The organism is Altererythrobacter sp. BO-6 (genome assembly GCF_011047315.1).
Lineage (GTDB): Bacteria > Pseudomonadota > Alphaproteobacteria > Sphingomonadales > Sphingomonadaceae > Erythrobacter.
This window is the reverse complement of record NZ_CP049259.1, coordinates 1754412-1865878: the sequence shown is the minus strand read 5'-3', so window position 1 is coordinate 1865878 and position 111467 is coordinate 1754412. Positions and strand designations below refer to the sequence as shown.

The following is a 111467-nucleotide window of genomic DNA, read 5'->3' as shown; positions in this document are numbered from 1 at the left end:
ATCGGGGTGGATCAGCACTTCGACTCCGGGGAATTCGCGTTCGATCCGGGCTTCGACCTCGTCCATCAGATCATGCACTTCGACGATGGTGAGATGCGGATCGACTGCCATATGGAACTGGACGAAATCGTCCGCCCCGCTGGTGCGCGTGCGCAAGTCATGCACGCCGCGAATGTCGGGGTGCCGCGCCAGTACAGCGAGGAATTCCTCGCGCCGTTCCTCGGGCCATTCGTGGTCCATCAAATGGTCGATCGCCTCGCCACCCGCGCGCCAGGCACCCCACGCCAGCCAGGCAGCGATGCCCAGCCCGAACAGCGGATCGGCGATGCCGAAACCTACAAACTGGTCCAGCACCAGCGCGGCAATGACCGACAGGTTGAGCAGGATGTCGGACTGGTAATGCAGGTGGTCGGTCTTGATCGCGACCGAGCCCGTCCGCGCGATCACATGCCGCTGCCACGCAAGCAGCGCGAAGGTGGCAAGGATGGCGATCAGGGAAACCGCAATCCCCTCTTGCGCGGCTCTCGTCTCGCCGCCTTCGATCAGCTGGGTGATGGCACGCAGCGCAATCCCGCCGGCCGACAGCGTGATCAGCATCACCTGGAACACCGCCGCCAGCGCCTCGGCCTTCCCATGGCCGAAACGGTGATTCTCGTCTGCCGGCTGAGCCGCCACCCACACACCCACCAGCGTTGCCACGCTCGCCACCAGGTCGAGCGCGGTGTCGGCGAGGCTACCGAGCATCGCAGTCGATCCCGTCTGCCAGCTGGCCCATGCTTTCAGCACGACCAGGAACAGCGCGGTCGCGATCGAGGCAAAGGCGGCGCTACGGGTCAGGGCAGCATGCTTCATGGATACAGCAGCGTATTCGTCCAGCCGCCATCCTCGCGCGTGAACAACCGCCGGTCATGCAGCCGGTTGGGGCGGTCGCGCCAGAACTCGATCCGCTCAGGTGCAAGGGTGAACCCGGTCCAATGCGGCGGGCGCGGCACTTCGCCGGCTGCCTTGCAGGCTTCCTCGAGATCCTCGACCCGCTTCACATAGGTCGCGCGGCGATCGAGCGGTCGCGATTGGTCGCTAGCGGCCGAACCGACTTGGCTGACGAATGGGCGCGAATGGAAATAGGCGTCGGCCATTTCGCTCGACACTTCGGCAAGCGGCCCTTCGATGCGGATCTGCCGACGCAGGCTTTTCCAGTGGAACAGCAAGGCCGCCTGCATATTCGCCCGGATTTCGCCGCCCTTGCGGCTCTGGGAATTGGTGTAGAAGGTGAAACCGTCCGGCCCGTGCCCTTTCAGCAGCACCATCCGCACCGAGGGCGCGCCCTCCGGCGTGGCCGTTGCCAATGCCATGGCGTTGGGATCGTTGGGCTCGGCAGCTTTCGCCTCTTCGAACCATGCCTCGAACAGCGCCAAGGGGTCGCTGCCCGGAATTTCGCTTTCGTCGAGCTTGCTCATGGCTTCAGCACCTACCCGCTGGCGAGGGCTTTAGGAAGCACCAGAACGCTTGCGCCGCGGCACTGTTGCACCTAGCTAACACGCTATGGCCGATCCGTACCAAACCCTTGGCGTAACGCGCACCGCCAGCGAAGCGGAGATCAAGAGCGCCTATCGCAAGCTTGCCAAGGAGCTGCACCCCGATCGCAACAAGGACAATCCCAAGGCGGCGGAGCGCTTTTCCGAAGTCACCAACGCCTATGACTTGTTGAGCGACAAGGACAAGCGCGCGCGATCTGATCGGGGCGAAATCGATGCCGATGGCAATCCGGCCAATCCCTTTGCGGGGATGGGCGGCGGGTTCGGCAGCGGGCAGCGTGGCGGCGGCTTCCGCGCCGAGGATTTCCAGGGCTTCGGCAATGGCGAGATGGACCTGGGCGACATTTTCGAGGGCCTGTTCGGCGGAGGTGGCGGAAGGCGTGCCTCCGGGATGGGTGGTGGCTTCGGCAGCCAGCGGCGCCCCCCGCCACCGCAAAAGGGCGCAGATATCCAGTATCGGCTGGCGGTTTCCTTTGTCGATGCCGCCGCGCGCAAGGACCAGCGCATCACGCTGGCCGATGGCAAGACGATCGACCTGAAGCTGCCCGCCGGGGTCGAAGACGGGACGCAGATGCGGCTCAAGGGCAAGGGCCAGCACGGGCCGGGCGGCGCGGGCGATGGCATCGTTATCGTTTCGGTCGGCAGCCACCCGTTTTACCGGCGTGACGGCGACAATGTGCGGATGGACCTGCCGATCACGCTCGACGAGGCACTCAACGGGGCCAAGGTCAAATGCCCCACGGTCGAAGGCCCGGTCATGCTGACCATCAAGCCGGGCACGCATGGCGGCACGGTGATGCGGCTCAAGGGCAAGGGCTGGAGCACCAAGACTGGTGGGCGAGGCGATCAGCTGGTCACGCTGGAAATCCACCTGCCCGATGATCCGGGCGAACTGGCCAAGCGGCTTGAAGGCTGGCAGGACGGAAGCAATCCGCGCGCCAGCCTGGGGGTCTGAGTTTGTCCCATTTCAAGCTTCCGGAACCGGAAGAACGCGAAATCCACTCGCTGTCGCCGGAAACGCGCCGGCTCGAGGCGAGCACCCTGCGCGGCAAAGTCATCTATCATATCGGCCCCGGCACGCGCGCCTTCGAAGTGATCAAGCGCACCGCGATCGGCGCTTTCAACGATGGCTTCATCCATGCCGGCAACCTAGCCTATCTGGCGGTGCTGGCGATCTTTCCCTTCTTTATTCTCGGTGCGGCGCTGTTCGCGCTGATCGGGGACGCTTCGCATCAGGACGCGCTGGTGCGGACGATTGTGGTGGCGATGCCGCCCACAGTGGCAGGCACGATCGAACCGGTCGCGCGCGACGTGATGGCGGCGCGCAGCGGCTGGCTCTTATGGGCCGGCGCAGCGGTGGCGCTGTGGACCATATCCAGCCTGGTGGAGACGATCCGCGACATCCTGCGCCGCGCATACGGCACCCAGCCAACCCGTGCATTCTGGAAATACCGGCTGATTTCGACCGGGTTCACGCTGGGCGCTGTGGTCTTGCTGGTGGTGGCGTTGTTCGCGCAGGTTCTGATCGGCGCCGCCGAGCAGGTAATCCAGGCGCGGTTTCCAGACCTGGCCGGGACACTGGCGCAATTGCGACTGTCGCGGCTCGCACCCGCGCTGGTGGTATTCGGATCGCTCTACACGCTGTTCTACACGCTGACCCCAAGCGCCTATCGCGCGCGTCGCTATCCCAAATGGCCCGGAGTCGCGCTGGTAACGCTGTGGTGGATCGCGGTAACAGCTGCCTTACCGCCGGTGCTGGGCCGCTTTTTCACCTATAACCTGACCTATGGCAGCCTGGCCGGGATCATGGTCGCACTGTTCTTTTTCTGGCTCATTGGACTGGGAATGGTTATCGGCGCGGAATTGAACGCAGCGCTGGCGGTGACGCCTGAAGAAGAGCAGGCCACCGCCGAAGCGCAGGAGCATCAAGAGGAGGAAGCCGCATGAGCGGGTTGATGCAAGGCAAGCGCGGGCTGATCATGGGGCTTGCCAATGACAAGTCGCTGGCCTGGGGGATCGCGAAGAAGATCCGCGAACAGGGCGCCGAATTGGCCTTTTCCTATCAGGGGGAAGCGCTGGAAAAGCGGGTGCGCCCGCTGGCCGAGCAATTGGGATCCGATTTCCTGATCGAATGCGACGTGGCTGACATGGCGGCGCTCGACGCGGCCTTTGCAGCGCTGAAAGCGCGCTGGGACACGCTCGACTTCGTGGTCCATGCGATCGGCTTTTCCGACAAGAACGAGCTGCGCGGCAAATATCTCGACACCAGCCTCGACAACTTCCTGATGACGATGAATATCTCGGCCTATTCGCTGGTTGCCGTTGCGCAACGCGCGGCGGCGATGATGCCGCCGGTGGACGAGCAAGGGAATGGCGGGGGCTCGATCCTGACGCTGACCTATTACGGCGCCGAGAAAGTGGTGCCCCACTACAATGTGATGGGTGTTGCCAAGGCGGCACTCGAAACCAGCGTCAAATATCTCGCGAATGACCTGGGCCCGCAGAACATAAGGGTGAACGCCATCAGCGCCGGGCCGATCAAGACGCTGGCAGCCAGCGGGATCGGCGATTTCCGCTACATCCTGAAGTGGAACGAATACAATTCGCCGCTGCGCCGCAATGTCACGATCGAGGATGTCGGCGGCGCGGGTCTCTATTTCCTGTCCGACCTGTCTTCAGGGGTGACGGGCGAGACCCATCACGTTGATGCGGGCTATCATATCGTTGGGATGAAACAGGAAGACGCGCCGGATATCGCGCTGGGTTAGCGCGAGCAGTGGCCGCATCGCCTATTCATCGTCTTCGATGATTTTCCACCTGCGCTTGGTGACGCGGATCATCGGTTTGCCGCAAAAGCGGCAGGTCGATTTGTAGGTGTCGCCGAATTTGCGGATATTGGCATCGCTGCGCTCATGCCGCCCGCGCGAGCAACGAAATGTGACGCCAATGGCCCTGGACAGAAGATTCGTCATGCGCTTGCGCTACATCTGGCAAGATTAAAGGGCAAGATAGGCGTGACGGCGACGCAAGGTTCATTGTGCGCGATGACCTAGTCCAAGAAATTCCAGCGAAACTCGAATTGGGGGTGGAATACCGCGCTGCGCTACTTTAGGAAGCCGCGTCGTTTTCAGCCCAGTTCATCCGAATAGTTGCGGAGCCCCCGAAAGCAAAATGTCGTCGTCGCGCAGCCATCGGAAACATGCTTCGCGCAGCCGCCGAGAACATGGCGGGTACAGCCTTTTCGCGGTGAGCAGCTGGAGCCCGCAACTGGCGGTCCTGGCGCTGTTCCTGGCATTGCTGTTCCTTACTGGCGGAAGTTCGCGAGCTGACGTGTCGAAACTGATCGTGCTGCGCCCACTTGCCGTCCTCGCCGCGGGCTATGGACTGGCCACTATACGCAAGGAAGACTTCGCCACTTATCGGCCGATCTGGCTGTTGTTCGGTGCTGTTGTATTGCTGACGGTCGCGCATCTGGTTCCGCTGCCGCCGGGTGTATGGCAGTCGTTGCCGGGCCGCGAGATCCTGGTCGAGATCGATACGCTTGCCGGATTGGAGGGGATCTGGAGACCGCTTTCGATGCATCCGGAAGGCACTTGGAACGCGCTCTATGCGCTGAGTGTGCCGTTTGCTGCATTGCTGCTGGCCTCGCAGCTCGGCGAGGAAGACCGGATGCGGCTGCTGGCAGTTGTGATCGTGTTGTGCATGCTCAGCGGGTTTGTGGGGGTTATCCAGGCGGGCGGCACGGACATCCGCTTCTACCGCTTTGCCGGAGACGCGAGCGGGTTCTTTGCCAACCGCAACCACCAGGCAGCGATGCTGGCCTGCCTGTTTCCGATGCTGGCAGCGATTGCGCTGAGCGCCGGGCGCTTCAAGATCGATCCGCGCGCGACTCGGCTGATCGCGGCGGCGGGCATGATCGCGCTCGTCCCGCTGATCCTCGTGACCGGTTCGCGGATGGGACTGATCGTCGGTGCCATTTCCTTCATGTCCCTCGCCTTCATGTTCTTCAGCGGCGCAAAGCGGAGCGACGCCTTCGCCATTGGCAGGCTGATCCAGGGCGCCGTGGCGTTACTGATCGCCGCCGGGATGGTCGCCGGGACTGTTTTCATGGCACGCGACAAGGCCTTCGACCGGGTCGACGGATTAGCGAATGAGCCGCGCATTCCGGCTTGGGAAAGCATAGTTGACTTCCTGCCTAGCTACCTGCCGTGGGGCTCGGGCATTGGTTCTTTCGTACCAGTCTACCAGATCCATGAGGAATCGCGCCTGTTGATGGAGCAGTATTTCAACCAAGCACACAACGACTGGCTCGACCTCGTTCTGACAGCTGGCCTGCCAGGCGTAATCCTTGCGCTGGTCGCTGCGGTGATGTTCGTCGTGGCAGCCAAAGCCGCGCTTGGGGCGCGAAGCGCTGCAGGCCATCTGCGCCGTGCCGGTGTGATCGTGATTCTCCTGCTGGCTTTTGCCAGCGTGACCGACTATCCGCTTCGAACTCCAATCCTGTCTGCTTTGTTAGCGATAGCCGCGATCTGGGCCTGGAGTCCTTTCAGTCAATCACAAGTCAAGGAAAGCAATCAGCGGGATGCCTAGGCTAAAATCAATTGCCCCATACTCCATTGGCCTCGCGTTGCTGCTGGCGGGCTGCGCATCGTCGTCTCCGGATATTGGCGGCGCGCCGGGCCTCGAAGTGGTTGCGGGCGACGCCCTGCCGGAACCGACCGTGGCGGACCTTGCCGCCAACGAGCGCCCCTATCGCGTCGGGCCGTTCGACATACTGACCATCGATGTGTTCGGCAGCGAGGAGCTCTCCAAGAAAGAGGTCCAGGTCGATGCCAGCGGTCGCATGACCTTCCCGCTGATCGGCACGCTCGAGGTTGCCGGCAGGACGCCGGGAGAAGTTGGCGAGATGATGGCGGATCGCTTCCGCGGCCGCTATATCCATGATCCACAGGTTACAGTGAACCTCAAGGAAATCGTCAGCCAGACGGTCACCATAAGCGGCGAAGTCAAGAAGGCTGGCGTCTATCCGATTGTTGGCCGCATGACGCTGATGACCGCGATCGCGTCGGCTGAAGGCTGGACCGAATTCTCCAAGAAGGGTGAAGTTGTGGTCCTGCGGACCGTCGAGGGACAGGACTACGCCGCGCTCTACGATGTCCGTGCGATCGAGAAAGGGCGCTACGCCGATCCCGAAATTTTCGCGAGCGACGTCGTCGTCGTCGGCAATTCGAACAGCCGCAGAATTTTCAAGGACTTCCTGGCCGCCACCCCATTGCTGGCGCCTGTCGTCCTGCTGCTCGACCGCAACAATTAAGCTAGCACATTCGAATGGCCTCCAATTTCATGAACGACAACGCCTCACTTACCCGCGATCCAGCGATGCCGGACTTCCAGCCTGAAGGCCGTGACGAAGGCTTCCATCTGCCGCCGGTGCTCATCCAGTACTGGTTCACGGTGCTGCGTTGGCGCTGGCTGATGGCCGGCATTGTTGCCGCCTGCGTCATTTTGGGTGTCGCGATCACGCTGCTGATGGCGCCGCTCTATACGGCGAAGACTCAGGTGCAGATCGACCGCCAGCAAAAGCAGATCACCAATGTCGAGGGTCTCGAGGCCGAGGTCCAGGGGCAGGACCTGGAGTTTTACGCCACCCAGTACGCGCTGCTCGAAGCGCGGCCATTGGCCGAACGCGTGGCTTCGGAACTGAATCTCTATGAGGACCCGGCCTTTTTCGAGGCGCATGGCATCAACCCGGACATTCTCGAGGAAACTGACTCCGGGAAAACCGAGGCCCAGCTTGAGCAAGAGCGCCGTCGATTGGTGGTGAAAGAGCTGCTGGATACGGTCGAGATTTCCCCGATCCGGCTCTCAAAGCTGGTCAACATCAATTATACCAGCCGCGACCCTGCCCTTTCCGCCCGCATCGCCAACCAGTGGGCGTCGGCCTTTGTCGACCTCAGCGTTGAGCGCCAGTTCGCCTCCACGGCAGACGCCCGCGCTTTCCTCGAAGAGCGCCTGGCTACCTTGCGCGAGCGCTTGGAGGAATCGGAACGGCAGGTTGTCCTTTACGGGTCGGAATCGGGCATCGTAACGCTTGACCAGATCAGGGACCCCAATGGGCGCGCGATCGCCAATCGGACGCTGACCGGGGCAAATCTGGAGCAGCTCGCTGGCGAACTCAATGCGGCCAAGGCGGCCCGGATCGCTGCAGAAACCCGTGCCGGTGCGCGCGGCGATAGCACCTCCGAGGCTGTGACGAGCAATACGCTAGCCAACCTGAGGCGCGAACGGGCGATCGTGGCCGGGGATTATGCCAAGATGCAGGTGCAGTTTGCGCCGGAATATCCCGCGGTCATCGAGCTCAAGCAGCAATTGAGCGCGATCGAAGCTGCGATTGCCGCCGAAACCGCCCGCATCTCGCAGGCGCGCTCGCGCGAATACACCGAAGCCCTGCAGCGCGAGCGCCAGCTGGAGCAGCAGGTCAACGAGCTCAAGCGCGAGCTGGACACCCAGAACCAGGCCAATATCCAGTACGCGATCTTCCAGCGCGAGGCGGACACCAACCGCGAACTCTATGATGCGCTGCTGCAGCGCTACAAGGAGATCGGCGTTGCCGGCACCATCGGCGTCAACAACATCGCCATTGTCGAGCCCGCGATTGCGCCTGACAAACCGTCATCGCCCAGATTGCTGATCAACCTGGCCATTGCGCTCATGCTCGGGCTTGGCCTTGCCGCCGCGACTGCCTTCGCGCTCGAACAGATCGACGAAGGCATCCGTGAACCGGGGCAGGTCGAGCCGCTGCTCAAGCTGCCGCTGCTTGGCATCACGCCGATGGTCGAGGAAGACGACGTCCTCGAGGAATTGCAGGACGTCAAATCCAACTATTACGATGCCTATTTCTCGATCCGTTCGAGCCTGGCTTTCTCCACCAATCATGGCTTCCCGAAATCGATCGCGGTCGCCAGTACCCGGCCTGGCGAGGGCAAGTCCTCGACCGCCATGGCGCTTGCCACGGTGCTGGGCCGGACCGACAGGCGCGTGTTGCTGGTCGATGCTGACCTGCGCTCGCCGTCGATCCATGGCTTTTTCGACGCCAGCAACGAGCGTGGCTTCAGCAATTACCTCGCCGGCGATGGCGACTGGGCTGGGCTGGTGCAGGAAACCGATCGCAAGAACCTGTCGATCATTGCCGCCGGCCCCGTGCCGCCCAGCGCCGCAGAACTGCTCAGCGGCGACCGGCTCAACCAGTTCGTGCGCGAGGGACTGGAACAGTTCGATCACATCGTCATCGACAGCCCGCCAGTGCTGGGCATGACCGATGCCCCGCTGATCGCCCGCGCTGTTGAAGGCGTGGTCTACGTCGTCCAATCGGCCGGACCGGCTGCACGCGGGATCAGGGCCTCGATCAAGCGCATCCAGATGGTCAACGCCCATATCTTCGGCATTATCCTGACCAAGGTCGATAGCGGCTCCAAGGGCTACGGTTATGGCTATGGCTATGGCTATGGCTATGGCTATGGTCAGCGCTATGGCGAAGATTACGAAGAGGCCGGTCGCGCATAATGGCGGGTAGCCAGCAAACAGTCAGATACGCCGTAGCCGCCGTCGCTTCGCTGGCCGCCGCCTGGCCCGCCTTTGAATTTGCACTCGTCTCGACGCTTCGCGTGGCGGACCCCGAAGCCGCGCTTGAGTGGCGACCGGGCGATGGGCCCGCCCTTGCCAAGCTGGTCAATCGGCGGATCGAGAAGGATCGCATCTACAAGGCCAATGCCGAGGACACGCGCACGGCGCTGCGCTCGCTCATCGCGACGCCGCTCAATCGCTCCTCGCTGCGCATTATCGGTCTGAACGCCGAACTGAGTGGAGATCGAGCGCGCGCGAGAAGCGCGATGCAGCTGTCGGATCGCGTCTCGCGCCGGGACAGCCTGGCGCAGGTCTGGCTGCTGGAACGGGCGGCAGAGCGCGACGATTTCGAGGGGTTCCTCGCGCATTATCATGCCGCGCTTTCGGTTACCCCTGAGCTCGGCGAAGTTCTGCGGCCGATCCTGGTTTCAGCCGTCAAATATCCCCAGGTCAGGGAAGCAGCCCAGCCTTACCTTCGTAACAATGCGCCGTGGGCACCGGCCTTCATGGCGAAGGCTGCGATTGATGCTGAGCCTGGCGATGCATTCGAGATGACCCTGCCCGTGGCCCGCTGGCTCAGTGGCAAGCAGTATCAACCAGCGATCGCGCAACTGGCGTATCGCCTGGCTGCTGACGGACGATCGGGGGATGCGCTGAAGCTAGCAGAGGCGACCTGGGGCGATTTCGACGCAAAGGCATTCGCCTCATCCGCACCCAACAAGATCACGACCGACGAACGGCTCGGGCGGCTCGCCTGGTCGCTCGCCAATGGTGGCGGCATCAGTGTGCGCACCAATGACGAAGGCCTGATGAACGTCTCAATCGACCCGCTTGCCCGCGGATCGCTCGCGTCGCGCGATTTCCCGGTTCAGGGCGGCCGCGACTACACACTGACACAGCGCGTGAAATTCTCCGGCAGGGCGGAGCGGGTCCGCATCGCCTGGCGCGCAGACTGCGTTGCCGCCGCTGACAAGCCGGCCAAGCGCATTTGGGACCAGCCGATCCCACCGCGTTCCGAAGCGACGACCTATCGCTCGACCATAAGCGTGCCGACAGGCTGTAACCTGGTCACCCTCACGCTGAGCGGGACCGGCCCCGAGAGCCAGCCCCCGGCCAATCTCAGCCTGGAACAGATCGAGTTTGCCCCTTCGAGCAGGTGATTCCTTCGATCCATTGCTCGCCAACCGCATGCTGAGCTGTGGTCGGAAAACGCCTCAATCCGTTTCTCTGGGATGGTGAGGCAGCCAGATGCTTGTCGCACTTCGGCTAGTCGGATTGCGCCACGATCGCTTCGGCATCTTCACTCGTCGTCAGCAGATCGCCGCTGGCAAGCATTGCACAGCTCCCTGCGTCGATCCGCTCATCACCCAGCGCAAGATAGCCACGCAGCGGGATGACGAGCGCGTCCTCGAGACCGACCATCTCATGTGGTCCCTTGAGCAAGGTCACGGTGAAGGCTGCTCCGTCAAGCAACACCTCGCTCGCATCGCCGCGCACGTGGCTGCGGTACTGGGCGGGATAGGGCGCGAAATCGGCGCATTCCATGGCCTGGTCGAGATGGAGTTCGCGGGGCCGGCCGTAGTCGAACAGGCGGAACGTGATATCCGTGTTTTGCTGGATCTCTAGCAGGGTCAGACCTGGTCCAATCGCGTGAATGGTTCCGGGCGGGACATGGAAGAAATCGCCCGGTCTGGCCTCGTGCCAGACCAGCATCTCCTCGATCGAGCCATCGATCGCAGCCGCTCGCACTGCTTCGGCAGAGTATTCATCGTCTAGGCCAAGCGCCACCGCCGCGCCCGGTTCCGCGTCCAGAATAAGCCAGCATTCTTCCTTGCCCACCGTGCCCAGCCCCATCCTTTGAGCATCGGCATCACAGGGATGGACCTGAACGGAAAGTTTTTCCGACGTGAAGAGATACTTCACCAGCAGGTCTTCAACCGGAGCTTGCGGTTCGAACCAGATCTCGCCGATCTGCAATTCGGGATCGTTCGAGAAAGGCGCGCTAATGCCTTTGCGGCCCCAGACCTTTTCCAGAGTCTTGGTCTCGAGCCGCCTGCTCATTGGCCTTTGGCTCCCTTGAGCTGGCCGACCTTCTGCGCATGCTTCGCCGAGGTGACCAGCACCTCATCGCCATCCACCACGATGATGACATCCTCAAGGCCGATGGCCGAAATCCGCGGGCCATCGCTGACAGCGAACACGCCCTCGCAGTCGATCAGTTCGGCCTGTCCTTGTGACGCATTTCCATTCGCATCGGCCACCTGGGCATCGCGCAGCGCTTGCCAGTTGCCGATGTCCGACCAGCCCATTGATACCGGAACCACCGCCACGCGCTCGGCATGCTCCATCACGGCATAATCGACCGACTCGCCTTCGATCTCGGCGAAGGGAAACGCGGCGGGATGGAACAGGTTCGCTTCCAGCCCGCCCTCGGCAACGCTGCGCCTTGCCGCTTGCGCCATGGCCGGTCGGTGGAGCGCCAATTGTTCGAGGAACACCCCGGCCTCGAACAGGAAGATGCCGCTGTTCCAGCTGAAGGTGCCGCTCTCGAGGAAGCGTTCTGCTGTCGCCAGGTCAGGCTTTTCGACGAAGCGCTGGACCTTGAACGCCCCCTCGCCCAGCGCGGCGCCGCGCTCGATATAGCCAAACCCGGTTTCCGGACCCGTAGGGTTGATGCCGAGCGTGACGAGCCAGCCCGATCCTGCGAGCTCGGCGGCGCGGGCGATAGCAGCGTGGAACTCGGGCAGGTCGGCAATATGGTGATCGCTGGGGCAGACCACCATCACCGCCTTAGGATCGAGGCGCGCGGCGGCGAGGGCAATGGCGGGCGCGGTATTCCTTGCCGCCGGTTCGACCACCAGCTCCCACGAGGGGCTCTCCCGCATGCTGGCGCAGATCAGGTCGACATGCGCCTCGCCGGCGACGATCAGCGGAGCGGCAAAGCGCTCGCCCTGCAGGCGATCGAGTGTCTGCTCGAACAGCGTGGCATCGCCGACCAGCCGATGGAACGGCTTGGGGTGGCTGGCACGACTTTTTGGCCAGAGCCGCGTGCCGCCCCCGCCGCACAGGATAACTGGGTGGATCTTGTTCATGGCGTCAGCATAGATAGGCGCGGTGCTTTTTGCACAAGGTTAATGGCCGCGGCGCAAGCCCTTTCGCTGGGGCGGACAGGAGTGCGCGTTATCGGGCATTTGCCCAACACCTCCCCAACGCACTACCTCCCTGTCTCACAGGCTTGAGGCGATGCGCCCAGTAGCCAGGGGTGGGGGGGATAAAAATGGGAAATTCAAATACAACCCCATACACAGTAAGTCTGTGACGAGAAGCCCTGCTGCAATTACGTTCTTTTTGCACTATACCTTGCGACAACGTCGAGACTGCAAGGCGGAATGGCATGCCCAAGAAGGAAACCGAAAAGCTCCCGCCAACCCCTCCCCATAACCTGGTTACAGATGAACAGGCACGTGAGTTCCTGAAGGTTGAAGAGCTTAGTATTCTCAATAATCGGATTAATGAGCTCGCGAATATCCTTTGGCGCCACGAGGGTATGGACAAAGCGGAGCTCAACGTTCGGATCACGCGCGCGATCGAGCATTACAACAGCCTCAAGCCGTCCGACGGAGCTGAGGGAATGCTCGCCCAGCAAATGGTTGGTACGCATTTCGCGGCAATGGAATGTCTGCGCCGAGCGGCCTTGCCAAACCAGACGTTTGAGGGTCGAGACATGGCCCTGAAGCACGCACACAAGCTGATGACGCTCTACGCCCGCCAGCTCGAAACGCTCAACAAGCACCGCGGGAAGGGTCAGCAGAAAGTCACAGTCGAGCACATCCGTGTCGAAAGGGGCGGCCAGGCGATCGTTGGTAACGTCGAGGCGAGCGGCAAGCGAAATGCGGGAGCCCATCCACCTGAGCTTGATCACAAGCCCGATGATTCAGTTCCGCTGGAGATGCCCGAGGCGAAAACAGTAAGCCAAGGGAAGGCCAAGTGATCACGATGCATCCACGCAATACCGGCCCGATGCGTCAAAGCCCGCGCTGCGGCGCCAGGACGCGCCGAGGGACCGCCTGTGAGGCACCTGCAGTGAGCGGCAGGAAGAGGTGCCGCATGCATGGCGGCGCGAGAGGGTCGGGCGCCCCCAAAGGCAATCGCAATGCACTAAAGCATGGCGAGTTTACTCGTGAGGCGCGAGAGTTTCGCAAGCATGTCCGCGAACTGCTCAGGAGCGGCAAGGAGATGCTCGACGATTTCTGAGGGGATGGGTTTGAGGCTCAGGAGCCTGGCGGCTTGCCGATGCGAATACCTGGCCGGTCGTCGGGCGAGCCGATAAACTCAATACCTTCGGCTTCAAAAGCCGCCTTGATCTTCTCGAGATTGTCTTTGCGTGACCGGGGAACTGCGTTTGCTAGTTCGTACCTTGAGATTGTAGCGGTTCCCACGCCGGTTCTGTCGGCCAAATCTTGAACAGACCAACCAAGTGCTCCGCGAGCGGCCTTTATCTGATGCGCGGTCAGTCCCTGGACTTGCATTATGATTGATTTTCTATCATATTGGCCACATGGATGCTCAACGAATAGGCTTGGATTGGCGCTCTGAATTCCAGCGTCTTGAGGGTGCCTATGCGCCATCAACAATGCGTAGTTACCGCGCCGATGTCGAGGCTTTCGAAGACTGGTGCGTGGAGAATTGCATCAGGCAGCCTTTCCCCGCCAGCGTCGAGACCGTCTGCCGCTTTCTCGAGGACCAGGGTCAATCCAGGGCGTCGTCCACCGTCCAGCGTCGGCTTTATGCCATTCGAAAGGTCCACCGGTTATTACGGCTACCAGACCCGACCTATGACGAGGATATCAATCTTGCCATGCGCAAGGTCAGGCGGGCCCGCAGTATTCGCCCACGCCAGGCCAAGGGGTTGACGCGCAACTATCTCGATAGTTTCCTGGAAAGCGAGCCCGATACGCCATGGGGTCTGCGCAATCGCGCCATGCTCGCGCTCGGCTATGAATTGCTGACCCGTCGATCAGAACTCATTGCGCTGCGCAATCGGGATATCGTCGAGCGAGCGGATGGCACGCTGAGAGTGCTGATCCGTCGAAGCAAGGCCGATCCCTACGGCCAGGGGCGTATCGCCTTCACATCAAAGCGCACTGCCGACTTGCTTGGGGAATGGCTTTCCTACCGCGGCCCCGAAATCGAGTGGCTGTTCTGTCCGATCTACCAAGGCAAGGTGATCGATCGCTGTCTAGAGACAACGACTGTGCGGCGGGTGATCAAGGAAGCGGCGCAACGCTGCGGCCTACGGGCAGAGCAGGTCGCTTCATTCAGCGGGCACTCGATGCGAGTGGGCGCAGCGCAGGATCTCTTGAGGCGAGGCTTCGACACCGCAGCCATCATGCGGGCGGGAGGGTGGAAGTCCGTGAATGTGTTGGCGCGCTATCTTGAAAAGGCCGAGCACAACGTCTGGGCCTGAATAGGGGCACGCAGACCGACCGCTAGGCGCGACAACGTGATTTGTGGATCTATCAGCTTGAGCACAGTTCTCGACATGGTCGCGTTATGCGGAAACGCGAAGCCTGCGAGGTTCATCAATCATTTCTATGATATCGCGCGCCAGACGCTCCATGATCTGGCTGCGCGCAAACGCTTTTCGGAACTCGGAGCGGTCTAGCTTGGGGGGGCTTTCAATGAGCCGATCTATAGCCCGTGCCATCGCGTCAGCATCGAGCGGCTCGAAGACTTCTGCATCGGGGAGATGCTCTGTCAGGAACTCCGCCGCATGTCCCGCAACACCCGCAAGGATCGGCTTCTCTGTAGCGGCGTATTCGAAGATCTTCGAAGGTATTACCTTGAGAAAGGCATCAAGGTCATTAAGGTGAAGAAAAAGAATGTCGGCCTCGCGATAATGATCAAGTAAGCTCGCCCTCGGAACCGGCGGAAATAATTCAACATGGCCCAATCCGGCAGCGGCAATAGCGGCCTCCAAAGCCCTCTTTCGCCCGCCATCTCCGATCAGGCGAAAACGAGCCCTGCCCTCCAGTTGTTTGGCCACTTGCGGGACGATCCTATGCAGCCCCTGGCCCTCTCCCATATTCCCGGCATAGACGATGAGTGGCTGCTGGCCGCCACCACTGGGCTTGCGGAAATCCGACTCTGAGAAAATCGAATCGATACCGTTGGTCAATACTCTCAGCTGCGCCTTCGGTGCGGTTGATTGAATATGCGGTGCGAAACCTTGCGAAACCACATTGATACGCGAGGCTCGACCAAAAGCTCTGCGCTCTATCATGCGAAAGACCGGCATGAGGGACTTGATCGGGCTACCCGCCAAGAGCTCGTTCATATTGTCAGTGAATAAGTCGCGGATATCCAGATAGAGAGGGACACCCAGTCGCCGCGATATGTGGGCGCCCAAACCTGCAGTCATCAGTCGAGACGAGGTAGCAAAGACCGCATCCCATTGCCGTGAGCGTGTAAGCTTCCGAACGCCTTGGGCGTAACGGACATAAGCTCGTGCCTGGTCAGCCATTCCGCTTTTGTGGGAAGGAAGCTCTATTCGATGCACCTTGAGCCAGCCGCGATCTTCGAAGGCTGGCGCCTCTGCGCGCAGACTAGCATAGCGGTTTGGCCGAGTTGTGACGAGGTCGACTTCGAGCCCCTTGGCGCCCCAAGGCTCCAGGGCATCGATCAGCGCTTGCATGCGGAATGAACCAGCGCTCAAGTCCGGCGTAAAGTAGTTGGAGAGCATCAAAAGCTTCATTGCGCGCTCCAAGCCAACTCGCATCGCAGGGTATGGGGTAACGATACTTCAGCGCTAACGCGGATCACTTTAGTCGCAACACTTAAACCGAATTCCGGATGCCAGCTCGACGGCATGACTTCAACAGTTCCACCTTCAGCTGAAAATGTAGCCTGGTGTCCGCTATTGATATCCCTGAGCTCCACAATACCATTTGCCGTTTCGGCGACGGTGCATATCCCAGGGCCCAAGTGGAAATAGGCCTCGAGCTGGTGAGCGCCGAAACCTTCAACTGTGTCCTCAACAAACAGCCGGTCTTCGCTGAGGCGCCATCTGCGCCGATGCACCGGACTACCCGGCAAGTGGGTGTACCCATCATGCGCACCGTGCGCGATCAGGTTGGTCCCGTCTTCATAAGCAGCGACATCGAACGGCTTAGCTCTCCGTCCGACACGAAAACCTGACCACACCTCCGACGAATCTTCGTCATCTACGACCAACGTTGAATGCGCTGCGGTTCCACGCTGACGCTGCCTTTCGGGGCCAGTTCCGTACACGGACGTCCCCGAGTTTACGACGAAGCGCTTCCCATAAAGAGAGAGTTCAAAACTGAGCGTGTCCGCATGTGCATGGCCTGGCAGATAGTCAGGGCCGATACGAGCAAGGTCAGCAACTACGACCGCAGGCCCAAGAGCCATCCGTAAATAGCCGGATTGTACATGATAAGTGATCCCATCAGCCGGCGGCTCTAGGTTGAAGCCCAGATCCTGCGCATAGCGCAGCAGCTCAGCATTGCCGGGCGCGATCCCGATCGCCGCATCGTTGAAGAAAGCGACATCGCCGTCAGGGTGGCTCATCCCAAGCAGCCATTTGAGCATGGCCGATATGCGAGATGCGAATTCCCGAGCAAGATTGTCCCGACCATAGGCGCGGGTCACATTAACCAAGTCCAGTAAATCCTCGAGAGCGAGCGCATGATACATTGGGCTGAGCTCGAATTGAGCGCCGTCATCGAGCACCTGTTCTGGCAATTGCTCATGCAAGATTTCAACACCAGTTCGCAGCCATGCGTCCGCTTCTTCGCCCGAGAAAAAGAGCCCAGCAAAAACCAGCGCCTTTGCGTTCGCAAATAGATGATTGCCTAAAAGGTGCCATTCGAGCCGCTTTCGTAGCCAGCGTGACTGCACCGCAAGGCTATGGATCACTTCGTCAGACAACGCATTGTTTGCCAACGCCCACTTTACCCAATTCACTATCCTAAGCGATGTGGGGTAGGACTCCCAGCCCACTCCACTCGCCGGCGGGTTATCCGTAACCCATTGCCCGAGCAGGTCGGAGTGCCATTGCCTTCTATCTTCTGCAGCGTAGGCGTTGAGATCATCGAAATAGTGCTGATTATAACGCCAAAGTCTGGGCTTGGTTTCCCCACCCCACCCGTGTCGCAACAAGTCGCCCTCGCTATTGAGCAATCGAAAGCCAATTGGGCTGGTCATGCTCGGCCTTCTTCGAGCTGGCAACGACCACGACCCTTCCATTTGACGCAACTGAGGGGCTGGCGACAAATCTAGCCGCGGCTTTGCCAAGCGAAGGCGAATGCGCCCCATGACTTGTTGCAGCCTGAGATATTTTATCGTCCGCCAGAAGCGCCCAAGTCGCCACATAAGCCTAGAGCTCAAGATCTTGCCGGCTTTGACAATCTCGCAATCATCAGTATTCGAAAATTTCGAAGAAAATTTGTAGAATTGACTAGCCGCTCATATAATATTCCGAAAATATAAATCGCGCCATTTATCCTCAAGTATTCAGGCCTCCCCTCAATTAATTCAATATAATCAACATAAAATCCGATTGGATTAGAGATTTTTTTTACCCTATTGGGTGTATTGCACTTGTAGCGAGTCGGAAAGGTGTCAACCTCGTTCCGTCCTCGTTTCCGATTGATCCATTGGTGGAAACGGTGCGGGGTTAGTTGCGCGATCAAAGGCATATAATGGGTCTTGTTGGGCGTCTTGAAGAGGAACTTACCTCCGGGTCGCAAGATGCGCGCTATTTCTGCGAACACCAAATCTGGCTCTTCAATGTGTTCCATCACATTGTCGGCAAAAACTAGATCGAAGCTGCAATCTGGATAAGGAATATTCCTGGCATCTGCGACCAGACCTTCGTCGAGGAATGGATTGTCGGCAACACGCGGGTCGAGATCGACGCCACAGACACGGCGCACCAGCCCGCGGAAATTCATTGCCTCAACGATACCCGCGCCCGCGCCTAAGTCGAGTATCTCCATTTCCGGGGTGATCGCCTGCAAGATATGTCTTCTGAAAATCACATCATCCCAACTTCCATCAAACTGAGGATAAAATCGCCGGTCGAAAGTTTCTACGATTCCCATTTTTTCTACCTTAGTGTCGATCTTGGACTGAGAATGAAAATTGCTATTAGCTGCGAAGTCCTTAAAGCTACAGTCCCATATTACTTATTTATACGTAAAATCTCGGGCAAATAGATTTACCTCTGCCACTCGTCGAGCCAAAGCGAGAAATATATCAGCTGCCACAAGCGATATGTATTATTCGCACGCCCTTCAAAATGCTCAAAGACCCATGGCCGCGTGACAGAGGGGTCAACCACGTTAGCGATGCGTCCTTTAGTAATGAGATCGACGCATCGATCCTTACCGATCTTGGCGATACGGCCATCAAGCGGAGGGTTGAATCCTACCTTCGGTCTATAAATTAATTGCTTCGGGAGGTGTCGCTCCAGGTAAGCCTTGAGGGGTAATTTACCCGATAGCCCACGCACAAGCTCACGATCGGTTTCGCCCCACACAAATGCCTCAGCCGCCGCGTTCAGCAAAGGAACCCGAACTTCAATGCTTTCCGCCATGCTAGCTCGATCCGTGACGGTGAGATTGTGCGCTAGAAAGCCAAATCTATCTAGGTACATTGCCTGACGAAGTGCAGATCTCTCACGAACTGGAGAGAGCAGGGTGCGAATGCGATCGAAGGCATCTTCGACCCCTTGATGCGAACCCGTCATTTGGGAGACTTCTTCTGCCGAAAAGTAGCCTACTAGCGCTGTATATGCTTGGGCAAAGTCGGGGGCGCCCAAGTAGGCCTTCAATCGTCCGGCACGTTTGCTTAGTCTTGGAAGGCGCTTAAGTAGCTCGGCCCCTACGCCTAATCCCCGGCCAGCCAATCGAAGGGCATGCCAGTATTTGGCGACGGCGTGGCGCGGATATCCAGCGAACAGCTCGTCGCCGCCCATGCCGCTTAACATCACTTTATAGCCCGCCTCCCGAGCAAGGCGGGAGATCGCGCGGGTTGCAAGATAAGTGTAATCCGAAATGGGCTCTTCGGTGCCGCGCGCCACCTCTCGAAATTCCTCGATGATGCCATCAGCCGTTAGCGTTTCGGAGCGATGGTGCACCCGCTTGAGCGGAACTTTGAATTTGGCGGCGATAGCTTCGGCATACTGAAGATCACCGATCTGTTCGTCACCATAATCAACGAAGAATGCTTCTAAATCGCGCGGGCACGCAGCGACGAGAACGGAGGAGTCAATGCCGCCACTAAAAAACACACCAACTGGCACATCGGCCTCAATTTCTAGTCCGATCTGTCTTGTGAGCAACGTATCTAGCGACTCCCTTTTTGGGGGCGCCGTCAAGGGATTGTAGAAACGTCTATGGTGAACTTGGGCGTCGGCTAGGCTAAACTCGACCACCGAGCCCGGCGGCACTTTTTCCACTCCTCGAAAGCCAGAAGAAGGTTCATACACGAACCCGTTGAGCAAGAATTCAGAAAAAACGGCCTCGTCTGGCACCAGAGTTACTCCAGCGGCCAGAGCGAGCGCCTGCATCTCCGAGGCGAAGATCAATCCTCCGTCATCATTACGAGAGACGTACAATGGTTTGATCCCGAACGGATCGCGCGCGAGAAGCAAGCGCCGGTTTCTCCGATCGAGAAGGGCGACAGCGAACATTCCATTGGCCTTGGCAAGAAATGAGATCCCTTCGTAGATTAGCCCGGCTAGCAGGACCTCTGTATCCGAACGCGTTCGGAAACGATTGCCCTTAGCGGTCAGCAATTCACGCAAGTCGTTGTGATTATAGATCTCGCCATTAAAAATTAGCGTGAAGTTACCGCATTCGCTTGTGAAAGGCTGGTTCGCCGCTTCGCTAAGGTCGAGGATGCTTAATCGCCTGTGGCCCAGTGACACCCTCCAACCCTCTAGTTCCCAATGTTCGATGACAGCGGCATCGGGACCACGGTGTTTCATCGCGTCAACTGCAAGCGCAAAGCTCTCTGAGTTGCTTCGCGAAATCGAGCCAACAATTCCACACATGTTTAGGTTCTTTTGTTCAACGTAAGTTTACGGCATGCTGCCAGAAAATCGCCAAAGACACGGTCTGCATCGAAAATCTTCGACCTTTCGACCAAGCGATGCGAGCGAGCATGTAAGTCTTCGGGACGATCGATGATGGCACGCAATGCTGCGACCAATTGATCTACACATACGGCATCGATAAAGATCGCTTCATCGTCAGCGAACATCTCTGGCAGACTCTGCCATCGGGAAGCAATAATCGGCAGGCCCGCCATTGCTGCCTCCACCAAGGTGCCCGAATATCCCTCGCCGGGATGCGAAGTTGGGAACAACAACACATCGTATGCTGCAAAAATTTCGTGAACTTCGTTTGGCTCGACAATGCCTCGATACTCAACACTTTCGTTGACGAAGTCCTCCGTATCCACATCGATAAGTGGCCCATAAACGTCGAGGACGATGTTCGGGATTGTATTGGCTGCCTGGGCTGCGACCATTATGCCTTTCGCCTTGCTGACATGTCCAAGGAATAGACAGCGCAGCTTTGAATACTCACCATTTGCGAACCCTCCACGGTAGTTGGCGCCGTAATTGCGCCGAGCGGTAGGGAACCAATGCAGATTATTGGAGAAAGAAGAGAATGCCCTCATCATTTCTTTAGTTTGCAAAAAAACTGCATCGCTTCGTAGGATTGTCCTAGTAACAATCAATTGTCGCCATCGCGGAAGAGCGGCGAAAGTCCGATGGAACTCACCTCCGAACTGACGAAACACAAACGGCTTACCTACGACGCGGCATATGATCCACATGATCGGAGCAATAGTTACAGCCGCCTGATCACTGAAGTGCACGGCAACAACATCGCTGCTTCGCAAGACTCTGAACAGATGCCAGAGTGTGCCCAGCGCCGTCAGGACTTTTCCGTTACGGCGCCGAACGGTATCGATTACAATACAGTTGCATGATCGCGAACCCAAGAAGCCGCATAGTGCCTCGAACGAAACGGTAGTGCCGCCCAACGGTGGGGGCATTGGGCCCACCATGACAACGCGAAGCTCATCACACGGCTTCTGCATGCTACCGCCGGCCTTGGTCATCAATGGTTTGCGCGATGGTAGAGATAGTCAGACGCGTTAATATTGGTGCGAACAATTCTTGCAGGAACGCCGACTGCAACGCAGCTGGGGGGGACGTCTCGCGTGACAACGGCATTGGCCCCGATCACCGCGCCGTCGCCGATCGTGATGGGACCTAAGATCTTAGCGCCGGCGCCAATATAGACGTGATTGCCAATCTTTGCCACGCCTTCCCCACGTGCATTCCCTCCAATAGTAACACCCTGATCGATCTCGGTGCCTTCGCCAATAATCGCTTCGTCGTGGATTACGATAGACAATCCTCCGTAGCCGACGATCACATTTCGGCCGATGCGTGCTCTGTGCGGTATCCAACACGAAAAGAGGAGGCGACTGACATAGTCCAACAGGCGAGGTATAATGGGAATGCGATGTTCAAATGCCCATCGCCCAACACGATAAACCTGAATGGCATTGATCATTAAATTTATCCCGATCCAAAGTTTTCAAGTACCGCGCCGTGCCAATGTCGCCACCATTAGAACGAGAGCTGCTCCCAAGCCCGCGATAATACTGGTACGAAGGATCGACACCAAATCCATACGCATCGAGAAGCAGAAGACCTGTAGGCACAACGGAGCACCAATCGCTGCGCCGCAATAGCGCAAGCGCGACAGCAGCGAGATTCCAATCCCTGTTATCACTCCAACGAAAGCGACGCCGAGTAACCCTAAATTCAAGCGTGCCTCAATGACCTGGTTGAAGGCAAAGCTGGCGCCAATTGCCGCCAATTCTGGATAGTAGTTTTGCACGAACCATTCCGTAGGACTGAGCGGTCTGTCATCGATTAATGCCTGCGGAAAAAGCTGGGGCACACCATCCAAATACGTCGGGAACCCGGAGAGCGGATAGTCGAAGTTACCGATTGCCTGCCCAATTGTTGCTAGTCCGCCAAACTCGGTGGACGCTGGGCTGAATACCAGCAGGATATCGCCACTGGTAATTGTATCGAGCCACTGGCTTGGCGGCGTGTTTCGAACAAAGCCGTAAATGAACAGTGCAAAAGCAATAATAATGGCGGCGCAAATTTGCTTCCATGTAAAGCTCTTTGGGAGCATCACTACAGCAACGCCCAGTATCGCCATTAGCGGGAGCCGTCGATCCCCTAGGATAAGCAGGTCGATGATTATATAGGCACTCAGTGTTGCGAACAGGAGCGTGCGGTGGCCACGACGCCCTTGACCGATGCGCTTTTCATGACTCACGAGAAGGGCCGCTGCGACGCCGAATCCAATAGCAAGAATTCCACGAAGGAGTGTCAACGTCGAACTGTAGTTGGAATATAGTTCGCCTCGGCTAATAGCCCCCACCTCTGTGCCATAAAGCGAGATCGTAAGAAGCGTAGAGGTGACGAAAAGCACTACACATGTATAAATTGCAGCACTGACCATCTCGCCACTGACATGGTGGACGCGGCCACTCATTGATGTATTTTTCCGACAAACGAGATAACCGGAAGTGACGGCAACCAGGAATAGCAATCCCATATTGGCTAGATTTGCCATCAGCGTCGTATCAAAATTTAGCCTGTTCCCCAAAAAGGCCACCTCGGAATAAGCTGCAAAGACATATAGGCCGGAAAAAATTAGATAAAGAACAATAACACTGTTCGATCCGTCTTTGACCGAGCACGCTTTCCCCAGATACCAAATTGAAAATACGCCAAGAAAAAAATGAAGCGCTGGGGTCAATTCCAATAAACCGAAAATCAGAGTGCCTATGAATATTGAGACCCCGATTACGTAATAGCGTGCCGTAAGGGACATTTTTAAACTCGCACCGCCCGCCAAAAACCCCAACCCAAGGCCCAGGTGGCTGCAAGTAGCGCTGCCGCCGACCAGGCCCATCCATTCCAACCAGCAACAAGGGCTAGAAAGACAACTGCTCCGATCGCTATAAACCAGCGCTGTATTGAGGTCGGAAGACGTTTCAAAATCAGAAGTAGAAGAACCAAGTCGACGCTCCGGGCCGTAAGATAGGCAATGGCGACATAGGTCAAATTACCGGATAATGCACCCACTATACCCCCTGCTAGCAAAACGATTGCGCCCCCAATGTAGAGTTGTCGCTGCGTCCTGAAGTCGCCGCGCGCATTTAAATGGACGACGCAAACGTAGCCGAGCGTTGAGGCGACGATGCCCAGACCGAACAGGCCAAGCAAATCGCCCATCATACGGAAAGCTGGCCCCAGGAAAAGCGCGGTTGCCCAGTCCCGCACGAGTAGTAGGATGGCACAACCGCTACCAACAAAAACGAGGCTGGCCGCAGCGCCGAACGACCAATAGCGATCCTGGTCTCGGGCCGATAGCCGCGCAGCCCACGGCAGGATCACCTGCACTCCCGCCCTAACCAAACCATTCGCGCGCAACGCCAATTCGCTCGGGCCTGAGTAGAAACCTGCCGACCTTGCTCCCATAACGATGCCAACGATTGCGCGATCGGCGACATTTATGGTGACCGCACTGACATTGAAAACGATGTTGTTGATCGCCGCTTTTAGCAGCGGTTCAATAGGATCATCGCTCCCCAGTGACCGATATTTTGTGACCAACCCGCGCTTCTCAAAGCGGATACGCAAAGCCAAGATCAGCAGGATATGCATCAAAAACAAGGACAGGATGTACCACAGAATATCCGCCTGTAACTCGGAAAGGATCCCGAACGTAAGATAAAGCAGCGTCCACCCGCACGCCCGAGATAGACCGGTGAAGACGGTGTCCTGCTCCGCGTCGAGAAACATCCAATATTGCATCATAACAAAGAATGCGACGGCCGTTGCTGCCAGAAAGAAGTCGGACAGCGGCGGCAGGTCTGACCCAGCGCCGGCGAGGTACGCAATCAGCAGGCATAAGAGCGTCGCGCCGACCATGCCGGCGTTAATCTGGGCGGCCGCCCGGAACAACTTATGCGGAGACTCGCGCCCCACCGCCACGCGGTGGATCACAACCGGACGAACGCCTTCAAAAATGGCAAAAGCGTTTACAGCAGTCAGCAAGAGCAGAACGCGTCCAAAATCCGCAACCGGCATGTTACGCGCCATAAGAGCAGTCGCACCAACCGCGGCAATGGCGGTCAGAATAGAACCCAGAACATTGAGCGACATAGCCGCCAGCAGGCCGCGCGGGCTATCTCGTACGGTCGCTGTCATAGGGATCAGGGCGCAACCATCTCGAATCTGCTATTCTCACGCCAAAGAGCCAATTGCAGTGCTTTCCACAAAATCTGCGAATGGTCCCGTCGTCCTGTGGAGTGCTCGTTAAAGAGATTTCTTACGACTGCACCATCAAACCACCCAACTGGTCCAGCATGCGCTAAGATACGACTTTCGGCAAAGGAGCGTAGTGGTCCTGCCAGCCAATCTCTTATGGGCACCCCAAAACCTGACTTGGGCGCATCCAGCACCTCCTGCGGCACGATCCCCTTAAGAACTTTGCGTAGCAGCTTCTTGCGGCATTTCAGGCCTATCTTCGTTCGAGCCGGAACCGTGGCAACATAATCGACAAGGTCAAAGTCCAAGAACGGCACTCGCACTTCTGTGCTCATCGCCATAGTGGATCTGTCGACCTTTTGAAGGAAGATGTCGGGAAGAAGTATCTGTAGATCAGTGTGCAACATCAGCTGTAGGTCATCTAGGCGCGGCAGGGCCTCGGCAACTTCTCGATACCGTTCGAATGGATCCTGAGCCTCAATGATATGCCGAAGTCCGGGACTGAAAACACGGTGAGGTGGGCTGAGTGGTCCCTCGACACTGAGCAATAGGGCCATCCGCTCGGCAGGATCATTTTGTGCTAGGGCGTGAAAAAAGCGATGCGCTCCGAATCCCCGCCTGCCATAATGACCGCTCAATGCGCCCAAGGCCCAATCCGCTAGAGTGGCCAACGGTCTGCCAACACGCGGCAAGCCAAGATATCCGTAGCGCCTGTAGCCACCGAAGAGCTCATCGCCGCCGTCGCCCTGCAAAATGACCTTGGTCTCTCCGCCAAGCACTTCGCAGAGCTGGAACAGCGGGAGATTGGCGGCATCGGCAAAAGGTTGATCATGAGCAATCGCTAATCGCTCTATCGTCTCTTCGATTTTGTCTCCGGCAACATGCAATTCATGATGGTCTGTATTGAAATGACGGGCAACCCTAGCCGCCAACGGAAGTTCGTTACGCGATCCGATATAGTCAAAGCCGACCGTATAGGTACGTAACTTTCCAGCGTAATGCCGGCTCGCTAGCGCCACAATTGCCGAAGAGTCGACCCCACCGCTTAAAAAGGCACCGACGGGCACGTCGCTGTGCAGTTGCCGTTGAACCGCTTTGTCCAGTAGATCTTTGGTCTTTTCAACGATCGAACCTTCATCGATCGGCTCTTCCCACTTCGGCAGGCCTGCTACGGTCCAATATGGGACCGGTCTTGCAAGTTCCCCCGACGCGAGATCAAGGGATATCCAATGCCCGGGCAGCAACTGGCGAATATTAGAATAGAGTGTACGAGTCCCCAGCGTATTCCCAAAGTAAATGAATTCACTCATTGCCCCAAAATTGGGTTCCGCGCCCACCAGTCCGCTCGCCAAAATAGTTTTGATCTCGGAGCCAAAGATGAAATTTCCGTTCGATTCCGTATAGAATAGCGGCTTGATGCCAAGGCGATCGCGTACAAGAATGAGCTTACGGCGAGTGCGGTCAAGGATGGCGAATGCGAACATTCCGTTGAGGCGTTCAAAGGCGCGAGTGCCCCAGCGTTCATATGCTGCGAGAATTACCTCGGTGTCTGTATGACTTAAAAACGAACGGGATTGCTCCAACTCCGCTCGCAAAGTGTCGAAGTTATAGACTTCTCCATTATAGCAAATAACCTGTAGTTCGCCTTCGTTGGACATGGGTTGATGGCCAGCCGCGCTTAGATCAAGTATGCTCAGGCGATCATGGCCGAGGCCACAGGACAGCGCAGGGTCGATAAACTTTCCAAAGGAGTCGGGCCCACGATGACGCTGTGCTTCAATCATACGATTAATGGCACCATCCAGATGTCCTGGAGACACGTCGGGGGCGTAGACCCCGGCGATCCCGCACATTACGCGAAGCCTTCCATTCGGAGCAGATTGGCGGAAGCGGTCACCAGGCGCCTCTTGTATCGATGAGCGTCTTTCCCTCTAATGCTGAACGGTCAATGCGCAGAAAGGGAGCGTGATCGACGAGAAGAACGATGATATTCGCCTCTGCTATCGCGCTTTCCAGATTGCCTAGAATGATGCCTTGCTTGGCCAAATCGATCGGGATTTCCTCAATGAATGGCTCCACAACAATGATTTCGCCGATCTCTAGATCAACCAACTGTTTAACGATCCCGACGGCGGGACTTTCGCGCAGGTCATCCACGTCGGCCTTGTAGCTCAACCCCAAGCAAACAATTTGGGGCCTCGGAATCTTTCTTGCTGCCTCTACGATCTTATCGATGACATATTGAGGCTTCTTGTCATTCACCTCTCGCGCAATTCGGATCAATTTCGTTTGATCAGGCGCCGATGAGACGATGAACCATGGATCGACAGCTATACAATGCCCGCCGACACCTGGCCCCGGCCGAAGGATATTTACGCGGGGGTGTCTGTTTGCCAGCGAAAGTAGTTCCCAAACATCAATGTCCAGTTTGTCACAGATCATTGACAGCTCATTCGCAAATGCAATGTTCACATCGCGAAAACTGTTTTCTGTGAGCTTCGCCATCTCCGCGACGCGTGGGCTCGATGCAACGACACATTCTCCGGTTACAAAGGTCCCATAAAGTGCTGCCGCAATCTGAGAGCAGCGTGGAGTCACCCCACCTATCACGCGGTCATTTGAGACAAGTTCCTGCATAATTTTGCCCGGAAGCACGCGCTCCGGGCAATGGGCGATGCGAACATCTGAGTCCTCGCCAGCATTTTGCGGAAAGCTGAGGTCCGGCCTCGCGGCAGCGAGCCAATCAGCCATTGCCTCGGTCGCCCCCACTGGAGACGTCGATTCCAATACTACCAGATTTCCCTTTTCAAGAAATGGCGCAATCGCTTTCGAGGCCGCCTCGATATATGACAGGTCTGGCTCATGGTTCTCACCCTTGAACGGCGTCGGCACAGCAATCAGAAACGCATCGGCTGGCTCAGGGGTGGTCGTAGCGCGTAAATAGCCTTCGTTCACCGCGGCATGCACCACCATATCAAGGTCCGGCTCGACAATGTGGATTTGGCCACGGTTGATAGTCTCTACCGCGACTTCGTTCACATCCACCCCCACTACCTGAATCTTTCGTGATGCGAACATGGCAGCCGTCGGCAAGCCAATATATCCCAATCCAATGACCGAGATCTTTTCGAACTGCATTTCTGTATTACCTTCGATTATTTGGAGCTGAAAAATTCGAGGATCGCGTCACGAATACGGCCAGAGGCCAGACCATCTCCGTAAGGATTATGGGCCCGAGACATGGCTAGATAAGCCTCACGATCATCAAGAAGACGAAATACCTCTTGCACAATCAGTTCGGCGTCAGTCCCAACGAGCATTACCGTTCCTGCATCAACTGCCTCGGGCCTTTCGGTCGTGTCCCGCATAACCAGGACGGGCTTGCCCAGCGAGGGCGCTTCCTCTTGTACGCCGCCGGAATCCGTCAGAATGACGTCGGCTCGGCGCATCAGATGAACGAACGGCAGATAATCCTGTGGCGGGATTAACGTGACCCGCTCGAGCGAGCCCAAACGCTCTTCAATCGGTCCTTTGACATTTGGATTCAAATGAACCGGATAGATGATCCGCATGCCATCACGCTCAGCCAAATGCTCCAGCGCATCGCAAATCCGTTGAAATCCGTCCCCAAAACTTTCACGCCGATGGCCGGTTACCAGCACCAATTTTTGTGACGTGTCGATACCGAAGGCTTCGTCAAACTTTCTACTTAAATCTTCGTTGGCCTCAAGAATCTCGACCACCTCAAGCAATGCGTCGATCACGGTGTTTCCCGTGACGATGATATGGTCCCCTGGAGTGTTCTCCAAGAGCAGGTTCTGTTTGGACTTTACTGTCGGTGTAAAGTGCAGCCGGCTGATCGCACCGGCAACCTTTCGATTGATCTCCTCAGGCCAAGGCGAATAGATATTTCCGGTCCGCAGCCCCGCCTCGACATGTCCGACAGGAATGCGCTCATAATAAGCAGCCAACGAGGCGGCGAGCGTAGTGCTGGTATCTCCATGCACGAGCACCAGATCAGGTGCCGCGTCTGACAATACACCCTTCAATCCTGCCAGCACTCCGTTAGTGATCTCAAATAGACCTTGGCCCGGCTTCATTAGATCGAGATCATAATCCGGCACGATTTCAAACAGGCTCAAGACCTGATCGAGCATTTCACGATGCTGGGCTGTGACACAGACACGCGCATCGATGGATGCCTCTGCCCGCAATGCTTTCACGACGGGCGCCATCTTGATGGCCTCCGGCCGGGTGCCAAATATTATTAGAACTGTAAACTTCTGTGACATGCTTGGTCTTCTTAATTACTGACGCCTTCGCTATGTGCAATCCGGCGAGTGTCGTTAGATATTGATCTGAAATCTCGAGCACCCCGAGGTCCCGGCAAGGTCTGCCAAGGTCACTTTGCTTATTCCGAATTTCACCGCGCCGGGGCGCTCTGGCCTAAACCCGTCCGATACTTTCGTAGGTGAAACCCTTGCCGCGCACATCGTCGGGTTTGTAGATGTTTCTGAGGTCGACCAGCAGCGGGGTCTTGGCGAGCGTCTTGACGCGGTCGAGGTCGAGTGCGCGGAAGGCGTCCCATTCGGTCACGATGACGATGGCGTCGGCGCCTTCGATCGCGGCATAGGGGCTGTCGCATATCGCCACTTCGGGCATCAGCGGCCTGGCCTGCTCCATCCCTTCGGGATCGTAGGCGGCGATGCTCACCCCGGCATCGCTGAGCGTCTGCGCGATCGCGATCGACGGGGAATCGCGCATGTCATCGGTATTGGGCTTGAAGGTCAGGCCCAAGAGCGCAACCCGCTTGCCGCGAGCGGCCTTGGCCCCGCCCAGCGCATCGATCACCTTGCGGCCCATCGCCCGCTTGCGGCTTTCGTTGACCTTGACCACCGCTTCGACGATCCGCACCGGACTGTCATAATCTTCGGCGGTCTTGAGCAGCGCCAGCGTGTCCTTGGGGAAGCACGAGCCGCCATATCCTGGCCCGGCGTGCAGAAACTTGGAGCCGATCCGGCCATCCATGCCGATGCCGCGACTGACATCCTGCACGTCCGCCCCGACCTTCTCACACAGATCGGCCATCTCGTTGATAAACGTGATCTTGGTCGCGAGGAACGCATTGGCAGCATATTTGATCAGCTCGCTCGAGCGGCGCCCGGTGAAGAGGATCGGGCTCTCGTTGAGGAACAGCGGGCGATAAACCTCACGCATCACGTCGCGACCGAAATCGTCCTCTGCGCCGATCACGATCCGATCCGGGCGCTTGAAGTCGCCGATCGCGGCGCCTTCGCGCAAGAACTCGGGGTTCGAGACCACCGAAACCCGGTGGGGCGTGCCGCTGGCGCCAATGATCCGCTCGACCTCGTCGCCGGTGCCGACAGGCACAGTCGACTTGGTGACTACCACGGCATCGTTGGCGAGGCTGGCGCCGATTTCCCCGGCCACAGCATAGACGAACGACAGGTCGGCATGGCCGTCGCCGCGCCGACTGGGTGTGCCGACCGCGATGAAGATTGCCGCGGCGCCCCTGATCCCTTCGGCAAGGTCGGTGGTGAAGCTGAGCCGGCCGGCCTTCACATTGCTTTCGACCAGCGCATCGAGCCCGGGCTCGTAAATCGGCATCACACCCGCATGCAGCCGGTCGATCTTCGACTGGTCCTTGTCGATGCACACCACGTCATGCCCGAAATCGGCAAAGCAGGCGCCTGAGACAAGGCCGACATAGCCCGATCCCACCATTGCGATTTTCATTCAACCATCACCAGTTGTCTATCTTAGCTACAATATATCGCGAAGTTCGCACCCTCGCGCATTCTGTTGCGAAACTAACCTTTGGCCTATTTTGCATGATAATCGCGAAACCAAGCCACGAACTTGGCAATCCCGTCGCGCACGTCAGTTTGGGGTTGATAGCCAGTGAGTTTCTTCAGAAGCGTCGCATCCGCCCAGGTGGCCGGCACATCGCCTTTCTGCATTTCCATGTAGTTGCGCTTTGCCTTGAGCCCCAGTTCACCTTCGATGGCATCAACAAAGTCGAGAAGCCGGACTTTCTCGGAGTTGCCGATATTGACGATACGATAGGGCGCTACGGGCGAGAGACTGTCCCACTCTTCGATCTCATCGGGGCTCTTCACCCGGGCGGGTACTGCGTCGATCAGCAACCTGATACCTCGCACCAGATCCTCAACGTAGGTGAAGTCGCGATACATGTCGCCGTGGTTGTAGATATCGATAGGCCTGCTTTCGAGCATGGCATCGACGAACTTGAACAGGGCAAGGTCCGGCCTGCCCCATGGACCGTAGACAGTAAAGAAGCGAAACATGGTGGTCGGCAGCCCCCACAGATGGGAATAGCTGTGCGCCATGCTTTCGTTTGCCTTCTTGGTTGCCGCGTAGAAAGTCAGCGGCGTGTCGCACTTGTCGGTTTCGCGAAATGGCATGTGTTCGTTGGCGCCGTAGACCGAGGAAGTGGACGCCATCAGGAGATGCTCGACGTCGAGCTCCCTCGCTATCTCGAGGATGTTGAACGTGCCCACGATATTGCTCTCGAGATAGGCGCGCGGATTTTCGAGCGAGTAGCGCACGCCTGCTTGCGCCGCGAGGTGAACAATCACGTCAGGTTTGAATTCACGAGCCACCTCAGCCAGGCGATCAGCATCCTCTAGCCAGCACTCGGTTGCAGTGAAGCCCTGCGACTGGAGAAGCATTTGGTGCCGTCGTCGCTTGAGGTTCACGTCGTAATAGTCGGTCATGGCATCTATGCCATGGACTACGAAGCCCTCTGCAAGGAGGAGCCTAGCTAGATGGAAACCGATAAATCCGGCCGTCCCAGTGATCAAAACGCGCTTCATTGCTACCTGATGGTCTCTCAAGATCTCAGCCTGCAGCGTCGGGATACTGCTGCAACAATCTTCTTAATTGGCGTTGCCCGTTCAACGATCCAACGACGACGGTTGTCGCACGCCGCATTTCGGCGACCATTGCAGCGCTTGGGAAAGGAGCCGCGTCTCGCGCCGTGCTACCGCCAGTTGCATTTCTCTTCGGCCGCTGTCGAGCGATGCAATGCGTCATTGCAGGCCACCAAGAGTGCCCTATTTTTAGCGGCGCAAAACCTGCAATCGCACGCTGCAAGCGGCCAGCGCGCAGGCCTCCATTTATAGACCCAACTAAATGCCCGATAACGCAAACTATCGCAGGGATGCCTGTGCCCTTGCGTTCCAGGCCTATGCCCGCCCCACGCTTTCGTAAGTGAAACCTTTGGCGCGTACATCATCGGGATTGTAGATGTTGCGCAGGTCCACCAGCAGCGGGGCTTTGACCAGCGACCTCACCCGGTCGAGGTCAAGCGCGCGGAAGGCGTCCCACTCGGTAACAATCACCACCGCGTCAGCACCTTCGATCGCGGCATAGGGGCTCTCGCACATTTCCACCTTGGGCATCAGCGGGCGTGCCTGCTCCATCCCTTCCGGATCATAGGCCGCCATTTGAACGCCGGCATCGGCCAGCGCCTGCGCGATCGCGATCGACGGCGAATCCCGCATGTCGTCCGTATTGGGCTTGAAAGTCAGGCCGAGCAGCGCGACCTTTCTCCCGCGCGCAACCATGGCCCCGCCGAGCGCGTCGATCACCTTGCGGCCCATCGCCCGTTTGCGGCTTTCGTTGACCTTAACCACCGCCTCCACGATGCGGGTGGGGCTGTCGTAATCCTCAGCCGTCTTGAGCAGGGCAAGGGTATCCTTGGGAAAGCACGAGCCGCCATAGCCCGGCCCGGCATGCAGGAATTTCGCGCCGATGCGGCCGTCCATCCCGATCCCGCGGCTGACGTCCTGGACATCAGCGCCGACTTTTTCACAGAGATCGGCCATCTCGTTGATGAAGGTGATCTTGGTCGCGAGGAAGGCGTTGGCAGCGTATTTGATCAGCTCCGAAGAGCGCCGGTTGACGAACAGGATCGGGCTCTCGTTGAGAAACAGCGGGCGATAGACCTCGCTCATCACTTCGCGACCGAAGTCGTCCTCGGCCCCGATCACGATCCGGTCCGGGCGCTTGAAATCGCCGATTGCGGCACCTTCGCGCAGGAATTCCGGGTTCGAAACAACCGAAACCCGATGCGGCGTGCCGCTGCTGCGGATAATCCGCTCGACCTCGTCTCCGGTACCAACCGGTACCGTGGACTTGGTAACGACAACGGCATCATGGCCAAGGCTGTCGCCGATTTCCTGTGCGACCGCGTAAACATAGGACAGGTCCGCGTGGCCATCGCCCCGGCGACTTGGCGTGCCGACGGCAATAAAGATCGCCTGTGCCCCGCTGATCCCATCAGCCAGGTCTGTCGTAAAGCTCAGCCTGCCGGCCTTGACGTTGCTGTCAACGAGGGCGTCAAGTCCCGGCTCATAGATCGGCATGATTTCCTGATGAAGCCGGTCGATCTTCGACTGATCCTTGTCGATGCACACGACGTCATGTCCGAAATCGGCGAAGCACGCGCCCGATACCAGACCGACATAGCCGGAGCCCACCATGGCAATTTTCATCGGCCTGCCCTCACTCTGCTTGACGGTGCCTCGGTATTGGCGCCTTGGCGCTGCTCCATACCGGAATTCCCAACCTCTTCACGCAACGCTTCGATCTCGGCTTTCAGTGCTTCATACTCTTCCAGCTTTCGCGCCAAGAACCTGCCGGTGATGGCCGCTTTCTCTGCCAGCCCTTTGGGCGTCAGGACATAGGCATAGCGCCGCTTGTCCTCCGATGCACTGAAATTGCCCAACTTCACCATTCCGCGTTGGATCAGCGCGTTCAGCAAATAATGTGCGCTACCGACACTTATGCCCACCGCTTCGGCGAGTTCGCGCTGCGACATGGTCGGGTTGTCCTCAAGCAAGCGCAGAATGCGAAAGCGCGTATCTTCCTTGCGTTTGCTGCCGGCAGAAGCCACGGGCGCTAGGACTTCAGGCAGGCTACCGCACGAGGCCTGCAGCGCGCAGCCCCGGGGATCTGGTTGTCGGACAGGATGCGCCTCGAAAGTTGCATCGTTCAATTTTGAGCGCTAGCATGATGTTGGCGTCGATCAAGAGAAAATCTCGAAGCCGGAAATAACTTTGGGGCCGCCAGTCGCGGCGCTTGGTGAATTGGAAAAGCTGGCAAGCCTTGCCGAGTGTTTTTTGCGACCAATCTACTTGCGGTGCAGCAATATTGCCGCCACTGGGAAGCGACAGAAGGACGAACGCCCTCCCCGATGGACCTCTCTCAAACTACAGATTTATGGTACCTGGCCCAGGTCAAACCAAATTCGGTAGCGATTGCGCAGCGCAACCTCGAGCGGCAGGGATTCCATGTGTTCTGCCCGCTTGAACGCATAACGAGGGCGCGGGGCGGCAAGTTCATCAGCGCGACCCGCCCGTTCTTTCCGGGCTACCTATTTGTCCAGGTGGGTGATGGCGCCGCGCCTTGGCGCGAGATCGCTTCAACTCTTGGCGTTTCGCGTCTTGTCAGTTTTGGCCCAAGCCCGGCCCCTGTGCCGTCGGAGATTGTCGAAGAGCTGCAGCGCCATTGCGACGACGATGGGTGCATGGGGCCGCTAACCGAAATGGCGGAAGGCGACGAGATTCGCATCGCTAATGGTCCACTGGCCGATTTCTGGGGGCGCATCGTCAAGCTTGGGCCCGATCAACGCGCATGGGTCCTGCTCGATATCATGGGCAAGCAGACGCGGGTGCTGGTGTCGCGTGGCGATCTCAGGCTGGCGAGCTGATGGCATCACAACTCGACAAGGAAACGCTGCCCTGGGCGCGTTTGTGGCGGCTTGCGCTCTACGCCGCCATTGCGTTCGCGGTTGTCATGGCCTGCCTGCCTCAGCCCCCGAGGCTTCCGGGCGACCCGTCCGACAAGCTGGTCCATATGGCGGCTTTTGCTGTTCTGACCTTGCTGGCGCGCATCGCCTATCCGCGCGCATCCGCCTGGTATTTGATGGGCGCCATGGCATTGCTCGGCGCCGCAATCGAGTTTCTGCAATCCTTGCCCGCCATCGGGCGCGAGCCGAGCCTTGCAGACTGGATTGCAGACGTCTTTGCAATTGGCTTTGTTCTGGCGATGGCAGGCGTATCAAGGACACTGTTTCGCCCAACTAACTCACCATCCTAATGGCTTTTGATTTTGTCGGAATCCGACAGCCTGCCTTGCCTAGCTGTCGGTCAGGAACTCTTGAGCCGCGAATTCTTGCGATTGTCCGGAAGCGCGCCTAATTGCCGGTCAGTCTTTCTCCAATTGCTCGAAAGTCAAAATCCGGAATTCCCATGAATCGCCCGCCGGTTTCCCTTGCGACTGCCAAGTCTGCGCCACTAATGAGCGTGACCGAGCAGATCGCTTTCTATATTTTTTCCGGGATCTTGCTGCCGGCAGCACTCTGGGCGCTTTGGCGGGGCGTTCCGCTGACCGAACCGAATGTGCAGTTCACTTTGGGCCAAGCAATCGCCGCAAACCTGGTTTGCTGGTATACGCTGGGGCGATTGCGCACCTACGCGAGGGCGCGGCTGCTATCCTATGTCCTGCCGGTCAATCTGTTCGCGTTCGGGGCAATCCTCGCTGGCAACAGCGTCTTGCGCACCGAATTCTCCTATACGCTTTTCTTCGCCTGTTCGCTGGCGACACTCGGGATCAGCTACCTGGTTACCACGCGTATCCGCCATGCCAATCCCGCGCTCAGGCATTACACCATACCCGGTGGCTCGATCGGCCAGATCCTCGGCCAGCAAGGATTTGTCGAAGCGGAATCGGTCGAGCAACTCGAAGGCCTGATCGAGCGGGACGGGATTACCGGATCGATCGTCGCCGATCTGCATCACGATCATCCCGCGGAGTGGGAGCGATTACTGGCCAAGGCCGCACTCAAGGGCATTCCGGTTTATCACTATCGCCTGATCGAGGAATCGCTCACCGGCGAAGTGCGGATCAACCATTTGCGCGAGAACGAGCTGGGCTCGCTGATTCCCAACCTGCCCTATCGCTATGCGAAGCGCATGTTCGATGTGGCGAGCGTGCTGCTGTTGGCACCGATACTCGCGCCGGTGATCGGCGTTCTTGCTTTGGCAGTAAAGCTCGATTCACCTGGATCAGCGTTTTATTTCCAGCAGCGGATCGGCTTTCGCGGCGAGACCTTTCGCATGGTCAAGCTGCGCACAATGCACGATCGGGTCGTAGCCGATGACGCGGCGGCTCGCCGCGAAGACGCGATGACCAAGGAAAACGACGTGCGGATCACGCGTGTCGGCCGCTTCCTGCGCAAGACCCGGCTCGACGAACTGCCGCAGGCATGGAACGTGCTGGTCGGCGAAATGAGCTGGATCGGCCCGCGGCCCGATGCAATCCAGCTGGCCGAATGGCACGAAGGGGAAATCCCGTTCTACAGCTATCGGCATATCGTCAGGCCCGGGATTACCGGCTGGTCGCAGGTGAACCAGGGCCATGTTACCGATCTGGATGATATCCATGCCAAGCTGCGGCTCGACTTCTATTACGTAAAGAACCTCTCGCTGTGGCTCGATATTTTGATTGCGCTCAAGACCCTGCGCGTAATGGTGCGCGGCATCGGTGCAAAGTAATTCGGGTGGTGGGGCCCGCCCGCCAACACGCCTCGCCAAGCCTTAACTCGCCCGCTAAAGCAACCTGATGCGCAAAGCTCTCGTCACAGGTTCAGCGGGCTTCATCGGCTTCCACCTCTCGCAGCTCTTGCTCGACGAAGGCTTCACGGTGGTCGGCTATGACGGGCTGACCGACTATTACGATGTCGAGCTCAAGCGTCGGCGCCATGCATTGCTGCGGGAAAATGCGCGCTTCGAAGCGGTTGAGGGCATGCTTGAGGACTTCGACCGCCTGCGCGGCTTGGCGCTCGACGCAAAGCCCGACGTGATCGTGCATCTCGCCGCGCAAGCAGGCGTGCGCTACAGCCTCGAACATCCTCGCGCCTATCTCGATGCCAATCTGGTCGGCACCTTCAATGTAATGGAAGTCGCGCGCGAGCTTGCCGTCGAACATCTGCTGATGGCGTCGACCAGTTCGGTCTATGGGGCCAATACGCGGATGCCCTTTGCCGAAACTGACGCCTGCGACACGCCGCTGACCTTCTACGCGGCAACCAAGAAGGCAAATGAAGCGATGGCGCACAGCTACGCCCATCTGTGGCAACTGCCGACAACAATGTTCCGCTTCTTCACCGTCTACGGGCCATGGGGGCGGCCGGACATGGCCTATTTCGATTTCACCAGAAAGGTGCTCGAAGGCACGCCGATCGATGTCTTCAACCATGGCGAAATGTACCGCGACTTTACTTACGTGAGTGACCTGGTTCGCGGGATAAGGCTTTTGCTCGATGCGCCGCCCCCCGCGCCCGGTTCGGGCGGCAAGATCTCCGCCCATGACAGCCTGTCTCCGGCCGCGCCGTGGCGGGTGGTCAATATCGGCAACGGCGAGAAAGTCCGCCTGCTCGATTTCATCGAGGCGATCGAGGAGGCTTGTGGGCGCGATGCCATCAAGTATCACCTTCCGATGCAGAAGGGCGATGTCCCGGCAACCTGGGCGGATAACACTTTGCTGCGCGAATTGACCGGCTATGCGCCACAAACCGGCGTTCGCGATGGCATTGCCCAGTTCGTGGCCTGGTATCGCGACTATTACGGGGTCTGAAAGGTGCGAACCGCGATTGCTGACAAGGCTTTCCGCTGACGTTATGGTTACACAACTCCTTTGGTTTTTGGGCCGCAGCACATCTTGAGTCACCCCCCTCCTTCGCACGTCCAAAACCTCGCCCCTGGCGCCGTGCCAAAGCCGTTCTCGCGTTCGCCGGGTTTGGCCTGCTTTCCGCGCCAGCGGCACAGGCAGAACCGGCGCAGGTGCAAATCATCCCGCAGTCAGAGCTGAGTTTCGGCACTTTCGCTGTGCCTTCCCGCGGGTTTCGCGAGGTATCGCCAACCGGTGCGGTCACCAGCTCGGGTATCTTTGCCCTGTCCGATACGGGCACCGGGCCAGCGCGCTTTACCGTCCAGTATGATCGCGGAAACAATGGCCGCAAGCGGTTGGATCTCGTGATCGAGCTGGTCTTCTCCGCTGCGCCCGTGTTTAACAACGGGGGCGTGGTGGCGCAGCTTAGCCGTTACCAGACCGATCTGCCGGGATATGGCGTGATCGAGGCAGGGCAGGTCATCCGGATCGAGATGCCCAACTGCCTGCAGCGGGTTTGCTCCAGGACCTTCAATGTTGGCGGGCGGCTCGACATCGACCGCAGCTTTGGCGGCGCGCGGGTGGCAATCCCCATCCCGGTTAACGCTGTCCTCGTATCGGTGCGCTGATTTGGGACATAGGTAGAGTTACGGAGCCTACCTGTCTGGACAATGTCACGCGTCGTCCTGATGGTCGACCCAGGCCATTGTGGAGGCAGGAACAATCAGGGCATTCTTGGGCCTTGCAGCGCGTTGGCGCCATTTGACGGCGGCCCCCGCCGTCGTGCTTGCCGCGCCCCTGCATGCCGCGCCAGGCAGCGAGGGCACTGCGGTCGGTGTCGCCACCGCAGAGGTGATTGCCCCGCTCAAGCTTGAGACACTTGAGCCGCTGGAATTCGGCACGATCGCTGTCGCGCCCAATGCCAGCGGATCGATCACTGTGCCTCCCTCGACCTCGCCAGCCACCTATTCAGGTGCACTTTCCGCCAGCTGCTCTGCCACGGCATTCTGCCGGGCCCAGCCGGCAAAGTTCGCAGTAACCGGCGCGCCCGGGCGGCATTACCGGATCGAGCATCCATCCGAGGCGACGGCACAGGCCGTCCGCGGCTCAGCGCCACTTTTGGCCGTAACGCAAATTTCGGTCGCCACCGAAAGCCTGGGCGGGGAGAGTGCTCGCGGCCTGCTAGGGCCCGACGGGACTGACGGATTCCGAATCGGCGGCACGCTGCAGATTCCGGGTGGGACACCGGCCGGAACCTACCGGGCGACACTGGATGTGGTTGTATCTTATGATTAAGGGCGATTTAGGAACGCACCTAACAGCATGATAAACAGGGATTTATCCCTAAGAACCAATTTTTAAGGCCCACGTAGTTATACCTATGTCTGCACCGGCAAGAGCTGGGCGAAGAAGACATCAGGAGACTATGTAATGAAAAAGATCGTTCTGGCAGCCTTTGCGGCCGCCGTCGCATTTCCGGCAGCCGCAGCGCCGGGCGATACTGACGACGCCACCGGCACTGCAACCGCAGTGATCGTTGCGCCGATCACGATTACCAACACCGGTTCGGGCTTGAATTTCGGCACCATCGCCCCCGACGACACTGCGTCAGGCACGGTGACCATCGGCTACACCGGCACCGCCACCCCAAGTGGCGTCGTCCTGGTCGCTGGTGCGACAACGCCGAGCGCGGACGAATTCACCGTCAGCGGTGAGGATGGCCAGGCTTACACGATCGACATCGACACCGATGTTACGCTCACACGGGCTGGGGGCACCGAGACGATGACCGCTACCCTTGATGCCGAATCGGCCGGCGACATCATCGGCGACGGCAATGATGTCTTCGCCGTTGGGGGTGAGCTGACCGTTGGCGCCGGCCAGGTGGCCGGTAGCTACAGCGGCACCTACACGGTCACTGCAACCTACGACTGATCCTTCTTTCGGGGTGGCCGCCAGCCTGAACTGGCGCGCGGCCACCCCGCATAAGGACCTGCCCCATGGCGCATCCCAACTCCATCAGAATGCTCAAGGGGCTTTTCGCACTGGGCGCAGCGTGTCTGGCAGTTGCCGGCCATGCTGCTCCAGGCGAGACCACGACCATCAATGGCACGGCCAGGGCGCTGGTCGTTCAGCCGCCGCAGGTCGAAGCTATCGACGATCTCCGCTTCGGCACGCTCCCGTCGCCGACGGCCGACTCCACTGTAACGGTATCGCACACCGGCGCGGTCACCAGCGCGCTTGACCTGACCGCTTTCCCCAGTGTCAGAGCGCCCGCGCGTTTCCTTGTCATCGGGGAGCGAAACAGCCGGTTCGTGACTACGGTATCGCCCAGCTTCCTCATCACGAACGCCAACGGCACCGCGATGACAGTGAACAACGTAACCTTCACCCGCCCGACCAGTGGCGGCAACGGGCAGAACCAGTTCAATCGCACCAATCAAAACGGCGTGTTTAACCTCTATGTCGGCGGAACGCTCAATGTTCGGGCCAACCAGGAAGCCGGGTCTTACAGCGGCGAATTCGACGTCGTAATCGTCTTTCTCTGACCTGTTGCCGCACGCCTAGGTGTTTACCCGTAATTAACCATAACAAATCATAAACAAGGTGACACAAACCGGGGGTCACCTGACATGATATCGCTATCCCGAACGCCACTCGCCCGCACCGGCGCGATCATGGCCGCCAGCTGCGCGCTGGCCAGCGTCCTTGCCTTCACACCATCGGGCTCCACCGCCCAGGAAACGCAAAACACGGCGCAGCCCGCCCCGCCTCCGCCGCCCGCGGGTTCTGTCGGCGGCATGGGTGACGTGAACCTGTTCCCGAAACGCGTGGTCCTCAACGGGCGCCGCGAGATCGCTTCGATCGGCCTCTACAACAAGACCACCAATGACGGCGATTACGAGATCAAGATCGTCGACATGGCGATGACGGCGGACGGACGCGTGGTGCAGTTTGCCAATATTGCCGATGAAACGATGAAGGCGCGGGTCAAGACCGCCAGCGGGCTGCTGCGCCATTCCCCGCGCCGGGTGGCCCTGCGCGGCAGCGAATCCCAGCTGGTCCGCGTCATGGCACGTGTACCGGCCGAAGTTCCGGACGGGGAATACCGGTCGCATTTCGTGGTCAGCTCAGTGCCGCAAGCCGCCGGTGGATTTTCCATCGAAAATGCCTCTGGCCAAGTCGACGAGAACAGCATCGCCGTGTCGATCCGGCCGCGCTTCGGCATCTCCATCCCGGTGATCGTCCGCATCGGCGCAACCACGCTGCAGACCGGCATCATCAATCCTTCGGTCATCACCGAAGCCGATGGGTCGAAAGCGATCGCTTTCACCCTGACCCGCGCAGGCACCCGCTCCGCCTATGGCAATGTGGTGATCACCGCCCGCGGATCGAGCGAACCGGTCGCGATTGCCAAGGGCATCGGCGTCTATCCCGAGGTCGACAGCAGGGATGTCGCGATTGCCGTGAATCCCGAAATCGACCCCGCGCTGGTTGCATCGGGGGCCCGGCTGAAAATCGAATTCGTCGACGATGACTTCGAGCCTGGCACCACGCTCGCCGCGCAAGAATTCGTGGTGCCTTGAGCAACCGGAAACTCATCCGGAACATCAGCGCCGTCAGTCTGGGGGCGGTTGCCCTCGCGCTGTGCTCGCTTCCTCGTCAGGAGGATAGCGAGAGCAAACGCATGCCCATGCCCTCGCCAGATGAACAGGGCGCAAAGAAGCAACCAGCCCCTGAGCGGGCCGAGATCCCGAAGCCCGCTTTCGGTCTGAATGCGAAAGCCCCCGCAGGCCTGGCCAGACCGGCCAAGGCCGCGAACGATGCCGCCGTGGTGGAGCCGGTCATAGCGCCGCCCGCTGCGCAGACAAAGCCGCCCGCACCCGCGCCGCCAGCCGTGTTGCCGGAACCGGCGGCTCCGGTGGTACCGGCTTTGCCCGTACTTGAGCCGAAGCCACAACCGCGCGCCGAACCCGTGATTGCACCGCCGCCCGTTCAGGCGCCCGTCGCCGCGCCGTCCATCCCGATCGCAATGGACGAGCCGGAGCCGGTTGCACAAATCGCCGCGGAGCGAGCGGAACCGGAATCGGAAAGCGAACTGGACGCGGTGGCGATCGGCCCCGCTCCTGTCGTTGTAGCCGATGAATCCCCCGCTCCGGCCGTGGCGCTGCCCGTCATCGCTCAGGCCGCTGTGGCGGTCGAAGAAGCGCCTCCGGTGCCGTTCGGCGATCCAATCGACCAAAGCGAGGATCGCTCGGCAGTCAAGGTGTGGGACTTTGCCACCGGGGTGCGGATCAGCCCCGTTACTCCGGCGTATCAGGGGCTGGAAACCAACGACAATGGCGAAGCGGCGCCAGCGGCGATTGCAGAGGTGGGCGCGGAACCTGCGCCCGAACCGGTGCTCGTCGATCAACCCGAATCGGCTGCGGTAGCGGACGAGGTTGACGCACCGATGGAAATCGCGGTCGCCCCCGAGCCCCAGCTGGCCGCAGAACCGATCCCGGCTGACACCGACACAAGCGAAATTGCGCATTCCGAAACTGTGCAAGTGGTCGATACAGTATTAGCCAGCGAGGAAATCGACGCTTCACAATCATCCTCGCCGCAAGACAGCGCGCGGGTGTGGGATTTTGCCACCGGCAAGCCGCTACATCCGGCTGCGACGGCTCAAGCGAGCGAGCCGGTGACTGCCGCGCCACAGGTTGAAAGCGAGCCGCAAACCGAGGCACCCGCTGCAACACCTGCGACTGCGGCAGAGAAGATTGAGCCAACCGCAACACCGAAGGCCCGCGTTTGGGATTTCGCCACGGGCAAGCCGCTCTATGAAGACGCCGAAGCTCTGGCGCCCGCCTCGCCACAGCGCGCCCATTCCGGCGCACCGCTAGTGATCAGCCCGCAGGACGAGCTGATCCTGGAAGTGAAGGTGAAGGGTGTCGACGCCAGCGACACCATCATCGCCTATGGCACGCCGGATGGAGTGTACCTGCCGCTTGGCACCATGGCGCGCATCCTCGACCTGGCACTGACCGTCAGCGATGACGGGCATTACGCCCACGGCTGGCTGCTGGAAGAAGACCGGGTGCTGTCGATCGACCTGCGCCAGGGCATCCTGGAATTCGAAGGCCGCAAGCTTGAGCTCGACCGGTCGCTGGTCGCGGCGTTCGAAGGCGAGATGTATCTCCATATCGACCAGTTCGCGCGCTTCCTGCCGATCGAGATCAAGGCCGATCTTCGCTCCATGGCGGTGCTGATCACCACGCTGCAGCCCTTCCCCTTCGAATTGCGGGCGCAGCGCGAAGCGCAGCGCAAGCGGCTGGAAGCGCGCGAGGGACGGCCCGAAGGCCGCGAGTACGAACGCGTTGACCTGCCGTGGGAAGCGGTGAGCGTGCCTGCCGCCGATGTCGAGCTGCGCGCGGTGTCCGATAGCGGCAACGGCCCGCGCATCGAAGGGGACCTGCGACTCGCTGGCGACCTGGGATATCTCACCGCCGTAGCCTTCCTGAGCGGTGAGACCAAGAACGGCCTCACTGCCTCGCTGCTCGAACTGGGGCGGGTCGACCCCGATGGTGAATTGCTCGGCCCACTCAAGGCCACGGCCTTCTCGTTTGGCGACGTGTCGACCGAGAGCATGCCGCTTGGCCTGCGCAGTGTCTCCGGGCGCGGCTTCAACGTTACCAATGCCGAATCGCAGCTGACCTCGGTGTTCGACCGGGTCGACCTGCGCGGCATCCTGCCGACCGGATACGAAGTCGAGCTCTACCGCAACGAGGTGCTGATCGGTTCGACCCGAGAAGCAGTGAATGGCCAGTATGAATTCCTGCAGGTGCCGGTGGATTTCGGGCTCAACGTGTTTCGGCTGGTGTTCTACGGGCCGCAGGGCCAGCGCAGCGAAAGCGTGCGCCGGATCAGCGTGGGCGACGGGCGCGTCGCCAAGGGCAAGCTGGTCTATAATTTTGGCGCGGCGCAGCGTGAGCGCAATCTGCTGGGCGTGACCCCGCCCGATTTCATCCCGCCGCGCGAATATGGCGAATGGCGCGCGGGCGGCCAGTTGGCTTACGGGGTGAGCGAAGGTCTCACCGCCTTGCTGAGCGGCGCCTGGTTCGAGCGCGAAGGAGACCGCTGGGTCACCTCCGCGGGGATCCGCACCGGCATCAGCGGCCTGGCCGTGAAAGGCGACGTAGGCATTGCCGATGGCGGCGCTACAGCGTTGGCTGGCGGGATCGGCGGGCGCTTCGGGGCTTCGGCGGTAACGCTGAGCCACACCGAATACAGCGGCCTGTTCCCGGACGAGACCAAGTTCATCGGCCTGCAATACCTGCGCCGCGCGACCGAAGTGGATTTCAACACCACGCTCAAGTTGGGCAATGAGGTATCCGGCCTGGTCGTTCCCCCTGAGCGCGCGGCTGCGCAACTATACCGGGGTCGACGGGCGCGACACGCTGCAGGCTTCGCTGCGCGCTTCAACCCGCTCCTCAGGCCTGCTGCTGTCCAACACGCTCGACTATGCGCGCACGCAATCGCCCGATTTCGAAGCGAACGCGCGGCTGTTTGGCAATTTCGACCTGACGACGCTCGGCAGTTCCGATACGCGGGCGCGCCTCTCGCTCGGTTACCAGCTTTCCCCCACCACGAAGCTGACCACCGCAGGTCTGCAAGTCGATCATGCCCTTGATGAACGAACCTCGCTGCGCGGATCGGCCAGCTATGACTTTACCAGCAAGTCCCCCGGCTTCGGGGCTTCGGCGGTGCGCGAGTTCGAGCGCTTCAGCCTGGCGCTGGATGGCAATTACACCTTCTCGAACGACAATTATTACGTTGGTTTGCGGCTCGGATTCAGCCTGGGCCGCGACCCCTTAAGCAAGCGCGTGTTCATGGCGCGTCCGGGCATGGCGACGCAAGGCGGGGCGGCCCTGCGCGCCTTCCAGGACCTGGACGGCGATGGCACCTATGGCCCGAGCGACAAGCTGCTGCCTGACGTCGATTTCGTGGCTTTCAACCAGACCGCAACGACCGATGCATCCGGCATCGCCCGGGTACAAGGGCTTGGCACGGGCCGCAGCGTCGGGATCCAGATCGACCCGACCAGCCTGCCCGATATCAACCTGGCGCCGGCGAAACCGGGGCTAGAAGTTGTGCCGCGCGCCGGGCGTTTGCAGGCGCTCGACTATCCAGTGCTGGCGGTCAGCGAAGTGGAAGGGGTAGCGCGTTTCGTTTCCGATACGGGCAGCAAGGAAGTGTCGGGCGTGCGCCTGACGCTGACCGATGAGAATGGCAAACTTGCCGGAATGGTGCGCACCGAAGTGGATGGGTATTACTTCTTCGAACGGGTGTTGCCGGGCCGCTATCGCTTGTCGATCGACCCGGAACAGGCGGGCCGGCTCAATCTGTGCCCGGTCGAACCAGGCACGATCACTGTGGGTTATGAGCCCGATGTGGTGGTGCGCGATATCGAAATTCGCAGCTGCACCAATCCCCGGCCGGTTATCGCACAGGCCGATCAGGACGGGCAAGGTCCTCAACCGGGCCCCGCCAGCGGATCTCGCTGATCCGGCTTTGTCCGGATTACTGTCCGCCAGGACCGCTGTCGGGTTCAGCCGCGCCCTCGCCGGCCACGGAAGGTAGCGCTTCCTCGCCGGGCAGCGGCTGCTGCCGCTCGCGCTCGAGCCGCTCCATATATTCGCGCTCGATCTGCTCGACCCGTGCCTGTTCCTCCGCCGCGCTTTGGTCGATGGTGGAGAGGCGCTTGGCCCGCGCCTCTTCGATCAGCTGCCCGAACCGCACTTTCGAGCTTTCGCTGCGATCGGCATAGGCCGCCTCGATCATCTGCTGGGTGCAGCCGGTCCAGCCGCCTGCCCCGGCCGCATCGCACGACATGGTGCCGAATGCGCCGATCATCTTGTAGCTTTCGACCCTGCGGCTCCAGGCGGTGTTCTGCGGGCTGCCACTGCTGCGCAGGTTTTCCGGGATGCGATAGCGTTCGGCCTCCACCAGGATTTCGCAGATGATGATCTCGTCACCCTCAGGCTGCGGGCATTCCTCTTCGCTATAGGCAATCACCATGTTGACCTTGTCGCTGCCGGTGTCTTGCGCAGCGACGGGGGCAGCGGCGAGCAGCGGAGCAGCGACCAGCAGGGAAGCGGCGAGTGGGCGAGCGATCATCTCAGATTCCTCGAGAAAGTGTCCAATTGGGCGGCATAACACCGCATGTCAGTTGAATAGCATATGAAGCGGCGAATGTCCGCGCTTTGATGCTGCTCAAATCCGTTCGGCCAGCTTGATCGCCGCGCGACAGCCCAGCCGGATCACGCCTGACAGCAGCGGATAGGCCGGCGCCCGTTCTGCCCCGGCAGCCAGCGCGGCATCGCGGTGTTGGCGCTCGTCCTCGCGGAATTCGTGGATCATCTCGGCCAGCTCGGGATCGGCGCCGGTTTCCTGCAGGCGGTCGAGCTGTTCCGAATAATGGCGATCGATTTCCTCTTCGACCGCGGCGGTACACGCCATCGCCGCTTCGGGGCCGATCAGCGCGGTCGCCGCGCCCAGCGCATAGCCTGCGACCGACCAGAACGGCTGCAAGGCCGTGGGGCGCACGCCGCGCTGCGCCATCAGCGCATCGAACCGCGCGCGATGGCCCGCTTCCTGTTCGGCCATATGCAGGATTTCCTGCGCATGCGGGCCGCGATTGCCCATCACCGCGAGCTGACCGGCATAGATCCGCGTCGCGCCGAACTCGCCCGCCTGATCCACCCGGATCATCTTGTGCATTTCGTCGCGCGGGATCGAAGATGTGGTCATCGGCAGGCCTTCAGTTCGCGTTTGCGCTGCGGCGCAGCAGCGCCAGTATCATCACACCAACGCCGCAGGAGATAAGGAAGTTCCATCCGGCGAGCGACACGCCGAACAGGTCCCACGGGGCAGCATCGCAGCGAATAATCGGCGCATTCATGATCGCGTCAAGCGGATTGCCGTCAAGCGGCACCGTAGTCGAACAGGCGGTCAGCCCTTCCCACCAGCCATATTCCACCCCGGCGTGAAAGCCACCGATCGCCCCGGAGACGAAGATCGCGAGGCCCGCCAGCCCAATCCACGCGCGGCGAGGCGGCGCAATGAAGGAAAGCAACGCCAAGGCCAGCGCGGCGAAATGCGGATAACGCTGCCACCAGCACATCTCGCATGGGTAAAGGCCGAAGCCATATTGCGCGAGATAGGCCCCGCCCAGTAGCAGTGCGGGAATGGCGAGCGCCAGGTGTTGTGCAAGCAGATCGGCGGTGCGCCCGCCCGGTGTCGTATCCATGACCCGCGGCTAGCCGATTTATTTGCGCAGCGCCACCGTAGCGCGCGTGGTGCGGCGCAGGGTTTCCAGCGCATAGTGCAGCTGGAAGTCCTTCACGCCCTGCTCTTCCAGTTCTGCCGCAGTGAGGCGGAAGCGCGGATCGACCTTCTTGTCGGCCTCCAGCGCGTCGTCGCTCAGGCCCAGCTCGTTGACCAGGTGGCCGCGCAGGTCGCTCTCGCGCATCACATATTTGTTGCGCCGCTCGAGATCGGGATCCGACAGCTGCGGCACTTCGATATCGGGCTTTATCCCGCCTTCCTGCACCGAATGCCCGGCCGGCGTGTAGTAGCGCGCGGTGGTGAGCTTGAGCGCGGCTTCGCGGCCCAGCGGCAGCAGCGACTGGACGCTACCCTTGCCGAAGCTGCGATCGCCCATGATCAGCGCACGGCGGTGGTCCTGCAGCGCACCGGCGACGATTTCGGAAGCCGAAGCCGAGCCCGCATCGATCAGCACGATCAGCGGCACGCCTTCAGCGATCTGGCCCATGAATTTCTGCCCTTCCTGACGCGGCAGGTGGCGATAATTGCTCCAGTCATCGGCGTTGTAATGCGCATTCTCGCCCTGCGCGCGGCCGCGCTGCGACACGATCCGCCCTTCATCGAGGAACAGGTCCGACAGCGCAATCGCTTCATCAAGTGAGCCGCCCGGGTTAGAGCGCAAGTCCAGTACCAGCCCGCTCATCCGGCCCGCCGCTTCGGTGCGCAGCGCCTGCCATGCGGCAAACACGTCACGCCCGACATTGGTGGAGAATTCGTTGACGGTGATCACACCGATCTTGCCGCTTTCCAGCTTGTAAGTGACCGGCTCCAGCTCGATCACGCCGCGCGTTACGGAAAGCTCCAGCGGTTCGTCGCGGCCGGGGCGGAAGATGGTGAGCTTGATCGAAGAACCCTCGGGCCCGCGCATTTGCGCGACTGCGTCATCCAGGTCACCGCCATAGATCAGCTTGCCATCGAGGTGCGTGATGAAATCGCCAGCCTTGATCCCGGCCTTTTCCGCCGGGCTGCCACGGAAAGGCGAGATCACCTTCACCGCGCCATCTTCCATCACCACCGACAGGCCAAGGCCCGAATAATTGCCGTCGATCAGTGTCGTCAGCCGCTGCAATGCGGCGCCATCGACATAGGCCGAATGCGGATCCAGCGCGCCGAGCATGCCGTCAATCGCGCCGCGGATCAGCACTTCGTCATCGACCGGCTCGACGTAATTGGCCTTGATCTGCTGGTAAGTCGCGAAAAGCTTTGCGAATTGCGGCCCGGCGCGCCCATCGACCTGCGCCATGCCGGCGGTGGTGACGGGGATCAGCGCGACGGCCGTGACAAGGGCGGCGCTGCGCAAAAGATCGGCGATCTCGCATAGGCTTTGAAGCTCCTGTTCTTGTGCAACTGTATCGCGCAGCATGTCTTAACGCCAGATGAGAGCGAAAGCGCGTCCCGCAGCGGTGCGAAACCGGTCCCGATCCTTGCGCACCATCAACCCCAGTGCGCTTACATGAAGTCGAGCGGGTTGACCGGCTTGCCCTCGCGGCGCAGCTCAAAGGTAATCGCCGGATTGCGCGGCGGGGCGGTGCCGATCGGGCTGCCGCCGATCACGCTGTCTCCCGCCGCAACCGTCACCCGCGCGAGGCCGGTAATCAGGCTGGTGAAGCCGTTGCCGTGCTCGATAATCACGATCTCGCCATAGCCGCGATAGGGCCCGGCATAGGCGACGCGGCCCAGCGTTGGCGCGATTACCTGTGCCCCGCCTGCGGGCGCCAGCTGCAGCCCGGTGGCGGCAAGCCCCGCCTCGCCGCTTTCGCCGAACCCGGCCAGTGTGCGCCCCTGCACCGGCAGCTGGAGCGGGGCGGGAAGGCCGGTTGACCTTGGCGTGGGCCGGGCTGCGGCGGTCATCACCACCTTGGACGCGCCGGGGCGCGGAGGGCGGATCACCGGCCCTGGCAGGGCGGCGAGTTCCTGCCGAAGGCTGGCCGCGCGATCGAAGTTCGCCGACCAGCGCATCAAGGTCCCGCGCATTCTCCGTCAATGCCAGCGCCCTTTCGCTTTCGCGCTGGGCAATCTGGCGTGCCTCGCGCGAGGCGAGCCGCTGCTGCGACGCCAGCGCATCTAGCCGGTTGCGCCGCTCGGCGAGCTGGCTTTCGCTGTTCTTAAGGCGGGCGAGCTGTTCACCCGCCTCGCGCTCGAGCGCGCGGCCTCGGTCAAGCTCGCTGCGCAGGCCCGCAGTGTGGGCCTGTATTTGCGGCGCTGCGGTTTCCAGCACGGCGCGCACATAGACCGTATCCTTGAGCGACCCCGGTTGCAGCGCGGAAAGCACCAGCGGGCGGCGCGCGATATTCTGCAGCGCGCCCGCCAGCTGCGCCAGCGGTTGCTGCTTCTCGGCCAGCCGCGCATCAAGCACGCGGCGCTGGTCGGCGATGAGGACGTAGCGCGCCTGCGCCGCCAGGATATCGGCCTCGGCCTGCTGGATCCGCGCGGCCAGTGCTGCTGCTTCGCGCGCGCTCCGGCTCGCCGCTGCACCCGCCTCCTGAGCTTCGCGCTCGAGCCGCTCGGCCCGCTCTGCCGCGTCCAGCGCAGCGCGTTCGGCGCGGTCTACCGCTTCGCGCGCAGTCGAGGGATCGCTCAATGCCGGAACCGTCGCCAGCGCAAGCGCGCCAGTCGGCCCGCCAAGCGGCAGCAAAGCCAGCAGGGCAGCACACAGGAGCAATAGCCCGACGAGCATAAAGGGTTGGCGCAAAGTCACAGGCCTATCCTGCCCGATGATAAGGATGCCCTGCAAGGATTGTCGTAGCGCGATAGAGCTGTTCCATCAGCATCGCGCGTGCCAGCAGATGCGGCCATGTCGCCTTGCCGAAGGCCAGCAGCAGGTCTGCCCCGGCGCGATCCTCCTCGCTGTGCCCGTCCGCCGCGCCGAGCACGAAGCGCGCCTCGCGCATTCCGTCATCGCGCCAGCGACCGATGATCTCGGCGAGTTCTTCGGAGGTCAGGTTGCGGCCCTTCTCGTCGAGTAGCACGGTCTTGCAGGGGGTCTGCGGATCAGGAATGCGCCCACCGGTTTCAGGCAATTCGGTCAGTTTTACCGGCCATGTGATCCGCTTGGCATAGCGCGCGACGAGTTCTTCCTCGGGCGAGCGCGCAATCTTGCCACGGGCGATAACGTGTAACAGCATCAATGACACTCTATCGGTCCGCGGCTGGCGGACCGCAAGGGCAACCGGCCGCCCGCAGCGACGCGACCGTCAAGTCGCGTGAGCGAGGATTTGCAGCCGCGCAGGCGGCTGTGCAAAAGGTTACGCCGTGCCGACCTGTTTGCTGTCGCCTTCGCCGAAGCCCCACATCCGCTCAAGGTTGTAGAAGCTGCGCACTTCGGGGCGGAACAGGTGGACCACGACATCGCCGGCATCGATCAGCACCCAGTCGGCAGCGGGCAGCCCTTCGATCCGGGCGGAGCCGAAGCCTTCCTGCTTGATCTTTTCAGCCAGCTTTTGCGCCATCGCGGCGACCTGGCGGGTCGAACGGCCCGATGCGATCACCATGTGGTCAGCAATGGAGCTCTTTCCCTCAAGCGGGATCGAGACCACTTCTTGCGCCTGGTCGTCATCGAGCTGTGCCAGCACCAGCTGGTGCAGCACATCGGCGGTTTTCGCAGGCTTAGCCATCGCTGGCTGGGCCTTGCGTGCGATATCGGCCGTGGCCGAAAGGGTTTGCGCCTGGTTCATAGGCGGTTTCGGTTCTCCTGTGCGTGGGGAAATGCAGGCGAAGGATCGCGGGTGGGCCGGAAACGCGGAAATTGCGTCTCATGCACCCTCCTCGCAAGCGACGAGATGGTGAGTCACATTGTCTCGCGGTGAGTGGCCGGAATAGCGCAAAGCCCAGCCCGGATCGGCGCGGCGGATCGCCGTGGCCGAGCGTGGATCGGGATCAAATCGCAATAACACCAGTGCCGGTGCGCTCCATCTGCCCCCTTTTGACAAACTGGCCTTCGGCACGCGGTAGCGCCTGAGCCAAGCCATGGCGGGGCTCGCCAAGGCAGTGTCATCATAACCCGGCCTGGCGATCACCGCAATCGGCATCATGCGGGCGATGGTGCGCCATTTTCGCCACAGGTGAAACTGCGCGAGATTGTCCGATCCCATCAGCCAGACAAATTCGCGTTTGGGATAGCGTCGCTGCAGCGCGCGCAGCGTATCTACCGTGTAGCGCGTGCCCAGATCGCGCTCGATCGCCGTCGGCACGATGCGCGTTCTGCGCGCGATTGCCTGCGCCGAAGCGAGCCGGGCGGCGAGCGGCGCCATCCCCTTTTTCGGCTTTAGCGGGTTGCCGGGCGAAACCAGCCACCACGCCTCGTCCAGGTCCAGCGCCTCAATCGCGAAGCGGGTGATCCGGCGATGCCCGCCGTGCGCCGGATTGAAGCTGCCGCCCAACAGGCCGGTGCGAACGGGAATCATGCTGCGCCGGGTCAGGGGCGCGCCTGCCCGCTGCCGCGCACCTGCCATTTGTAGGTCGTCAGCCCTTCGAGCGCGACCGGGCCGCGCGCGTGCAACCGCCCGGTGGCGATGCCGATCTCCGCCCCCAGCCCGAATTCGCCGCCATCGGCGTATTGGGTCGAGGCATTGTGCATCACGATCGCGCTGTCGACTTCGGACAGGAATCGGTCGGCAGCGGCTACATCCGCGGTGATGATCGCTTCGGTGTGGTGCGAAGAATGGCGCGCGATATGCTCCATCGCGGCATCCAGCCCGTCGACCATCGCCACCGATGCCACGGCGGCGAGATATTCGGTGTCCCAGTCATTGTCGCTCGCCGGGATCACCCGGCTGTCGAGCGCCTGGATACGGGCGTCGCCGCGCACTTCGCAGCCGGCGTCGATCAGCGCGGCGACCAGTTCGCCCGCAGCGGGATAGGCCGCGTCGACCAGCAGCGTCTCCAGAGCGCCGCAGATGCCCGTCCGCCGCATCTTGGCGTTGACCACCACTTCGCGCGCCATCGCCGGATCGGCAGCAGAATGGACATAGGTGTGGCATATCCCGTCGAGGTGCGCGAGCACAGGCACGCGCGCGTCATTCTGGACCCGCTCGACCAGGCTCTTGCCGCCACGCGGCACGATCATGTCGATCAGCCCGGCGGCCTTGAGCATGGCGCCCACTGCGGCGCGATCCTGCGTCGGCATCAGCTGCACTGCTTCGGGAGAGACTCCGGCAGCACCCAGCCCGCGCACCAGCGCGGCGTGGATCGCCCGGTTGGAATGGACCGCTTCACTGCCCCCGCGCAGCAGCGCGGCATTGCCCGCGCGCACGCACAGTGCGGCGGCATCGGCGGTTACATTGGGGCGGCTTTCGTAGATGATCCCGATCGTGCCGATCGGCACGCGCACCCGGCTGAGCCGCAAGCCATTGGGCCGCTCGGTCGTGTCGATCACTTCGCCGACCGGATCGGGCAATTGTGCCACCGCCTCGACCCCGGCAGCGACGCCCTCAAGCCGCGCCTCATCCAGCCGCAACCGGTCAAGCATGGCGGGCGATAGCCCGCGCGCTTCACCTGCCTCGATATCACGCGCATTCGCCGCAAGGATCGCCGATGCATCCCCGCGCAGAGCCTTGGCGGCACTTATCAGCGCTGCGGCCTTGGCGTCACTCGGCACGGCTGCCAGCATGCGCTGCGCCGCCCGCGCCTTGCGCGCAAGCCGCTCAACCAGGGCGACGGGATCGGAAACGGCGCTGTCAGCAAGGGTAGCCATGGCTAGGTCCTTAGCAGCCGGCCGGCATCCTGTCAGCGGTCGAATCTGCGAATCTGGCGCACGGAAAAACCGCGAGACTTGGTGAAGATTCCGCGGCGAAAAATTAGGGTTTCTTTCAGATGAAACGATTCATCGCGCGAAGGTTTCGACTCGCCCCGTGCGTTAAGATTTGATTCGACCTCTCACGGTAACGCCGATAGGCACTCACGCCGGGTCGAACGCTCGTAAAAAACCACCGAGAGGGGTCGCATTGCACAATCAACTTCCCGCCAGCGGATGGGGTGAACGCTTGCGGCGCTGGTTCCCGGATCGCGAATTCTTCATGCGGTCGCAGGGTCAGGTCCGTTTCATCAAGATATCCTCGCGCGTCCAGATGACCGCTGCTGCCATCGTCTTGGCGCTGCTGGTCGGCTGGGCGATTTCCATGGCAGCCATGGCGTGGACGCAATATCGCGCGCAGGCCGACCGGCTGTCGCTGCTCGAGCGCGAGGCGCGCGTCGCCACCGCTACGGAGCGTGTCAATGCCTATCGCGACAATCTGGAGGCGGTGACGCAGGATCTCGTCAAGCGGCAGGAATTCCTCGAGCAGATCACCGAAGCGATCCCGGCTGACGTCAAATCGGAAAGCGCGGTGTCGGATTCGTCGACTGAGGCGGCCGCCACTGTCGACAAGGTGAGCGCTGCCATTCCCGAAGCCGCCGCGCTCGCGCAGATCGAAGCACGCCAGCTGGCCTATGTCGAACGCCTGACCCGCTATGCCGATCGCCGCGCCGAACGCAGCGCGCAGGCGATGCGCAAGCTGGGGCTCGATCCCAAGGCGATGCTGCGCCGCGCCGAACAGCAGGCGATGGGTGGTCCGCTCGAAATCCTCGCCACTTCCGCCAATGGCCAGGTCGACCCGCGGTTCGAGCGGCTCGGGCTTAGCCTGGCCCGCATGGCCGCGCTGGAGGAAAGCCTGGACGGAATTCCGCAGGTCAATCCCACCAGCCGCCGCATGACCCAGGTTTCTTCCGGTTTCGGCTATCGCCGTGACCCCTTCACCCGCCGCGGCGCCATGCATCAGGGACTCGACTTCAAGGGGCCGATCGGCGCACCGATCTATTCTGCCGCCAAGGGCCGCGTCAGCTTCGTCGGGCGCAAGCACGGTTATGGCAATGTCGTCGAGGTGAGCCACGGCAACGGTGTGATGACCCGCTATGCCCACCTCTCGCGCTTCAATGCCAAGGTGGGCCAGAACGTCGAAGCGGGCGACCTGATCGCCGCGCTTGGCAACACCGGCCGCTCGACCGGCCCGCACCTGCATTTCGAAGTGCGCATCAATGATCGCGCGGTCAATCCGCGCCCCTTCCTGGAGACAGCGCAAAATGTTCTCAAAGAAGCCCGCGGAACCGACGCGGCCGATCGGGGCGAGTAGTTCTATGGCCAGCAACTCCACTTTTTCCGTCATCGGATCCGACGTCACCATCAAGGGTGACATCACCGCCTCGGCCGATTTGCATGTCGATGGCACGATCGAAGGCGACATCGCCTGCGCCTCGCTGGTGCAGGGCGAAACCAGCTCCATTACCGGCGGCATCACGGCTGAAACCGCACGTCTGGCCGGCAAGGTATCCGGCTCGATCCGCGCGCGCGAACTGGTGATCCTGCGCAGCGCCCGCATCGAAGGCGATGTGCATTACGAAGCGCTGACGATCGAACAGGGTGCGCATGTCGATGGGCGCTTTGCCCATGGCGCGCGCAACCGCGCCAGCGACGCTCCGGCCAAGCCGGCATCGGGCGACGAGCCCAAGTTGGGCCTCGTCAGCTAATCCGATCATTCGGTTTTGGGAGAGAGAGGGCGCCCTTTGCCGGGTGCCCTTTTTCGTTGGAGCGGTCAGCTGCTTCAGCCCGGCAGCACTTCTGCGCGCAGCGCCTTGCGATCGAGCTTGCCGATGATGGTCTTGGGCAGGCCGTCGCGCAGCACAATTTCATCGACCCGCTCGTGCTTGCCGACATGGCTATTGAGCCATTCGCGCAGTTCATCTGCCGTCGCCGCCTGGTCCGGATTGAGCACTACATAGGCACGCGGCATTTCGCCCAGATATTCGTGCGGCACGCCAATCACCAGCGCTTCCTTGACCGCCGGATGCTGCAGGATCACATCTTCGACCTGGCTCGGGAAAACCTTGAACCCGCCCACGGCGATCATGTCCTTGATCCGGTCAACGATCTTGAGGAAACCGTCTTCGTCGATCACGGCAACATCGCCCGTGCGCAGCCAGGTCTTGCTGCCGCGCTCGATCAGCACTTCGGCCGAGGCTTCCGGGCGGTTCCAGTAGCCTTTCATGACCTGCGGGCCATGCACCGCCAGCTCGCCCGGCTCACCCGCAGGCGCGAGCTTCGCCGGGTCTTCCTTGTCGAGCAGGATCACTTCCGTACCCGGCACGACCTGCCCGATCGTGCCGCGCTTACGCATCCCCTCATAAGGATTGGCGGAGACCACGCCCGAGCTTTCCGTGAGGCCATAGCCCTCGACCAGCCGCACCCCGGTCTGCTCCTCGAATTTCGCATGCACCGGCGCGGGCATCGGCGCACCGCCCGAAATGCAGACCTTGAGCGAGGAGAAATCGGTGCGGGCGAAATCCGGATGGTCGAGCAGGGCCTGGAACATCGTCGGCACGCCGGGGAAGCCGGTGGTGCGCTTGCCCGCGATCGTCGCCAGCACCTGCCTGGCCTCGAAGCGTGGGACCATCGCGATCGCGCCGCCGCTCGCCACTGCATGGTTGAGCAGCGCGGTATTGGCGAAGACGTGGAAGAACGGCAGTGCGCCCATGAACACTTCGTTTTCGGGGTTGGCGAAAGGATTGATCGCCGCAACCTGCTGCGCATTCATCGACAAATTGGCATGGGTCAGCATCGCCCCCTTGGGGCGCCCGGTGGTGCCGCCGGTATATTGCAGTAGCGCGAGATCCTGCGAGGTAAGCGAAACCTGGGGCGGTGAAGCGGCCGCGCCGCTGGTTACGGCGCTCCAGCGCAGCACGGCAGTGCTATAATCGACCTTGGCAATCTTGCTGCGGCCCAGCACCTTCAGCGCCAGGCCTTTGTACCACGGCAGCATGTCCGCCAGCGAGCCGACCACCAGCCTTTCAAGGGCAGACGCTTCGAGCACGGCGCGGGCGTTGCCATAAAGCTCCGGCACGTCGAGCGTTACCAGCAGCCGCGTACCCGAATCCGCCACCTGGTGGCTTAGCTCGTCGACCGTGTAGAGCGGCGAGAAGTTCACCACCACGGCACCCGCCATCATCGCGCCATAATAGGCGGAGGCGTAAATCGGGACATTGGGCAGGAACAGGCCGACGCGGTCACCCGGGGAAATTCCCTGCGCAATCAGGTCATTGGCAAAGCGCTGCGCCTCGTCATGGATCGCGCGATAGGAATAGGTCCGCCCCAGGAAGTGCAGGAACGGCGCATCGCCGCGCCGCGCGACGGTGCGCGCCAGCAATTCGGGCAGCGTCAGCGGCTCGAACTGCGTGTCCCAGGGTGTGGGATGATGATATGCCGACCTGCTTACATCCATGTAAGCAGGATGGCCGATACCCCGCTGGCGCACAAGCGAAAAGCGCGCCGGAGCAGCGGCTTAGTCTTCGCCGGCTGCCTCGCTCGCTTCCGCAGCGCGCTTCGCCGCCAGCCAGGCTTCGGCCTCGGCTTCCTGCGCGGCCTCGGACGCTGCCTTGGTGCTCGCATCGCGTTCGGCGCGGAGCTGCTCGATCAGCTTTTCCTTGTCGCTGCGGTTGTCGGCTTCGACTGCTTCCGCGGTCGCCTCGATCCCGGCGCGCTTGGCGGCCTTGGCCACCACCGCATCAAGTTCGCGCTGCGAGCACAGGCCCAGCGTCACCGGATCCTTCGGCTGGATGTTCTGGATGTTCCAGTGGGTGCGCTCGCGGATAGCGGTGATGGTGTTGCGGGTGGTGCCGATCAGCTTCGAGATCTGCGCATCGGAGATTTCCGGGTGGCTGCGCAGGATCCAGGCGATGCCATCGGGCTTGTCCTGCCGCTTCGACACCGGGGTGTAGCGCGGGCCTTTGGTGCGGGTCACTTCGACCGGGGCCTGCTGCATCTGCAGCTTGTATTCGGGATCGGCCTGGCCGCGCTCGATCTCGGCCTGGGTCAGCTCGCCCGCGTGCACCGGGTCGCGGCCGGTGTACTTGCTGCCGGCCAGATCGTCCGCCATCGCCTGCACTTCAAGGATATGCAGGCCGCAAAATTCGGCAATCTGTTCAAAGCTGAGCGCGGTGTTGTCGATCAGCCAGGTGGCGGTGGCGTGCGGCATCAGCGGAGTGGGCTGGCCCATGATAAAACTCCCGTAAAAATAGAAGGGCCGCCCCTTGCGGAGCGGCCGTTGTGGGCGGGTAGATAGGGGAGGAAGACGGATTCGGCAAGCGCAATGGCACAGCACGCGCAAGAAGGGGGCTCAGGCAGGCAACGCGGCCAACGCTTCCTCTACCTCGGGATCGAGCGCGGCGAGGCCGGAGAGGAACTGCGCTGTGGCCGCTTCCCAGCTGAAGCTGGCGCCATAGCGCGCGCATTCGTCGCGGTCGCAGTAGCGCGCGGCGTCGATCGCCCGGTGCAAGCGGGCGGACAGCGCGCCGACCCGGTCGGTGACAATGTCGAGCGGACCGGGCACGGGAAAGGCAGCGACCGGGGTGCCGCAGGCGAGCGCTTCGATCATCACCAGCCCGAAAGTGTCGGTGCGGCTGGGGAACACGAAAACGTCGGCCCCGGCATAGCAGCCCGCCAACTCGCGCCCGCTGCGCCGCCCGAGGAAATGCGCCGCAGGGAAGCGCGCCCTAAGCTCGGCCAGCGCCGGCCCGTCGCCCACCACCACCTTGGTGCCGGGATATTCGCAGCCAAGGAAAGCCTCGATATTCTTCTCGACCGCGACCCGGCCGACATAGAGCAGGATCGGGACCTCCATTGCCGCATATTCGGGCGGCGGCGGCGCATCGGCCGAAAAGCAATCGAGATCGACCCCGCGGCTCCAATGATGCAGCCGTTCCACGCCATGTGCGCGCAATTCGCTGCGGATCGTCTCGGTCGCCACCATCACGCGCCGGGCGGGGCGATGGAACCAGCGGATATAGGGCCAGAACACGTCTGGCGAGAGGCCGGTCCGCCGGGCAACATAATCGGGGAATTGCGTGTGATAGGCAGTGGTGAAAGGCACGCCATGGCGCGTGCAGAAGTTGCGTGCGGCAAGGCCGAGCGGCCCCTCTGTGGCGATATGCACCGCGTCGGGCCTGAGCCGCGCCAGCCGCCGCCCGACTGCGCCGGGCCAGGTCAGCGCCAGCCGGATCTCGGGATAGGTCGGGCACGGCAACGAACGGTAGTTGTCCGGCGAGATAACGGTAACCTCATGCCCCCAGTGGCGCAGGATTGTGCTGGTTGCCTCAAGCGTACGCACCACGCCATTGGTCTGCGGATGCCAGGCATCGGTGACGATGGCGATGTGTTGCGGGTCCGCCGATGCTTCCCCTCCAGTCGCGGCGCTGATTCCGGCATCGAGCGACACGAGCAGGTTCACGCCGCCTCCCTTTGCCGCTCGTGCGCATCATCCGCCGACACAGCTTCGGCCTGGCGTTCGCGCAGCGCGACCTCCGCGGGCCAATGGAGAATCTCCATCCGTCCGTCGAAATGCTCGACCAGCGCGGTGCAGCCTTCCACCCAGTCGCCGTCATTCCAGTATTCGATGCGCCGGCCGTTATGCGCGAATTCGCGGAATTCGGCGGTATGGATATGGCCGCAGACCACCCCGTCGACCCCGCGTTCACCCGCCGCCTTGGCCACCACCTGCTCGTAGCGGCCGATGAATTCGACCGCGTTCTTGACCTTGTGCTTGGCCATTTTCGACAGCGACCAATAGGGCAGGCCCAGCCGCCGCCGCGCCGCATTTACCCAATTGTTGAGCCCCATCATCAGGTGGTAAAGCGCGTCGCCGACGAAAGCGAGCCAGCGATGCGCCAGCATCACTGCGTCGAATTCGTCGCCATGCAGCACCATCAGCCGCCGCCCGTCTGCCGTGTCGTGAAACGCTGCGCGGCGGATCTCGACCCCGCCGAAATCGAGCCCGGTGAACTGGCGGAACATCTCATCATGATTGCCGGGGATATAGACGATCCGTGTGCCGCGGCGGGCGCGCTTGAGCACGCGCCAGACGATGTCGTTATGCGCCGCGGGCCAGTAAAACTTCTTCTTCAGTCGCCAGCCATCGATGATGTCACCCACCAGGTACATGGTGTCGCTGTCGGTATGGTCGAGGAAGTCGATCAGCAATTCGGCATTGCAGCCCTTGGTGCCCAAATGCACGTCACTGATCCAGATGGTGCGATAGCGGCGCCGTTCGATCCCGGTTGGCTCAGGCTTGCTGAGCGGGCGCATCGGGAATGCGGCGACGGGACTGGAAGATGGCGCTTCTGCCGGAAGCGGCAAGGCTGGCGAGAGTGGCTCGACCATGGTTCATGCTCCTGCGACAAGCATCTGTCGCCGAACATCCCTGGCAGCGAATTGTTACAGGGGATTCACAACGCTGTGACTGTTCGTGGTCACTGCGACAGTTTGGCGTCAATCCATCGCAAGAAAATCGGGCAGCCCCCGGACCCGGTCGATCCAGCTGCAGATATGCGGATAATCCTCCAGCCCGAAGCCGCCTTCTTCTGCCACATGGGTGTAAGGAAACAGCGCAATGTCAGCCAGCGTCACTGCACTGCCGGCGATCCATTCGCTGCGCGCCAGGTGTCCGTTCATCAGCCGCAAGGCCTCGCACCCGGCGGCGCGCTTGGCGAGGATCTGCCCGCGCTGCTGCTCGCTCAAATTCGCTTCGCCCACGAAATGGAGCCAGAACCGCAGCGTCGCGACGTTGGGCTCGTGGTTGTACTGTTCGAAGAACATCCAGCGCAGCATGTCCGCCTGTTCGAACCGGCCTTCCGGGATCAGGTGCGACCCGCTGGCCAGGTACCAGCAGGCGGCATTGCTTTCCGGCAGCATGCGCGTGCGCCCTTCGCGCGCAATTTCCAGCACGGGAATGCGGCCGTTGGCATTCACATTGGCGAGGAAATCCGGATCGCGCGTCTCGCCTTTCAGGATATCGTACTGGCGCGTCTCGAGCGGGATGCCGAGCAGCGCCGCGGTGAGCTTGATCTTGTAGCAATTGCCGCTGCGCGGATCCTCATGGAGGGTATAGATTTCAGCCATCGGACACCTTTAGCACGATCTTGCCGATATGCTCGCCAGCTTCCATCCGGGCATGCGCGGCAGCGGCATCGGCGAGCGCAAAGGTCTGATCCATCACCGGCTTGAGCTCGCCCGAGGTGAACAGCGGCCAAGCGTTCTGCGCAATCTCGTCCGCCAGCGCGGTCTTGAAGGCATCGCTGCGCGGGCGCAAGGTCGAGCCCGTCAGCGTAAGGCGCTTCATCATCACCAGCGCCATGTTGAGTTCCGCCTTCGGCCCGCCCAGCACCGCAATGGTGACATGGCGCCCATCTTCGGCGAGGCACTGGAGGTCGCGCGCCACATAATCGCCCGACACCATGTCGAGCACGACATTGACGCCCTTGCCGCCGGTGAAATCCCTCGCCGCCTGGACGAAATCGGTCTCGCGGTAATTGATCGCCAAATCCGCACCCAGCTCGCGCGCGGCCTCGCATTTGGCTTCATCGCCACAGGTCACGATCACCTTTGCTTCGAACGCCTTGGCCAGCATGATCGCCATGGTCCCGATGCCCGAAGTGCCGCCATGCACCAGCAGGGTCTCGCCGTCGCATAGCATGCCGCGCTCGAACACATTGTGCCACACGGTGAATAGCGTCTCAGGGAGCGCCGCCGCCTCGGCCAGCGGCATGCCTTCGGGAACAGGCAGGCAATGGCCCCAGGGCGCGGCGCAATATTCGGCATAGCCCCCTCCGGGCGTAAGCGCGGCTACCGTCTGCCCCAGCAATTCGCGCGGCACCTCGCTGCCGACCGCGACCACTTCGCCTGCCACTTCCAGCCCCGGCAGCGGCGAAGCGCCCGGCGGCGGCGGATAGTGCCCCGCGCGCTGGATACAGTCGGGCCGGTTGACCCCGGCATAGGCGACCTTGATCAGCACATCGGCAGGTTTGAGTTCGGGAAGGGCGAGTTCGCGCACGGTCAGCACTTCCGGCCCGCCGGGCGCATCAAAGCCCACTGCCCGCATCGTTTCAGGTAAATGCTGCGAATTGCTGTCGGTCATGCGGTCTGCGCCCCCACTTCGCCGGTGCTGTGGCACGGGGGAGACACTCCACGCGCCCTTTGCACCTCGCCAGCGCACTAGCTGCGCTTGCCATTGACAGCAAGCCACACGAATTGCGATGCTGCACGCAGATGGATGACGACAATCTTCCCCGCCCCCGGGGCGATGCAGCCAGCAAACTCGCTGCGGAAGACCTGTCACCCTATTCGCAAGGTGAGCTGGAAGAGCGTATCGCCCTGCTCGAAGCGGAAATCGCCCGGGTGGAACAGCATCGGCTCAAGGCTGCTGCGCACCGCAACGCGGCCGACGCGCTGTTCAGGAAGCCGGACCCATGAGGCCCGCTCGCGCATTGAAGATTCGCAATTGCGCGCAAGACACCCATATCGCGGGTAACCGCGAGCGGCCACTTAACCATTCGCCTTCACTTTCTCCCGCAAGGGAGAACTTCCGCCACCCGAGATAGAGTACCTCCATGCCCAGTTTCGCCCAGAACCTTGAAAGAACGCTGCACAACGCGCTCGGCAATGCCTCCGAGAGGCGGCACGAATATGCCACGCTCGAGCATTTGCTGCTGGCGCTGATCGATGACGAGGACGCAGCGCAGGTGATGGCGGCCTGCGGCGTGGACCTCGCCGAACTGGGCGAAGTGGTGAAGCAATATCTCGACCAGGAATATCAGTCGCTTAAGACCGAGGACGGCGCCGATCCGCAGCCGACCGCCGGTTTCCAGCGGGTGATCCAGCGCGCAATCCTGCACGTCCAGTCTTCAGGGAAGGACACGGTGACCGGCGCGAATGTGCTGGTGGCGCTGTTTTCGGAGCGCGATTCCTACGCCGTCTATTTCCTGCAGCAGCAGGACATGAGCCGGCTCGATGCGGTCAGCTATATCAGCCACGGCATCGGCAAGGGTGGGCGCCAGCTCGAATCGAAAACGCCGCAAGGCAGCGACGAGGCCCAGGCGGAAAGCGGCGAACAGGCAAAGGAAAGCGGCAACAAGAAGGAAACCGCGCTCGACCAGTTTACCGTCAATCTCAACGCCAAGGCCAAGGCCGGGAAGGTCGATCCGCTGATCGGCCGCGGGCCGGAGGTTGACCGGACGATCCAGATCCTGTGCCGCCGCAGCAAGAACAACCCGCTCTATGTCGGCGATCCCGGCGTCGGCAAGACCGCGATTGCGGAAGGGCTGGCGCGCAAGATCGTGGAAGGCGATGTGCCCGAAGTGCTGCAGGATGCGGTGATCTATTCGCTCGACATGGGCGCTCTGCTAGCCGGTACGCGCTATCGCGGCGACTTCGAGGAGCGGCTGAAGCAGGTCGTCAACGAACTGGAGGCCATGCCCGAGGCGATCCTGTTCATCGACGAGATCCACACGGTGATCGGCGCGGGCGCGACCAGCGGCGGCGCGATGGATGCGTCGAACCTTCTCAAGCCCGCGCTGTCTAATGGTGCGATCCGCTGCATCGGTTCGACCACCTACAAGGAATTCCGCAACCATTTCGAAAAGGATCGCGCGCTGCTGCGCCGGTTCCAGAAGATCGATGTGAACGAGCCGACGATCGAGGACACGATCAAGATCCTCAAAGGACTGCGCAGCGCGTTCGAGGATCATCACAAGGTCAAATATACGCCCGATGCGATCAAGACTGCGGTCGAGCTGTCCGCGCGTTACATCAATGACCGCAAGCTGCCGGACAAGGCGATCGACGTGATCGACGAAGTCGGCGCGATGCAGATGCTGGTGCCGCCCAGCCGCCGCAAGAAGAAGATCACCGCCAAGGAAATCGAAGCGGTGATTGCTACGATGGCGCGGATCCCGCCCAAATCGGTCAGTTCCGACGACAAGAAGGCACTGGAGAATCTCGAGCGCGACCTGAAGCATGTCGTGTTCGGGCAAGATGAGGCGATCACTCGCCTTGCCACTGCGATGAAGCTGTCGCGCGCGGGCCTGCGCGATCCGGACAAGCCGATCGGTTCGTTCCTGTTCAGCGGCCCGACCGGCGTCGGCAAGACCGAAGTCGCGCGCCAGCTCGCCTCGATCATGGGGATCGAGCTCAAGCGGTTCGACATGTCCGAATATATGGAGCGGCACAGCGTTTCGCGGCTGATCGGCGCACCTCCAGGCTATGTCGGCTATGACCAGGGCGGCCTCCTGACCGATGCGATCGACCAGAACCCGCATTGCGTGCTGCTGCTCGACGAGATCGAGAAGGCCCACCCTGACCTGTTCAACATCCTGCTGCAGGTGATGGATAACGGCCGCCTGACCGACCATCACGGCAAGACGGTCGATTTCCGCAATGTCGTGCTGATCATGACCACCAATGCCGGGGCCGCGATGATGGCAACGCAGGGAATCGGGTTCGGCGACGTGTCGAAGGAAGACGCGGGCGAAGAAGCGGTGAAGAAGATGTTCACCCCGGAATTCCGCAACCGCCTGGATGCGATCGTGCCGTTCAGCTATCTCGGCAAGAGCACGGTGTCGCGCGTGGTCGACAAGTTCATCCTCCAGCTCGAGCTGCAGCTGGCCGAACAGAACGTCCACATCCAGTTCGACAAGGATGCGCGCGACTGGCTGGCCGACAAGGGTTACGACAAGCTCTATGGTGCGCGCCCGATGGGCCGCCTGCTGCAGGAAAAGATCAAGCAGCCGCTCGCCGAAGAGCTGCTGTTCGGCAAGCTGTCGGATGGCGGCGAGGTGCATGTCAGCATCAAGGACGGCAAGCCGAGCTTCGAGCTGACCCCGGCGGCGCCCAAGGTGAAACCCGCCAGAAAGGCCGCCGCCAAGAAAAAGCCAGCCGCAAAGAAACCCGCTTCGAAGAAGCCGCAGGCCGGAGCAGGAAGTGACGCTGGCGGCGGCAACGAGGACAACAGCTAGCTTTCCCTCGCCAGATATGCATGATCGCGCCCCTTAGCACTTAGCCAAGGGGCCTTTCATGCGTTCGTACCGACTTTCCGCAGCCGCATTGCTGCTCGCCGCGCCCATGAGCGCAATCCTCGCCGCTCCGCTCGCGGCGGAGGACAAGGCGGAAGACCCTGGCAAGTTCACCGGGGCGGACCTGTTCGGGCTAAGCGTAGCGTCCGATCCGCAGATCAGCCCTGACGGATCGAAAATCGCCTACGTCCGCCAGACCAATGACATCATGACCGACAGTTCGGTCAGCTCGATTTGGCTGGTCGATGTCGCGAGCGGCGCCGAAACCCCGCTGGTGACCGGCGAAGGCGCGCATTTTGCGCCGCGCTGGTCGCCCGATGGTGGCCGCCTGGCCTATGTCTCGACCGAGAGCGGCGGCGGGCCCGAACTGCATGTGCGCTGGATGGCGAGCGGGGCGAGCGCCAATATTACCGCTCTTCCCGAAGGGCCCGGCGGAATCAGCTGGTCGCCCGACGGCACGCGGATCGCCTACACCGCGCGGGTGCCGGGCGAAACGCTGACACTCGGCTCCGGCCCCGAGATGCCCGAAGGCGCCAAGTGGAAGGACGGCCCGACGATTATCGACCGGGTTACCTATCGCTTCGATGGCGCGGGCTATCTCAAATCGGGCTTCACGCAGATCTTCCTGGTATCGGCGACCGGCGGCGCGCCGCGCCAGTTGACCTCCGGTGACCGGAACCATGACGGCGCGCTGGAATGGACCCCCGATGGCTCAACCATCCTGATCAGCGGCAATCGCGACGCGGACTGGGAACTGGCCGGGGTGGACAGCGAAATCTATGCGATCGACATCGCTTCGGGGAAAATCACCGCGCTGACCGACCGTGACGGGCCGGACTTCCACCCCGAGGCTTCGCCCGATGGCAAGACCATTGCCTATATCGGTTATGACGACCGCAAGCTCGCCTATGAGCAGAACGGGCTTTACCTGATGAATGTCGATGGCTCGAACAAACGGCGCATCGCCGCGGGGTTCGATCGCGATATCGCCAGTATGGAATGGACCGCCGCGGGCCTTTTCGTCGGATATGAAGATGGGGGGTCCTATCGTGTGGCGCGGATCTCGCCCACAGGCACGGTGACGCCGCTCGCCGCCTCGCTCGTCGATACCTATTACTCGCGCCCTTATGCCGGCGGGCAATGGAGCGTATCGAACAATGGCACGCTCGCCTTTACCAGCGGTAGCGACATTCGCCCCTCGGACGTATCGGTGCTGCGCGGCGGGAAGGTCACGCGGCTGACCGCGCTCAACGACCTGAAACTGTCTGGCAAGCGGCTGGGCAAGACGGTCGCGCTCGATGTTACCGCCGCCGACGGAACGAAAATCCCGAGCTGGATCACGCTGCCGCCCGACTATAAGCCCGGCGACAAATTGCCGCTGATCCTTGAGATCCATGGTGGCCCCTATGCCGCCTATGGGCCGCACTTCTCATCGGAATACCAGCTCTTCGCCGGTGCAGGCTATGCCACGCTGTTCACCAATCCCGGCGGCTCGACCGGCTATGGGCAGGCCTTCGCTGACCGGATCGAGGGCAATTACCCGATTTCCAACCATGACGAGCTGATGGCGGCGGTCGATGCCGCCATTGCGGCGGGCTATGCCGATCCGGAGCAGCTGTTCGTCACCGGCGGATCGGGTGGCGGCATCCTGACCGCCTGGATTGTCGGCCAGACCAATCGCTTTGCCGCCGCCGCCTCCTACAAGCCGGTGATCAACTGGACGAGCATGGCGCTGATGAGCGATGGCTATGCCTTCTTCGGCGAATACTGGATGAAGGGCCAGCCGTGGGAACGGCCCGACGATTACTGGCGCCGCTCGCCGCTTGCCGCTGCGGGCAATATCAAGACCCCCACGCTGGTGCTGGTGGGTGAAGAGGATTACCGCACGCCGCGCAGCGAGGCAGAGCAATTCTATGGCGCGCTGAAGGTACAGGGGATCGACACCGCGCTGGTGGTGACGCCGGGCGCGAGTCACTCCGACCTCTCCATGAGCCCCAGCCAGCAAGCAAAGAAAACCGCTGCGGTTCTTGCCTGGTTCGATAAGTACCGAAAGGGCGCAAAGAAGGACTGACGGGAACGCATTGGCGGCGCGCTCGCTTGATTCCAACGTGAGTGCGCCCTTTTCCTGGATCCGGCCCGAGCCCTGGGGCCTCCATATCGTCCCCGCCGATGCCTGGGTCGATCCTGCCCGCGCGGTCGAGCTTGCGCTGGTGACCCATGGCCATGCCGATCATGCCCGCGGCGGGCATGGGCAGACATTCGCGACGCCGGAAACGCTGGCGATCATGGAATTGCGCTATGCCACGCGCGAAGGGGCAAGGCCGTTCCATCATGGCGAGACAATTCGGTTACCGGGCGGGGTTGATGCGACATTCCTGCCGGCCGGGCATGTGCTGGGCAGCGCCCAGATCCTGCTGGAGCATGCCGGCGAGCGGGTAATCGTCACCGGCGACTACAAACGCCGCGCTGACCCTACATGTCCGCCCTTCGAAGTTACATCCTGCGATATCTTCATTACCGAAGCGACTTTCGGCCTACCGGTGTTTATCCACCCGCCGATAGCTCAGGAAATCGCCAAACTGCTGAAAACAATGGCGGACAACCCCGATCGCTGCGTGCTGGTGGGCGCTTATGCGCTAGGCAAGGCACAACGCGTTATCGCGGAGCTACGCGCCGCCGGGCATCGCGATCCAATCTATCTCCACGGCGCGATGGAAGCTATGTGCCGGCTTTATCAGGAGCATGGCATCGACCTGGGTGAGCTGCGCCCGGTGGCGGGGCACACGAGGGACGAGATGCGCGGTGCGATCGTCATCTGCCCGCCGTCTGCACTCAATGATCGCTGGAGCCGCCGCCTGCCCGATCCCATCACCGCCATGGCGAGCGGGTGGATGCGGATCCGCCAGCGCGCCCGCCAGCGCAATGTCGAGCTGCCGCTGGTCATCTCCGACCATGCCGATTGGAACGAGCTGACCGACACGATCCGCACGGTCAGCGCCGAGGAGACCTGGATCACGCATGGCCGCGAAGAGGCGTTGCTGCGCTGGTGCGATCTGAACCAGCGGCGGGCGCGGGCGTTGGCATTGGTGGGCCGCGAGGACGAGGATGATTGAGTTCGCCGCCCTGCTCGATGCACTGGTCTACACCACCAGCCGCAACCGCAAGCTGGCGCTGATCGCGGACTATCTGCGCGCAACGCCCGATCCAGACCGCGGCTGGGCGCTGGCGGCGCTGACCGGCGGGCTGGACTTCCCCGCAGTCAAGAGTTCCACCATCCGCAAGCTGATGGCAGAGCGGATCGACCCCGTGCTGTGGATGCTCAGCCGCGATTTCGTGGGCGACACGGCCGAAACTGCCAGCCTGCTTTGGCCGGGACCCCAAACTGCACGGAATGATGACGTCACGCAGCCATTATCCTTAAGCGAAGTGGTTGATTTGCTTGGCACGATGACGCGCACCGATGTGGCGTCACGACTTCCCCCGCTGCTCGACCGGCTCGATCCTTCGAGCCGCTTCGCGCTGATCAAGCTTGCCACCGGGGGGATGCGGATCGGGGTTTCCGCACGGCTTGCGAAGACCGCATTCGCACAGGCCTTCGGGGTCGAAGTCGAGCAGGTCGAGGAGTATTGGCACGGGATTTCCCCGCCCTATACCGAGCTGTTCGCCTGGGCGGCGGAGGGCGCCGATCCGCCCGATCTGGAGAACCGGCCGCTGTTTCGCCCTTTCATGCTGGCGCACCCGCTGGAGCAAGGTGAGGTTGACCTCAATGACTTTGCCGCCGAATGGAAATGGGACGGGATCCGGGTGCAATTGGTGCATGCGGGCGGTGAGACGCGGCTCTATTCGCGCGGAGGCGAGGACATCAGCCACAGCTTCCCCGAACTGACCGGCGCGCTCGACATTCCGGCGGTGCTTGATGGCGAACTGTTGGTGCGCGGCGCGACGCAGGGCGGCGAAGCGGGGGGTGCAGCGAGCTTCAACGCACTCCAGCAGAGGCTCGGGCGCAAGGCCATGTCGAAAAAGATGCTGGCTGATTATCCGGCATTTGTAAGGCTTTACGATGCGCTGATTATCTGCGGCGAGGATTTGCGCGAACACGCGTGGCAACATCGCCGCGCACGACTCGAGGCGCTCCATCCGCGTTTGCCCGAGACGCATTTTGACCTGTCGGAACTGGTGCAGGCGCGCGATTTCGAGCATCTTGCAGAAATCCGCGCCAATGCCCGTGACGATGCCATCGAAGGGCTCGTGCTGAAGCGACGTGACAGCCCCTATGTCGCCGGCCGCAAGGTTGGCCTATGGTACAAGTGGAAGCGGGATCCGCTGCTGGTAGATTGCGTGCTGATGTATGCCCAGCGCGGATCGGGCAAACGTTCGAGCTTCTATTCGGATTACACTTTCGGCTGCTGGGATGGCGATCCCGATGCGGGGGCAGAACTGCTGCCGGTCGGCAAGGCCTATTCGGGCTTTACCGATGAGGAATTGAAGAGGCTAGATCGGTTAGTAAGACAAACCACTTCGAACCGTTTTGGCCCGGTGCGCGAGGTCGAACGCACACTGGTGTTCGAGGTCGCCTTTGACAGCGTGCACGAATCGAAACGCCACAAGTCCGGCCTCGCCATGCGTTTCCCGCGCATCCACCGCATCCGCTGGGAAAAGCCGGTGCACGAAGCGGACCGCGTGGAAACGCTCAGGGCTTTGATCAAGGATTGACGTGTGGGGCTTCACGCGTAATAAGTTGCAGATAGCAACTTAAAGGAGGGATTCCATGTCCTACGCCACCGCCGCGCTTACCACCTTCGCCAACATGCTGGGCACGCTTGATCACATCATCACCAAGGCAGAAGGCCACGAAAAGGGCGAGGCCTTGCTGCAATCGCGCCTTACCGATGACATGTACCCGCTCCACACCCAGATCCGCTTCACCCTCGATCAGGTGATGACCGCGCTGAAGCGGCTCGGGCATCTTGAGCTCGCCTCCGATGACAGCGACATCACCTCCTTAGCCGAGGCGCACAAGCGGATCGCCGCCGCGCAGGCGCGTGTCGCGGATACCGATCCGGCGACTTGGCCGGCCAGCGGAGACACGGTTGAATTCACCCTCCCGAACGGCATGGCCTTCGCGATGCAGGCACACGAATATTGCCGCGACTGGACGATCCCCCAGTTCTATTTTCATCTGATGGCCGCCTATGCGATCCTCAGGATGGAGGGCGTGGCGCTCGGCAAGATCGATTATGTCGGCTACATGATGAAATACATGAAGCAGCCCTCAACCTGACCGATGCATCGCTATGATCCGGCGCGCCAGAAGCTCGCATTCGGCCTCGCCTTCCTCGCAGGGGCGGTCGATGCGACCGGATTTGTGGTCGCGGGTGGCTATTTCACTTCCTTCATGTCGGGCAACACCACCCGGCTCGGCGTCGAACTGAGCACAGATCCGGCGCTGGCGCTTGTGCCGCTCGCGTTGATTGGCGCATTCCTTGGCGGCGTCGTCAGCGGCGCACTGGTGCGACGGCACGCGGGGGACGGGTTGAGCAAGCGGGTGCTGCTCGCCTTGGTCGCCGCGCTGCTGGGATTGGCGGCGGGGGCGCTGGCCACGGGCTGGGCACCGGGTTTCCTTGGACTCGCTGCGTTCGCCATGGGCGTTTCCAACAATGTCTTCAGCCGCGATGGCGAGGTGACGGTCGGAGTAACCTATATGACCGGGGCGCTGGTGCGGTTCGGCCAGGGCCTCGCCGCGCGGATCGGCGGGCAGAAACTGCCCGCTACGCGCGGTTGTGGCCTGTTGTGGTGCGCGCTTGCCGCCGGGGCAGTGGTTGGAGGCGCACTGTGCCTGCACGACCCGCGGATTGCGGCATTAACAGCTTGGTTGCTGGCATTGGTGCTGTTCGGTTTCGCCCTGCGGATCGAGGGCGCTTCGCGCTAACGCTCAACCACTATCAGCTTTTCACGCGATGTCGCACCGCGCAGCAACGCGATCCGTGATGGGGCAATGCCCAGCGCCCTGGCGACGAGCTGGATCACCGCATCATTCGCCGCGCCGTCCGCGGGCTTTGCCCGCACCTTGACCAGCACCCGGCCTGCATCGATTGAAATGCCCTCCTGGCGCGCGCCGGGTGTGACGCGAAGGGCAAGCCGGTTTTGCTGATCCAGAAGCGCTTCGATTTCGCTGGCCGGCGACAAGGCTGGGCCGGGACGGGCCATCAGCCCTGGCTCAGCGCCGCTTCAACCGCCGCCGCATGATGCTTGGCATTCTCGGCATAATGCGCCACGCCCATCCGCATTCCGGCGATCGCCGCATCGGACAGCTCGCGCATCGGCTTGGCCGGGCGCCCGGCCCACAGCATGCGCGGCTCCATCACCCGGCCCTCGGTGAGCATGGCCCCCGCCGCCAGCATCGCGTCGCTGCCGATCACCGCCTTGTTCATGACGATCGCGCCCAGCCCCACAAAGCCACGGTCCTCGATGGTGCAGCCGTGCACCATCGCCATATGGCCGATCAGCACGTCGTTGCCGATGATCAGGGGCGAGCCATCCGGGTCGCCCGGGCGCGGCGGATCGCAATGGCACACGGTGCCGTCCTGGATATTGGTGCGCTCGCCAATCCGGATGGAAGACACATCGGCGCGCAGCACGCAATTGTACCAAACCGAACTCTCCGCCCCGATCTCGACATCGCCAATGATCGTGCAGCCCGGCGCGATGAAGGCGCTCTCATGGATCTTCGGCGCACGCCCATGGATCGGGACGATGTTGACGCCGGGGCGGTGAGTCATCGGTTCTGCTCCTGCCATTGTTCGCGGGTCAGCGAATACTGGATTGTGGGGTTATCCTGCGGCGTAAAGCCCGGATCGTCGAAATCCAGATCCTTGCGGCGGACCATGCCGAGCTTTTCCATGAAGCGCCAGCTGGGCACGTTGCGATCGCAAGTGAGCGCAACGACATGCGGCGCGCCGATGCTGGTAAAAGCCCAGTCGATCACCGCACGCATCGCCTCATTGGCATAGCCGTGGCGCCATCGATCCTCCCGCACCAGCCAGCCGATCTCGTGATCGCCCTGGTTGGGCGCATGGGCATTGTCGACCAGCTTCATCCCGCAATGGCCGACCAGCTCGCCGCTGGATTTCTCGATCATCATCATGAATCCGAAGCCGCGCTGGGCAAACCACGCCTGCGACTTGGCATGCTTGGCCTCGATCTCGTGCAATTCCTTCACCCCGCCGAGATGCTCCATCACCGTGGGGGTGTTGAGCAGGCGATATTGCAGCTCGGCATCGCTGGAATCGATCGTGCGCAGCACGAGCCGTTCGGTTTCGATCACGATGTCAGGCATCGCGGCGCGCCCATTCCTCGCGCGAGAGCGAATAGACGATGGTGTCGCGCCACGGCGGCTCGAAGCGCGGATCGGGATAGTCGAGATCTTCACGCCGCCGCATGCCAAGCCGCTGCATCAGCCCCCAGCTCGCTTGATTGTCGATCACGGTCAGCGCCACGATCTCCTCAGCGCCGAAGCGATCGAACCCGGCGTCGATCGCGGCAATTGCCGCTTCCTTGGCATAGCCTCTGCCCCAGGCATCTTCGCGCAGGCGCCAGCCAACTTCCATTTCGCCGGTCACCGTAGACCCGGGCGCGTCAGCGCGTTTCAGTCCGCAAAAGCCAAGGATCGCGCCGTCTTCCTTGCGCTCGACCAACCAGAAACAGAATCCGTTGTTCGCCCGGCAGGTCTCGACCCGGTCGCGTTGCTTGGTGCGCCCAGCTTCGTCGAGCAGCCCGCCGAGCCAGCGCATCACCGCCGGCGTATTGGTAACGCGAAAGAACTCGTCCCAATCCGTTTCGCGCCAATCGCGCAGCACCAGCCGCTCAGTCTCGATCCGGAATTCGGCCATGCTGCTCAGGCCCCGAGCAGGCGCGCGGCAACAGGTGCATGATAAGTGAGCACGCCCGAGCAACCCGCCCGCTTGAAGGCGAGCAGCTTTTCCATCAGCAACGCGTCGCGATCGCCCACACCCGCGGCCGCCCCGGCTTCGATCAGGGCATATTCGCCGCTGACCTGATAGGCGAACACCGGCACGCGGAATTCCTGCTTCACCCGCCAGATCACGTCGAGATAGGCGAGGCCGGGCTTCACCATTACGCTGTCCGCGCCCTCTTCGATGTCGAGCGCGACTTCGCGCAGCGCTTCATCGCCATTGGCCGGGTCCATCTGGTAGGTTTTCTTGTCACCCTTCAGCAGCCCGCTCGATCCCACGGCATCGCGGAACGGACCGTAGAAGGCGCTCGCATATTTGGCGGCGTAGCTCATGATCTGGACATTGGGGTGCCCGTTCATTTCCAATGCCATGCGGATCGCCTTGATCCGACCATCCATCATATCGGACGGGGCGATGATATCCGCGCCCGCCTCCGCCTGGTTCAGCGCCTGGTCGACCAGCACCGCCACCGTATCGTCATTCACGACATAGCCGGCGGCGTCGACCAGCCCGTCCTGCCCATGGCTGGTATAGGGATCGAGCGCGACATCGGTGAGGATGCCGACATCGTGACCGCACGCGTCGCGAATCGCCTTTACCGCGCGGCACATCAGATTATCGGGGTTGAGCGCTTCCGCGCCGTCGTCGCTGCGCTTGGCGGCGGGCGTGTTGGGAAACAGCGCGACGCAGGGGATGCCCAGTTCCACCGCTTCCCTGGCGCGCCTGGCAATCCCGTCAACCGACCAGCGCGATACGCCTGGCAGCGTGGCGATCGGCTCTTCCACGCCGCTGCCTTCAGTCACGAACAGCGGCCAGATCAGGTCTGCCGGCGTCAGCAGGGTTTCGCGGTGAAGCGCGCGGCTCCAGCCGCTGGCACGGGTGCGCCGCAAGCGCAAATTGGGGTAGGATCCACTCATGTCGGCGAGTGTTGCCGCATAATTGCAGGCCGCGCAACGATCAGCGAATTTCGCGCTTGCTGTCGAGCCGCTCGATCTCGCGCTGCGGCGCTTCGACCTCTTCCGGGCGCTTCTCGAGATCCTCCAGCGCGGCACCCGGCTGGATCTGCTTGAGTTCAGCCAGGGCGGCGCGGAAATTCATCAATTCGCGCCCTTCCAGCTGGGCGCGGGTGACGAAGCTCACCGTGCGCGGATCGATCGCCCGCCCACCGCGATACATCTCGTAATGCAGGTGTGCGCCGGTCGACAGGCCGGTCGACCCGACATAGCCGATCACCTGGCCGCGGCGGACGGACTGCCCGCCATTCACTGCGATCCGGCTCATATGGCAATAGCGGGTCTGCAAGCCATTGCCATGGTCGAGCCGTACGGCATTGCCGCAGCCGCCCATGCGCCCTGCGCCGCTGACGCGCCCATCGGTCACCGCCACGATCGGCGTGCCGTAACTGGCGCGGAAATCGACCCCCGAGTGCATCCGGCGATAGCCCAAGATCGGGTGGCGCCGCATGCCGAAGCCGGAGCTGATCCCGCCCGGCACCGGGGCGATCAACCCGCCGCGCTGCTCGCCCACGCCCGATGCCTCGTAGAAAATTCCATCCTGGCCCCAACGCATCAGCTGCGTCTTGGGCTTACCGTCGCGGTCGATCCCGGCATAAAGCACCTTGCCCGCCTGGCGTTCGCCGGTGGCCGCGCGGCGATAGGCGACGATCAGGTCGAACTCGTCGGTCGCGCGGATGCTGCGGTCCATGTCGATCTGCCCGTCGAGCGCCTTGATGAATTCCTGCACCGCGCTGGCTGGCGCACCGGCGGCACGGGCGGAACGGTAAAGGCTCTGGCCCACTGTGCCGCGAATCCGCAACGGCGTGTCGTCAACGCGGATTACATTGCGCCGCAGCGAGAGATTGCCGTTGTTGGCGAGTACTTCCAGCTCAAGGTCGAACCGCGCGCGGAATGAGAGCGCATCAAGCGGGCGCGGCGCATTGGGGCCGGGGCGGCGGCCGAGCGTAATGTCAATCCTTGTGCCCGGTTCGATCTCTTCCAGCTTGATCTCGCTCGCCACCAGTTCGCGCACCCGTTCGGCATCGCTGGCGCCGATCCCGGCGCGCTGCAACATCCGGTCAAACGTGTCCCCACGCGACAGCGTCGCCACCAGTTCGATCTGCGGGCGTTCTGGGGCGGACGCCAGCGGCCTGACCATCGGCCCGGCGCCCATCTGGCGGCCGCTGTCACCACCCAGCGCGAGCGGCGTGATCATATGGCTGCGCAATTCGTCGCGCGCGGTCTGGTCCATCGCCATCGCGGGGCGCGCTTCGAGCGGGGCGAAGTCGGGCCACAGCGCCAGCGCGACCGCGCCCAGCCCCAGCATGGTGCCGAGCCCGCGGAACCAGCGCGCACTGCCGATGTCCATCGCCAGGTCAGGGGCCAGGTCGATCTGCCCGAGCCGCGCCGAAGCGCGGTCACGCCAGTGATCATAGCAAGCGCGGGTTTCATCGAGCCGCGCGCGCCAGTTTCCGATCCGTTTGAGCACCAGTCTGTGCGATTTTCCAGCCGCGGCGGCAGCAGGCGCCGGAGCGTCCCCGAAATCGAGGAACGGCTCCTCGATCGCAGGCTCGATGTCGCCCGGCAGGTCGCGCAATTGCTCCAAAACCCTCGTCTCCGTCGCGCCCGTCGATCCCCCCGCAGGCGCAAGCCGCTCAATGGCGGAATTCTCTCGCGAAACAAAGTAAATGTCAGCTTAACGCGCGGTCAAGCGAGTCGCCCAAGCGGTGAAGTGTTGAGAAGGCGGTTTTGCACCGCCCGATGCGGTTGCCGGGGCCGAAACGCGCTGCCACAAGCAGGGTGTGAGCGACGGCACGATCAAGGCGGTCCTGGGCCCGACCAATACCGGCAAGACCCATCTCGCGATCGAGCGGATGTGCGGCCATTCGAGCGGGATGATCGGCTTTCCGCTGCGTTTGCTGGCGCGCGAAGTCTATGACCGGGTCCGCGCGATCAAGGGTGACAAGGCCGTGGCGCTGATCACCGGCGAAGAGCGGATCGAGCCGCCTGACGCGCGCTATTTCTGCTGCACCGTGGAAGCGATGGAGCGGACCGGAGGCGGACATGCCTTTGTCGCGCTGGACGAAGCGCAGCTAGCAGCCGATCCTGAGCGCGGGCATATCTTCACCGACCGGCTGCTGAATGCGCGTGGGCGCGAGGAGACCATGATCCTGGGTTCAGCGACGCTCGAACCGCTGGTCAAGGCGCTGGTGCCGCGCGCCGAACGGGTCGAGCGGCCGCGCTTCTCGACGCTGAGGCACGCGGGCAGTTGCAAGCTTTCGCGCCTGCCGCCGCGCAGCGCCGTCGTCGGCTTCAGTGCCGAGCAGGTCTATGCGATTGCCGAGGCCTTGCGCCGGTTTCGCGGCGGGGCAGCGGTGGTGATGGGCGCGCTTTCGCCCGAAACGCGCAACAGGCAGGTCGAACTGTTCCAGAATGGCGAGGTCGATTACATCGTCGCCACCGATGCGATCGGCATGGGGCTGAACCTCGACCTGCACCACGTCGCCTTCGCCTCGCTCAGCAAGTTCGACGGGCGGCGCCAGCGGCGCCTCACCCCTGCCGAAATGGCGCAAATCGCCGGTCGGGCCGGGCGCCACCAGCGTGACGGCAGTTTCGGCACGGTATCCGGCATTCGCGGCAGCCAGGCGTCGCCGCCCGAATTCACCGACGAAGAGATTTACGCGATCGAGGAACATCGCTTCGCGCCGCTGACCCACCTGTTCTGGCGCGAGGCCGAGCCGCGGTTCGACAATCTCGCCACGCTGATCGCCGATCTCGAGGCTCCGCCTGACGAGCCCGAATTGCGCCAGGCCCCGGAAGCGGTCGACGTGGCGGTGCTGAAGCGGCTGGCGGATGAGCCGGTTGCTGCCAGCGTAACCAGCCCCGGCCTTGTCCGTCGCTTCTGGGAGGCCTGCTCGTTGCCCGATTTCCGCTCGGTCGGGGCCGAGGTGCATTCACGCTTCGTTGCCCGGCTTTGGCAGGACTTGCAGCAGGGCTATCTCGGCGCCGATTATGTCGCGGCGCGCATTGCCGAATTGGACCGGTCGCAAGGCGATATCGACACCCTACAAGGAAGGATAGCCGCGATCCGTTCCTGGGCCTATATCTGTCAGCGGCCCGACTGGGTGCTGGCACGCGACGAGATGTTTGCCCGTGCCCGCGCGGTCGAGGCGCGGCTGTCGGATGCGCTTCACGCGCGGCTGACCGAGAGATTCGTGAACCGGAGGACTTCGCTCTTGATGAAATCGCTGGGGCAGGACGGGCAGGCATTGCCGGTGGAACTGGCGCCCGATGGTGCGCTGACCGTCGATGGCGAGCCAATCGGGCGGCTCGAGGGCTTTCGCTTTGCGGTCGATCCCGATGCGACCGTGGCGGATCGAAAAATGCTCCTCGCGGCGGGCGAGAAGGCGCTGCCGACGATCCTGGCGCAGCGGGCCGAATGGGTCGCGAGCCAGGGGCTGGGCGAGCTTGAGATCGCGGAAGGCGCGATCGCATGGAACGGCCACCGCATCGCCACGATTGAATTGCCCGACGATTTCGCAAGCGCCCGGCTGGTGCTGGCGCGCGAGCTGGGCGCTCTGCCCGAAGCGGCGCGCAAGCGCTTCGAAGCGGCACTGCAGGGCTGGCTCGAGGCGCAGCTCGAACCGCTCGAACCGCTGCGCAAGCTGGCGGCGGCGGCGCGCGATCCCGCAGCCGGTTCGGAAGCCCGCGCGGTGCTGCACACGCTGATCGATGCGCATGGCGTGGTCAGCCGGGAGGATGCGGGGCTGCAGCACCTGCCCAAGGAGATGCGGCCCTATCTGCGCAAACTGGGCGTGGTGTTCGGTGCACTCGACATTTTCGCCCATGCCTTGCTCAAGCCCGCTCCGCGCCGGTTACTGCACGCGCTCGAGATTGACAGGAGGCCGCTCAACGCAGCGATGCTGCCGGTCATTCCCGATACGCGGCATCTGCCCGCCGGATACCGCCGCGCGGGCAGCCAGGTGATCCGCGTGGACCTTGCGGAAAAGGTCCTGCGCGCCGCCTTCGATGCCCGCCTCGGCGCGGCGCAACCGGGCGGCAAGGGCAAGCCGCCGATGCGTTTCCTGATCGACCCGGCGCTGGCTATCTCGATCGGGCTTGAAGCGGACAATATCCCGCGCCTGCTGGGCAGTGCCGGGTTCAAGCGGTTCGGCACGCGCGCGCTGCCCGAAGGAGCATTTGGCCCACCCGCCCCCGACTACTGGGGCTGGCGCCCGCGCCGCGTGGGCGAAGCAGGCCAAGATCACAAGCCGAACAAGTCCCGGCATGGCAAACACGCTGGCAAGCGGAAGGGGCCTCACAAGGGCAAGCCACAGAACGCCAGGCCGGCACAGCGCGAGGCTCCGAAAGGTAGCGGTGGCGCATTCGATGCGCTGAAAGAGCTGCTGGGCGGATGAAAGACGCGCTGAGGCTGGACCGGATCCTGGTCAACCTCCGCTTTGCCCGCACCCGCAGCCGTGCCCGCGCGCTTATCGAAGAAGGCCATATCCGGATTAACGGGGCGCGAACCTTGCGCGTGAGCACCGAGGTTCACGTCGGCGACGTGCTGACTTTGCCGCTGGGCGAAGCGGTGCGAATCATCGAGGTGCTGGAGCTGCCTGATCGGCGCGGACCGCCCGGTTTGGCGCGCTCGCAATATCGCGAGCTTGACCGCAATGGCGAAAAGCCATTAGCAGCGAATCCGCAACACGATCTGCAAGGGAATTCCGCCACATGACTTATGTCGTCACCGACGCCTGCATCCGGTGCAAATATACCGATTGCGTCGAAGTTTGCCCGGTCGACTGTTTCTACGAAGGCGAGACGATGCTGGTCATCAACCCGTCGGAATGCATCGATTGCGGCGTGTGCGAACCCGAATGCCCGGCCGAGGCGATCCTGCCCGATACTGAAGACGGACTTGAGAAGTGGCTGGAACTCAACGCGAAATATTCGGCTGAATGGCCCAATATCACCAGCCAGAAGGAACCGCCTGAAGACGCCGACGAGCACAAGGGCGAAGAGGGCAAGTTCGAGAAGTACTTCACGCCCGAACCCGGCGAAGGCGACTGATAGCATCGCTGGAGGTCTGCGCCGGGAACCGCTGGCGCAGGTGCAGTTTATGCCGATTCGTGCCCGTCAGACGCACGGAGCGCTTGATTCAGCTTGTGACTCGCAATTTTGTTACGGTTGTGCTATATAATTAAACAATCGCGCCGGATTGGTCCCGGCGCCCGGGTCAATTTAGAAAGGTTGGGCCAACAGCATCTATCGATATTGAGCCAGCGGAGCCTGCAGCGGCAGGCCCGATAAGCTCTCTTCGACCGTTTGCCTATGGCCCACCGACGAAAGGATTTTGCATGGCAAGCAAGGCTCCTGCCTTCACCGTTGGCGACTATGTGGTTTACCCCAAGCATGGCGTAGGTCGCGTGATCGAACTGCAGAACGAAGAGATCGCGGGCATGCAGCTCGAGCTTTATGTGCTGCGCTTCGAGAAGGAGCGGATGACCCTGCGCGTGCCCACCAACAAGGTTGAGGCGATCGGCATGCGCAAGCTTTCCAGCGACAAGACGCTGAAGGAAGCGATGGACACGCTCAAGGGCAAGCCCAAGGTGAAGCGCACCATGTGGTCGCGCCGCGCCCAGGAATATGAAGCCAAGATCAACTCGGGTGAAATCGTGCTGATCGCCGAAGTGACGCGCGACCTGTTCCGCCCCGAGGACCAGCCCGAGCAGAGCTATTCCGAGCGGCAGATCTTCGAAGCTGCGTCCAGCCGCCTGGCGCGCGAACTGGCTGCGATGGAAGAAACCGATGAGGCGACCGCACTCGAGAAGATCCTCGAAGTGCTGCGCACCCATGCACCGCAATATTACGAGAACACGGAAGACGCCTGATCGACCAGGTGCACACCGGAAACGACGAAGGGCTGCCCGCAAGGGTGGCCCTTTTCGTTTGCGCGGTTGAAGTCCCTTGCAAGGTGTATTATTTCAATAATACGCATATTGGAGGATGAGCGCATGATACACAAACTGATCAGGCAGCTGGCACCGGTGGCCGCCATCGCCCTGTCCGCCGCGGTGGCGGGCTGCGGCGACATGAATATTGACATCAACGGCGAAGAGGGCGTGCCGCTGGCCGAACTTGACATGTCGGGCGAGGCACCTTCCAGCGTAGTCATCGCCGGGCCGGATTCAGTGGTGCTGAGCGAAGGCGATGCACTGGCGATCGATGTCGAAGGCGACAGCGCGGTTACCGAATTGCTGCGCTTCTCGCTCAAGGACGGCGCGCTGGGCATTTCGCGCAAGAACGGCAATTGGAAGGACACTGGCACGGCCATCGTGCGCGTGACCATGCCGGCCCCGCGCAGCATCGTGGTGGCGGGTTCCGGCTCAGTCGAAGTTCCGGCTATGGCGAGCGAAGCCGAGGTCACCATCGCCGGATCTGGCAAAGCTAATATTGCCAAGCTGGCCGCGAGCAAGCTGGAGGTCACCATCGCCGGATCTGGCAAGGTGGCAGCCGCCGGCACGGCTGAACGGCTTGAGCTGAACGTCGTGGGTTCAGGGTCAGGCGAAATGGCCGGGCTCAAGGTCGATCGGGCTGAAGTGACGGTGGCCGGATCGGGCGATACCAGCTTCGCATCGGATGGCACCGTAGAGGCGAATATCGTCGGCTCCGGCGATGTGCGAGTAATCGGCAGCGCCACCTGTACGATCAACGCGATGGGATCGGGCACGCTGAAGTGCGAAGCTTCCGCAGCGGAAGCTGCTGAAGCAGAGTAACAAGCTGAAAAAACGGCGCGCTTCATCGCACGCCGCTGGACAGGCGAAGGCCGCGTGTGAGAGACACCGCTCATGCGCGGCCTTCCCCTTTTACGCTCACCTTGTTTTCCTTCACGCTGAGCGGCTGCCTGGTGCGCACCGCCGCCGATATCGTCACTGCCCCGGTCAAGGTGGTAAGCGCCGGCGTGGACGCGGCCACCACCAGCCAGTCCGAAGCCGACGAGAAGCGCGGGCGCCAGCTGCGCAAGGCGGAAGAAGAGCTGGGCAAGCTCGACCGCCGCTACGAGAAGCAGCTGGACGATTGCCGCGATGGCGACGAACGCGCCTGCACCGCCGCGCGCGAGACCTATTCCGAGATCCAGATCCTGCTCCGCAACAATCCAGGCCTGGGCACGCCGCCCCCGAGCGATTAGCGCCTGTTCAGGCGGCGGCGCGGCGCAAGCGGTCGTTGATCGCCTTGCCGATGCCCTTATCCGGGATCGTAGCCACCGCGATTCGCGGTTCAGGCGCGCCGGCCGCCAGATGCAGGCAATCGTAGAGCCGGGCCGCTGCTTCGATCAGGTCACCCGTGGCAGACAACGTACAATCGCCAGCGATTTTGCCAAAACCGATCAGGAATTCCCCTTCCTGCGCCGCTTGGGCGTTGAGCCGCACCGGTTTGCCCGGAGCATAGTGGCTCACCAACTGGCCGGGGGCCTCGATGCGCGCTTCAGCTCCTTCGTCTGGATCGCCCGGCTTGGTGGCACCCAGGTTAATCGGCCCGGGGCGCAATTCCTCCAGTGACCCGTCATCCCGCACCGCCACGATGGTCGATTCGATCCCGGCCGCGCACGGCCCGCCATCGAGCACAAGATCGATCCGGCCATCAAGCGAAGCCAGCACATGCTGTGCCGTGGTCGGGCTGATGAATCCGCTGCGATTGGCGGATGGCGCCGCCAGCGGAAAGTGGATGCTCTCAAGCAACTGCCGCATCACCGGATGCGCCGGGCAGCGCAGGGCAACCGTGGGCAAGCTAGCGGTCACCGCCGGTGCCAGCCCCGCATCCTCGCGTAGCGGCAGGACAAGCGTCAGCGGCCCCGGCCAATACTCGGCCATCAGCGCCTCCGCGGCGGGCGACACATGCGCATAGCGCGCGGCTTGGGCCGCGTCGCGGACGTGCACGATCAGCGGGTTGAAATCGGGTCGGCCTTTCGCAGCATAGATCTTGGCCACCGCTTCAGCCGAGATCCGCCCGCGCGGCGAGGCCATAGACCGTCTCGGTCGGAACCGCGACCAGCCTGCCACGTTCCAGAATCGCCGCCGCATGCGCGATTCCCGCCGCATCGGCGGCCAGCACTTCCGTAGCGTTCTTGCCGGTCATGCCTGCCCGCTATAGGTGGGGACGCGCAAAGCCAAGCAATTTGCCATCATATGAGGATTCGAACGCCGTGACGCCTTACACGCCGCCCACCCATGACCAGCTGCTCGCCATCCGCGTGAACGCCGGGATCGAGGAGCTTGCGCAAAGCGAACGTTTCGCCGCGGCGGAGCCCGATCTGGTCGAAGCGATCGTTGAAGGGGTGGGTCAGTTTGCCGCCGGGGAATTCGCGCCGCTCAACCGCGTGGGCGACCTTGAGGGCGCAAAGCTGGAGAACGGGGTGGTGCGCCTGCCCGATGGCTTCCAGGAGGCCTATGCCGCCTATGTCGAGCAGGGCTGGAACGCGATCGCATCGCCGGTCGAATTCGGCGGGCAAGGCCTGCCTTTCACGCTGGCGTGCAATGTGCTGGAAAACCTCGGCAGCGCCAATATGGCCTTCAACCTGCTGCCGATGCTCAGCGTGGGCGCGATCGAAGCGCTCGAGCATCACGGTTCAGACGCACAGAAGGCGAAATACCTGCCCAATCTGGTCAGCGGGCTGTGGTCAGGCACGATGAACCTCACCGAACCGCAGGCGGGATCGGATGTCGGCGCGCTGCGCTCCACCGCCACACCGATCGAGGACGGGGAGCATGCCGGCAAATATCTGATCCAGGGCCAGAAGATCTACATCACCTGGGGCGAGCATGAGCTGGCCCGGAACATCATTCACCTGGTGCTGGCGCGCCTGCCCGATGCGCCCGAGGGATCGCGCGGTATCTCTCTGTTCCTGGTCCCCAAATACCACGTCAACGACGATGGATCGCTGGGGCCGAAGAACGACCTGCGCTGCGTCAGCCTGGAGCACAAGCTGGGCATCAACGCCTCGCCAACCTGCGTCATGAGCTATGGCGACAATGGCGAATGCGTGGGCGAGCTGGTGGGCCAGCCCAATCGCGGGCTGATGGCAATGTTCACGATGATGAACAACGCGCGCATCAATGTCGGCAACCAGGGTGTGCAGATTGGCGAGCGCGCCACGCAACAGGCGCTGGCCTATGCCCGCGACAGGGTGCAGTCGGCCCGCGCCGGATCGCCTGACAAGAATCCCGTTGCAATCGTTGAACACCCCGATGTGCGGCGCATGCTGCTGCGCATGAAGGCACTGACTGAGGGTGCCCGCGCGCTGCTCTATTACTGCGCCGGGCAAGTCGACCGGGGAACGCTGGGTGACGAGGAAGCGAAGATGCGCGCCGAAGTGCTGGTGCCGCTGGTCAAGGCCTGGGGTACCGACATCGGGATCGAAGTGGCCGGGATCGGTGTGCAGGTGCACGGCGGCATGGGCTTTATCGAAGAAACCGGCGCGGCCCAGCACTGGCGCGATTCCAAGATTGCCCCGATCTATGAAGGCACCAACGGGATCCAGGCGGCGGACCTCGTCACCCGCAAGCTGGGCCTGGATGCGGGCGGTGCCGTCGACCGGCTGATCGCCGACATTATCGCCGCCACCGAAGGTGAACCGGCGCTCAAGGCGCTGGCAGAGGATTGCCGGGCCATTGCGCAATGGATGGGCAGCGAGGCGAGCCTCGATGACCGGTTGGCGGGGAGCGTTCCATTCTGCACCATGCTGGCCGTCGCGGTCGCTGGATGGCAGCTCAAGCGACAGGCAGAAGCGGTTGCTGCCGGGGAGGCGCCTGCGCTGGCGCAGACGAAGCCGGTAACGGCGCGCTTCTTCCTTGACCGGATCGTGCCTGAGGCAAATGGCCTCAAGGCGTCGGCCCTGGCCGGGGCAGAGCTGCTCTACAGCCTGCCCGCAGAAGCCTTGGCGGGTTAAGGCAGCGGGTGATGAGTGCAGGGCAATCTGACCAGGGTGATCCCGTCGCGCGGATCGCAGCGGCGCTGGAACGGCTCGCGCCACCCGCGCCGCGTGAGGTCGATTGGCGTAACAGCCCGGCCTATCTTTGGGACGGGGTCAATGCCCGCGAATTGCCTGAAATCGTCGCGCCCGCGCTGGAAAACCTGCGCGGCATCGAGCGGCAGAAGGCGCAGGTGCGGGACAATATCGCGCGGCTTGCCTGGGGCCATGCGACGCACGATATGCTGCTGTGGGGCTCACGCGGGATGGGTAAATCGGCGCTGCTGCGCGCCGCCACGCGCGCTGTGCAGGATGACGCGCCGATGGCGCTGGCGCTGGTTCAGGTCGCGCCCGGAGCGCTCAAGAGCCTGCCCGATCTGTTCCACCGACTATCCGAAGTACGGCGGCAATTCCTGATCTTTATCGACGACCTGGGCTTTGCCGAGGATGACACGGTCGGCCCGCAGCGCCTGCGCAGCTGGCTCGAAGGCGGGATCGAGGCGCGCCCGGCCAATGCACGACTCGCGGTCACGTCAAACCGGCGCGCCATCCTTGCCCGGCAAGCGGGCGAGCAGGACAGCGGATCGGATGACAACCCGCTCAACCGGCGCGACGCGGTGGATGACAAGCTGGCGCTGGCCGATCGCTTCGGCCTGTCGGTGGGCTTCCACCCCTGCAGCAAGGACCAGTATCTCGATATCGTGCGCGCCTATGCTGCTCCGCTCGGCCTCAGCTACACCAATGAGCAGGCGCTGGAATGGGCCATGCAGCGCGGCCAGCGCTCTGGCCGGTCAGCCTGGCAGTTCGTGGTCGAGCTGGCCGGGCGAGCCGGCAAAGCGATTTAGGGTAGGCGACCGGCGCTGCGCTATTGCGCAGGGACAACCCGCTCGATGTCCTCACCGCTGAACAGCGCGCGCGGATCGCCAGATAGCTCACGCTGCGGCCGCAAGGGTTCGCTCTTCAGCTCCGTAATGCCTGCGCCGGGCTTCGCCCCGGGCGCGAACACGCGCCAGATGATGCCCGCGGTATCGTCGCTCATCAGCAGCGCGCCATCGCCACCCCATTCGACCCAGGTCGGGCGGCCCCTTGTCTTGCCGTCGTCCATGAGGAAGCCGCCCAGAACCGTTACCGGCTTGCCAACCGGATTACCGAGCTTGTCGAACTCGACATAGACGAGGTCATAGCCCGAGGGCGGCTTGCGGTTCCACGAGCCATGCCGGGCAATGAAGGCCCCGCTGGCGAACTTCTCGCCCATTAGATGGCCTTGCTTGGTGAAGACCATGCCGAGCGCCGCCACATGCGGGCCCAGCGCATATTCAGGCTTGCGCGCATATTCGACGAGGTAGGCCGGGCGCGGGTGCTTGACGCGGGCGTCGACCTTGTCCTTCCAGTAGACCCATGGCCAGCCATATTGCGCGCCGACCGGAACATTGGTGAGGTAATCAGGCACCAGATCGCTGCCGAGCATGTCGCGTTCGTTGACCGTGGTCCACAGCTCCCCGGTCCAGGGGCTGAAGGCAAGACCATTGGGATTGCGCAGGCCCACCGCGAACTGGCGCTGGCGATTGGTCTCCAAATTGTATTCCCAGATCATGGCCCGGCCCTGTTCGACCTCCATGCCCTGCTCGCCGATATTGGAAACCGATCCGACCGCGACATAAAGCAGCGTGCCTTCGGGATTTAGTTCGAGATTGCGCATCCAGTGCCCACCGCCTGCTGGCAGGTCCATTAGCTTGCGGGGTTCGCCGGAGACCCGATCGGCCCCTAATTCATAGGGAAAAGCAAGCACTTCATCGTGATTGGCGACGTAGAGCGTGCCGTCGTTCCAGGCCATGCCTGACGGCGAGTCGAGGCCGTTGGTGGCATCGGCGATCACCTGGCGCGTCTCCGCCGTGCCGTCACCATCGGCGTCGCGCAGCAGCACGATCTGGTTGGGCGAATCCCCGGTCGCTCCAGCCCGCGTCATCAGCAGGTTCGCGATCCAGCCGGTGATTCCGCCACCGTCCTCGCTCTTCGGCGATCGGGTCAGAGCGGCCAGCACATCTCCATTGGGCAGCGCCTGAAGCGTACGTGGATGCTCGAGCCCCTCGGCAAAGCGCGCCACCGTCAGTCCTTCGGCTGCCTCAGGCGCCTCACCCTCAGCCCAGCCGACCGGCTTGGCAATCCGCACCGTCGGGAAAAGCTCCGAATTGGGCTCCTCCAGCGTCGGATCCGTGCCCACCACATCATCAACCGAAAGTCCGGCGGTATCGCCGCGCGACAGCCACCAGAAGGCCGCGGCCAGCAGCAAGAGGAGGATGAGAAGGGCGATGAGGATCTTTTTGAGTGTGCTCATGGCATTGAGGCATAAGCGAGCACCCGCGCGGCGGCAATGGGCGTTCTGTGGTGGGACTTGCGTTTGGAGACTGGGAGCCTAGATCGGCAGCGCGATGTATGATTTCCAGCCAGACCTTTCGCTCGCCCCTGCAGAGCGTTACCGCCAGCTCTGCGACGCCGCGGAAGCGCTGACCGCCACCGAGCCCGACGGTATCGCCAATATGGCGAATATTGCCGCTCTGCTGTGGGAATTCGTGCCCGATCTCAACTGGGCCGGATTCTATCGCGCGATCGATGGTGAACTGGTGCTGGGCCCGTTCGTCGGGCGCCCGGCGTGCATTCGCATCCCGTTCGGCGCCGGCGTGTGCGGCGCAGCCGCGGCATCGGGCGAGGCGCAGCTGGTGGAAGACGTGCACGCCTTTCCCGGACATATCGCCTGCGACGCAGCCAGCCGATCCGAATTGGTGGTGCCGGTTATGCGCGACGGACATGTAATTGCGGTCATCGATCTCGATTCACCGCTGCCGGCGCGCTTTACCGCCGATGACGCCGCTGGAATTGAAGCTCTGGCCGAGTTGCTTTCGACGCGAATCTAGGCGTCGGCGCCGCTGGGCGGAAGTTGCGCGGCGCGACTTTCACCCTTGGCATGGTGGCCCAAAGTCGCGCGGCGCGACTTTGGGTGGCGCTCAAATATCCCCGCCGGTCAGGCGCTGGCAGATCAGGTCGAGCTGGTCGAGCGTGCGATAGCGGATCGTCACCGCGCCCTTGCGCGGGTCAGCCTCGGTCTTGATCCGCACCGTAAGCCCCAGAAATTCCTCGAGATGTGCTTGCACTGCGGCGATATCGGCATCTTTGGCCGGGTCGCGCGTGTTGCGGTGGCCCGATTTGCGAGCCTTGGGGGCGACATCGCCGCGCGCCAGATTCTCGACCTCGCGCACCGACAGGTTCTCGCGCACCGCCTGGCGGGCGAGCGGCAGCGCATCGTCGTGCCCGATCAGCGCGCGGGCGTGCCCCATCGACAATTCGCCGCCTTCAACGAGATCGAGCACCGCATTGGGCAAAGCCAGCAGGCGCTGCAAATTTGCGACGTGGCTGCGCGATTTCTCGACCATTTGCGCGATTTCGGCCTGCGTCAGCCCTTCTTCCTCGCTCAGACGATGATAGGCGCGCGCTTCCTCGACCGGATTGAGATCCTCACGCTGGATATTTTCGATCAGCGCCAGTGCCATGACCTCGCGCTCGTCCAGCTCGCGCACCAGGGCCGGGATTTCATGCAGGCGGGCCTTCTGCGCCGCCCGCCAGCGCCGCTCGCCGGCGACCAATTGATAGCGGCCCTGCCCGCGTGGCCGCACGATGATCGGCTGGATCACCCCGCGCGTCGCGATTGACGCAGCCAGCTCGTCCAGCGCCGCCTCGTCGAACCGCTTGCGTGGCTGCCCAGGCAGCGGCTCGATCGCGGCGATCGGCAATGAAGCCAGCCCCGATGCGCTGTAAGAATCTGTTTTTTCGTTATTTTCAGGCGCGATAGCCGCGTCCGACTGAGTCAGCGGTTCTTCCCGGCGGGTTTCGCCTAACAAGGCGCCCAGCCCGCGCCCAAGCTTCTTCTTGCGGTCGACTCCCGGGCTGCCCGGCACGGAAAAGCGGATCGGGTCGGTGGGATTGCTCACGCGGCTTTCCTTTCTGCGGGCAGGCGACCGATCAATTCGCGCGCCAGTGCGATATAGGCGCGGCTTCCGGCGCAGGCATGGTCATAAACCAGCGCGGGCAGGCCGTGGCTTGGCGCTTCGGAGAGGCGCACGTTGCGCGGGATCACCGTCTCGAACACCAGACTGCCCAGGCATTCGCGCACATCTTCCGCCACCTGGTCGGTCAACCGGTTGCGCCGATCGAACATGGTCAGGCCCACGCCGATGATGCCCAGGGCCGGATTGAAACGCTGTTGCACCTGCTCCACCGTCTGGAGCAGCTGGCTCAGCCCCTCCAAAGCAAAAAATTCGCACTGCAACGGCACCAGCAGCGTATCCGCGGCCGACAGGGCGTTGAGCGTCAGCAGGCCGAGCGACGGTGGGCAATCGATAAAGCAGATGTCATGCCCGCGATGGTCAGCCAGCGCATTGGCAAGCCGGGAGGTGCGCTCTTCAATCGATACCAGCTCGACTTCGGCTCCACTCAGGTCCACGGTCGCAGGGACGATATCCAGGCCCGGAATGCTGGTGGGAACCAGCGGATCCTTGACCGAAGCGCCGTCGATCAGCACATCATAGCTCGACGCGACGCGTGCGGCGCTGCCGACGCCCAGCCCGGTCGAGGCATTGCCTTGCGGATCGAGGTCGATCAGCAGCGTGCGCCAACCGATCGCCGCCATCGCCGTGGCGATATTGATCGCGGTAGTGGTCTTGCCCACCCCGCCCTTCTGATTCGCAATCGCTATCGTGATCATCGGCTGCTTTCGCCTTCCTGCACTATGTGCTTACGATGATCCCCGCCTCCGCATCGGTCAAGGAGTGTTCCACGTGAAACACATCGCGAATCTTCGCGGGGAGATGATGCAGTTCCTGCGCCGCCGAGCGCCCTTTGGGCAACAGGTAGGTGGTCGCCTTTGTGGAAAAGGGTGCGGATAGACGGAGCAGTTTATCCAGCGGGGCAAATGCGCGTGCCGAAATGACACGAGCAGGGAAGGGCTTGACCAATTCCAAACGCCGCCCCTCGACACGGCAGTGCGGCAGAGCGAGTCCTTCCGCCATGCGCTCGAGCCATTCGACCCGGCGCGCGCGCGACTCGACCAGCACGACCTCGCGTTCTGGCTGCAGCGCGGCAATCACCAGGCCAGGGAAACCCGCGCCGGTGCCAAGGTCGAGCCATGTGCCAGATGTTTCACGTGGAACAAACCGCAGCAGCTGGGCGCTGTCGGCGATGTGGCGCTGCCAGATTTGCTGCTCGGAGGGGCGGGAAATCAGGTTCTGACGCTGATTTTCCTCGAGCAATGCGGCAATCAGCGCTTCGAGACGCTCCATCGCGACACGATCGGCAATTTGCGCGACATGGTGACGTGCCGATTGCTCATCGCGGAGAAGTTCGCTGTTCACGCCGCCTTCTGCCTGCGCCGCGCATGGACCAACAGTGCCGACAGCGCCGCAGGAGTAATCCCCGGCACCCTTCCAGCTGCAGCGAGACTGGCCGGCTTGGCTGCCGCCAGCCGCTCGACCATCTCGTTCGAAAGGCCCGGCACCTCGCCGAAGGGGAAGTCACCACCCAACTCCAGCGCTTCGCTCGCCCGCAGATCGCGCAATTCTGCATCCTGTCGCGCCAGGTACGGCGCATAAGCTGCGTCTTCCGCCATTTCGCCAATCAGCGGATCGTCGGCCGTCAACGCTACATCAAGCCATGGTCCGAGCTCGGCCAGGCTCACCCCTTCGTGCCGAAGCCACTCGCTAACCGGTTTTACCCCGCCATCGCGGCGTACCGGCAAGCCTGCGTCATTGAGCTCCTTTGAGGAAATCGCCGTATCGAAATGCGCAGCCAGCGCGGCGCGGCGCTCCTCGCGGCGCGTAAACCATTCCGCGCGCGCGCTTCCAACACAGCCCGCCACGATACCCAACGGAGTGAGCCGGGATGAGGCATTGTTCGCGCGCAGGCGCAGGCGATACTCGGCCCGGGCCGTCAGCATGCGATAGGGTTCGCTCACCCCTTGCAGTGTCAAATCGTCCACCATCACCGCGATATAGCTGTTGGCGCGATCAAGCTTGGGCGGCTCATTGCCGAGTATGGCAGCCGCGGCATTCAGCCCCGCAACCAGCCCTTGCGCCGCCGCCTCTTCATAGCCGGTAGTGCCGTTGATCTGCCCCGCGCAATAGAGCCCCGGAATGGCGCGCAGCTGCAGGTCATTGGTCAGCGCCCGCGGATCGATGTGGTCATATTCCACCGCATAACCAGGGACTTCCATTTCCACCCGCTCCAACCCGGGCATCGCGCGAAGCATCGCAAGCTGAACATCGGCGGGGAGCGAAGTGCTGATCCCGTTGGGATAGACAAGGTGCGTATCCAGCCCTTCCGGCTCCAAGAAAACCTGGTGCCCATCGCGATCGCCGAAGCGATGGATCTTGTCCTCGATCGAGGGGCAATAGCGCGGCCCCGCAGCTCCAATCGCCCCGGTGAACAACGGCGAACGATGCAGATTGGCCCGGATCGCCTCATGTGCGGCCTCAGTCGTCCGGGTGATCGCGCAAAACACTTGCGGGTTGACGCGCCGTTCGGTCAGCGGCGACATGGTCCAGTGATCGGGGTCGGAGGGCTGCTCCTCAAGGGTCGCCCAATCGATCGTCCGCCCGTCCAGCCGCGGCGGAGTGCCGGTCTTGAGCCGTGCCATCGGCAAATCGGCACCGCGCAATTGCGCCGCAAGCTTCTGGGCTGAATTCTCGCCGATCCGCCCACCCTGAAAGCGTTCTTCGCCGCGAAACAACGTGCCGCCAAGGAAGGTCCCGGTACACAAGATCACCGCCCCGGCATCCAATGTAGTCCCATCAGCCAATTCCAGCCCGGTCACGCGCCCGCCCGCCATCCGCAAAGCCGACGCTTCACCCTGGATCAGTGACAGGCCCTGCTGCGCTCGAACCACCTGCTGCACCGCAGCCTTGAACCGTTTGCGGTCAGCCTGCACGCGCGGGCCCCACACCGCACTTCCCTTTGATTGGTTGAGCATGCGGTAATGGATGGCCCCGGCATCGGCCGCACGGCCGATCAAGCCGTCGAGCGCATCGACTTCGCGCACCAGATGGCCCTTGCCCAGGCCACCAATCGCGGGATTGCAGCTCATCGCGCCGATAGCGTCGAGGTCGAAGCTCACCAGTCCCACGCGCGCACCCATTCGCGCGGCGGCGCAGGCCGCCTCGACACCGGCATGACCGCCGCCGACCACGAGGACATCAAAGTCGTGCATGCGCCGCCCGATACAGGCGCGGCCCGCTATGGTCAAAGGTGTTTCACGTGAAACAATCGCGGATACCGCCGCCTATTTGCCGATGCAGAACCGCCCGAACAGCGCATCGAGCATGTCTTCGGTCGTGGCGCGCCCCACCAGCCGGTCGAAGGCCAGACGTGCTCGCCTAAGGCATTCGGCCAGGATCAGGGGATCGGCAATTTCGCCCGCTTCGCGCAACGCCGCCTTCGCTTCGGCAATCAGGCCGTGCTGGCGAGTGTTGAGCGCTGCTTCGCCAGGTTTGGGCAAAGCATCGCGTGCGCGCTCGACCAGTGCCAGCTTCAATTCCGGCAAGTTTTCGCCCGTCGCCGCTGAAACCCGCCAATCAGGCGCCGATTTAACCGGATGCGACACTTTATCGATCTGTGCTTCGATCTCCCAGCAACCGTCAGGTCCCTCGGATTCAGGTCCCAACCAGAGAACCAGATCGGCAAATTCCAGCTGTTCACGCGCGCGGCCCACGCCGATTGCCTCGATCTCGTCCGAACCCTCGTCGCGCAGGCCTGCCGTATCCACGAAGGTGAACGGGACGCCGCCAATCGCCACCGAACGTTCGATCACATCCCGCGTCGTTCCAGCGATCGGCGAGGTTATGGCCGCCTCACTTTCGATCAAAGCATTGAATAAGGTGGATTTTCCGGCATTGGGCGGACCAGCCAGCACGACCCGGAATCCTTCACCCAACCGTTCGGATCGGGGCCGAACCAGCCAGCTTTCCAGTTCGGCCGAAAGTGCCGCCAATCGCATGCCGAAATCACCGGCCAAGCCACCGACATCGTCCTCGTCGGCGAAATCGAGCACGGCTTCGACTTCGGCTGCGAGTTGCAGCAGCCGCATACGCCAACCCTCGACCTCGCGCGACAGGCTACCCCCCGCCATGGCGATCGCCGCGCTGCGCTGCAATTCGGTCTCGGCGCTGAGAAGGTCAGCGAGGCCCTCGGCTTCTGCCAGGTCGATCCGGCCATTGGCGAAGGCGCGGCGGGTAAATTCGCCCGGTTCCGCGCGGCGCAACCCATTGTGCGCGGACAATTCGCGCTCAACAGCGGCTATGACCGCACGCCCACCGTGGCAATGCAGCTCGGCCAGGTCCTCGCCAGTAGCCGTTTCCGGTCCGGGAAACCACAGCACCAGCGCTTCATCCAGCAAAGCCCCATCAGCCCCGTGCAGTTGCGCCAGGCTCGCCCGTCGCGGCGCAATCTCGCGCCCCGCAAGCGAAACCAGCGCCTTGCCCGCGTCGGGCCCGCTGATGCGGATCACGCCGATAGCCGCGGGCGGCGCCCCGCTCGACAAGGCAAAGATGGTGTCGCTCATGAATTGTGAGAATCGGGCCTAATCGTCGTCCGACCGGCTCTTGGAGCCCTGCCCGCGCATCCCGCCTTCCATGAAGCTCTGGAACATCTTCAGGCCCATTTGCCCCATCGGCGCCAATTGCTGCGCCAGTTCCTGCAGCTGGTCAGGGCTGGAAACGCCCTTCATCGCCTTGGTGATATTGTCGACATAGACGCTGTTCGCCTTCGACACGTCGGGCAGGCCCATGAAGGCCCGAGCCTCTTCGGGCGTGCAGTCGATCTCGATATTGACCTTCATGGCATCTCCTCCACCTGCGAGCCTGGAACGGACCTCGCGCCTGATACATTTGGGTTTGGCAATACCCCCTAGCAAGCGATAAGCCGCTTTCGCACTGAATCAAAGGAGCAACCCCCATGTCCGAAACTGTCACGATCCCTACCCTGGATGGAGATGCGAGCTTCAGCGCCTATGTCGCCCGGCCAGAAGGCACCCCCAAGGCCGCGATCATCGTCATCCAGGAAATTTTCGGGGTGAATCCGGGCATCCGCAGCAAGTGCGATAGCTGGGCTGAGGAAGGCTATCTGGCGGTCGCGCCCGACCTGTTCTTTCGCATGAAGCCGGGAATCGAACTGGATCCCGATGTCGAGGCCGAATTCCAGGAAGCGCTGGGCTATTTCGGCGAATACAACCCCGATGACGGGGTGAAGGACATCGAAGCGACGATCCACTGGATCCGCCGCGAGGCTGGCGTAGCCAAGGTCGGCTGCGTCGGTTACTGCCTGGGCGGCAAGCTCGCCTACATGACCGCGGCGCGCACCGACATCAACGCTTCGGTCGGCTATTACGGGGTGATGATCGACCAGATGCTGGGCGAAAAGCATGGTATCGCCCATCCGCTGCTACTGCATGTGCCCACCGCGGACCATTTCGTGGGGCCTGAAGCGCAGGCCGCGATGCATGCCGGTCTGGACGATCACCCGCGCGTGACGATCCATGATTACGAAGGTCTCGACCACGGCTTTGCTACCGAAAGCGGCAATCGCCGCGACGAGGCGGGTGCGCAACTGGCCGATGGGCGAACCAAAGCCTTCTTCGCCGAGCACCTGGGATGAGCGCGGCCGCGAAGGGCCTTGCGCGCTGGCACGAAGTGATCGACGGTGGCAGCGATCCTGCCGCCCTCGGCGCGATAATGCGCGAGGATGCGGTGTTCCACTCCCCCGTGGTCCACACCCCGCAGGTCGGGCGCCCAATCGTGACCGCCTATCTCGCCGCTGCGGGAAAGACGCTCGGCAATGAGAGCTTTCGTTATTTGCGCGAAGTGGTCGATGGCGAGACGGCAGTGCTCGAATTCGCCACCGAGATGGAAGGCATCCAGGTCAACGGGATCGACATGATCACCTTCGACGAAGAGGGTTTGATCAAGGATTTCAAGGTGATGGTGCGCCCGCTGAAGGCAGTCAACAAGGTCTGGGAAATGATGGCCGCGCAGCTTGAGCGGCAGAAATCTGCCTAATTCAGCGACGCGAAATTCAGGATGATCCGGCGCAGGTTCGGGTCAAGTGCCTCGGGCAGCTCGGCATCGAGCTTCGCCCGTCGCTCCGCAACTTCATCCGAAATCCTGATGTGCCGCATCAGCCAGTCGGGGCAGGCGCGCCGCTCGATCGCGATATCGTCGATGATCGACACGCCATTATGGCGCGGATCCGCTTCGATCCGCCGCATCACCCACGAAAGATCCTCGACATCGCCCTCGAGCAACTGGAGGAAATTGCGCCCGTTATAGAGCAAAAGCCCGGTAACATTGCGTTCGGCATTGTTACGTTGGCACGACGCCAGGATCGATCCGATATCCTCATCGGTGATCCCCCCGGCGGTGCTGATATAGATATACTGGCGCAGCATCAGCCGCTTGATAGCCCGATTTCAGGCAAAGGCAAGCTGCCCCGCAGCCATCGGTTACGGGGCCGAAAAACCCTATTGATTCATGGTGTCGAAGAAGTCCTGGTTGGTCTTCGAATCCTTCATCTTGTCGAGCAGGAACTCCATCGCATCGATCGTGCCCATCTGCATCAGGATGCGGCGCAGGACCCACATCTTGGACAGCTTGTCCTTGTCGACCAGCAGCTCTTCCTTGCGCGTGCCGGACTTGCCGACATCGAGCGCCGGGAAGATGCGCTTATCGGCCACCTTGCGATCGAGGACGATTTCGCTGTTACCGGTGCCCTTGAATTCTTCGAAGATGACTTCGTCCATGCGGCTGCCGGTGTCGATCAGGGCGGTGGCTATGATCGAAAGTGAACCACCCTCCTCGATATTGCGCGCCGCACCGAAGAAGCGCTTGGGCCGCTGGAGCGCGTTGGCATCGACACCGCCGGTCAGTACCTTGCCGCTGCTCGGCACCACGGTGTTGTAGGCGCGGCCAAGGCGCGTGATCGAGATCGAGCAGGATCACCACGTCGCGCTTGTGCTCGACCAGTCGCTTGGCCTTTTCAATCACCATTTCAGCGACCTGGACGTGGCGTGTGGCCGGCTCGTCAAAGGTCGAGGAGATCACTTCACCCTTCACGCTGCGCTGCATGTCGGTCACTTCCTCAGGCCGTTCGTCGACCAGCAGCACCAGCAGGAACACTTCGGGGTGATTATCGGTGATCGCCTTGGCGATGTTCTGCAGCAGCACGGTCTTGCCGGTGCGCGGCGGAGCAACGATCAGCGCGCGCTGGCCCTTACCCTGCGGGGCGATGATGTCGATCACCCGCGCGGACTTGTCCTTGACCGTAGGATCGAGCGTGTCGAGGTTGAGCTTCTCGTCCGGATAGAGCGGCGTCAAATTGTCGAAATTGGTGCGGTGGCGCACCGCGTCAGGATCGTCGTAATTGACGCTGGTGAGGCTGGTGAGCGCAAAATAGCGCTCGCCATCGCGCGGGGCACGGATTTCGCCTTCCACCGTATCGCCCGTGCGCAGGCCCCATTTGCGAACCTGGTTGGGCGAAACGTAGATATCGTCAGGGCCGGCGAGATAATTTGCTTCGGGCGAGCGCAGGAAGCCAAAACCGTCCTGCAGCACCTCGATGGTGCCGATGCCCATGATCTTGTCTTCGTATTCCTCGTCTTCGGCGAGTTCGCGCAGGATGCTGAACAGCAGGTCCTGCCGCCGCATGGTCGAGGCCCCCTCGACGCCGAGTTCTTCGGCCATGGCTACCAGTTCGGCCGGGGTTTTCTGTTTCAAGTCTTTGAGATGCATTGGTATTCTATTCCGTATCTGGGATTATGGCCGAAGGGTCGTCGCCTCGCTTTGGACCGGAGGCTGGTGGGCTTGGAGAAAGCAGACCCCGGCTCGACAGCGTGCCGAGCCGCAATGCCGGTTGGGAAGCTTCGAAATATCGCCGCGGGCCAGCCCCGTCAATCGCGATATCGCGGCAGCCGGATTGTATGGTTCAGAGATAGCGGATGACGACCACCAGGATCACGATCACCACCAGCAGCAGGCCAGGCACTTCGCCCAACATCCGCAGCTGTTTCTCGCTGAGAGGGCGCAGGCCGGCAGCCACCTTTTTGGCCTGCACGACCAGGAACCCGTGATATCCGGTCAGCAGGATCACGCAGAACAGCTTGGCATGGAGCCAGCCGAGATCAGATGCCCCGGAAAACAACCCCAGCTCCGCTGCCATCAACAGGCCCAGCACCCACACCACCACCAGGCTTGGCGTCAGGATCACCTTGCGCAAAAGGCCCATGCGGTGAACCCACAAGGCTTCCTCGTCGGAACCGGGCTGCGCGGGATGGACGTAAATCAGCTGGCGCGGAAGCATGAACAGCCCCGCCATCCAGAACACGACGAAGATCACGTGCCCCGCCTTGAGCCAGAGATAGGTCATGGCGATGATGTCCTGCATCGTGTTGACATGTAGGACTGCATAAGCCGCCCGTCACCCCCTACACGGGTATTCATTGGCCACGCACCGCCGCTACAAGCTGCTCTACATGCTCTATCGGCGTAAACTGGCCGATACCGTGACCCAGGTTGAACACATGCGGCCGGTCAGCGAAAGTTTCGAGGATAAACTTGATGCGATTGGTCAGCGTCTCCCCGCCGGCCATCAGCATGATCGGATCAAGATTGCCCTGCACCGGCATGCCATCGGGCAGCTCGCGATGCGCCCAAACCGGATCGATCGTCTCGTCCAGACCCAGCGCATCCACCCCGGTGCGGCGGGCATAATCGACCAGCTTGGCGCCCGCCCCCTTGGGAAATCCGATTACCGGCGTATCGGGATGCGAATGCTTGATTGCCGCGGTAATCGCGGCATTGGGTTCGATCACCCAGCGCTCGAACTGGTCGGGCGCGAGGCTGCCAGCCCAGCTGTCGAACAATTGCACCGCTTCCGCCCCGGCATCGATCTGCCCGCGCAGATAGGTGATCGAAGATTCCACGATCGCATCGATGATCCGCTGGAAGCGCGCCGGATCGGTATAGGCGAGTTCACGCGTGGCGTGCTGGTCGCGGCTGCCTTCGCCCGCCACCATATAGGTCGCGACGGTCCAGGGGCTACCGGCAAAGCCGAGCATCGTCACATCGTCATCCAGCTTTGCACGACACAACCGTACCGTCTCATACACCGCTTCGAAGCGCTCGGGGGCAGCCTTGAAGTCCGACAGATCCGCTTCGAGGAGCGGCGGTGAGAGCTTCGGCCCTTCCCCGGCCAGGAACTCCAGCCCTTGACCCATCGCATGCGGCACGATCAGGATATCGGAGAACAGGATCGCCCCGTCGAAGCCGAACCGCCGCAGCGGCTGGATCGTGATTTCCGCGGCCGCTTCGCTGTCATAGACCAGATCGAGAAACCCGCCCTTTTCCGCACGCAATTTGCGATATTCGGGTAAATACCTGCCAGCCTGGCGCATCAGCCACATCGGTGCGCGATCGCCCTTGTGTCCGCGCAAAGTGTCAAGAAGCAAGCCAGGCATAGGTCTTATCCAATCAATATAATTGTATTTATAAAAGGATTTAGGAGTCTGTTGGCCCTGTGGATTTCGGGGACAAGCGGTTTCTGCCCGATTTATCCTGCCTTGCAAAGCCTCCCATTGACAGCGACTCGCGGCAAATGCTGAGTCGAGTCAAACTTTTCCTCACTATCCCCAGACTGTGGGAATCTGGCTGTTCTGTCGACAGACCTGCATGGGAAATAGCCGGTAGCGGGCACGGAAATCCTACCCGAACTTGTCGCCAGCTTTCTCCCGTGGTTTATGCCAGCTCTCATCCACAGGGATAGGCCGGCCCACCCATGCAACGCATGCACCTTCATCTGGTATCGGATTCGACCGGCGAAACGCTGGAGATGATCGCCAAGGCTGCGCTGGCCCAATTCGACGATCCCGACGTTGTTCGCCACTTCTGGCCGATGGTGCGTTCGCGTCAGCATCTCGACCGGATCGTGCCCTCGCTGGCAGCCAGCCCCGGCCTGGTGCTGTTCACACTGGTCAATCCCGAAACGCGCGCGCGGCTGGAGGAGCATTGCCGCCAGATTGGTTTGCCGGCGGTGCCTGTGCTCGACGCGGTGACCGAAGCGCTGGAATCGCAACTGGGTGAAGAGGCGCATGGCAAGCCGGGCCGCCAGCACCTGATGGACGAGGCCTATTTCCGCCGGGTCGAAGCGATTCACTACACCATCGCGCATGACGATGGCGTTGGCTGGGAAGACTGGGAAGAGGCTGACATCGTGCTGGCTGGCGTATCGCGCAGCTCGAAAACGCCGACCAGCATCTATCTCGCCAATCGCGGCTACAAGGTGGCCAATATTCCGCTGGTGGTGGAATCACCTCCCCCGCCCGCGCTGTTCGGATTGCGTCACCCGCTGGTTGTAGGATTGACGACCGCGCCCGAGCGGCTGGTGCAGGTGCGCCGCAACCGCCTACTGTCGCTCAATGAAGGTACCGAAACCTCCTATGTCGATGCGGAAAGAGTGCGCGAGGAAGTGCAGTTCGCGCGGCGGATGTTCGCCGACAACGGCTGGCCGGTGATCGATGTGACCCGGCGCTCGATCGAGGAAACCGCCGCGGCGGTGATCCGCTTCCTGCAGGAACGCAGGGACAGTGCCAAGGGCGATGGCCTTGCCATCGGCGACGGGGCGATATGACAATCATTCTCGCTTCAAAGTCTGCCTCGCGCCGCGCGATGCTCGATGCTGCTGGCGTTGGATATCAGGCAATCCCGGCGGCGCTCGACGAACGCGCGGTGGAAGCAGGCCTTGACGGTTGTGCACCGGATGAGGTGGCTGAAGCGCTCAGTGTCGCCAAAGCGCAAGCTGTCGCCGCCGCCAACCCCGCCCGACTGGTGCTGGGCAGCGACAGCCTGGTGGTGTGTGGCGGGCGCCGCTTCGACAAGCCCGCAAGCCGAACGCAGGCGGCCGAGCACCTCCGTTTCTTCTCAGGCAAGATCATGGAGCTCCATAGCGCCGCAGCGCTGGTGCGCGACGACGCCTGCGAATGGAGCCAAAGCTCGCTGGCCCGGCTGCATGTGCGCGACCTGTCCGACAGCTTTATCGAGCACTATCTTGCGGCTGAATGGCCCGATGTCGGGCATTGCGTGGGTGTATTCCGGATCGAGGGACTGGGTGTGCAGCTGTTCGAGGCGATCGAAGGGGACCAGTTTACCGTGCTCGGCATGCCGCTGCTCGGCGTGCTGGGGGCGCTGCGCGAGTTGGGGGAACTGGAATCGTGACCCGACCATATGCTGAAGTAATCGGCGATCCGATTGCGCAATCGAAATCGCCCGCGATCCACAATTTCTGGCTCGGCAAGCTTGGGATCGATGCCGAATATCGCGCCTGCCACGTTACCGGCGCCGGTTTGGCGGATTACTTAGACCAGCGCCGACAGGATCCCGATTGGCGCGGCTGCAATGTCACCATGCCGCACAAGCAGGCGGTGATTCCGATGCTTTACAGTATCGAGCCGCCCGCCGACATAATTGGCGCAGTCAACACGATCTATCCCGCCTTTGACCGGCTGCTCGCTGGGACCAATACAGATGCGGCCGGTTTCATCGAGCCGTTACGCGCAGAATTGGAAAAGCAGCACTATTTCCGCATGGCGCGCATCCTTGGCACAGGCGGTGCGGCGCGCGCGATTATTGCCGCGCTGGCGCAAGAAGGCTTTACCCTGGTGCTGGCCGGGCGCGATCCGGCCAAGGCGCGTGCCCTGCTGGACGAACTTGCCCCCAGCGGCGAGCATCACGCGATCGACCTCGCCCATTTCGCCGATCCAACCGATTTTCCCTTTGACGATCGCGAGGACTGCCTGGACCTGGTGATCAACGCGTCGCCACTTGGCATGCGCGGCCAACCAGCGTTGGCATTCGACTGGAGCCATGCCCCGCCGGGCGCCATAGCCTATGACATTGTCACCGATCCGCTCGAGACCGAATTCCTGAAGAACGCCCGCGCTGCCGGGCATCGCACCCTTGATGGGCTGAACATGCTGATCGGGCAGGCGGCACTGGCATTCGAGAAGTTCTTTGATGCTGCTGCTCCGAGACAGCACGACGCAGAATTGCGCGAGCTGCTGACGCGATGACCCGCCCGCTGATCATCGGCCTCACCGGTTCGATCGGGATGGGCAAGTCGACCGTCGCCGAGATGTTCGAACGGCACGGTTTGCCGGTATTCGATGCCGATGCCGAAGTGCGGCGCATGCAGGGCCCTGAGGGCGAACTGGTGCCGGCGATTGAAGCCGAGTTTCCGGGATCCACTGGCCCTGACGGCGTCAAACGCGAGGCGCTGGGGGTGCAGGTGTTTGGCGATCCAGCGGCACTCGCCCAGCTCGAAGCGATCGTGCATCCGGCGGTGGCCGCCCGGCGGGCCGAATTCCTGATCGAACATGGCGGTGCGCCCATAGTCGTGTTCGATATCCCGCTGTTGTTCGAAAAGGGTGGGCAGGCGCAGGTCGACAAGGTTGTCGTCGTGTCCGCCCCAGCCAAAGTCCAGCGTGCACGAGTGCTGGCGCGGCCAGGCATGACGCCGGAAAAATTTGCGCATATCCTTGAGCTGCAGGTGCCCGATGCTGAAAAGCGCGCGCGCGCAGATTTCGTGATCGATACCGGCGTTTCACACGCTGAAACCGAGGCCATGGTCCAGCAGCTGATCGCGCAACTCCTGATCGAGCGATAAACATACAGACCGGAAGCGGAATCGCTTGCCAAATGGCCAGTCGAGTCCGATATTCAATCCAATGCGGGAAATCGTTTTCGACACCGAAACCACCGGCCTCGATCCAGCATCAGGCGACCGGATGGTGGAAATCGGATGTGTCGAGATGATCAACCGGGTGCCAACCGGCGCCACCTTTCACGCCTATTTCAACCCCCAGCGCGACATGCCTGCCGCGGCCGAAGCGGTGCACGGGCTCTCGATCTCCTTTCTCGAACAGAAGCCGCTTTTTTCCGAGCAGGTTGACGAGCTGATGGAATTCCTCGGCGATGCCCCGCTGGTGGCGCATAACGCCGGGTTCGATTTCGGCTTCCTCAACAACGAACTGGCCTTGATCGGGCGCGAGCCCGTCGATCGAGGGCGGATGGTTGATACCGTGGCGATCGCGCGCAAGCGCCATCCTGGCGCGAAGGTTTCGCTCGATGCGTTGTGCACGCGCTACGGGATCGATCGCAGCCACCGGGTGAAGCACGGCGCGCTGCTTGACGCCGAACTCTTGGCGCAAGTTTACGTTGAGCTCACCGGGGGCCGCCAGATCGGGCTTGAACTGGCGGCGGAAACCACTGTGGTTGAAGTCGCGTTTTCCGGGCAGGCGCAAAGCGCGGCAGCTGCTGGCCCAAGGCGTGAACCGCGCCCGCATTCCGCAACCGCGGAAGAGCTGGCCCGGCACCAGGAATTCATCGGCCGGATCGAAAAATCGCTCTGGTCGAACTGATGAACCGGGGCCGTTTCAGGCTCCGCAAGAAAACAGAAGAAAGGAGATCGCCAGGTCATGGATATTCGAGTTTCAGGCCATCAGATCGAAACCGGTGCCGCGCTTCAGGAGCATGTGAATGAGCGTCTCGGCACGATCGTCGACAAATATTTCGATCGCGCGCTCTCCTCCCATGTCACTTTCGGCAAGGCGCCGGCCGGCATGTTCAAATGCGATATCGTGACCCATGTGATGCAAGGGCTGATCCTGAAAGCCCACGCCGAAGCCCAGGATGCGCACCTCGCGCTCGACGGGGCTGCGGAGAAGATCGACAAGCAGTTGCGGCGTTACAAGCGACGGATCAAGGACCGGCACGAACAGACCGCACATGCGCAGCGTGAGGAGGACGCCGCCTATCGTTTCGAGGAAGCTGCCTATACCATCTTTGCCAGCGACGACGCCGAAGACGAAGTCACCAGCGACGCACCCCCGATCATCGCGGAAACCAGCGTCGACATCCCCGAAGCGAGCGTGGCCGATGCGGTGATGATGCTGGACCTGCGCAACACAACCGCGCTCTTTTTCAAAAATGCTGGCACCGGACGGCATAATATGGTTTACCGCCGCCCGGATGGATCGATCGGCTGGGTCGAACCGCGCTGAAACTGGGTCACCACATCTTTCGGTGGCTTGCGTAATGTCCCTTTGAAATCGTCGCTGATTGCCTGCCCCAACGGGTGGGGTTGTTGGCATAAGGGTCATTTTGAGAAGAATACGGACACAAAGCTGGTCTGAAATGAACGCGAATTTTCAATTGCTTCCGGAAGCGGTCCACGATCGCAAAGGCGGAGACCAAACAGGATGTGCTCGAACAGGTCGCGCGCGTCTTCGGGTCGGCCTATGACATCGACCCTGCTGCCGTGCTGGATGGAATCGAGGAGCGTGAGAAGCTCGGTTCGACCGGATTCGGCAATGGCGTTGCGATCCCGCATGCACGCTCGAATCAGGTGACCAGGCCTGCCGTGGTGCTCCTACGGCTTGAACACGCGGTGGAATACCAGGCTGCCGACGCCATGCCGGTGGAACTGGTTTTCGGGCTGCTCTCGCCCGAGAACGCCGGGGCAACCCATCTTCACGCCTTGGCCGCCATCTCGCGGCTGGTGCGCGACGAGAATGTCCACCAGGCGCTGCTCGAGGCCCCTGACGCAGAGGCGCTGTTCGCGCTGCTCAGCAATCAGATCGAGCGCGATGCCGCCTGACGCGGCAGCGTCCGGCGCGGACCTGCATTACCGCGCGCTGGAGCGGCTCTATGCTTCGGCGCCAATCAACCAGCTGTTCAAATCGAGGCTCGACATCCTTGGAGAAGGGCGATCGCGGATCACCTTCACCGTGGATGAGTCAAGTTTCCATGCCGCTGGTGCGGCGCACGGCACGATCTATTTCAAGATGCTTGATGACGCCGCCTTTTACGCAGCCAACACGCGTACGACCGACCGTTTCCTGCTGACAACCTCCTTCAACCTCCATTTCACCAAGCCCGTGCGCAGCGGGGAAGTGGTGGCCGAAGGGGTGTGGATCAGCGGCAAACGCCGCGTGTTTGTGGCCGAAGCGCGGCTGGTCGATGCCGAAGGGGACGAGATCGGCCGCGGCACGGGTACCTTCATGCGGTCGCGCATTCCGCTCGCTAACCTGCCCGGCTACCAGGCGGCTTAGGCACATTCCGGTGGAGGGTCGGCTACCCGCGCATCTGGAAGTGGCAGGAATGATTCGTGCGATCGAATCGCAAGGGGGTTTCGCAAGCGTTATCGCCAAGGGTCATAAGGACGCCGGAACCATCCTGATCTTAACTATCTATCGCGGCGAGAACGCGGTTCTTTTCGAAAGAATGCCGCAGCTCGATGGATCGCGACCATATATTGCTGCAAAGCAACAAAACCCTGAAAAACCGCACGAAATTTACGAGTATCTTGAAAGACGGCGGCTCCAGGACCCCGATATCTGGATTTTGGAGGCAGATATCGCTGATGGTGCACGGCTCGTCGCATCGCTGGCGCGTTAACTTGACCTTCTGAACGCGAACTCTATTTGGCCGCGCAGCTTCCAGGCGCGTAGGCGGCGTTCTTCGGCAATACGGTCGAAGCGCTAGCACGCAGACGGGGGGCGGCCGGCAGGCCAAGAATTCGACCGGTTTGAAAGGTGCAAAAAGCACTTCCGGTCAAAGCCTGCGTCGGAGCGCGTCCACCGCCCAGAACCAAGAACACATGATCCGCAGGAGCCATGGGCTCGGGCTTGCCGCAGGTGCGGCTGTGCTCGGCCTGACATTTTCGGGCGCCGAGTTTTCCGGCGCATTCGCCCAGGTCACCGAACCGGGGCTGCAGGAGGCGGCAGACGCCGCCATTGGATCGGCTGAAGAGGCCGTTCCGCAATTCGTTTCGCAAGAAGTCGTCCAGCCGCTTCCCTCAGCCGCGCAGGCGGATTTGCAGGCGGATCGTGATGAGGCGACAGCCAAAGCGGCCTCGCTGCATGCACTGGTCGCAGCGACCGATACCGATTTTGCCCTGTCCGAACAGATGCGCTGCCTCGCTGGCGCGGTCTATTTCGAAGCGCGCGGCGAACCGCTGGCGGGCCAGCTCGCGGTGGCGCAAGTGGTGATCAACCGGACTGAAAGCGGGCGTTTCCCGTCCAGCTATTGCGGCGTCGTCTACCAGCGCGCGCAATTCTCGTTCGTGCGCGGCGGTGAGATGCCGCAAGTCAAGGCAGGTTCACAGGCTTGGCAGCAGGCCAAGGCGATAGCCCGCATTGCCCATGAAGGGCTGTGGGATTCGGAAGCGGGCGATGCGCTCTATTTCCACGCCAAATATGTGCGCCCCAGTTGGAGCCACAAGAAAACGGCGCGCGCCACCATCAATCGCCACGTCTTCTATCGCTGATTGACCACCAATCGCAGGTTTTTTGAGGGGCCCGCCGCAAGGTTGGGCCCCTCTTCGATGCCGTCAGCTGCGCAGGATGGCCCAGACCGGTGTATGATCGCTGGCCTTGTCGCGCCCGCGGTGCGCTCGGTCGACCCCGACCGCCTCCAGCCGATCGGCAAGCTCGGGGCTGAGCAGGATATGGTCGATCCGGAAGCCGTGATCGCGTTGCCATGCGCCGGCCTGGTAGTCCCAATAGGTCCACACCCCTCCGCGCGGATTGTGCGTGCGTAGGGCATCGGTCCAGCCATCGCCCAGAAAGCGGGAATAGGCAGCCTGCGATGCGGGTTGCATCAACGCGTCGTCAGCCATGGCCTTGGGTGACCACACGTCATTGTCTTCAGGGATCACATTGAAATCGCCCAAGACGGCGGCTGGCACCTCTTCCGCCCAGATCTGCGCCATGCGTGCGCGCAGCCGTTCCATCCACGCCAGCTTGTAGTCGAACTTCGGGCCCGGTTGCGGGTTGCCGTTGGGCAGGTAGATACAGACGATCCGCACACCGCCCACATCCGCTTCGAGATAGCGGGCCTGTTCGCCCTCCCCATCGTTCGGGCCATCAATGCCCAGCCCGCGCTGCACTTCAACCGGCGCAGCGATCCCGGCGCGTTCATCCGCCAGGATCGCCACGCCGTTGAAGCTCTTTTGCCCGTGCCAGATCGCACGATATCCGATCGCCTCGAACTCGTCGGCCGGAAAGCCGTCATCCATGCACTTGATTTCCTGCAGGCAGGCGACCGCAGGCCGCGTTTCCTCAAGCCATTCCTTCAGGCGCGGCAGGCGTGCCTTGATCCCGTTGATGTTGAATGTGGCGATTTTCATGAACGCCCTGATGCCCGAAGTTGGGCGCGGGGTCTAATTCAAATCCCGAAGCTGGAGCCGCAGCCGCATCCGGCCGCCGCCTGCGGGTTTTCGACCCGAAAGGCCGCACCGCCGAGCGATTCGACGAAATCGACCACGCTGCCGGATACAAGGTCAAGGCTGATCGGATCGACCACCAGCTGTACGCCATCGGTCTCGCTCACCATGTCATCATTGTCCGGTGTATCGGTAAGGTCGAATTTGTACTGGAAGCCCGAACATCCGCCACCCTCTACCGAAAGGCGCAGGATCGCCGGCCGGGACTGCCTTTCGGCAATCCATGCCACGCGCTTGGCGGCGGCAGGGGTCAAGGTTAGCGGGTCAGCCATGGTAAGCCTGATTTAGGGATCCGCAGCGCTTTCCTCAAGCGGTCTGGATATAGTTTCGCATCGCTTCGGCTTCGTGTTCGACCTGGTCGATCCGGTGTTTGACGAGGTCCCCGATCGAAATGAAGCCGACCATGGAGCTGCCATCAATCACTGGCAGGTGGCGAATCCGGCGGCGGGTCATAAGCGACAGGGCTTCATCGATCACGGTGGACGGTGAAACCGTGATGGGCGGTGCAGTCATCACCTCTTCCAGCGGGCGGTTGAGGCAGATCTCGCCTTCCTCGGCGAGGCGGTAGATCACATCACGCTCTGAGAAGATGCCCACGACGCTGCCACCGCGCATAACCGGCAGCGCTCCGATCCGCTTTTCTGCCAAGAGCGCCACAGCCTGGCGCATCGGCATGGTCGAATCGCATGAAATGACATCCTGCCCACGCCTTTGCTCGATAATCCGTGCAATCGTCATCGCATTCTCCCTCACGACTCTGACAGGAAGAATGCCACTTTCGCAGGGAAAAGGCGAATCCCTCAATCTGCATTCGATCATTGCATCGCACCGCACGAAGGCCCATGTGCCCCCCATGGTCGGCAAATCCCCCCTCGATGATCCCGAAAAGGCGGCATACGCTTGGGCGCGCTATCGCCGCCTGATGCGGTTCATGCTGTTGTTCACGATCGGTATCGTCGCGATCGCCATGGCCCTGCTCTATAAATACAACGGCATGGTGTCGGTGCATTTCTACATCGCCGTGGCGCTGGGAATGGGCTTCATGATGCTGCTGACCAGCGCCCTGATGGGTCTCGTTTTTCTCTCTAACGGAACCGGTCACGACGCGTCGGTCGACAATAATCTGCCGCGCCATAACGAAGACTGAGAAAAGCGTTCAGTCGGGATTACGCAGGCGAAATTCCTGGACCGGTTCGCCGCCGATCAGGTGCTGCTGGATGATCTTTTCAAGCACATCTTCGCGCGCCGAATGGTACCAGACACGATCGGGCCATACGAGCGCGATCGGCCCTGCCGCGCAGACCTGAAGGCAATCCGCTTTGGTGCGCTGGATCCCGCCGCATGGCTGCCCTTCGGGGTTGATCCGCTTTGGGCCTGACAGTTTCAATTCGTTGAGGCGGCGCTTGAGATACTTCCACGAAGCTTCGCCTTGCTCGCGCGAACAGCATTTCTGCTTCTCGCTCATGGCGCACAGGAAGATGTGTCGCTCGATGCTTTCCCCACCCAGCTTGGCCAGCGCAAGGCGGGCATCGCGCAGTTCGGAGGGATCAGGGGCGTCAGGTTCGCGCATCGGGCGCAGGTTTAGCCGCGCTTGCCGGCGATCCGCGCGATTTCGGCCTGCACCATCTTCTCGACCATGCCGGGCAGGTTCTTGTCGAGCCATTCTGCCAGCATCGGGCGCAGCATTTCGCGTACCAGGCCTTCAAGCGAAGTTTCGCCAGACCGGACGATTTGCGGGCGCGCACCCGGCTCGGCGAGCATGGCCAGCGCTTCGAAATTTTCGCGCATTGAGACGCGCACCGTCTCGGTGGTCAGCGGCTCGTCGTTTTCGTCTGCATCAGGGGAAATCTCGTCGGCTACAGCGGCAAATTCCATCTCCGAAAGATCGAGCACCTGCCCGTGATCAGGATCGTCCTGCGCCCTTGTCGCAACCACGCGCGCGGGAGAAGCAGCATCGCGATTGTCGCGTGCGATCACCTTCTTGATCGATTCGAGGATCTCTTCCACCGATGCCTCGCCATGCTGCGCCATGCGCCAATTCCCCTGCTGCGCCCTGTATCTGTGCCCTTGCGGTGCTTTGACGTCAGTTGCCGGTGACGTCACCCGATTCATCGGGCGGCCCAATCATCGCGTCAGGCGCGGGGATGTCAACGGTTCTCGTTGAAATGGCGGCAGGTTCCGCATCGCGCTGCCAATCGAGCATCTTGCCCCGCACCCGGTCGTAATTGTCCTGCGGATCATACAGCACGCCGCCGGTATCGAGATTGAGGTCGCGCGCTTCGGCCTTGCCCATCGCCGCGAGGACGCTGAAGCCGGCGACATAGGCGTTGCGGCGAGCGGTGACGAGTTGTGCCCGCGCCGAAAGCAATTCCTGTTCGGCATTGAGCACATCCAGGATCGTGCGGTTCCCGATCGAATTTTCCGCCCGAACGCCCTCAAGGCTCAGTTCGGCTGCGGCAACAGCCGATTCAGAGCTTTCGATAATGGCATTGGCTGCCTGCCAGCTGGAATAAGCGGCGCGCACCTGTGAGATGATGCTCCGTTCAGCCTCGATCACGCGCTCAAGCGCCACGGTTTCGCGGGCATAGGCCTGGCGTTGGCGGGCAGCGGGCAGGCCGCCCTGGAAAATCGGGATCGTGACCTGGATCCCCGCATTGGCGGTCGTTTCGTTCTGCGTGAAGTCGGAAGAGATCGGGCCACCGAGCGTGCCGAAGTAATCCGTGTAGTCGATGTTCGCGAACAGGCCGACCGTGGGCAGCCGCCCGGCACCGGCCACTTCCAGATCGAAGCCGGCCGCGTCGGCCCGCTCGCGTGCGGCGATCAGGTCCGGATTGTTCTCAAGCGCGGCAACCACCGCCTCGCCCACCGTTCCCGGCAGGCCGGGCAAGGGTGGCGGCGCCTCCAGGTTCTGCGGTGCGCGCCCGACCAGTGCGATGTAATTCTCGCGCGCGGCGATCAAATTGGCCTGTGCGTTACGGAAATCGCCTTGTGCCAGCGCCAGCCGCGACTGCGACTGAGCCACGTCGGTGCGCGTCAGATCGCCGATCTCGAAGCGGTCGGTGGTTGCCTGCAGGTTGACGGTCAGCACCTCGACCTGGTTACCCGCGAGCGCCGCCAGCGCCTCGGTGCGCAGCACATCCATATAGGCTGCGACGACCTGGCTGAAGATGGCGCTTTCGGTCCCCCGCAGGTCTGCCTGGCCAGCAGAAACGCGTTGTTTCGCGGCTTTGATGCCATTGCGCACCGCACCGCCCGAATAGACCGGCACCGTCATGTCGACGCCACCGGCGAAGCGCCGCTCGGGAGCGGTAAAGCTGTTGGGCGAAACCTTCACGAACTCGATGTGATTCGCCGTGGCGGAAACATTGTGCAAGCCCTGCGCACGCTGAATCGGCACTTCCTCATCGGTGGCGCGCTGTTGCGCCCTTGCGGCCTGCAATGTCGGGTTGTTTTCATAGGCGCTGACCAGCGCCTCGCGCAGTCCGTCGGCATGTGCGGTTGCCGGGACAAGGCCGGCACCCAGCAGGAAAACAACGGCCAGGTGCCGCATGCGGGGGCTGCGGTGCGTCAAATTCAGAAACTCCATTCCTTCGGGCGGTCGAAGGCGTGCAGCACGGGAATGCCGATCTCGGCCAGCGGCTGAAGTGTGACAGATCCGGCAACCTTCCGCCCGGTGGCGAGGCGGGTCACACCGCGCAGCACCAACCCGGTGACGATCCGCCCGTTCTCTTCAAGCCGATTGGACAGGGCATCGGGCAAATGCTCGATCGCACCGTCAACCAGGATGAGCGAATAGCTCTTCCGGCCCTTCTTGCCACCTGCCACCTCGTCCGCACCGATTGTGTCGAGCTTGCCGACCAGCGGGCGCAACAGTTCGGCGAGATAGCCCGATCCGCTTTCCACGATCAGGGTCGTATCATCGAGGGCGGGGCGCGCTTCGGCCAGCATCTTGCCATGCACCAACGGCGCGGCAAGGAATTTGCCACCGCCCAGCGGGACAGCGCGATCGATATAGGCAATCGTCCGCGCGCCTTCCGGCACGAAATCCTCACGCGCGACCGAGCCCATCCGCGCCAGCACGAAGGGTTCAGTGACTCCGCTTGTACGCAGCTGGCTATCGATCATGGCCTTGCGGGCGAGAGGTATATTGTTGTTCGTCATGGCTTTCACAGGCTGTATTATATTCACAACACACTAGGTCAATCACCTCTAGCGTTTGCGGTGCTTGCCGCCAAGCGCTTTGACGCTACGGGGGGCAGACGCCTATGGGGCGGAGGAATCGACCGACAGGAGCACAGCTTCGATGAGCGACATGACCTTGATCCGTGAAGACGACCTGATCGAAACCATTGCGGATGCTCTGCAATTTATCTCGTACTACCACCCGATGGATTACATCCAGGCTCTCGGCAAAGCCTATGAAGCAGAGCAGGGGCCGGCCGCGAAAGACGCGATCGCGCAGATCCTGACCAACAGCCGCATGTGCGCCGAGGGGCATCGCCCGATCTGCCAGGACACCGGGATCGTCAACGTATTCATCAAATGGGGGCAGGATTGCCGGCTGGAATCGAGCCGCAGCCTGCAGAACGTGGTCGATGAAGGCGTGCGCCGCGCCTACAACCACCCGGACAACAAGCTGCGTGCATCGATCCTGGCCGATCCCGCCTTCACGCGTCGCAACACCCGCGACAACACCCCGTGCGTGCTGTCGGTCGAGATGGTGCCGGGCAACACCGTCAGCATCGACGTTGCGGCCAAGGGTGGCGGCAGCGAGAACAAATCGAAGTTCAAGATGATGAACCCCAGCGACAACATCGTCGACTGGGTGCTTGAGCAGATCCCCTCCATGGGCGCGGGCTGGTGCCCGCCGGGCATGCTGGGCATCGGCATTGGCGGCACGGCGGAACACTGCATGAAGCTGGCCAAGCAATCGCTCATGGATCCGATCGATATGGCCCAACTCAAGGCGCGGGGGGCTCAAAACGATATCGAACAGCTGCGGATCGATATCTTCGATGCCGTCAATGCCACAGGCGTCGGGGCGCAAGGGCTGGGCGGGCTTTCGACCATCCTTGACGTCAAGATCCTCGACTGGCCGTGCCACGCTGCAGGCAAGCCGGTGGCGATGATCCCCAATTGTGCCGCCACGCGCCACGCGCATGTGACGATGGACGGTTCGGGGCCGGCCTATTTGCCGCAGCCTGATCTCGATGCCTGGCCCAAGGTGGAGTGGCAGCCCGATGCAGAGGCCAAGCGGGTCGATCTCGACAATCTGACGCCGGAAGAAGTCGCCAGCTGGAAAGCGGGAGACCGGCTGCTGCTCAACGGCGCCATGCTCACCGGGCGCGATGCGGCGCACAAACGCATCCAGGACATGCTGGCAAAGGGGGAAGAGCTGCCGGTCGATTTCAAAGGCCGGGCAATCTACTATGTCGGCCCGGTCGATCCGGTGATGGGCGAAGTGGTTGGCCCGGCCGGCCCCACCACCGCCACCCGCATGGACAAATTCACCGAGATGATGCTCGATCTTGGCCTGCTGGCGATGATCGGCAAGGCCGAGCGCGGGCACAATGCGGTGGAAGTGATCAGCCGCTTCAAGGTATCCTATCTGATGGCGGTGGGCGGCGCGGCCTATCTCGTCGCGCGGGCGATCAAGGAAGCAAAGGTTGTGGCTTTCGAAGACCTCGGGATGGAGGCGATCTACGAATTCACGGTCAAGGACATGCCCGTTACGGTCGCGGTCGACAGCGAAGGCACCAATGTCCACACATTGGCTCCGGCGATCTGGAAAGAACGGATTGCAAAGGAAAAACTGCTCGAAAAGGGCTGATTCCGGGCGTTGGTCGGTCGATGAACTTTCGATGAACGGCATATGCTGGCCGACGACGGATTCGCCTTATGTGGCGGGCAAGTATAGGGGGCGAGAGTAATGGAAAAGACCTTGTCTGAACCCTTGCCGCGCGTGCCCTTTCGCCACGTCCTCCTGTCGATGGTGGTGCTGTGGGCAGCCTATTTCGCGATCGTGGACGATCCGCGCGCAGCTGGCCGATTTCGAATTCCAGTCCGAAATGCTGTGGCGCCGCGGAGTGGTGACGCTGGCCGGTATCGGGATGACGCTGGTGCTGTGGTCGCTGCTCCGCCTGTTCGACGCGCGCCCATTGTGGATGCGGGTGACTGCTGCGCTGCTGATTGCGCTGCCTGCTGCAGGTGCGATCGCGCAGGTCAACCAATGGATATTCGAAGACGTCCAGGCCAAGGAAGAAGCTGCCTATGGCAGGGACCGCGGGGTCAACCTGCGGCGCGACGAGTCGGGTAACTTGCTGGTCGATGTGCCGGTCGAAACCCAGCGCGACTGGGAAGAGGACATCGATGGTCCGCCGCGCGCACCACGATCAGAAAGCGTCATCATCGCACCGGCTCCCACGCAAAGCGACATCTGGCGTGGACTGATCGATATCGCTCTTGGCCGCTACTTCCTGCTTCTGGCCTGGGCTTCGCTCTATTTCGCGCTGCTCGCCGGGGTCCAGGCGAGCGCAGCCGAACGCCGGGCGAGCGAGTTCCGTAATGCGGCCAAGGCGGCCGAAATCCGCTCGCTGCGCTATCAGGTCAACCCCCACTTCCTGTTCAACACGCTCAACTCGCTGTCCTCGCTGGTGATGACCGGCAAGACCGAGCGGGCCGAACAGATGATCCAGACCCTTGCGCGCTTCTATCGCCACAGCCTGGCGTCAGAGCCGACGATGGATGTGGCCTTGGCTGATGAATTCGAACTGCAACAGCATTATCTGGATATCGAAGCCGTGCGCTTCCCTGAACGGTTGCGCTGCGAATTCGATCTGCCGGCCGATCTGGCCGATGCGCGCGTGCCCGGGATGATCCTGCAGCCGCTGGTCGAAAACTCAGTCAAATATGCCGTCTCGCCAGTGAACCGGCCGGTTACGATAAGGGTTGCCGCGCGCGAGGAGTTTGACCGGCTTGTCGTCACCGTCAGCGACAATGGCCCGGGCGTTCCCGCCAATGCCAAGCCCGGCTTCGGGATTGGCCTTGCCAATGTCCGCGACCGGATGGAAGCTCGCTTCGGACCCGATGTTTCGCTCGAATCCGGCCCGGTTCCGGGTGGATATCGCACCGAAATCCGGATACCCTTGACCCGAAATGGCTGACACGAGGCGAGGGGACATGGCGCTGAGGACGCTGATCGTGGATGACGAGCCGCTCGCGGTTGAGCGGATCCAGGTCATCTGTGCGCAAATCGAAACGATCAATGTAATCGGCACCGCAAGCGATGGCGCGGCCGCCTTGCGGCTGGTGGACGCGCTTTTGCCCGACCTCATCCTACTCGACATGACTATGCCCGAACTCGACGGGCTCGGCGTCGCGCGCGAACTCGCCAAGCGGGACAATCCACCGGCGGTGATCTTCGTTACCGCGCATGACGATTTTGCGGTCGAAGCCTTCGATCTCGACGCGATCGACTATGTTCTCAAGCCTGTTGCATCAGACCGGCTGTCACGCGCGATCGAACGGGCTTTGGCCCGGCGCGGGACCGGACGGGTCCGCGAAAGCCAATGGCTCGAGGAGCTGTGGGTGCCGCACCGGTCCGAACTGTTGCGGATCGCCGTTAGCGAAGTCAGCCGGATCGATGCC

114 protein-coding genes and 2 pseudogenes (2 of these 116 cut by a window edge) are annotated in these 111467 nt (G+C 62.0%); 56 read left to right on the top strand and 60 right to left on the bottom strand.

Annotation, left to right across the window (positions count from 1 at the left end; translation table 11 throughout):
- A protein-coding gene (locus G6N82_RS09125; protein WP_165195782.1) for a cation diffusion facilitator family transporter crosses the window boundary here: on the bottom strand, positions 1 to 852 show its 5' portion. 66 nt of this gene lie to the left of the window's left edge; 852 of the gene's 918 nt are visible here — the first part of the coding sequence; the start codon lies at positions 850 to 852; its stop codon lies beyond the left edge, outside the window.
- Positions 849 to 1457 (bottom strand): pyridoxamine 5'-phosphate oxidase, encoded by a 609-nt coding sequence (gene pdxH / locus G6N82_RS09120; protein ID WP_165195780.1) that lies wholly within the window; start codon positions 1455 to 1457, stop codon positions 849 to 851. The genes G6N82_RS09125 and pdxH overlap by 4 nt, the downstream gene beginning before the upstream one ends.
- 85 nt (positions 1458 to 1542) lie before the next feature.
- On the opposite strand from pdxH, the gene G6N82_RS09115 reads away from it, so the two are divergent.
- From G6N82_RS09115 to fabI, 3 genes are read left to right on the top strand one after another with little or no spacing between them, the layout of a single operon-like run.
- Positions 1543 to 2490: a DnaJ C-terminal domain-containing protein gene (locus tag G6N82_RS09115; RefSeq protein ID WP_165195778.1), complete on the top strand. Its 948-nt coding sequence runs from the start codon at positions 1543 to 1545 to the stop codon at positions 2488 to 2490.
- A gap of 2 nt (positions 2491 to 2492) precedes the next feature.
- Complete coding sequence (locus tag G6N82_RS09110) at positions 2493 to 3482, top strand: YihY/virulence factor BrkB family protein (protein WP_165195776.1); 990 nt, start codon at positions 2493 to 2495, stop codon at positions 3480 to 3482.
- A complete protein-coding gene (gene fabI, locus G6N82_RS09105; RefSeq protein WP_165195774.1) occupies positions 3479 to 4303 on the top strand; it encodes an enoyl-ACP reductase FabI in 825 nt (274 codons plus the stop codon). Before G6N82_RS09110 ends, fabI begins: the two co-directional genes overlap by 4 nt.
- Positions 4304 to 4324: 21 nt before the next feature.
- Here fabI and G6N82_RS09100 read toward each other — a convergent pair whose 3' ends face one another.
- Entirely contained in the window at positions 4325 to 4507 is a 183-nt protein-coding gene (locus G6N82_RS09100) for a hypothetical protein (RefSeq protein WP_165195772.1), read from the bottom strand.
- 274 nt (positions 4508 to 4781) lie between these two features.
- Here G6N82_RS09100 and G6N82_RS09095 point away from each other — a divergent pair, with 274 nt between their 5' ends.
- The 4 genes from G6N82_RS09095 to G6N82_RS09080 are packed head-to-tail and all read left to right on the top strand — an operon-like array spanning position 4782 to position 10318.
- Entirely contained in the window at positions 4782 to 6125 is a 1344-nt protein-coding gene (locus tag G6N82_RS09095; protein ID WP_165195770.1) for an O-antigen ligase family protein, read from the top strand.
- Complete coding sequence (locus tag G6N82_RS09090) at positions 6118 to 6849, top strand: polysaccharide biosynthesis/export family protein (protein WP_165195768.1); 732 nt, start codon at positions 6118 to 6120, stop codon at positions 6847 to 6849. Before G6N82_RS09095 ends, G6N82_RS09090 begins: the two co-directional genes overlap by 8 nt.
- 29 nt (positions 6850 to 6878) lie before the next feature.
- On the top strand, positions 6879 to 9098 hold the full coding sequence (locus tag G6N82_RS09085; RefSeq protein ID WP_241255058.1) for a polysaccharide biosynthesis tyrosine autokinase: 2220 nt from the start codon (positions 6879 to 6881) through the stop codon (positions 9096 to 9098).
- On the top strand, positions 9098 to 10318 hold the full coding sequence (locus tag G6N82_RS09080) for a hypothetical protein (protein ID WP_206520151.1): 1221 nt from the start codon (positions 9098 to 9100) through the stop codon (positions 10316 to 10318). The genes G6N82_RS09085 and G6N82_RS09080 overlap by 1 nt, the downstream gene beginning before the upstream one ends.
- A gap of 106 nt (positions 10319 to 10424) precedes the next feature.
- Here the strand turns inward: G6N82_RS09080 and G6N82_RS09075 are convergent, their stop codons facing one another.
- Together G6N82_RS09075 and G6N82_RS09070 are read right to left on the bottom strand one after the other, a co-directional pair.
- Positions 10425 to 11219, bottom strand: a complete 795-nt coding sequence (locus G6N82_RS09075) for a class I mannose-6-phosphate isomerase (RefSeq protein ID WP_206520149.1) — start codon at positions 11217 to 11219, stop codon at positions 10425 to 10427.
- Positions 11216 to 12250: a sugar phosphate nucleotidyltransferase gene (locus G6N82_RS09070; RefSeq protein WP_165195764.1), complete on the bottom strand. Its 1035-nt coding sequence runs from the start codon at positions 12248 to 12250 to the stop codon at positions 11216 to 11218. The genes G6N82_RS09075 and G6N82_RS09070 overlap by 4 nt, the downstream gene beginning before the upstream one ends.
- Before the next feature lie 302 nt (positions 12251 to 12552).
- Here G6N82_RS09070 and G6N82_RS09065 point away from each other — a divergent pair, with 302 nt between their 5' ends.
- Positions 12553 to 13149 carry a hypothetical protein gene (locus G6N82_RS09065; RefSeq protein ID WP_165195762.1) on the top strand — a complete coding sequence of 199 codons (597 nt, stop codon included), beginning with the start codon at positions 12553 to 12555 and terminating at the stop codon, positions 13147 to 13149.
- A 543-nt stretch (positions 13150 to 13692) separates the two neighbouring features.
- Entirely contained in the window at positions 13693 to 14625 is a 933-nt protein-coding gene (locus tag G6N82_RS09055; protein ID WP_165195758.1) for a tyrosine-type recombinase/integrase, read from the top strand.
- A gap of 84 nt (positions 14626 to 14709) precedes the next feature.
- Here G6N82_RS09055 and G6N82_RS09050 read toward each other — a convergent pair whose 3' ends face one another.
- The 5 genes from G6N82_RS09050 to G6N82_RS09030 all read right to left on the bottom strand — a co-directional run bounded on the left by G6N82_RS09050 (position 14710) and on the right by G6N82_RS09030 (position 20888).
- Complete coding sequence (locus G6N82_RS09050) at positions 14710 to 15912, bottom strand: glycosyltransferase family 4 protein (RefSeq protein ID WP_165195756.1); 1203 nt, start codon at positions 15910 to 15912, stop codon at positions 14710 to 14712.
- Positions 15909 to 17384, bottom strand: a complete 1476-nt coding sequence (locus G6N82_RS09045) for an alginate lyase family protein (RefSeq protein WP_206520148.1) — start codon at positions 17382 to 17384, stop codon at positions 15909 to 15911. Before G6N82_RS09045 ends, G6N82_RS09050 begins: the two co-directional genes overlap by 4 nt.
- 179 nt (positions 17385 to 17563) lie before the next feature.
- On the bottom strand, positions 17564 to 18283 hold the full coding sequence (locus tag G6N82_RS09040) for a class I SAM-dependent methyltransferase (protein ID WP_165195751.1): 720 nt from the start codon (positions 18281 to 18283) through the stop codon (positions 17564 to 17566).
- 116 nt (positions 18284 to 18399) lie between these two features.
- Positions 18400 to 20238, bottom strand: a complete 1839-nt coding sequence (gene asnB, locus G6N82_RS09035; RefSeq protein ID WP_165195749.1) for an asparagine synthase (glutamine-hydrolyzing) — start codon at positions 20236 to 20238, stop codon at positions 18400 to 18402.
- Positions 20239 to 20240: 2 nt separating this feature from the next.
- The gene (locus G6N82_RS09030; protein ID WP_165195747.1) at positions 20241 to 20888 is read right to left on the bottom strand and encodes a glycosyltransferase family 4 protein; all 648 of its coding nucleotides are present in this window, start codon (positions 20886 to 20888) and stop codon (positions 20241 to 20243) included.
- 75 nt (positions 20889 to 20963) lie between these two features.
- Between G6N82_RS09030 and G6N82_RS09025 the strand changes: the two genes are divergently transcribed.
- A complete protein-coding gene (locus G6N82_RS09025; RefSeq protein ID WP_165195745.1) occupies positions 20964 to 21185 on the top strand; it encodes a hypothetical protein in 222 nt (73 codons plus the stop codon).
- A gap of 131 nt (positions 21186 to 21316) precedes the next feature.
- Here G6N82_RS09025 and G6N82_RS15180 read toward each other — a convergent pair whose 3' ends face one another.
- The 8 genes from G6N82_RS15180 to G6N82_RS08985 all read right to left on the bottom strand — a co-directional run bounded on the left by G6N82_RS15180 (position 21317) and on the right by G6N82_RS08985 (position 31421).
- Positions 21317 to 21778, bottom strand: coding sequence for a serine O-acetyltransferase (locus G6N82_RS15180; RefSeq protein WP_165195743.1), 462 nt, complete (start codon positions 21776 to 21778; stop codon positions 21317 to 21319).
- A gap of 24 nt (positions 21779 to 21802) precedes the next feature.
- On the bottom strand, positions 21803 to 23122 hold the full coding sequence (locus tag G6N82_RS09015; RefSeq protein ID WP_165195741.1) for a hypothetical protein: 1320 nt from the start codon (positions 23120 to 23122) through the stop codon (positions 21803 to 21805).
- Positions 23123 to 23124: 2 nt separating this feature from the next.
- Positions 23125 to 24459, bottom strand: a complete 1335-nt coding sequence (locus G6N82_RS09010; protein WP_206520146.1) for a hypothetical protein — start codon at positions 24457 to 24459, stop codon at positions 23125 to 23127.
- A gap of 50 nt (positions 24460 to 24509) precedes the next feature.
- Entirely contained in the window at positions 24510 to 26417 is a 1908-nt protein-coding gene (gene asnB, locus G6N82_RS09005) for an asparagine synthase (glutamine-hydrolyzing) (RefSeq protein WP_165195737.1), read from the bottom strand.
- Positions 26418 to 26457: 40 nt separating this feature from the next.
- Complete coding sequence (gene wecC, locus G6N82_RS09000) at positions 26458 to 27702, bottom strand: UDP-N-acetyl-D-mannosamine dehydrogenase (protein ID WP_165195735.1); 1245 nt, start codon at positions 27700 to 27702, stop codon at positions 26458 to 26460.
- A 17-nt stretch (positions 27703 to 27719) separates the two neighbouring features.
- Positions 27720 to 28856, bottom strand: coding sequence for a UDP-N-acetylglucosamine 2-epimerase (non-hydrolyzing) (wecB, locus tag G6N82_RS08995; RefSeq protein ID WP_165195733.1), 1137 nt, complete (start codon positions 28854 to 28856; stop codon positions 27720 to 27722).
- Between the two features lie 154 nt (positions 28857 to 29010).
- Positions 29011 to 30321 (bottom strand): UDP-glucose/GDP-mannose dehydrogenase family protein, encoded by a 1311-nt coding sequence (locus G6N82_RS08990; protein WP_165195731.1) that lies wholly within the window; start codon positions 30319 to 30321, stop codon positions 29011 to 29013.
- Between the two features lie 86 nt (positions 30322 to 30407).
- The gene (locus tag G6N82_RS08985) at positions 30408 to 31421 is read right to left on the bottom strand and encodes an NAD-dependent epimerase/dehydratase family protein (RefSeq protein WP_165195729.1); all 1014 of its coding nucleotides are present in this window, start codon (positions 31419 to 31421) and stop codon (positions 30408 to 30410) included.
- On the opposite strand from G6N82_RS08985, the gene G6N82_RS08980 reads away from it, so the two are divergent.
- Positions 31374 to 31730: a hypothetical protein gene (locus tag G6N82_RS08980; RefSeq protein ID WP_165192548.1), complete on the top strand. Its 357-nt coding sequence runs from the start codon at positions 31374 to 31376 to the stop codon at positions 31728 to 31730. The genes G6N82_RS08985 and G6N82_RS08980 overlap by 48 nt on opposite strands.
- 63 nt (positions 31731 to 31793) lie before the next feature.
- Here G6N82_RS08980 and G6N82_RS08975 read toward each other — a convergent pair whose 3' ends face one another.
- Together G6N82_RS08975 and G6N82_RS08970 are read right to left on the bottom strand one after the other, a co-directional pair.
- Positions 31794 to 33104 (bottom strand): UDP-glucose/GDP-mannose dehydrogenase family protein, encoded by a 1311-nt coding sequence (locus G6N82_RS08975; RefSeq protein WP_165195727.1) that lies wholly within the window; start codon positions 33102 to 33104, stop codon positions 31794 to 31796.
- Positions 33101 to 33607 carry a MarR family EPS-associated transcriptional regulator gene (locus G6N82_RS08970; protein WP_241255057.1) on the bottom strand — a complete coding sequence of 169 codons (507 nt, stop codon included), beginning with the start codon at positions 33605 to 33607 and terminating at the stop codon, positions 33101 to 33103. The genes G6N82_RS08975 and G6N82_RS08970 overlap by 4 nt, the downstream gene beginning before the upstream one ends.
- Positions 33608 to 33805: 198 nt before the next feature.
- Between G6N82_RS08970 and G6N82_RS08965 the strand changes: the two genes are divergently transcribed.
- The 10 genes from G6N82_RS08965 to G6N82_RS08920 all read left to right on the top strand — a co-directional run bounded on the left by G6N82_RS08965 (position 33806) and on the right by G6N82_RS08920 (position 43954).
- Positions 33806 to 34321, top strand: a complete 516-nt coding sequence (locus G6N82_RS08965; protein ID WP_165195725.1) for a transcriptional activator RfaH — start codon at positions 33806 to 33808, stop codon at positions 34319 to 34321.
- On the top strand, positions 34321 to 34710 hold the full coding sequence (locus tag G6N82_RS08960; protein WP_165195723.1) for a hypothetical protein: 390 nt from the start codon (positions 34321 to 34323) through the stop codon (positions 34708 to 34710). Before G6N82_RS08965 ends, G6N82_RS08960 begins: the two co-directional genes overlap by 1 nt.
- Positions 34711 to 34910: 200 nt before the next feature.
- A complete protein-coding gene (locus G6N82_RS08955) occupies positions 34911 to 36167 on the top strand; it encodes a sugar transferase (RefSeq protein ID WP_206520145.1) in 1257 nt (418 codons plus the stop codon).
- 67 nt (positions 36168 to 36234) lie between these two features.
- Positions 36235 to 37248 carry an NAD-dependent epimerase/dehydratase family protein gene (locus tag G6N82_RS08950; RefSeq protein ID WP_165195719.1) on the top strand — a complete coding sequence of 338 codons (1014 nt, stop codon included), beginning with the start codon at positions 36235 to 36237 and terminating at the stop codon, positions 37246 to 37248.
- Between the two features lie 206 nt (positions 37249 to 37454).
- Entirely contained in the window at positions 37455 to 37910 is a 456-nt protein-coding gene (locus tag G6N82_RS08945; protein ID WP_165195717.1) for a DUF4402 domain-containing protein, read from the top strand.
- A gap of 133 nt (positions 37911 to 38043) precedes the next feature.
- Positions 38044 to 38577 carry a DUF4402 domain-containing protein gene (locus tag G6N82_RS08940; protein WP_165195715.1) on the top strand — a complete coding sequence of 178 codons (534 nt, stop codon included), beginning with the start codon at positions 38044 to 38046 and terminating at the stop codon, positions 38575 to 38577.
- 135 nt (positions 38578 to 38712) lie between these two features.
- Entirely contained in the window at positions 38713 to 39216 is a 504-nt protein-coding gene (locus tag G6N82_RS08935; protein WP_165195713.1) for a DUF4402 domain-containing protein, read from the top strand.
- 65 nt (positions 39217 to 39281) lie between these two features.
- Complete coding sequence (locus G6N82_RS08930; protein WP_165195711.1) at positions 39282 to 39830, top strand: DUF4402 domain-containing protein; 549 nt, start codon at positions 39282 to 39284, stop codon at positions 39828 to 39830.
- A gap of 84 nt (positions 39831 to 39914) precedes the next feature.
- Entirely contained in the window at positions 39915 to 40868 is a 954-nt protein-coding gene (locus G6N82_RS08925) for a hypothetical protein (RefSeq protein ID WP_165195709.1), read from the top strand.
- Positions 40869 to 40975: 107 nt separating this feature from the next.
- Positions 40976 to 43954: a hypothetical protein gene (locus G6N82_RS08920; RefSeq protein ID WP_206520144.1), complete on the top strand. Its 2979-nt coding sequence runs from the start codon at positions 40976 to 40978 to the stop codon at positions 43952 to 43954.
- Positions 43955 to 44844: 890 nt separating this feature from the next.
- Here the strand turns inward: G6N82_RS08920 and G6N82_RS08915 are convergent.
- The 5 genes from G6N82_RS08915 to G6N82_RS15000 form a co-directional block, all read right to left on the bottom strand.
- A complete protein-coding gene (locus G6N82_RS08915; RefSeq protein WP_165195705.1) occupies positions 44845 to 45441 on the bottom strand; it encodes a hypothetical protein in 597 nt (198 codons plus the stop codon).
- Positions 45442 to 45537: 96 nt separating this feature from the next.
- Positions 45538 to 46074: a demethoxyubiquinone hydroxylase family protein gene (locus G6N82_RS08910; protein ID WP_206520142.1), complete on the bottom strand. Its 537-nt coding sequence runs from the start codon at positions 46072 to 46074 to the stop codon at positions 45538 to 45540.
- 10 nt (positions 46075 to 46084) lie between these two features.
- A complete protein-coding gene (locus tag G6N82_RS08905) occupies positions 46085 to 46573 on the bottom strand; it encodes a disulfide bond formation protein B (RefSeq protein ID WP_165195703.1) in 489 nt (162 codons plus the stop codon).
- An 18-nt stretch (positions 46574 to 46591) separates the two neighbouring features.
- Positions 46592 to 48013 carry a S41 family peptidase gene (locus G6N82_RS08900; RefSeq protein WP_165195701.1) on the bottom strand — a complete coding sequence of 474 codons (1422 nt, stop codon included), beginning with the start codon at positions 48011 to 48013 and terminating at the stop codon, positions 46592 to 46594.
- Between the two features lie 86 nt (positions 48014 to 48099).
- The gene (locus G6N82_RS15000) at positions 48100 to 48624 is read right to left on the bottom strand and encodes a peptidoglycan DD-metalloendopeptidase family protein (RefSeq protein WP_241255056.1); all 525 of its coding nucleotides are present in this window, start codon (positions 48622 to 48624) and stop codon (positions 48100 to 48102) included.
- A 208-nt stretch (positions 48625 to 48832) separates the two neighbouring features.
- Here G6N82_RS15000 and G6N82_RS14995 point away from each other — a divergent pair, with 208 nt between their 5' ends.
- A complete protein-coding gene (locus G6N82_RS14995; RefSeq protein ID WP_241255055.1) occupies positions 48833 to 49315 on the top strand; it encodes a hypothetical protein in 483 nt (160 codons plus the stop codon).
- 37 nt (positions 49316 to 49352) lie between these two features.
- Here the strand turns inward: G6N82_RS14995 and G6N82_RS08890 are convergent, their stop codons facing one another.
- From G6N82_RS08890 to G6N82_RS08875, 4 genes are all read right to left on the bottom strand, one after another.
- The gene (locus tag G6N82_RS08890) at positions 49353 to 49775 is read right to left on the bottom strand and encodes a 23S rRNA (pseudouridine(1915)-N(3))-methyltransferase RlmH (protein WP_165195699.1); all 423 of its coding nucleotides are present in this window, start codon (positions 49773 to 49775) and stop codon (positions 49353 to 49355) included.
- Positions 49776 to 49895: 120 nt separating this feature from the next.
- The gene (rsfS, locus tag G6N82_RS08885) at positions 49896 to 50264 is read right to left on the bottom strand and encodes a ribosome silencing factor (RefSeq protein ID WP_165198109.1); all 369 of its coding nucleotides are present in this window, start codon (positions 50262 to 50264) and stop codon (positions 49896 to 49898) included.
- Positions 50265 to 50402: 138 nt separating this feature from the next.
- Positions 50403 to 51053, bottom strand: coding sequence for a nicotinate-nucleotide adenylyltransferase (locus tag G6N82_RS08880; protein WP_241255054.1), 651 nt, complete (start codon positions 51051 to 51053; stop codon positions 50403 to 50405).
- 11 nt (positions 51054 to 51064) lie between these two features.
- Positions 51065 to 52342, bottom strand: coding sequence for a glutamate-5-semialdehyde dehydrogenase (locus G6N82_RS08875; protein WP_165195695.1), 1278 nt, complete (start codon positions 52340 to 52342; stop codon positions 51065 to 51067).
- A 250-nt stretch (positions 52343 to 52592) separates the two neighbouring features.
- Between G6N82_RS08875 and G6N82_RS08870 the strand changes: the two genes are divergently transcribed.
- Together G6N82_RS08870 and G6N82_RS08865 are read left to right on the top strand one after the other, a co-directional pair.
- Complete coding sequence (locus tag G6N82_RS08870; RefSeq protein ID WP_277601939.1) at positions 52593 to 53756, top strand: peptidoglycan DD-metalloendopeptidase family protein; 1164 nt, start codon at positions 52593 to 52595, stop codon at positions 53754 to 53756.
- 4 nt (positions 53757 to 53760) lie between these two features.
- Entirely contained in the window at positions 53761 to 54150 is a 390-nt protein-coding gene (locus tag G6N82_RS08865) for a polymer-forming cytoskeletal protein (protein WP_206520140.1), read from the top strand.
- 74 nt (positions 54151 to 54224) lie between these two features.
- Here the strand turns inward: G6N82_RS08865 and G6N82_RS08860 are convergent, their stop codons facing one another.
- The 6 genes from G6N82_RS08860 to G6N82_RS08835 all read right to left on the bottom strand — a co-directional run bounded on the left by G6N82_RS08860 (position 54225) and on the right by G6N82_RS08835 (position 60584).
- Positions 54225 to 55898 (bottom strand): long-chain fatty acid--CoA ligase, encoded by a 1674-nt coding sequence (locus G6N82_RS08860; protein WP_165195691.1) that lies wholly within the window; start codon positions 55896 to 55898, stop codon positions 54225 to 54227.
- A 60-nt stretch (positions 55899 to 55958) separates the two neighbouring features.
- On the bottom strand, positions 55959 to 56672 hold the full coding sequence (locus G6N82_RS08855; RefSeq protein ID WP_165195689.1) for a DUF1013 domain-containing protein: 714 nt from the start codon (positions 56670 to 56672) through the stop codon (positions 55959 to 55961).
- A 120-nt stretch (positions 56673 to 56792) separates the two neighbouring features.
- Positions 56793 to 57872, bottom strand: a complete 1080-nt coding sequence (locus tag G6N82_RS08850) for a glycosyltransferase family 1 protein (protein WP_241255257.1) — start codon at positions 57870 to 57872, stop codon at positions 56793 to 56795.
- A gap of 26 nt (positions 57873 to 57898) precedes the next feature.
- Positions 57899 to 58756: a UDP-2,3-diacylglucosamine diphosphatase gene (locus G6N82_RS08845; protein WP_241255256.1), complete on the bottom strand. Its 858-nt coding sequence runs from the start codon at positions 58754 to 58756 to the stop codon at positions 57899 to 57901.
- Positions 58757 to 58939: 183 nt separating this feature from the next.
- Positions 58940 to 59569, bottom strand: coding sequence for a glutathione S-transferase family protein (locus G6N82_RS08840; protein ID WP_165195684.1), 630 nt, complete (start codon positions 59567 to 59569; stop codon positions 58940 to 58942).
- Positions 59562 to 60584: an NAD(P)H-quinone oxidoreductase gene (locus G6N82_RS08835; protein ID WP_241255053.1), complete on the bottom strand. Its 1023-nt coding sequence runs from the start codon at positions 60582 to 60584 to the stop codon at positions 59562 to 59564. The genes G6N82_RS08840 and G6N82_RS08835 overlap by 8 nt, the downstream gene beginning before the upstream one ends.
- Before the next feature lie 131 nt (positions 60585 to 60715).
- Between G6N82_RS08835 and G6N82_RS08830 the strand changes: the two genes are divergently transcribed.
- From G6N82_RS08830 to G6N82_RS08800, 7 genes are all read left to right on the top strand, one after another.
- Entirely contained in the window at positions 60716 to 60919 is a 204-nt protein-coding gene (locus G6N82_RS08830) for a DUF1192 domain-containing protein (protein WP_165195682.1), read from the top strand.
- Between the two features lie 137 nt (positions 60920 to 61056).
- Positions 61057 to 63459, top strand: coding sequence for an ATP-dependent Clp protease ATP-binding subunit ClpA (gene clpA / locus G6N82_RS08825; protein WP_165195680.1), 2403 nt, complete (start codon positions 61057 to 61059; stop codon positions 63457 to 63459).
- 58 nt (positions 63460 to 63517) lie between these two features.
- A complete protein-coding gene (locus tag G6N82_RS08820; protein WP_165195678.1) occupies positions 63518 to 65587 on the top strand; it encodes a S9 family peptidase in 2070 nt (689 codons plus the stop codon).
- Between the two features lie 37 nt (positions 65588 to 65624).
- Positions 65625 to 66629 carry a ligase-associated DNA damage response exonuclease gene (locus G6N82_RS08815; protein WP_165195676.1) on the top strand — a complete coding sequence of 335 codons (1005 nt, stop codon included), beginning with the start codon at positions 65625 to 65627 and terminating at the stop codon, positions 66627 to 66629.
- A complete protein-coding gene (locus G6N82_RS08810) occupies positions 66622 to 68229 on the top strand; it encodes a cisplatin damage response ATP-dependent DNA ligase (protein ID WP_165195674.1) in 1608 nt (535 codons plus the stop codon). The genes G6N82_RS08815 and G6N82_RS08810 overlap by 8 nt, the downstream gene beginning before the upstream one ends.
- Before the next feature lie 55 nt (positions 68230 to 68284).
- Positions 68285 to 68797: a DUF1993 domain-containing protein gene (locus tag G6N82_RS08805; protein ID WP_165195672.1), complete on the top strand. Its 513-nt coding sequence runs from the start codon at positions 68285 to 68287 to the stop codon at positions 68795 to 68797.
- Between the two features lie 3 nt (positions 68798 to 68800).
- Entirely contained in the window at positions 68801 to 69445 is a 645-nt protein-coding gene (locus G6N82_RS08800; RefSeq protein WP_241255052.1) for a YoaK family protein, read from the top strand.
- On the opposite strand, the gene G6N82_RS08795 is transcribed toward G6N82_RS08800, so the two are convergent.
- Genes G6N82_RS08795 through G6N82_RS08770 form a run of 6 tightly spaced genes read right to left on the bottom strand, consistent with a single transcriptional unit; the run spans position 69442 to position 74090 of the window.
- Positions 69442 to 69723: a DUF167 domain-containing protein gene (locus G6N82_RS08795; RefSeq protein WP_165195670.1), complete on the bottom strand. Its 282-nt coding sequence runs from the start codon at positions 69721 to 69723 to the stop codon at positions 69442 to 69444. The two genes, G6N82_RS08800 and G6N82_RS08795, sit on opposite strands and share 4 nt — an antisense overlap.
- Positions 69723 to 70295 carry a gamma carbonic anhydrase family protein gene (locus tag G6N82_RS08790; RefSeq protein WP_165195668.1) on the bottom strand — a complete coding sequence of 191 codons (573 nt, stop codon included), beginning with the start codon at positions 70293 to 70295 and terminating at the stop codon, positions 69723 to 69725. The genes G6N82_RS08795 and G6N82_RS08790 overlap by 1 nt, the downstream gene beginning before the upstream one ends.
- On the bottom strand, positions 70292 to 70852 hold the full coding sequence (locus G6N82_RS08785; RefSeq protein ID WP_165195666.1) for a GNAT family N-acetyltransferase: 561 nt from the start codon (positions 70850 to 70852) through the stop codon (positions 70292 to 70294). The genes G6N82_RS08790 and G6N82_RS08785 overlap by 4 nt, the downstream gene beginning before the upstream one ends.
- Entirely contained in the window at positions 70845 to 71405 is a 561-nt protein-coding gene (locus tag G6N82_RS08780) for a GNAT family N-acetyltransferase (protein WP_165195664.1), read from the bottom strand. The genes G6N82_RS08785 and G6N82_RS08780 overlap by 8 nt, the downstream gene beginning before the upstream one ends.
- Before the next feature lie 5 nt (positions 71406 to 71410).
- Entirely contained in the window at positions 71411 to 72406 is a 996-nt protein-coding gene (hemB, locus tag G6N82_RS08775) for a porphobilinogen synthase (protein WP_165195662.1), read from the bottom strand.
- A 40-nt stretch (positions 72407 to 72446) separates the two neighbouring features.
- Positions 72447 to 74090 (bottom strand): M23 family metallopeptidase, encoded by a 1644-nt coding sequence (locus G6N82_RS08770; RefSeq protein ID WP_241255051.1) that lies wholly within the window; start codon positions 74088 to 74090, stop codon positions 72447 to 72449.
- Between the two features lie 196 nt (positions 74091 to 74286).
- On the opposite strand from G6N82_RS08770, the gene G6N82_RS08765 reads away from it, so the two are divergent.
- The 6 genes from G6N82_RS08765 (at position 74287) to G6N82_RS08740 (ending at position 79676) form a co-directional block, all read left to right on the top strand.
- Complete coding sequence (locus G6N82_RS08765; protein WP_241255050.1) at positions 74287 to 76902, top strand: helicase-related protein; 2616 nt, start codon at positions 74287 to 74289, stop codon at positions 76900 to 76902.
- The gene (locus G6N82_RS08760) at positions 76899 to 77222 is read left to right on the top strand and encodes a S4 domain-containing protein (protein ID WP_241255049.1); all 324 of its coding nucleotides are present in this window, start codon (positions 76899 to 76901) and stop codon (positions 77220 to 77222) included. The genes G6N82_RS08765 and G6N82_RS08760 overlap by 4 nt, the downstream gene beginning before the upstream one ends.
- Complete coding sequence (gene fdxA / locus G6N82_RS08755; RefSeq protein ID WP_165195660.1) at positions 77219 to 77557, top strand: ferredoxin FdxA; 339 nt, start codon at positions 77219 to 77221, stop codon at positions 77555 to 77557. Before G6N82_RS08760 ends, fdxA begins: the two co-directional genes overlap by 4 nt.
- Positions 77558 to 77844: 287 nt before the next feature.
- The gene (locus G6N82_RS08750; RefSeq protein ID WP_165195658.1) at positions 77845 to 78378 is read left to right on the top strand and encodes a CarD family transcriptional regulator; all 534 of its coding nucleotides are present in this window, start codon (positions 77845 to 77847) and stop codon (positions 78376 to 78378) included.
- Between the two features lie 123 nt (positions 78379 to 78501).
- Positions 78502 to 79263, top strand: coding sequence for a head GIN domain-containing protein (locus G6N82_RS08745; protein WP_165195656.1), 762 nt, complete (start codon positions 78502 to 78504; stop codon positions 79261 to 79263).
- 56 nt (positions 79264 to 79319) lie between these two features.
- The gene (locus G6N82_RS08740; protein ID WP_241255048.1) at positions 79320 to 79676 is read left to right on the top strand and encodes a hypothetical protein; all 357 of its coding nucleotides are present in this window, start codon (positions 79320 to 79322) and stop codon (positions 79674 to 79676) included.
- A 7-nt stretch (positions 79677 to 79683) separates the two neighbouring features.
- On the opposite strand, the pseudogene G6N82_RS08735 reads toward G6N82_RS08740, so the two are convergent.
- Positions 79684 to 80623 (bottom strand): annotated as a pseudogene (locus G6N82_RS08735) (L-threonylcarbamoyladenylate synthase).
- A gap of 67 nt (positions 80624 to 80690) precedes the next feature.
- Here G6N82_RS08735 and G6N82_RS08730 point away from each other — a divergent pair.
- Entirely contained in the window at positions 80691 to 82433 is a 1743-nt protein-coding gene (locus tag G6N82_RS08730) for an acyl-CoA dehydrogenase (RefSeq protein WP_241255047.1), read from the top strand.
- A gap of 11 nt (positions 82434 to 82444) precedes the next feature.
- Entirely contained in the window at positions 82445 to 83299 is an 855-nt protein-coding gene (locus tag G6N82_RS08725; RefSeq protein ID WP_165195650.1) for a DUF815 domain-containing protein, read from the top strand.
- Between the two features lie 20 nt (positions 83300 to 83319).
- Here G6N82_RS08725 and G6N82_RS08720 read toward each other — a convergent pair whose 3' ends face one another.
- Positions 83320 to 84789, bottom strand: a complete 1470-nt coding sequence (locus G6N82_RS08720; protein WP_165195648.1) for a PQQ-dependent sugar dehydrogenase — start codon at positions 84787 to 84789, stop codon at positions 83320 to 83322.
- Positions 84790 to 84883: 94 nt separating this feature from the next.
- Between G6N82_RS08720 and G6N82_RS08715 the strand changes: the two genes are divergently transcribed.
- Positions 84884 to 85366: a GAF domain-containing protein gene (locus G6N82_RS08715; RefSeq protein ID WP_165195646.1), complete on the top strand. Its 483-nt coding sequence runs from the start codon at positions 84884 to 84886 to the stop codon at positions 85364 to 85366.
- Positions 85367 to 85456: 90 nt separating this feature from the next.
- Here G6N82_RS08715 and G6N82_RS08710 read toward each other — a convergent pair whose 3' ends face one another.
- From G6N82_RS08710 to G6N82_RS08685, 6 genes are all read right to left on the bottom strand, one after another.
- Positions 85457 to 86437, bottom strand: coding sequence for a ParB/RepB/Spo0J family partition protein (locus tag G6N82_RS08710; RefSeq protein ID WP_165195644.1), 981 nt, complete (start codon positions 86435 to 86437; stop codon positions 85457 to 85459).
- On the bottom strand, positions 86434 to 87210 hold the full coding sequence (locus tag G6N82_RS08705) for a ParA family protein (RefSeq protein ID WP_165195642.1): 777 nt from the start codon (positions 87208 to 87210) through the stop codon (positions 86434 to 86436). Before G6N82_RS08705 ends, G6N82_RS08710 begins: the two co-directional genes overlap by 4 nt.
- Positions 87211 to 87232: 22 nt before the next feature.
- On the bottom strand, positions 87233 to 87784 hold the full coding sequence (rsmG, locus tag G6N82_RS08700; RefSeq protein WP_165198090.1) for a 16S rRNA (guanine(527)-N(7))-methyltransferase RsmG: 552 nt from the start codon (positions 87782 to 87784) through the stop codon (positions 87233 to 87235).
- Between the two features lie 68 nt (positions 87785 to 87852).
- Positions 87853 to 89706 (bottom strand): tRNA uridine-5-carboxymethylaminomethyl(34) synthesis enzyme MnmG, encoded by a 1854-nt coding sequence (gene mnmG, locus G6N82_RS08695; protein ID WP_165195640.1) that lies wholly within the window; start codon positions 89704 to 89706, stop codon positions 87853 to 87855.
- A 72-nt stretch (positions 89707 to 89778) separates the two neighbouring features.
- Complete coding sequence (gene mnmE / locus G6N82_RS08690; protein ID WP_165195638.1) at positions 89779 to 91056, bottom strand: tRNA uridine-5-carboxymethylaminomethyl(34) synthesis GTPase MnmE; 1278 nt, start codon at positions 91054 to 91056, stop codon at positions 89779 to 89781.
- Between the two features lie 18 nt (positions 91057 to 91074).
- Positions 91075 to 91332, bottom strand: coding sequence for a DUF6489 family protein (locus G6N82_RS08685; protein WP_165195636.1), 258 nt, complete (start codon positions 91330 to 91332; stop codon positions 91075 to 91077).
- Between the two features lie 116 nt (positions 91333 to 91448).
- Between G6N82_RS08685 and G6N82_RS08680 the strand changes: the two genes are divergently transcribed.
- Positions 91449 to 92147, top strand: a complete 699-nt coding sequence (locus tag G6N82_RS08680; RefSeq protein ID WP_165195634.1) for a dienelactone hydrolase family protein — start codon at positions 91449 to 91451, stop codon at positions 92145 to 92147.
- On the top strand, positions 92144 to 92548 hold the full coding sequence (locus G6N82_RS08675; protein WP_165195632.1) for a nuclear transport factor 2 family protein: 405 nt from the start codon (positions 92144 to 92146) through the stop codon (positions 92546 to 92548). The genes G6N82_RS08680 and G6N82_RS08675 overlap by 4 nt, the downstream gene beginning before the upstream one ends.
- Here the strand turns inward: G6N82_RS08675 and G6N82_RS08670 are convergent.
- The 4 genes and pseudogenes from G6N82_RS08670 to hemE form a co-directional block, all read right to left on the bottom strand.
- Positions 92545 to 92937, bottom strand: a complete 393-nt coding sequence (locus tag G6N82_RS08670; RefSeq protein WP_165195630.1) for a BLUF domain-containing protein — start codon at positions 92935 to 92937, stop codon at positions 92545 to 92547. The genes G6N82_RS08675 and G6N82_RS08670 overlap by 4 nt on opposite strands.
- 72 nt (positions 92938 to 93009) lie before the next feature.
- Positions 93010 to 94276 (bottom strand): annotated as a pseudogene (rho, locus tag G6N82_RS08665) (transcription termination factor Rho).
- Positions 94277 to 94469: 193 nt separating this feature from the next.
- Complete coding sequence (locus G6N82_RS08660; protein ID WP_165195628.1) at positions 94470 to 94928, bottom strand: CopD family protein; 459 nt, start codon at positions 94926 to 94928, stop codon at positions 94470 to 94472.
- Between the two features lie 52 nt (positions 94929 to 94980).
- The gene (gene hemE, locus G6N82_RS08655; protein ID WP_165195626.1) at positions 94981 to 96000 is read right to left on the bottom strand and encodes a uroporphyrinogen decarboxylase; all 1020 of its coding nucleotides are present in this window, start codon (positions 95998 to 96000) and stop codon (positions 94981 to 94983) included.
- A 317-nt stretch (positions 96001 to 96317) separates the two neighbouring features.
- On the opposite strand from hemE, the gene G6N82_RS08650 reads away from it, so the two are divergent.
- The 10 genes from G6N82_RS08650 (at position 96318) to G6N82_RS08605 (ending at position 102863) form a co-directional block, all read left to right on the top strand.
- Positions 96318 to 97169 carry a pyruvate, water dikinase regulatory protein gene (locus G6N82_RS08650; RefSeq protein WP_165195624.1) on the top strand — a complete coding sequence of 284 codons (852 nt, stop codon included), beginning with the start codon at positions 96318 to 96320 and terminating at the stop codon, positions 97167 to 97169.
- Positions 97166 to 97753, top strand: a complete 588-nt coding sequence (locus G6N82_RS08645; RefSeq protein WP_165195622.1) for a Maf family protein — start codon at positions 97166 to 97168, stop codon at positions 97751 to 97753. The genes G6N82_RS08650 and G6N82_RS08645 overlap by 4 nt, the downstream gene beginning before the upstream one ends.
- A complete protein-coding gene (locus G6N82_RS08640; protein ID WP_165195620.1) occupies positions 97750 to 98607 on the top strand; it encodes a shikimate dehydrogenase in 858 nt (285 codons plus the stop codon). The genes G6N82_RS08645 and G6N82_RS08640 overlap by 4 nt, the downstream gene beginning before the upstream one ends.
- Positions 98604 to 99200, top strand: a complete 597-nt coding sequence (gene coaE, locus G6N82_RS08635) for a dephospho-CoA kinase (RefSeq protein WP_165195618.1) — start codon at positions 98604 to 98606, stop codon at positions 99198 to 99200. Before G6N82_RS08640 ends, coaE begins: the two co-directional genes overlap by 4 nt.
- A gap of 61 nt (positions 99201 to 99261) precedes the next feature.
- Positions 99262 to 99954, top strand: coding sequence for a DNA polymerase III subunit epsilon (gene dnaQ, locus G6N82_RS08630; protein ID WP_165195616.1), 693 nt, complete (start codon positions 99262 to 99264; stop codon positions 99952 to 99954).
- 57 nt (positions 99955 to 100011) lie between these two features.
- Positions 100012 to 100596, top strand: a complete 585-nt coding sequence (gene raiA / locus G6N82_RS08625; protein ID WP_165195614.1) for a ribosome-associated translation inhibitor RaiA — start codon at positions 100012 to 100014, stop codon at positions 100594 to 100596.
- Between the two features lie 200 nt (positions 100597 to 100796).
- Complete coding sequence (locus G6N82_RS08620) at positions 100797 to 101192, top strand: PTS sugar transporter subunit IIA (protein WP_346773725.1); 396 nt, start codon at positions 100797 to 100799, stop codon at positions 101190 to 101192.
- Positions 101182 to 101646, top strand: a complete 465-nt coding sequence (locus tag G6N82_RS08615; RefSeq protein WP_165195612.1) for a PaaI family thioesterase — start codon at positions 101182 to 101184, stop codon at positions 101644 to 101646. The genes G6N82_RS08620 and G6N82_RS08615 overlap by 11 nt, the downstream gene beginning before the upstream one ends.
- Before the next feature lie 10 nt (positions 101647 to 101656).
- Complete coding sequence (locus G6N82_RS08610) at positions 101657 to 101992, top strand: DUF1491 family protein (protein ID WP_165195610.1); 336 nt, start codon at positions 101657 to 101659, stop codon at positions 101990 to 101992.
- Positions 101993 to 102194: 202 nt separating this feature from the next.
- Positions 102195 to 102863: a cell wall hydrolase gene (locus tag G6N82_RS08605; protein ID WP_165195608.1), complete on the top strand. Its 669-nt coding sequence runs from the start codon at positions 102195 to 102197 to the stop codon at positions 102861 to 102863.
- Between the two features lie 63 nt (positions 102864 to 102926).
- On the opposite strand, the gene xth is transcribed toward G6N82_RS08605, so the two are convergent.
- From xth to G6N82_RS08590, 3 genes are read right to left on the bottom strand one after another with little or no spacing between them, the layout of a single operon-like run.
- Positions 102927 to 103724 carry an exodeoxyribonuclease III gene (xth, locus tag G6N82_RS08600; protein ID WP_165195606.1) on the bottom strand — a complete coding sequence of 266 codons (798 nt, stop codon included), beginning with the start codon at positions 103722 to 103724 and terminating at the stop codon, positions 102927 to 102929.
- Positions 103725 to 103762: 38 nt separating this feature from the next.
- Positions 103763 to 104092 (bottom strand): iron-sulfur cluster insertion protein ErpA, encoded by a 330-nt coding sequence (erpA, locus tag G6N82_RS08595; RefSeq protein WP_165195604.1) that lies wholly within the window; start codon positions 104090 to 104092, stop codon positions 103763 to 103765.
- 34 nt (positions 104093 to 104126) lie between these two features.
- Positions 104127 to 104558 (bottom strand): CBS domain-containing protein, encoded by a 432-nt coding sequence (locus tag G6N82_RS08590; protein ID WP_165195602.1) that lies wholly within the window; start codon positions 104556 to 104558, stop codon positions 104127 to 104129.
- A gap of 115 nt (positions 104559 to 104673) precedes the next feature.
- Between G6N82_RS08590 and G6N82_RS08585 the strand changes: the two genes are divergently transcribed.
- Positions 104674 to 104967, top strand: coding sequence for a hypothetical protein (locus tag G6N82_RS08585; RefSeq protein ID WP_165198088.1), 294 nt, complete (start codon positions 104674 to 104676; stop codon positions 104965 to 104967).
- A 9-nt stretch (positions 104968 to 104976) separates the two neighbouring features.
- On the opposite strand, the gene G6N82_RS08580 is transcribed toward G6N82_RS08585, so the two are convergent.
- The 4 genes from G6N82_RS08580 to G6N82_RS08565 are packed head-to-tail and all read right to left on the bottom strand — an operon-like array spanning position 104977 to position 107981.
- Positions 104977 to 105390: a (2Fe-2S) ferredoxin domain-containing protein gene (locus G6N82_RS08580; RefSeq protein ID WP_165195600.1), complete on the bottom strand. Its 414-nt coding sequence runs from the start codon at positions 105388 to 105390 to the stop codon at positions 104977 to 104979.
- An 11-nt stretch (positions 105391 to 105401) separates the two neighbouring features.
- Positions 105402 to 105851 (bottom strand): DUF2497 domain-containing protein, encoded by a 450-nt coding sequence (locus tag G6N82_RS08575; protein WP_165195598.1) that lies wholly within the window; start codon positions 105849 to 105851, stop codon positions 105402 to 105404.
- Between the two features lie 52 nt (positions 105852 to 105903).
- On the bottom strand, positions 105904 to 107370 hold the full coding sequence (locus G6N82_RS08570; RefSeq protein WP_165195596.1) for a TolC family outer membrane protein: 1467 nt from the start codon (positions 107368 to 107370) through the stop codon (positions 105904 to 105906).
- A 23-nt stretch (positions 107371 to 107393) separates the two neighbouring features.
- On the bottom strand, positions 107394 to 107981 hold the full coding sequence (locus G6N82_RS08565; protein WP_241255045.1) for a protein-L-isoaspartate O-methyltransferase: 588 nt from the start codon (positions 107979 to 107981) through the stop codon (positions 107394 to 107396).
- 151 nt (positions 107982 to 108132) lie between these two features.
- On the opposite strand from G6N82_RS08565, the gene G6N82_RS08560 reads away from it, so the two are divergent.
- The 3 genes from G6N82_RS08560 to G6N82_RS08550 form a co-directional block, all read left to right on the top strand.
- A complete protein-coding gene (locus G6N82_RS08560; RefSeq protein WP_165198086.1) occupies positions 108133 to 109650 on the top strand; it encodes a fumarate hydratase in 1518 nt (505 codons plus the stop codon).
- A gap of 238 nt (positions 109651 to 109888) precedes the next feature.
- Entirely contained in the window at positions 109889 to 110983 is a 1095-nt protein-coding gene (locus G6N82_RS08555) for a histidine kinase (protein WP_346773724.1), read from the top strand.
- 16 nt (positions 110984 to 110999) lie between these two features.
- Positions 111000 to 111467: the 5' portion of a LytTR family DNA-binding domain-containing protein gene (locus G6N82_RS08550; RefSeq protein ID WP_241255044.1), read on the top strand. Its footprint extends 267 nt past the window's final position; 468 of the gene's 735 nt are visible here — the first part of the coding sequence; the start codon lies at positions 111000 to 111002; its stop codon lies off the right edge, out of view.

Bases quoted from the DNA above. Each gene is read 5' to 3' on its own strand.
- G6N82_RS08760 (WP_241255049.1), top strand. From the start codon at position 76,899: ATGAAAGACGCGCTGAGGCTGGACCGGATCCTGGTCAACCTCCGCTTT.
- G6N82_RS08835 (WP_241255053.1), bottom strand. From the start codon at position 60,584: ATGACCGACAGCAATTCGCAGCATTTACCTGAAACGATGCGGGCAGTG.
- G6N82_RS08795 (WP_165195670.1), bottom strand. From the start codon at position 69,723: ATGGCCCGTCCCGGCCCAGCCTTGTCGCCGGCCAGCGAAATCGAAGCG.
- G6N82_RS08660 (WP_165195628.1), bottom strand. From the start codon at position 94,928: ATGCAGGACATCATCGCCATGACCTATCTCTGGCTCAAGGCGGGGCAC.
- G6N82_RS09025 (WP_165195745.1), top strand. From the start codon at position 20,964: ATGGAACTCACCTCCGAACTGACGAAACACAAACGGCTTACCTACGAC.
- G6N82_RS08985 (WP_165195729.1), bottom strand. From the start codon at position 31,421: ATGAAGCGCGTTTTGATCACTGGGACGGCCGGATTTATCGGTTTCCAT.
- G6N82_RS08670 (WP_165195630.1), bottom strand. From the start codon at position 92,937: ATGCTGCGCCAGTATATCTATATCAGCACCGCCGGGGGGATCACCGAT.
- G6N82_RS08965 (WP_165195725.1), top strand. From the start codon at position 33,806: ATGGACCTCTCTCAAACTACAGATTTATGGTACCTGGCCCAGGTCAAA.
- G6N82_RS09045 (WP_206520148.1), bottom strand. From the start codon at position 17,384: ATGACCAGCCCAATTGGCTTTCGATTGCTCAATAGCGAGGGCGACTTG.
- pdxH (WP_165195780.1), bottom strand. From the start codon at position 1,457: ATGAGCAAGCTCGACGAAAGCGAAATTCCGGGCAGCGACCCCTTGGCG.
- asnB (WP_165195749.1), bottom strand. From the start codon at position 20,238: ATGTGTGGAATTGTTGGCTCGATTTCGCGAAGCAACTCAGAGAGCTTT.
- G6N82_RS09090 (WP_165195768.1), top strand. From the start codon at position 6,118: ATGCCTAGGCTAAAATCAATTGCCCCATACTCCATTGGCCTCGCGTTG.
- G6N82_RS08860 (WP_165195691.1), bottom strand. From the start codon at position 55,898: ATGGATGTAAGCAGGTCGGCATATCATCATCCCACACCCTGGGACACG.
- G6N82_RS08920 (WP_206520144.1), top strand. From the start codon at position 40,976: ATGCCCTCGCCAGATGAACAGGGCGCAAAGAAGCAACCAGCCCCTGAG.
- rsfS (WP_165198109.1), bottom strand. From the start codon at position 50,264: ATGGCTAAGCCTGCGAAAACCGCCGATGTGCTGCACCAGCTGGTGCTG.
- G6N82_RS08580 (WP_165195600.1), bottom strand. From the start codon at position 105,390: ATGCGCGAACCTGACGCCCCTGATCCCTCCGAACTGCGCGATGCCCGC.
- G6N82_RS08750 (WP_165195658.1), top strand. From the start codon at position 77,845: ATGGCAAGCAAGGCTCCTGCCTTCACCGTTGGCGACTATGTGGTTTAC.
- G6N82_RS08790 (WP_165195668.1), bottom strand. From the start codon at position 70,295: ATGACTCACCGCCCCGGCGTCAACATCGTCCCGATCCATGGGCGTGCG.
- G6N82_RS08555 (WP_346773724.1), top strand. From the start codon at position 109,889: ATGCTGTGGCGCCGCGGAGTGGTGACGCTGGCCGGTATCGGGATGACG.
- G6N82_RS08855 (WP_165195689.1), bottom strand. From the start codon at position 56,672: ATGGGCCAGCCCACTCCGCTGATGCCGCACGCCACCGCCACCTGGCTG.
- wecB (WP_165195733.1), bottom strand. From the start codon at position 28,856: ATGTCACAGAAGTTTACAGTTCTAATAATATTTGGCACCCGGCCGGAG.
- G6N82_RS08575 (WP_165195598.1), bottom strand. From the start codon at position 105,851: ATGGCGCAGCATGGCGAGGCATCGGTGGAAGAGATCCTCGAATCGATC.
- G6N82_RS09085 (WP_241255058.1), top strand. From the start codon at position 6,879: ATGAACGACAACGCCTCACTTACCCGCGATCCAGCGATGCCGGACTTC.
- G6N82_RS09070 (WP_165195764.1), bottom strand. From the start codon at position 12,250: ATGAACAAGATCCACCCAGTTATCCTGTGCGGCGGGGGCGGCACGCGG.
- G6N82_RS08605 (WP_165195608.1), top strand. From the start codon at position 102,195: ATGATCCGCAGGAGCCATGGGCTCGGGCTTGCCGCAGGTGCGGCTGTG.
- G6N82_RS08840 (WP_165195684.1), bottom strand. From the start codon at position 59,569: ATGGCTGAAATCTATACCCTCCATGAGGATCCGCGCAGCGGCAATTGC.
- wecC (WP_165195735.1), bottom strand. From the start codon at position 27,702: ATGCAGTTCGAAAAGATCTCGGTCATTGGATTGGGATATATTGGCTTG.
- G6N82_RS08560 (WP_165198086.1), top strand. From the start codon at position 108,133: ATGACCTTGATCCGTGAAGACGACCTGATCGAAACCATTGCGGATGCT.
- G6N82_RS08865 (WP_206520140.1), top strand. From the start codon at position 53,761: ATGGCCAGCAACTCCACTTTTTCCGTCATCGGATCCGACGTCACCATC.
- G6N82_RS08905 (WP_165195703.1), bottom strand. From the start codon at position 46,573: ATGGATACGACACCGGGCGGGCGCACCGCCGATCTGCTTGCACAACAC.
- G6N82_RS15180 (WP_165195743.1), bottom strand. From the start codon at position 21,778: ATGATCAATGCCATTCAGGTTTATCGTGTTGGGCGATGGGCATTTGAA.
- G6N82_RS08890 (WP_165195699.1), bottom strand. From the start codon at position 49,775: ATGCTGTTACACGTTATCGCCCGTGGCAAGATTGCGCGCTCGCCCGAG.
- G6N82_RS08975 (WP_165195727.1), bottom strand. From the start codon at position 33,104: ATGAAAATTGCCATGGTGGGCTCCGGCTATGTCGGTCTGGTATCGGGC.
- G6N82_RS08680 (WP_165195634.1), top strand. From the start codon at position 91,449: ATGTCCGAAACTGTCACGATCCCTACCCTGGATGGAGATGCGAGCTTC.
- G6N82_RS08570 (WP_165195596.1), bottom strand. From the start codon at position 107,370: ATGCGGCACCTGGCCGTTGTTTTCCTGCTGGGTGCCGGCCTTGTCCCG.
- G6N82_RS08785 (WP_165195666.1), bottom strand. From the start codon at position 70,852: ATGCCTGACATCGTGATCGAAACCGAACGGCTCGTGCTGCGCACGATC.
- G6N82_RS08830 (WP_165195682.1), top strand. From the start codon at position 60,716: ATGGATGACGACAATCTTCCCCGCCCCCGGGGCGATGCAGCCAGCAAA.
- fdxA (WP_165195660.1), top strand. From the start codon at position 77,219: ATGACTTATGTCGTCACCGACGCCTGCATCCGGTGCAAATATACCGAT.
- G6N82_RS08810 (WP_165195674.1), top strand. From the start codon at position 66,622: ATGATTGAGTTCGCCGCCCTGCTCGATGCACTGGTCTACACCACCAGC.
- G6N82_RS08725 (WP_165195650.1), top strand. From the start codon at position 82,445: ATGAGTGCAGGGCAATCTGACCAGGGTGATCCCGTCGCGCGGATCGCA.
- G6N82_RS08675 (WP_165195632.1), top strand. From the start codon at position 92,144: ATGAGCGCGGCCGCGAAGGGCCTTGCGCGCTGGCACGAAGTGATCGAC.
- rsmG (WP_165198090.1), bottom strand. From the start codon at position 87,784: ATGGAGCGTCTCGAAGCGCTGATTGCCGCATTGCTCGAGGAAAATCAG.
- G6N82_RS08880 (WP_241255054.1), bottom strand. From the start codon at position 51,053: ATGATTCCCGTTCGCACCGGCCTGTTGGGCGGCAGCTTCAATCCGGCG.
- G6N82_RS08705 (WP_165195642.1), bottom strand. From the start codon at position 87,210: ATGATCACGATAGCGATTGCGAATCAGAAGGGCGGGGTGGGCAAGACC.
- G6N82_RS08590 (WP_165195602.1), bottom strand. From the start codon at position 104,558: ATGACGATTGCACGGATTATCGAGCAAAGGCGTGGGCAGGATGTCATT.
- G6N82_RS08960 (WP_165195723.1), top strand. From the start codon at position 34,321: ATGGCATCACAACTCGACAAGGAAACGCTGCCCTGGGCGCGTTTGTGG.
- xth (WP_165195606.1), bottom strand. From the start codon at position 103,724: ATGAAAATCGCCACATTCAACATCAACGGGATCAAGGCACGCCTGCCG.
- G6N82_RS08980 (WP_165192548.1), top strand. From the start codon at position 31,374: ATGGAAACCGATAAATCCGGCCGTCCCAGTGATCAAAACGCGCTTCAT.
- G6N82_RS09080 (WP_206520151.1), top strand. From the start codon at position 9,098: ATGGCGGGTAGCCAGCAAACAGTCAGATACGCCGTAGCCGCCGTCGCT.
- raiA (WP_165195614.1), top strand. From the start codon at position 100,012: ATGGATATTCGAGTTTCAGGCCATCAGATCGAAACCGGTGCCGCGCTT.
- G6N82_RS08820 (WP_165195678.1), top strand. From the start codon at position 63,518: ATGCGTTCGTACCGACTTTCCGCAGCCGCATTGCTGCTCGCCGCGCCC.
- G6N82_RS08585 (WP_165198088.1), top strand. From the start codon at position 104,674: ATGGTCGGCAAATCCCCCCTCGATGATCCCGAAAAGGCGGCATACGCT.
- G6N82_RS09050 (WP_165195756.1), bottom strand. From the start codon at position 15,912: ATGAAGCTTTTGATGCTCTCCAACTACTTTACGCCGGACTTGAGCGCT.
- coaE (WP_165195618.1), top strand. From the start codon at position 98,604: ATGACCCGCCCGCTGATCATCGGCCTCACCGGTTCGATCGGGATGGGC.
- G6N82_RS09015 (WP_165195741.1), bottom strand. From the start codon at position 23,122: ATGTCCCTTACGGCACGCTATTACGTAATCGGGGTCTCAATATTCATA.
- asnB (WP_165195737.1), bottom strand. From the start codon at position 26,417: ATGTGCGGGATCGCCGGGGTCTACGCCCCCGACGTGTCTCCAGGACAT.
- G6N82_RS15000 (WP_241255056.1), bottom strand. From the start codon at position 48,624: ATGCGCGGGACCTTGATGCGCTGGTCGGCGAACTTCGATCGCGCGGCC.
- G6N82_RS08950 (WP_165195719.1), top strand. From the start codon at position 36,235: ATGCGCAAAGCTCTCGTCACAGGTTCAGCGGGCTTCATCGGCTTCCAC.
- mnmG (WP_165195640.1), bottom strand. From the start codon at position 89,706: ATGCACGACTTTGATGTCCTCGTGGTCGGCGGCGGTCATGCCGGTGTC.
- G6N82_RS08845 (WP_241255256.1), bottom strand. From the start codon at position 58,756: ATGCGCCCGCTCAGCAAGCCTGAGCCAACCGGGATCGAACGGCGCCGC.
- G6N82_RS08780 (WP_165195664.1), bottom strand. From the start codon at position 71,405: ATGGCCGAATTCCGGATCGAGACTGAGCGGCTGGTGCTGCGCGATTGG.
- G6N82_RS08915 (WP_165195705.1), bottom strand. From the start codon at position 45,441: ATGATCGCTCGCCCACTCGCCGCTTCCCTGCTGGTCGCTGCTCCGCTG.
- hemE (WP_165195626.1), bottom strand. From the start codon at position 96,000: ATGCCTGGCTTGCTTCTTGACACTTTGCGCGGACACAAGGGCGATCGC.
- G6N82_RS08745 (WP_165195656.1), top strand. From the start codon at position 78,502: ATGATACACAAACTGATCAGGCAGCTGGCACCGGTGGCCGCCATCGCC.
- G6N82_RS09075 (WP_206520149.1), bottom strand. From the start codon at position 11,219: ATGAGCAGGCGGCTCGAGACCAAGACTCTGGAAAAGGTCTGGGGCCGC.
- G6N82_RS08650 (WP_165195624.1), top strand. From the start codon at position 96,318: ATGCAACGCATGCACCTTCATCTGGTATCGGATTCGACCGGCGAAACG.
- G6N82_RS09065 (WP_165195762.1), top strand. From the start codon at position 12,553: ATGCCCAAGAAGGAAACCGAAAAGCTCCCGCCAACCCCTCCCCATAAC.
- G6N82_RS09040 (WP_165195751.1), bottom strand. From the start codon at position 18,283: ATGGGAATCGTAGAAACTTTCGACCGGCGATTTTATCCTCAGTTTGAT.
- G6N82_RS08685 (WP_165195636.1), bottom strand. From the start codon at position 91,332: ATGAAGGTCAATATCGAGATCGACTGCACGCCCGAAGAGGCTCGGGCC.
- G6N82_RS08910 (WP_206520142.1), bottom strand. From the start codon at position 46,074: ATGACCACATCTTCGATCCCGCGCGACGAAATGCACAAGATGATCCGG.
- hemB (WP_165195662.1), bottom strand. From the start codon at position 72,406: ATGAGTGGATCCTACCCCAATTTGCGCTTGCGGCGCACCCGTGCCAGC.
- G6N82_RS08720 (WP_165195648.1), bottom strand. From the start codon at position 84,789: ATGAGCACACTCAAAAAGATCCTCATCGCCCTTCTCATCCTCCTCTTG.
- mnmE (WP_165195638.1), bottom strand. From the start codon at position 91,056: ATGAGCGACACCATCTTTGCCTTGTCGAGCGGGGCGCCGCCCGCGGCT.
- erpA (WP_165195604.1), bottom strand. From the start codon at position 104,092: ATGGCTGACCCGCTAACCTTGACCCCTGCCGCCGCCAAGCGCGTGGCA.
- G6N82_RS08615 (WP_165195612.1), top strand. From the start codon at position 101,182: ATGCCGCCTGACGCGGCAGCGTCCGGCGCGGACCTGCATTACCGCGCG.
- G6N82_RS09100 (WP_165195772.1), bottom strand. From the start codon at position 4,507: ATGACGAATCTTCTGTCCAGGGCCATTGGCGTCACATTTCGTTGCTCG.
- G6N82_RS08805 (WP_165195672.1), top strand. From the start codon at position 68,285: ATGTCCTACGCCACCGCCGCGCTTACCACCTTCGCCAACATGCTGGGC.
- G6N82_RS08900 (WP_165195701.1), bottom strand. From the start codon at position 48,013: ATGCTGCGCGATACAGTTGCACAAGAACAGGAGCTTCAAAGCCTATGC.
- dnaQ (WP_165195616.1), top strand. From the start codon at position 99,262: ATGCGGGAAATCGTTTTCGACACCGAAACCACCGGCCTCGATCCAGCA.
- G6N82_RS08800 (WP_241255052.1), top strand. From the start codon at position 68,801: ATGCATCGCTATGATCCGGCGCGCCAGAAGCTCGCATTCGGCCTCGCC.
- G6N82_RS08935 (WP_165195713.1), top strand. From the start codon at position 38,713: ATGAAAAAGATCGTTCTGGCAGCCTTTGCGGCCGCCGTCGCATTTCCG.
- G6N82_RS09115 (WP_165195778.1), top strand. From the start codon at position 1,543: ATGGCCGATCCGTACCAAACCCTTGGCGTAACGCGCACCGCCAGCGAA.
- fabI (WP_165195774.1), top strand. From the start codon at position 3,479: ATGAGCGGGTTGATGCAAGGCAAGCGCGGGCTGATCATGGGGCTTGCC.
- clpA (WP_165195680.1), top strand. From the start codon at position 61,057: ATGCCCAGTTTCGCCCAGAACCTTGAAAGAACGCTGCACAACGCGCTC.
- G6N82_RS08645 (WP_165195622.1), top strand. From the start codon at position 97,166: ATGACAATCATTCTCGCTTCAAAGTCTGCCTCGCGCCGCGCGATGCTC.
- G6N82_RS08925 (WP_165195709.1), top strand. From the start codon at position 39,915: ATGATATCGCTATCCCGAACGCCACTCGCCCGCACCGGCGCGATCATG.
- G6N82_RS08715 (WP_165195646.1), top strand. From the start codon at position 84,884: ATGTATGATTTCCAGCCAGACCTTTCGCTCGCCCCTGCAGAGCGTTAC.
- G6N82_RS09010 (WP_206520146.1), bottom strand. From the start codon at position 24,459: ATGTCGCTCAATGTTCTGGGTTCTATTCTGACCGCCATTGCCGCGGTT.
- G6N82_RS08565 (WP_241255045.1), bottom strand. From the start codon at position 107,981: ATGACGAACAACAATATACCTCTCGCCCGCAAGGCCATGATCGATAGC.
- G6N82_RS08875 (WP_165195695.1), bottom strand. From the start codon at position 52,342: ATGGCTACCCTTGCTGACAGCGCCGTTTCCGATCCCGTCGCCCTGGTT.
- G6N82_RS08990 (WP_165195731.1), bottom strand. From the start codon at position 30,321: ATGAAAATCGCAATGGTGGGATCGGGCTATGTCGGCCTTGTCTCAGGC.
- G6N82_RS08955 (WP_206520145.1), top strand. From the start codon at position 34,911: ATGAGCGTGACCGAGCAGATCGCTTTCTATATTTTTTCCGGGATCTTG.
- G6N82_RS08930 (WP_165195711.1), top strand. From the start codon at position 39,282: ATGGCGCATCCCAACTCCATCAGAATGCTCAAGGGGCTTTTCGCACTG.